At 42.7% G+C, this 115,343-nt stretch carries 101 protein-coding genes (1 of these 101 only partly in view); 48 read left to right on the top strand and 53 right to left on the bottom strand.

All coding sequences use genetic code 11. The features are described from left to right. The 7 genes in view from MUCPA_RS30700 to MUCPA_RS30670 are tightly spaced (at most 59 nt apart) and all read left to right on the top strand, a layout consistent with a single transcriptional unit that may run on beyond the window. Window positions 1-2,066, top strand: partial view of a DUF5686 and carboxypeptidase-like regulatory domain-containing protein gene (locus tag MUCPA_RS30700; protein ID WP_008511836.1) — the 3' portion only. Its footprint begins 475 nt before the window's first position; the window shows 2,066 of its 2,541 coding nt (coding positions 476-2,541); the start codon falls outside the window, past its left edge; the stop codon is at window positions 2,064-2,066. A gap of 17 nt (window positions 2,067-2,083) precedes the next feature. After that, window positions 2,084-2,797 carry a CDP-alcohol phosphatidyltransferase family protein gene (locus tag MUCPA_RS30695; RefSeq protein ID WP_008511835.1) on the top strand — a complete coding sequence of 238 codons (714 nt, stop codon included), beginning with the start codon at window positions 2,084-2,086 and terminating at the stop codon, window positions 2,795-2,797. Between the two features lie 23 nt (window positions 2,798-2,820). Then, the gene (locus MUCPA_RS30690; RefSeq protein WP_008511834.1) at window positions 2,821-3,420 is read left to right on the top strand and encodes a DUF4833 domain-containing protein; all 600 of its coding nucleotides are present in this window, start codon (window positions 2,821-2,823) and stop codon (window positions 3,418-3,420) included. A 7-nt stretch (window positions 3,421-3,427) separates the two neighbouring features. Beyond that, window positions 3,428-4,048, top strand: coding sequence for a sterol desaturase family protein (locus tag MUCPA_RS30685; RefSeq protein WP_008511833.1), 621 nt, complete (start codon window positions 3,428-3,430; stop codon window positions 4,046-4,048). Next, window positions 4,048-4,992 (top strand): phosphatase PAP2 family protein, encoded by a 945-nt coding sequence (locus MUCPA_RS30680; RefSeq protein WP_008511831.1) that lies wholly within the window; start codon window positions 4,048-4,050, stop codon window positions 4,990-4,992. Before MUCPA_RS30685 ends, MUCPA_RS30680 begins: the two co-directional genes overlap by 1 nt. A 40-nt stretch (window positions 4,993-5,032) precedes the next feature. After that, the gene (locus tag MUCPA_RS30675) at window positions 5,033-5,545 is read left to right on the top strand and encodes a CAP domain-containing protein (protein ID WP_040626699.1); all 513 of its coding nucleotides are present in this window, start codon (window positions 5,033-5,035) and stop codon (window positions 5,543-5,545) included. Window positions 5,546-5,604: 59 nt separating this feature from the next. Further along, on the top strand, window positions 5,605-6,129 hold the full coding sequence (locus MUCPA_RS30670) for a peroxiredoxin (protein ID WP_008511827.1): 525 nt from the start codon (window positions 5,605-5,607) through the stop codon (window positions 6,127-6,129). 155 nt (window positions 6,130-6,284) lie between these two features. On the opposite strand, the gene MUCPA_RS30665 is transcribed toward MUCPA_RS30670, so the two are convergent. Genes MUCPA_RS30665 through MUCPA_RS30650 form a run of 4 tightly spaced genes read right to left on the bottom strand, consistent with a single transcriptional unit; the run spans window position 6,285 to window position 9,177 of the window. Next, window positions 6,285-6,563 (bottom strand): hypothetical protein, encoded by a 279-nt coding sequence (locus MUCPA_RS30665; RefSeq protein WP_008511825.1) that lies wholly within the window; start codon window positions 6,561-6,563, stop codon window positions 6,285-6,287. Between the two features lie 27 nt (window positions 6,564-6,590). Beyond that, entirely contained in the window at window positions 6,591-7,340 is a 750-nt protein-coding gene (locus MUCPA_RS30660) for an ABC transporter ATP-binding protein (protein WP_008511823.1), read from the bottom strand. Next, window positions 7,337-8,206 carry an ABC transporter permease gene (locus MUCPA_RS30655; RefSeq protein ID WP_008511821.1) on the bottom strand — a complete coding sequence of 290 codons (870 nt, stop codon included), beginning with the start codon at window positions 8,204-8,206 and terminating at the stop codon, window positions 7,337-7,339. The genes MUCPA_RS30660 and MUCPA_RS30655 overlap by 4 nt, the downstream gene beginning before the upstream one ends. Then, the gene (locus tag MUCPA_RS30650; protein ID WP_008511819.1) at window positions 8,206-9,177 is read right to left on the bottom strand and encodes an ABC transporter substrate-binding protein; all 972 of its coding nucleotides are present in this window, start codon (window positions 9,175-9,177) and stop codon (window positions 8,206-8,208) included. The genes MUCPA_RS30655 and MUCPA_RS30650 overlap by 1 nt, the downstream gene beginning before the upstream one ends. A 93-nt stretch (window positions 9,178-9,270) precedes the next feature. Here MUCPA_RS30650 and MUCPA_RS30645 point away from each other — a divergent pair, with 93 nt between their 5' ends. The 4 genes from MUCPA_RS30645 (at window position 9,271) to MUCPA_RS30630 (ending at window position 15,933) form a co-directional block, all read left to right on the top strand. After that, window positions 9,271-10,416, top strand: coding sequence for a methionine aminotransferase (locus MUCPA_RS30645; RefSeq protein WP_008511817.1), 1,146 nt, complete (start codon window positions 9,271-9,273; stop codon window positions 10,414-10,416). A 39-nt stretch (window positions 10,417-10,455) separates the two neighbouring features. Beyond that, entirely contained in the window at window positions 10,456-11,235 is a 780-nt protein-coding gene (locus tag MUCPA_RS30640) for an amidohydrolase (protein WP_008511816.1), read from the top strand. Between the two features lie 603 nt (window positions 11,236-11,838). Continuing rightward, complete coding sequence (locus MUCPA_RS30635; protein ID WP_008511815.1) at window positions 11,839-14,406, top strand: GH92 family glycosyl hydrolase; 2,568 nt, start codon at window positions 11,839-11,841, stop codon at window positions 14,404-14,406. A gap of 534 nt (window positions 14,407-14,940) precedes the next feature. Next, a complete protein-coding gene (locus MUCPA_RS30630) occupies window positions 14,941-15,933 on the top strand; it encodes an IS110 family transposase (RefSeq protein ID WP_008505051.1) in 993 nt (330 codons plus the stop codon). Window positions 15,934-16,082: 149 nt separating this feature from the next. Here the strand turns inward: MUCPA_RS30630 and MUCPA_RS30625 are convergent, their stop codons facing one another. Then, window positions 16,083-16,961, bottom strand: coding sequence for a polyphosphate kinase 2 family protein (locus MUCPA_RS30625; RefSeq protein ID WP_008511811.1), 879 nt, complete (start codon window positions 16,959-16,961; stop codon window positions 16,083-16,085). A 111-nt stretch (window positions 16,962-17,072) separates the two neighbouring features. Between MUCPA_RS30625 and MUCPA_RS30620 the strand changes: the two genes are divergently transcribed. The 5 genes from MUCPA_RS30620 (at window position 17,073) to MUCPA_RS37985 (ending at window position 28,796) form a co-directional block, all read left to right on the top strand. Continuing rightward, window positions 17,073-19,400, top strand: a complete 2,328-nt coding sequence (locus MUCPA_RS30620; RefSeq protein ID WP_008511809.1) for a penicillin-binding protein 1A — start codon at window positions 17,073-17,075, stop codon at window positions 19,398-19,400. A gap of 78 nt (window positions 19,401-19,478) precedes the next feature. Beyond that, window positions 19,479-22,682 (top strand): DPP IV N-terminal domain-containing protein, encoded by a 3,204-nt coding sequence (locus MUCPA_RS30615; RefSeq protein WP_008511808.1) that lies wholly within the window; start codon window positions 19,479-19,481, stop codon window positions 22,680-22,682. A gap of 444 nt (window positions 22,683-23,126) precedes the next feature. Further along, on the top strand, window positions 23,127-27,893 hold the full coding sequence (locus MUCPA_RS30610) for an IPT/TIG domain-containing protein (RefSeq protein WP_040626695.1): 4,767 nt from the start codon (window positions 23,127-23,129) through the stop codon (window positions 27,891-27,893). Next, window positions 27,890-28,531 carry a hypothetical protein gene (locus MUCPA_RS36540; protein WP_008511804.1) on the top strand — a complete coding sequence of 214 codons (642 nt, stop codon included), beginning with the start codon at window positions 27,890-27,892 and terminating at the stop codon, window positions 28,529-28,531. The genes MUCPA_RS30610 and MUCPA_RS36540 overlap by 4 nt, the downstream gene beginning before the upstream one ends. A gap of 124 nt (window positions 28,532-28,655) precedes the next feature. Next, a complete protein-coding gene (locus tag MUCPA_RS37985; protein WP_157544015.1) occupies window positions 28,656-28,796 on the top strand; it encodes a hypothetical protein in 141 nt (46 codons plus the stop codon). 75 nt (window positions 28,797-28,871) lie between these two features. Here the strand turns inward: MUCPA_RS37985 and MUCPA_RS30600 are convergent, their stop codons facing one another. The 5 genes from MUCPA_RS30600 to mtaB all read right to left on the bottom strand — a co-directional run bounded on the left by MUCPA_RS30600 (window position 28,872) and on the right by mtaB (window position 32,953). Continuing rightward, the gene (locus MUCPA_RS30600; protein WP_008511803.1) at window positions 28,872-29,066 is read right to left on the bottom strand and encodes a hypothetical protein; all 195 of its coding nucleotides are present in this window, start codon (window positions 29,064-29,066) and stop codon (window positions 28,872-28,874) included. A gap of 109 nt (window positions 29,067-29,175) precedes the next feature. After that, a complete protein-coding gene (locus MUCPA_RS30595) occupies window positions 29,176-29,973 on the bottom strand; it encodes an inositol monophosphatase family protein (protein WP_008511801.1) in 798 nt (265 codons plus the stop codon). Then, window positions 29,948-30,433 (bottom strand): GtrA family protein, encoded by a 486-nt coding sequence (locus tag MUCPA_RS30590; protein WP_008511799.1) that lies wholly within the window; start codon window positions 30,431-30,433, stop codon window positions 29,948-29,950. The genes MUCPA_RS30595 and MUCPA_RS30590 overlap by 26 nt, the downstream gene beginning before the upstream one ends. Further along, window positions 30,426-31,601, bottom strand: a complete 1,176-nt coding sequence (locus MUCPA_RS30585) for a prolipoprotein diacylglyceryl transferase (protein WP_008511797.1) — start codon at window positions 31,599-31,601, stop codon at window positions 30,426-30,428. Before MUCPA_RS30585 ends, MUCPA_RS30590 begins: the two co-directional genes overlap by 8 nt. A gap of 29 nt (window positions 31,602-31,630) precedes the next feature. Next, window positions 31,631-32,953, bottom strand: coding sequence for a tRNA (N(6)-L-threonylcarbamoyladenosine(37)-C(2))-methylthiotransferase MtaB (gene mtaB / locus MUCPA_RS30580; RefSeq protein ID WP_008511795.1), 1,323 nt, complete (start codon window positions 32,951-32,953; stop codon window positions 31,631-31,633). A gap of 125 nt (window positions 32,954-33,078) precedes the next feature. Between mtaB and MUCPA_RS30575 the strand changes: the two genes are divergently transcribed. After that, window positions 33,079-33,894, top strand: coding sequence for a hypothetical protein (locus tag MUCPA_RS30575; protein ID WP_008511793.1), 816 nt, complete (start codon window positions 33,079-33,081; stop codon window positions 33,892-33,894). A gap of 1 nt (window position 33,895) precedes the next feature. On the opposite strand, the gene MUCPA_RS30570 is transcribed toward MUCPA_RS30575, so the two are convergent. The 4 genes from MUCPA_RS30570 to MUCPA_RS36535 all read right to left on the bottom strand — a co-directional run bounded on the left by MUCPA_RS30570 (window position 33,896) and on the right by MUCPA_RS36535 (window position 38,234). Beyond that, a complete protein-coding gene (locus MUCPA_RS30570) occupies window positions 33,896-34,462 on the bottom strand; it encodes a UbiX family flavin prenyltransferase (RefSeq protein ID WP_008511791.1) in 567 nt (188 codons plus the stop codon). 209 nt (window positions 34,463-34,671) lie between these two features. Continuing rightward, a complete protein-coding gene (locus MUCPA_RS30565) occupies window positions 34,672-35,565 on the bottom strand; it encodes a Ppx/GppA phosphatase family protein (protein WP_008511789.1) in 894 nt (297 codons plus the stop codon). Window positions 35,566-35,570: 5 nt separating this feature from the next. Next, entirely contained in the window at window positions 35,571-37,616 is a 2,046-nt protein-coding gene (gene ppk1 / locus MUCPA_RS30560) for a polyphosphate kinase 1 (RefSeq protein WP_008511788.1), read from the bottom strand. Between the two features lie 99 nt (window positions 37,617-37,715). After that, window positions 37,716-38,234: a hypothetical protein gene (locus tag MUCPA_RS36535; protein WP_008511787.1), complete on the bottom strand. Its 519-nt coding sequence runs from the start codon at window positions 38,232-38,234 to the stop codon at window positions 37,716-37,718. 158 nt (window positions 38,235-38,392) lie between these two features. On the opposite strand from MUCPA_RS36535, the gene MUCPA_RS30550 reads away from it, so the two are divergent. After that, a complete protein-coding gene (locus MUCPA_RS30550) occupies window positions 38,393-38,884 on the top strand; it encodes a YajQ family cyclic di-GMP-binding protein (protein WP_008511786.1) in 492 nt (163 codons plus the stop codon). Between the two features lie 368 nt (window positions 38,885-39,252). Here the strand turns inward: MUCPA_RS30550 and MUCPA_RS30545 are convergent, their stop codons facing one another. Beyond that, window positions 39,253-39,693 carry an Hsp20/alpha crystallin family protein gene (locus MUCPA_RS30545; RefSeq protein WP_008511785.1) on the bottom strand — a complete coding sequence of 147 codons (441 nt, stop codon included), beginning with the start codon at window positions 39,691-39,693 and terminating at the stop codon, window positions 39,253-39,255. Between the two features lie 156 nt (window positions 39,694-39,849). Between MUCPA_RS30545 and MUCPA_RS30540 the strand changes: the two genes are divergently transcribed. Then, complete coding sequence (locus tag MUCPA_RS30540; RefSeq protein WP_008511784.1) at window positions 39,850-40,293, top strand: acyl-CoA thioesterase; 444 nt, start codon at window positions 39,850-39,852, stop codon at window positions 40,291-40,293. Window positions 40,294-40,325: 32 nt separating this feature from the next. After that, a complete protein-coding gene (locus tag MUCPA_RS30535) occupies window positions 40,326-41,063 on the top strand; it encodes a hypothetical protein (RefSeq protein ID WP_008511783.1) in 738 nt (245 codons plus the stop codon). 5 nt (window positions 41,064-41,068) lie between these two features. Here the strand turns inward: MUCPA_RS30535 and MUCPA_RS30530 are convergent, their stop codons facing one another. Further along, on the bottom strand, window positions 41,069-42,466 hold the full coding sequence (locus MUCPA_RS30530) for an FAD-binding oxidoreductase (protein ID WP_008511782.1): 1,398 nt from the start codon (window positions 42,464-42,466) through the stop codon (window positions 41,069-41,071). Beyond that, a complete protein-coding gene (folB, locus tag MUCPA_RS30525) occupies window positions 42,453-42,824 on the bottom strand; it encodes a dihydroneopterin aldolase (RefSeq protein WP_008511781.1) in 372 nt (123 codons plus the stop codon). The genes MUCPA_RS30530 and folB overlap by 14 nt, the downstream gene beginning before the upstream one ends. A 196-nt stretch (window positions 42,825-43,020) precedes the next feature. Between folB and MUCPA_RS30520 the strand changes: the two genes are divergently transcribed. Then, a complete protein-coding gene (locus tag MUCPA_RS30520; RefSeq protein WP_008511780.1) occupies window positions 43,021-44,202 on the top strand; it encodes an acyl-CoA dehydrogenase family protein in 1,182 nt (393 codons plus the stop codon). Window positions 44,203-44,308: 106 nt separating this feature from the next. After that, entirely contained in the window at window positions 44,309-46,393 is a 2,085-nt protein-coding gene (locus tag MUCPA_RS30515) for a tetratricopeptide repeat-containing sensor histidine kinase (protein WP_008511779.1), read from the top strand. Between the two features lie 53 nt (window positions 46,394-46,446). Here the strand turns inward: MUCPA_RS30515 and MUCPA_RS30510 are convergent, their stop codons facing one another. From MUCPA_RS30510 to recQ, 3 genes are all read right to left on the bottom strand, one after another. Further along, window positions 46,447-47,010 carry a hypothetical protein gene (locus tag MUCPA_RS30510; RefSeq protein ID WP_008511778.1) on the bottom strand — a complete coding sequence of 188 codons (564 nt, stop codon included), beginning with the start codon at window positions 47,008-47,010 and terminating at the stop codon, window positions 46,447-46,449. Between the two features lie 254 nt (window positions 47,011-47,264). After that, window positions 47,265-47,729: a hypothetical protein gene (locus tag MUCPA_RS30505; RefSeq protein WP_008511777.1), complete on the bottom strand. Its 465-nt coding sequence runs from the start codon at window positions 47,727-47,729 to the stop codon at window positions 47,265-47,267. A gap of 370 nt (window positions 47,730-48,099) precedes the next feature. Continuing rightward, complete coding sequence (gene recQ / locus MUCPA_RS30500) at window positions 48,100-50,292, bottom strand: DNA helicase RecQ (RefSeq protein WP_040628417.1); 2,193 nt, start codon at window positions 50,290-50,292, stop codon at window positions 48,100-48,102. Between the two features lie 242 nt (window positions 50,293-50,534). Between recQ and MUCPA_RS30495 the strand changes: the two genes are divergently transcribed. Continuing rightward, the gene (locus MUCPA_RS30495) at window positions 50,535-51,620 is read left to right on the top strand and encodes a mannose-1-phosphate guanylyltransferase (RefSeq protein ID WP_008511774.1); all 1,086 of its coding nucleotides are present in this window, start codon (window positions 50,535-50,537) and stop codon (window positions 51,618-51,620) included. 85 nt (window positions 51,621-51,705) lie between these two features. On the opposite strand, the gene MUCPA_RS30490 is transcribed toward MUCPA_RS30495, so the two are convergent. The 3 genes from MUCPA_RS30490 to rlmB form a co-directional block, all read right to left on the bottom strand. Further along, window positions 51,706-52,605 carry an IS3 family transposase gene (locus MUCPA_RS30490; RefSeq protein ID WP_157544057.1) on the bottom strand — a complete coding sequence of 300 codons (900 nt, stop codon included), beginning with the start codon at window positions 52,603-52,605 and terminating at the stop codon, window positions 51,706-51,708. Continuing rightward, on the bottom strand, window positions 52,527-53,048 hold the full coding sequence (locus MUCPA_RS30485) for a helix-turn-helix domain-containing protein (protein WP_008503751.1): 522 nt from the start codon (window positions 53,046-53,048) through the stop codon (window positions 52,527-52,529). The genes MUCPA_RS30490 and MUCPA_RS30485 overlap by 79 nt, the downstream gene beginning before the upstream one ends. A 132-nt stretch (window positions 53,049-53,180) precedes the next feature. Next, the gene (gene rlmB / locus MUCPA_RS30480; protein WP_008511772.1) at window positions 53,181-53,990 is read right to left on the bottom strand and encodes a 23S rRNA (guanosine(2251)-2'-O)-methyltransferase RlmB; all 810 of its coding nucleotides are present in this window, start codon (window positions 53,988-53,990) and stop codon (window positions 53,181-53,183) included. 214 nt (window positions 53,991-54,204) lie between these two features. On the opposite strand from rlmB, the gene dnaB reads away from it, so the two are divergent. Next, entirely contained in the window at window positions 54,205-55,809 is a 1,605-nt protein-coding gene (dnaB, locus tag MUCPA_RS30475) for a replicative DNA helicase (protein WP_008511770.1), read from the top strand. Window positions 55,810-56,073: 264 nt separating this feature from the next. Here the strand turns inward: dnaB and rpoN are convergent, their stop codons facing one another. Further along, on the bottom strand, window positions 56,074-57,552 hold the full coding sequence (gene rpoN, locus MUCPA_RS30470; RefSeq protein WP_040628412.1) for an RNA polymerase factor sigma-54: 1,479 nt from the start codon (window positions 57,550-57,552) through the stop codon (window positions 56,074-56,076). 181 nt (window positions 57,553-57,733) lie between these two features. On the opposite strand from rpoN, the gene mscL reads away from it, so the two are divergent. Continuing rightward, window positions 57,734-58,159 carry a large conductance mechanosensitive channel protein MscL gene (gene mscL / locus MUCPA_RS30465; RefSeq protein ID WP_008511766.1) on the top strand — a complete coding sequence of 142 codons (426 nt, stop codon included), beginning with the start codon at window positions 57,734-57,736 and terminating at the stop codon, window positions 58,157-58,159. Between the two features lie 330 nt (window positions 58,160-58,489). Here mscL and MUCPA_RS30460 read toward each other — a convergent pair whose 3' ends face one another. Beyond that, window positions 58,490-59,350 carry a ChaN family lipoprotein gene (locus MUCPA_RS30460; protein WP_008511764.1) on the bottom strand — a complete coding sequence of 287 codons (861 nt, stop codon included), beginning with the start codon at window positions 59,348-59,350 and terminating at the stop codon, window positions 58,490-58,492. A gap of 138 nt (window positions 59,351-59,488) precedes the next feature. Between MUCPA_RS30460 and rpmH the strand changes: the two genes are divergently transcribed. From rpmH to hscA, 9 genes are all read left to right on the top strand, one after another. Then, entirely contained in the window at window positions 59,489-59,647 is a 159-nt protein-coding gene (gene rpmH / locus MUCPA_RS37310; RefSeq protein ID WP_008511763.1) for a 50S ribosomal protein L34, read from the top strand. Window positions 59,648-59,730: 83 nt separating this feature from the next. Continuing rightward, complete coding sequence (gene rnpA, locus MUCPA_RS30455) at window positions 59,731-60,117, top strand: ribonuclease P protein component (RefSeq protein WP_008511761.1); 387 nt, start codon at window positions 59,731-59,733, stop codon at window positions 60,115-60,117. Next, a complete protein-coding gene (gene yidD, locus MUCPA_RS30450; RefSeq protein ID WP_008511759.1) occupies window positions 60,114-60,356 on the top strand; it encodes a membrane protein insertion efficiency factor YidD in 243 nt (80 codons plus the stop codon). Before rnpA ends, yidD begins: the two co-directional genes overlap by 4 nt. A gap of 5 nt (window positions 60,357-60,361) precedes the next feature. After that, window positions 60,362-61,057, top strand: coding sequence for a tRNA (adenosine(37)-N6)-threonylcarbamoyltransferase complex dimerization subunit type 1 TsaB (tsaB, locus tag MUCPA_RS30445; RefSeq protein ID WP_008511757.1), 696 nt, complete (start codon window positions 60,362-60,364; stop codon window positions 61,055-61,057). Between the two features lie 241 nt (window positions 61,058-61,298). After that, window positions 61,299-61,847 carry a DUF4337 domain-containing protein gene (locus MUCPA_RS30440; RefSeq protein ID WP_008511755.1) on the top strand — a complete coding sequence of 183 codons (549 nt, stop codon included), beginning with the start codon at window positions 61,299-61,301 and terminating at the stop codon, window positions 61,845-61,847. Window positions 61,848-62,143: 296 nt separating this feature from the next. Further along, window positions 62,144-62,548: a hypothetical protein gene (locus MUCPA_RS30435; RefSeq protein ID WP_008511753.1), complete on the top strand. Its 405-nt coding sequence runs from the start codon at window positions 62,144-62,146 to the stop codon at window positions 62,546-62,548. Between the two features lie 171 nt (window positions 62,549-62,719). Further along, the gene (locus MUCPA_RS30430) at window positions 62,720-63,007 is read left to right on the top strand and encodes a hypothetical protein (protein ID WP_008511752.1); all 288 of its coding nucleotides are present in this window, start codon (window positions 62,720-62,722) and stop codon (window positions 63,005-63,007) included. 58 nt (window positions 63,008-63,065) lie between these two features. Continuing rightward, on the top strand, window positions 63,066-63,629 hold the full coding sequence (locus tag MUCPA_RS30425; RefSeq protein WP_008511750.1) for a GNAT family N-acetyltransferase: 564 nt from the start codon (window positions 63,066-63,068) through the stop codon (window positions 63,627-63,629). A gap of 133 nt (window positions 63,630-63,762) precedes the next feature. Continuing rightward, on the top strand, window positions 63,763-65,634 hold the full coding sequence (gene hscA, locus MUCPA_RS30420) for a Fe-S protein assembly chaperone HscA (protein WP_008511747.1): 1,872 nt from the start codon (window positions 63,763-63,765) through the stop codon (window positions 65,632-65,634). On the opposite strand, the gene MUCPA_RS30415 is transcribed toward hscA, so the two are convergent. Continuing rightward, on the bottom strand, window positions 65,631-66,590 hold the full coding sequence (locus tag MUCPA_RS30415) for an MBL fold metallo-hydrolase (protein ID WP_008511745.1): 960 nt from the start codon (window positions 66,588-66,590) through the stop codon (window positions 65,631-65,633). The two genes, hscA and MUCPA_RS30415, sit on opposite strands and share 4 nt — an antisense overlap. Window positions 66,591-67,390: 800 nt before the next feature. On the opposite strand from MUCPA_RS30415, the gene MUCPA_RS30400 reads away from it, so the two are divergent. After that, window positions 67,391-68,983, top strand: coding sequence for a peptide chain release factor 3 (locus MUCPA_RS30400; protein WP_008511741.1), 1,593 nt, complete (start codon window positions 67,391-67,393; stop codon window positions 68,981-68,983). A 934-nt stretch (window positions 68,984-69,917) separates the two neighbouring features. Here the strand turns inward: MUCPA_RS30400 and rplT are convergent. From rplT to MUCPA_RS30365, 6 genes are all read right to left on the bottom strand, one after another. After that, window positions 69,918-70,262, bottom strand: coding sequence for a 50S ribosomal protein L20 (gene rplT / locus MUCPA_RS30390; RefSeq protein WP_008511739.1), 345 nt, complete (start codon window positions 70,260-70,262; stop codon window positions 69,918-69,920). A 79-nt stretch (window positions 70,263-70,341) separates the two neighbouring features. Further along, complete coding sequence (gene rpmI / locus MUCPA_RS30385; RefSeq protein WP_040628407.1) at window positions 70,342-70,542, bottom strand: 50S ribosomal protein L35; 201 nt, start codon at window positions 70,540-70,542, stop codon at window positions 70,342-70,344. Between the two features lie 138 nt (window positions 70,543-70,680). Next, window positions 70,681-71,250: a translation initiation factor IF-3 gene (gene infC, locus MUCPA_RS30380; protein WP_008511735.1), complete on the bottom strand. Its 570-nt coding sequence runs from the start codon at window positions 71,248-71,250 to the stop codon at window positions 70,681-70,683. 1 nt (window position 71,251) lies between these two features. Beyond that, on the bottom strand, window positions 71,252-73,177 hold the full coding sequence (thrS, locus tag MUCPA_RS30375; protein ID WP_008511734.1) for a threonine--tRNA ligase: 1,926 nt from the start codon (window positions 73,175-73,177) through the stop codon (window positions 71,252-71,254). A 131-nt stretch (window positions 73,178-73,308) separates the two neighbouring features. Continuing rightward, window positions 73,309-74,085: a GLPGLI family protein gene (locus MUCPA_RS30370; protein ID WP_008511732.1), complete on the bottom strand. Its 777-nt coding sequence runs from the start codon at window positions 74,083-74,085 to the stop codon at window positions 73,309-73,311. A gap of 4 nt (window positions 74,086-74,089) precedes the next feature. Beyond that, the gene (locus MUCPA_RS30365) at window positions 74,090-76,882 is read right to left on the bottom strand and encodes an outer membrane beta-barrel family protein (protein WP_008511730.1); all 2,793 of its coding nucleotides are present in this window, start codon (window positions 76,880-76,882) and stop codon (window positions 74,090-74,092) included. Window positions 76,883-77,075: 193 nt separating this feature from the next. Here MUCPA_RS30365 and MUCPA_RS30360 point away from each other — a divergent pair, with 193 nt between their 5' ends. From MUCPA_RS30360 to MUCPA_RS30350, 3 genes are all read left to right on the top strand, one after another. Continuing rightward, entirely contained in the window at window positions 77,076-77,267 is a 192-nt protein-coding gene (locus MUCPA_RS30360) for a hypothetical protein (RefSeq protein WP_008511729.1), read from the top strand. A 20-nt stretch (window positions 77,268-77,287) separates the two neighbouring features. Next, window positions 77,288-77,596, top strand: a complete 309-nt coding sequence (locus MUCPA_RS30355; RefSeq protein WP_008511727.1) for a DUF3175 domain-containing protein — start codon at window positions 77,288-77,290, stop codon at window positions 77,594-77,596. Window positions 77,597-77,663: 67 nt separating this feature from the next. Further along, window positions 77,664-78,419, top strand: coding sequence for a hypothetical protein (locus MUCPA_RS30350; RefSeq protein ID WP_008511725.1), 756 nt, complete (start codon window positions 77,664-77,666; stop codon window positions 78,417-78,419). Window positions 78,420-78,423: 4 nt separating this feature from the next. Here MUCPA_RS30350 and MUCPA_RS30345 read toward each other — a convergent pair whose 3' ends face one another. Together MUCPA_RS30345 and MUCPA_RS30340 are read right to left on the bottom strand one after the other, a co-directional pair. Continuing rightward, complete coding sequence (locus tag MUCPA_RS30345; protein WP_008511722.1) at window positions 78,424-79,152, bottom strand: (Fe-S)-binding protein; 729 nt, start codon at window positions 79,150-79,152, stop codon at window positions 78,424-78,426. Between the two features lie 10 nt (window positions 79,153-79,162). Beyond that, complete coding sequence (locus tag MUCPA_RS30340; protein WP_008511719.1) at window positions 79,163-80,485, bottom strand: MFS transporter; 1,323 nt, start codon at window positions 80,483-80,485, stop codon at window positions 79,163-79,165. A 640-nt stretch (window positions 80,486-81,125) separates the two neighbouring features. Here MUCPA_RS30340 and MUCPA_RS30335 point away from each other — a divergent pair. Further along, window positions 81,126-81,881 carry a copper homeostasis protein CutC gene (locus MUCPA_RS30335; RefSeq protein WP_008511718.1) on the top strand — a complete coding sequence of 252 codons (756 nt, stop codon included), beginning with the start codon at window positions 81,126-81,128 and terminating at the stop codon, window positions 81,879-81,881. Here the strand turns inward: MUCPA_RS30335 and MUCPA_RS30330 are convergent. Continuing rightward, complete coding sequence (locus tag MUCPA_RS30330; RefSeq protein WP_008511717.1) at window positions 81,868-84,684, bottom strand: TolB-like translocation protein; 2,817 nt, start codon at window positions 84,682-84,684, stop codon at window positions 81,868-81,870. The two genes, MUCPA_RS30335 and MUCPA_RS30330, sit on opposite strands and share 14 nt — an antisense overlap. Window positions 84,685-84,860: 176 nt before the next feature. Here MUCPA_RS30330 and MUCPA_RS30325 point away from each other — a divergent pair, with 176 nt between their 5' ends. Next, on the top strand, window positions 84,861-85,475 hold the full coding sequence (locus tag MUCPA_RS30325; RefSeq protein ID WP_008511716.1) for a porin family protein: 615 nt from the start codon (window positions 84,861-84,863) through the stop codon (window positions 85,473-85,475). Here the strand turns inward: MUCPA_RS30325 and MUCPA_RS30320 are convergent. The 11 genes from MUCPA_RS30320 to MUCPA_RS30270 all read right to left on the bottom strand — a co-directional run bounded on the left by MUCPA_RS30320 (window position 85,472) and on the right by MUCPA_RS30270 (window position 98,009). Next, window positions 85,472-85,855: a response regulator gene (locus tag MUCPA_RS30320; RefSeq protein ID WP_008511715.1), complete on the bottom strand. Its 384-nt coding sequence runs from the start codon at window positions 85,853-85,855 to the stop codon at window positions 85,472-85,474. The two genes, MUCPA_RS30325 and MUCPA_RS30320, sit on opposite strands and share 4 nt — an antisense overlap. A 166-nt stretch (window positions 85,856-86,021) precedes the next feature. After that, window positions 86,022-88,019, bottom strand: coding sequence for a M1 family metallopeptidase (locus MUCPA_RS39075; RefSeq protein ID WP_008511714.1), 1,998 nt, complete (start codon window positions 88,017-88,019; stop codon window positions 86,022-86,024). 100 nt (window positions 88,020-88,119) lie between these two features. Then, window positions 88,120-88,881: a tetratricopeptide repeat protein gene (locus MUCPA_RS30310; protein ID WP_040628395.1), complete on the bottom strand. Its 762-nt coding sequence runs from the start codon at window positions 88,879-88,881 to the stop codon at window positions 88,120-88,122. 1 nt (window position 88,882) lies between these two features. After that, the gene (locus MUCPA_RS30305; protein WP_008511712.1) at window positions 88,883-90,694 is read right to left on the bottom strand and encodes a BatD family protein; all 1,812 of its coding nucleotides are present in this window, start codon (window positions 90,692-90,694) and stop codon (window positions 88,883-88,885) included. Between the two features lie 503 nt (window positions 90,695-91,197). Beyond that, on the bottom strand, window positions 91,198-91,959 hold the full coding sequence (locus MUCPA_RS30300) for a tetratricopeptide repeat protein (protein ID WP_008511711.1): 762 nt from the start codon (window positions 91,957-91,959) through the stop codon (window positions 91,198-91,200). Next, complete coding sequence (locus MUCPA_RS30295; protein ID WP_008511710.1) at window positions 91,956-93,002, bottom strand: VWA domain-containing protein; 1,047 nt, start codon at window positions 93,000-93,002, stop codon at window positions 91,956-91,958. Before MUCPA_RS30295 ends, MUCPA_RS30300 begins: the two co-directional genes overlap by 4 nt. Before the next feature lie 2 nt (window positions 93,003-93,004). Further along, window positions 93,005-94,012 (bottom strand): vWA domain-containing protein, encoded by a 1,008-nt coding sequence (locus tag MUCPA_RS30290; RefSeq protein ID WP_008511709.1) that lies wholly within the window; start codon window positions 94,010-94,012, stop codon window positions 93,005-93,007. Then, window positions 93,999-94,979, bottom strand: a complete 981-nt coding sequence (locus MUCPA_RS30285) for a hypothetical protein (protein WP_008511708.1) — start codon at window positions 94,977-94,979, stop codon at window positions 93,999-94,001. Before MUCPA_RS30285 ends, MUCPA_RS30290 begins: the two co-directional genes overlap by 14 nt. Before the next feature lie 2 nt (window positions 94,980-94,981). Then, window positions 94,982-95,857: a DUF58 domain-containing protein gene (locus MUCPA_RS30280; RefSeq protein WP_008511707.1), complete on the bottom strand. Its 876-nt coding sequence runs from the start codon at window positions 95,855-95,857 to the stop codon at window positions 94,982-94,984. 191 nt (window positions 95,858-96,048) lie between these two features. Continuing rightward, window positions 96,049-97,098 carry an AAA family ATPase gene (locus MUCPA_RS30275; RefSeq protein WP_008511706.1) on the bottom strand — a complete coding sequence of 350 codons (1,050 nt, stop codon included), beginning with the start codon at window positions 97,096-97,098 and terminating at the stop codon, window positions 96,049-96,051. Between the two features lie 254 nt (window positions 97,099-97,352). Continuing rightward, window positions 97,353-98,009 carry a protein-L-isoaspartate(D-aspartate) O-methyltransferase gene (locus MUCPA_RS30270; RefSeq protein ID WP_008511704.1) on the bottom strand — a complete coding sequence of 219 codons (657 nt, stop codon included), beginning with the start codon at window positions 98,007-98,009 and terminating at the stop codon, window positions 97,353-97,355. Window positions 98,010-98,152: 143 nt separating this feature from the next. Between MUCPA_RS30270 and MUCPA_RS30265 the strand changes: the two genes are divergently transcribed. Then, window positions 98,153-98,392, top strand: coding sequence for a hypothetical protein (locus tag MUCPA_RS30265; protein ID WP_008511701.1), 240 nt, complete (start codon window positions 98,153-98,155; stop codon window positions 98,390-98,392). Between the two features lie 129 nt (window positions 98,393-98,521). Here MUCPA_RS30265 and MUCPA_RS30260 read toward each other — a convergent pair whose 3' ends face one another. Then, window positions 98,522-99,136, bottom strand: coding sequence for a YhcH/YjgK/YiaL family protein (locus MUCPA_RS30260; protein ID WP_008511699.1), 615 nt, complete (start codon window positions 99,134-99,136; stop codon window positions 98,522-98,524). A gap of 86 nt (window positions 99,137-99,222) precedes the next feature. Next, window positions 99,223-100,200 (bottom strand): hypothetical protein, encoded by a 978-nt coding sequence (locus MUCPA_RS30255; RefSeq protein WP_008511697.1) that lies wholly within the window; start codon window positions 100,198-100,200, stop codon window positions 99,223-99,225. 65 nt (window positions 100,201-100,265) lie between these two features. On the opposite strand from MUCPA_RS30255, the gene MUCPA_RS30250 reads away from it, so the two are divergent. Continuing rightward, a complete protein-coding gene (locus tag MUCPA_RS30250) occupies window positions 100,266-100,502 on the top strand; it encodes a hypothetical protein (RefSeq protein ID WP_008511696.1) in 237 nt (78 codons plus the stop codon). Further along, on the top strand, window positions 100,490-100,786 hold the full coding sequence (locus MUCPA_RS30245; RefSeq protein WP_008511694.1) for a type II toxin-antitoxin system RelE/ParE family toxin: 297 nt from the start codon (window positions 100,490-100,492) through the stop codon (window positions 100,784-100,786). Before MUCPA_RS30250 ends, MUCPA_RS30245 begins: the two co-directional genes overlap by 13 nt. A gap of 3 nt (window positions 100,787-100,789) precedes the next feature. Here the strand turns inward: MUCPA_RS30245 and priA are convergent, their stop codons facing one another. Next, complete coding sequence (gene priA / locus MUCPA_RS30240; protein ID WP_008511692.1) at window positions 100,790-103,273, bottom strand: replication restart helicase PriA; 2,484 nt, start codon at window positions 103,271-103,273, stop codon at window positions 100,790-100,792. After that, window positions 103,273-103,659 (bottom strand): DUF423 domain-containing protein, encoded by a 387-nt coding sequence (locus tag MUCPA_RS30235; protein WP_008511691.1) that lies wholly within the window; start codon window positions 103,657-103,659, stop codon window positions 103,273-103,275. The genes priA and MUCPA_RS30235 overlap by 1 nt, the downstream gene beginning before the upstream one ends. An 86-nt stretch (window positions 103,660-103,745) precedes the next feature. Here MUCPA_RS30235 and MUCPA_RS30230 point away from each other — a divergent pair, with 86 nt between their 5' ends. Together MUCPA_RS30230 and MUCPA_RS30225 are read left to right on the top strand one after the other, a co-directional pair. Next, window positions 103,746-105,344 carry a hypothetical protein gene (locus MUCPA_RS30230; RefSeq protein ID WP_157544012.1) on the top strand — a complete coding sequence of 533 codons (1,599 nt, stop codon included), beginning with the start codon at window positions 103,746-103,748 and terminating at the stop codon, window positions 105,342-105,344. Between the two features lie 29 nt (window positions 105,345-105,373). Next, on the top strand, window positions 105,374-105,865 hold the full coding sequence (locus tag MUCPA_RS30225; RefSeq protein ID WP_008511688.1) for a D-glycero-alpha-D-manno-heptose-1,7-bisphosphate 7-phosphatase: 492 nt from the start codon (window positions 105,374-105,376) through the stop codon (window positions 105,863-105,865). A 704-nt stretch (window positions 105,866-106,569) separates the two neighbouring features. Here MUCPA_RS30225 and MUCPA_RS37305 read toward each other — a convergent pair. From MUCPA_RS37305 to MUCPA_RS30205, 3 genes are all read right to left on the bottom strand, one after another. Beyond that, window positions 106,570-107,702 (bottom strand): IS630 family transposase gene (locus tag MUCPA_RS37305; RefSeq protein ID WP_085983319.1). Its coding sequence is split into 2 segments (ribosomal slippage): window positions 106,570-107,276 and window positions 107,276-107,702, totalling 1,134 coding nucleotides; the frame shifts between segments, so codons are not numbered across the junction. 340 nt (window positions 107,703-108,042) lie between these two features. Next, complete coding sequence (locus tag MUCPA_RS30210; RefSeq protein ID WP_008511686.1) at window positions 108,043-108,504, bottom strand: hypothetical protein; 462 nt, start codon at window positions 108,502-108,504, stop codon at window positions 108,043-108,045. 3 nt (window positions 108,505-108,507) lie between these two features. Then, window positions 108,508-110,046 (bottom strand): L,D-transpeptidase scaffold domain-containing protein, encoded by a 1,539-nt coding sequence (locus MUCPA_RS30205; protein WP_040628390.1) that lies wholly within the window; start codon window positions 110,044-110,046, stop codon window positions 108,508-108,510. Window positions 110,047-110,240: 194 nt separating this feature from the next. Between MUCPA_RS30205 and MUCPA_RS30200 the strand changes: the two genes are divergently transcribed. From MUCPA_RS30200 to MUCPA_RS30190, 3 genes are all read left to right on the top strand, one after another. Further along, window positions 110,241-112,352: a ComEC/Rec2 family competence protein gene (locus MUCPA_RS30200; protein WP_008511684.1), complete on the top strand. Its 2,112-nt coding sequence runs from the start codon at window positions 110,241-110,243 to the stop codon at window positions 112,350-112,352. Between the two features lie 21 nt (window positions 112,353-112,373). After that, complete coding sequence (locus tag MUCPA_RS30195) at window positions 112,374-113,030, top strand: hypothetical protein (protein WP_008511683.1); 657 nt, start codon at window positions 112,374-112,376, stop codon at window positions 113,028-113,030. Between the two features lie 64 nt (window positions 113,031-113,094). Continuing rightward, window positions 113,095-114,966, top strand: a complete 1,872-nt coding sequence (locus MUCPA_RS30190) for an LTA synthase family protein (RefSeq protein WP_008511682.1) — start codon at window positions 113,095-113,097, stop codon at window positions 114,964-114,966. Window positions 114,967-115,343 lie beyond the last annotated feature (377 nt).

The following is a 115,343-nucleotide window of genomic DNA, read 5'->3' as shown; positions in this document are numbered from 1 at the left end:
TGTCGTCTACTATCGGCGAGAAAAAGATCTTCAGATCGTATAAATTCCTATTTGATAACCGCGATTCTACGTTGGTTCCCGGCAAATCGTTATTACCTGTTTATCTTGATGAAAAACTGACTCAAAATTACTACCGTAAAAATCCTGAAAGTAAAAAGGCCGTTGTGTTAGGAGCCAAAAAAGTAAACTTCGGGGGCTTTATTGATGATGATGGTATCAACACATACCTTAACCGGATGTACTCTGACGTTGATATTTATTCCAATAACATCTTCCTGATGACCAACCAGTTTCTGAGCCCTATTGCTGATGAAGCACCAACTTTTTATAAATTTTTTATTACCGATACCATTACCGACGATAATAATAATAAATTGATAGAGCTCAGCTTCACCCCACGCAACACTACCGATATGTTGTTCGAGGGCGAAATCTATATCACACTGGATACCAATTATGCTGTGCAAAAAGCTAAACTATCCATCAACAAAAATATCAACCTGAACTGGGTACGGGATATGTACGTCAATCTATCGTTTGATAAAAATGCGCAGGGACGCTACCAACTGGTAAAAAGCGATATGATGGCCGATTTTGGAATCACCAAAAAAGGTAAAGCGGGTCTTTTTGGTCAGCGAACGGTATCCTACCGGAATTATGTGCTCAACCAGCCACGCCCCGATTCAACTTATAACGGTGTTAGTGGATTGGTTACCGACGAGGCCAAAGAACGTAGCGACCAATTCTGGGTGGCAAGCCGCGGAAAGGATACGCTAACCAAAGCAGAATCTAAAGTTTATAAAAACATAGACAGTTTACAAACCATCCCCGCCTTTAAGCGTACGATGGACATTGCATCGCTGGTGTTGGCCGGGTATAAATCATTCGGCCCTTTCGAGCTGGGCCCTGCCAATGCGTTTTATAGCTTTAACCCGGTTGAAGGCTTCCGTTTACGTTTAGGCGGACGGACCACGCCCGAACTAAGCAAAAGATATTATTTTGAAACTTATGGCGCCTATGGCTTTAAGGACCAAAAATGGAAGTATTTTTTAAGCGCCACGTACTCGCTGAACAATAAAACCATTTACAAATTTCCGCAGAACTACATCAGGGCGAGCGTGCAACGGGATACTAAAATTCCTGGGGCCGAATTACAGTTTGTACAGGAAGATAACTTTTTGCTATCCTTTAAACGCGGTGTAAACGACAAGTACCTTTATAACGATTTTTACAAGGTAGACTACGTACGCGAATATGAGAGCCACCTATCCTATACCTTAGGGTTTAAGAGCTGGAAACAATCACCTGCCGGATCGTTATATTTTAACCAGTACGTAAACGGTCAATTGGAATCAATACCCAATATTACAACCTCTGAGTTATCTTTCGGCATACGCTATGCTCCGCATGAGCAGTTGTTGCAAGGTAAAATATACCGCATTACTATACCAAGTAAATACCCCATCCTGTCGTTAAATTACACCCAGGGCGTAAAGGGATTATTTGGCGGCCAATACAATTATCAAAACTTACACGCCCGGATAGATAAACGTTTCTATTTATCGCAATTGGGCTATACAGACTTTGTTGCCGAAGGGGATTATGCTTTTGGTAGAATACCTTTCCCGTTGTTAACAGTACACAGGGCCAATCAAACTTATGCCTATCAGTTAGATTCGTATAACCTGATGAACTTTTTGGAGTTTGTGAGTGACCATTACGCCAGCGTAACGCTCGACCATTGCTTTAATGGATTTATTTTTAATAAAGTACCTTTGCTTAAACGGTTAAAGTTCCGCGAATTTATTACATTTAAGGCACTTTATGGCGCCGTACGCGACGAGAACAACCCTAACCTTCATCCTTCATTAATACAGTTCCCTGTGGATGCCCAGGGAAGGCCGCTAACCTACACTTTAAATAACGGGCCATATACCGAGGGCAGCATTGGTATAGGTAATATATTGAAGTTCTTCAGAGTGGATCTGGTTGAACGTTTTAACTATTTAGATCATCAAAACGCGCCTCAGTTCGGTATCAGAACAAGGGCCCGGTTAGATTTTTAACATTAAAAAAATTGACTATGCCACAAACTACGCTCCGGCTCAACCTTCAATTAGGTATATATAAAGTTATTGACCCGTTGGTTAAAGTTTTAATCAAATTGGGGCTAACGCCTAACGCCGTAACCACCATAGGCTTGTTACTGAATGTAGCTGTTGCCGGTATATTTATTTTAGGTGCCGAAGAAGGTAACCGCGGCGATTTGAGTTATGTGGGATGGGCAGGCGCTTTGGTTTTGTTTGCCGGTTTATTTGACATGCTCGATGGGCAAGTAGCCCGCCTGGGCAAAATGAGCTCGAAATTTGGTGCGCTTTATGATTCGGTACTGGATAGATACAGCGAGCTGATTATGTTTTTAGGTATTTGTTATTACCTGGTGGCACATCACTATTTTTTGAGTTCGATATTCGCCTTCATTGCGCTCATCGGTTCTATGATGGTGAGTTATGTAAGGGCGCGCGCCGAAGGATTGGGGATAGAATGCAAAGGCGGTTTAATGCAACGCCCGGAACGGGTGATTACCATTGGCTTGTTTGCCATCTTATGCGGCGTGTCATCATCCTACATCGGGGGCGATTATAAGCTTTACATCCCCGGAATCCCTTTTCATGTTTTTGAAACCATTACCATTTTTACAGTGCCTATTGTTGTGCTGGCCGTTCTATCTAACATTACTGCGTTTAAAAGACTTTACGATGCCAAAAAAACGATGGATGCCAACGAGAATAAATAAGAATAACAGTTGAGATCAAATTAATGAATATAGCTTTTTCTATCCTGTTGAATTTTGCCTTGATCTTTCACCCTTCATCAGTAGCGGGCAAGATTATGCCACACCACAATTATGTGGTTGGTTACGATACAACATCAAGGAAAATAAAAACCAGGGCGGTTAATTTTCCGGTTCCTGCTGTACCGAGTAAATTATTTTATGTACAGCGCGACCCTAATACCAACACCATTGTTTACGACCTGAACGTAAACACTAACGGCGAGCCTGATAAGGAAAACCCTGTGCACGTTTACTGGATAAAGTACAACGAACGCGGACAAAAAGAGGAGCTCAACTTTATTCAGCGAAAATTTGCTTACGGCTTGGTTACAAAACCGCTGGATAATGGTAAATTTGACGTGCGATTTGTATCGTATAAAAAATATCCGCTGTCGCTGATGAAATCGGCCACAGATAATAAATATCATATTTACGCCACAATTGATAAAAAACAGGCCATATTAAATAAAATCTTTATCCGGATTGAAGGTGGTACTTTTTGGGTACCTAATGTGGTTTATGTTGAGGTTAAAGGAACCGACCCTGCAACCGGAAAAGAAATAATGGAACGTTTTAAACCGTGAAAATGCAATGAAGAAAAATTATGTTTCAAACTCCAGTGAATCCATAAGGATGTTTAAAAGCGATCTTTTAGAGGCATTCTCTAAAGTTCACTTTTTTGTACCCCTAATCGTTTATGTACCAGTTATTCTGTTTTTAATTTATAAGGCCCTGTTTGTAGTATCAATGGGCATACTCACTTTTACAGGCCTTTTGCTTGCAGGTTTGTTTGTATGGACGTTTGTTGAATACATTATGCACCGCTTTGTGTTTCACTATGTACCTAAGGCAAAGTGGGCCTACCGTTTGCACTTTATTTTCCACGGTGTGCACCACGATTATCCTAACGATTTAAAAAGATTGGTTTTGCCCCCTTCGGCAAGTATACCCCTGGCTCTGGGCTTTTACCTGCTGTTTAGCGCCATATTGCCCGATACTTATGTGTATGCTTTTTTTCCGGGCTTTATCGGTGGATACCTGGTTTATGATATGACGCATTATGCCATCCACCATTTCAATTTTAAATCGGGCATCTGGAAAAAAATCAAACAGCATCACATGCTTCACCATTATTCAGACCCCAGCAAGGGTTATGGGGTAAGTTCTGATTTTTGGGATAAAATTTTCCGCTCGCACTTCACCAATAAATAATGGCTACTGCTTCCGGCCCAAATGGGGGGATTATTATCAACGGCAAAACTATCGCGGTTGTGGCGGCTATATCATTGGGCTACTTGCTGCTCTCGTGGTTATTGGTAGGTTACAAAGCAGACCAATTGGTACTGGTAGGCTTGTTTAATCTTGCCTTTTATGCCTCCTCCATTTCCCGGAAGTTTATTACAGGCTTTTCCATCTTCATCGTATACTGGATCATTTACGATTACATGAAGGCCTTCCCCAACTATAACTACGCCACAGTGCATATTGCTGATCTGTATAACCTGGAGAAACACACCTTCGGCATCAACATCAGCGGAAAGCTCCTCACGCCGAATGAATACTGGCGCTATAACGGCAATACCGCGCTCGACCTGATATGTGGTATTTTTTACCTTTGCTGGGTACCCGTTCCAATGGCCTTTGCGGTTTATTTATTTTTTAAAAAACGCCGACAATTTTTGCTTTTCCTATTCACCTTTGTGCTGGTTAATTTTATAGGCTTTATCATCTACTACACTTTTCCGGCTGCGCCACCCTGGTATGTGCAGTATCATGGCTTTAATTTTGTAGCACATACACCTGGCAACACCGCGGGCCTGGCCAAATTCGATCATTATTTTAACATAAATCTGTTTAAAGGCATTTATGCCAAAGGATCCAATGTATTCGCCGCAATGCCTTCGCTACACTCCTCATACCCTATTATTGTTTTATACTACGGTGTAAAAAACAAATTGGGTGCAGCCAACATCTTTTTCGCTACTGTAATGTTGGGCATCTGGTTTGCAGCGGTGTATCTTAGCCACCATTATGTTTTAGATGTACTTGCTGGTATTACCTGCGCTATAATAGGGATCATTTTTTTCAATTTGTTAGTTGCAAAATCGGTAGTATTTAACCGATTTATCGATAGATTTGAAAAGGCAATATCCTGAGCCTCCTCAAGCAAATACAGTTATGTTTGTAAAGTACAATATGAAAAGGCTTTATATATCATCGGTTTTATTTTTGTTATTGATGCCCTTTGCGTCAGGGCAATCATCATTACGGATCAGCGAGCAGCAATTTAAAGAGCAGTTTTTGAACAGCATCAACGCCAGGCGTGCACAGGGCTGCAAATGTGGCGATAGCTTCATGAAGGCCGCCGCTCCCTTAACCTGGAATACCCTGTTGGCAAACGCTGCCCGGGAGCATGCCTACGATATGTACCGCAACAAGTACTTTAACCATAAAAGTAAGGATGGCCGTAGCATAGAGGACAGATTGGTGCAAGCCGGCTACACTTATGAAAACTATGAAAGCTACGCCATTGGCGAAAATATAGCCTACAATCAGCAGAGTATTGAAGAGGTACTGAACGGTTGGTTTAAAAGTAAAGAACACTGTAAAAACCTGATGGACCCGCGCTTTACCGAGATTGGTATAGCCGAACATCAAAAGTATTGGGTACAGGATTTTGGCGGAAGAGTTAAGTTTGACTCAAATTAAAGTTTTTGATCAGGATCGATCTTTTTATCATTCAACCTCGTAAATTAAAATAAACAACCATGAAGTACATCTTTTCAACCTTAGCATTTGTTCTGCTTTTGCAGTTAACAACAAGGGCTCAAAAAGTTTTAACCGTTGGCGATGCTGTGCCATCGTTTTCATTGAAAGATCAGGATGGTAAACTGTTTAACATTAAAGACGCCATCGGCAAGCATATACTGATAGTTTACTTTTATCCTAAGGACGAAAGCATGGTATGCACCAAAGAGGCCTGTGCCTTTCGCGATAGTTTTGCCGATTTTACCAAAGCCGGAGCGCAAGTAATAGGCATTAATGCAGGCACGGTAGAGAGCCACAAAAACTTCCAGAAGAACCACCAGCTACCTTTCATTTTGTTAAGCGACCCGGATAACAAAGTATTAAAGATGTTTGGTGTAAAAAACAAATTTTTTATGACGGGCCGACAAACTTTTGTAGTTGATATGAAAGGCAAGATCGCCCTTAGCTACGAATCGATGTTGGAAGGCACAGAACACTCGCGCCAGGCTTTAGCCGTGGTACAAGCGTTGAACTTAAAAAAATAACATACTTTGATAACCGTGCTCTGGTTTAAAGTTGCGGGTTATATTACGCATAAAACCAAATGATGTGTTTTTACATTAAAGCAATCCTCATGAATGGTTTCAGCAGGCATACTCGCCTTAATCAGCGAGTTGCCTAAAAGTGCCTCCAGTTAATTTTAAGCAACTTTTCTTTCAGCCTGTAAGTCCAACTTAACATCGGGTACTTCAACACTTGCTATTTCATAATCCTTCAGTAATTCGGTTTCGGTTATCAAAACGCCAAAATCGTTAAAGGTGATGCCGTTATCTAAAGGATAAGCCATATACCCTCGTTTATCGGCCTGGTATTGGGCCAAAGTAAATATTTCCTCAGGATATTTTTTCGCCCTGATCTGGGCTCCTTCCGCTAATTGGTAGGCATCCAATATAGTTTCAAATTTGTTGTTCTTTGTCATGATTTAAGCTCAGCAATTACTTTGCCACTAAGCAAACCACTCAAACAAGTCTGTTTGTTTAAGTTCCGCCTTATCGTTACCTGCTATATCACGAATTATCTTTCCTTCGGCCATTTGAATGATGCGATTGCCGTAGATAAAGGCATCCTTAAGGTGATGGGTAATTAAAATGGCAGTCAAACTAAAATCCTTAATCAATTGATCGGCAGTTCTCATCACAATATCTGCCGATCGGGGGTCGAGCGCGGCCGTAGGTTCGTCCAATAGCAATATCTTGCAATCATCCATCACACTCATCAGCAAGGTTAAAGCCTGCCTTTGGCCTCCGGAAAGCGTGCCCATGGGCTGATAGAGCTTGTTTTCCAAACCCATCCCTAAAATGGCTATTCTGCTTTTAACCACCTCAATAAAAGTGTTGTTAATACCTATGTTTAAACCTTTGGGTTTGGTACGCAGCGCAGCCAGCCTAAAATTATCCAATATGCTTAAGTCGGATGCGGTACCGCTTAACGGGTTCTGAAAAACGCGAGCTATCCACTGGCTGCGTTCATAATCGGGCAGCTTTGTAACATTTTCACCATCAATGTTGATGATGCCCTGGCCCGGCAAAATACTGCCTGTTATCATATTCAGCAGTGTAGATTTTCCTGAACCATTGGAGCCCACAATAACTACAAATTCGCCTTTGTTTATATCCAGGTTAATGCCGGTTAAGGCTTTTACCTCGTTAGCCTTACCCCGATTAAAAGTTTGATGTATGTCCGTTAGGTTAATCATGCTGCTTTTGTAAAATTCAGTTTAGGAAGGCTAACGATCAGCAACACAAAAACTGCCGTTACCAATTTCAGCAGATTAGGATCGACACCAATAGTTAAGGTAACCGCCAATACCAATTGAAACAGGATAGCCCCCAACAGCACGGCTGCTAAACTAAGCCAAACAGATGTAATAGAAAACCAGTTGATCAGCGTTTCGCCGATGATGACCGAGCCCAGCCCCCAAATAACGATGCCGATACCCATACTGATATCTGCGAAGCCCTGAAACTGGGTCATCAAATATCCGCTCACGGCTGTTAAAGCGTTGGCCAAGGCCAGGCCGATAATTTTCATCCGGTCGGTGTTAACACCCAGGGCCTTAATCATTGATTCGCTGTTGCCGGTGGCGCGCATGGCAATGCCGAAATCAGTTTTCAGCAGATACCCTATCAATAAGGTGATCAGCAGAACAAAAACGATCAGGATATAAAAAGAATTTTGATTAGCATCGGCAACTAACTTAACAGCATCAAATAGTGTGGGCAAACTGATAACAGGCAGGTTGGAGCGCCCCATGACAACCAAATTGACAGAATAGAGGGCCGTCATCACTAAAATACCCGCAAGCAATGCATTAATTTTTAGTTTGGTATGAATTAGCCCGGTTAATGCCCCGGCAATAGCGCCCGCAACAATAACAGCCGGCAAAATAACCGATCCGGGTAAATGATGTGTGAGTAATACAGCCGTTACTACGCCGCCTAAAGTGTAGCTACCATCGGTTGTAATATCGGGGATATTAAAGATCCGCATGGAAATATAAATGCCAAGGGCAATTCCAGAAAAACAAAGACCTTGTAAAAGTGCTGATAAAAAAAAGTCCATTACTTAACGGGTTCAAAGTTTGCCGGAACGGTAATGTTGTATTTTTTTGCCGTTTGCACATTGTAAACCCGCTTGCGCACTTTTACCATCTCTAATTTTAAGCCTTCGGTTTGATGCGTTTTAAGATATTGTGCAGCCTGCAACCCAGATTGGTAGCCCCACTGGTAAATATCGGCGCCAAAAGCAACAAGAGCACCACGTTCTACCAAACCGGCTTCGCTGGTAAAAATAGGAACATGTTTTTGATCACAATTTTTCAATATCGTTTCAAACGAAGCAAAGACTGTGTTATCGGGGTTGGCAAAAAAAGCATCCAGGTTTTTTGTAAGCAACGATTGCGTTACCATTTGCGCATCTGCCGAGGTATTAACCGGGATGGACGTTAAAGTTATATTGAGTTTATCCGCCAAACCCTTAATGCGGTTCATCGCATCAACCGATTGCGGTTCCGATTGATTATAGATCATCCCCACTACCAGTTTACCACTTTTGGGCTTAATTAATTTCGGGATGATGGAAAACGACGTATCTATGTAAGCCAAATCCTCCTCGGTACCAAACAAATTAACAGGTGCCTTGCCTGATGCATCTACGGCTTTCATTAAAGCCGGTGTTGGCGATACCATTTGGAAAATAGGGATAGTTTTTGTTTTCTGTATGGCAGTAATGGTGGATAGCGTGGTACAGGTAGCTAAAACATCAACCTTTTGCCCTACAAAAGCGTTAACAATTTGGGTAAGCGTTGGCAGGCTACCCTGTGCATTGTTATAAATAATTTTTACATTCTTCTGATCTTCGCTAAAGCCATTCTTCTTCAATGCATCGGTAAAACCTGTTCTTGCTTTGGCTATAGTAGCATCTTCAAAGGCATCTACAAAGCCAATGGTAGCAACATCATTTTTTTTTGAGGAGTTACAAGCAGTTAATATAAAGGCAATTGCGGTAGTAACTAATAAAATTTGGTGCTTCATTATGCTAATTTAAACAATTTGTAGCACAAGCGAATTTTTATATGATCTATTTTTGTTGACTTATAATTAATTTTTTATCTATTTTCGCCATGCATGATACGTATAACATCCAAACTTCCGCAAACCGGTACAAACATATTTACAACTATGTCTGCCCTGGCTACCGAGGTTGGCGCTATTAACCTCTCGCAGGGCTTCCCGGATTATACCTGCTCGCCAGAGTTGGTCAGTCTGGTTAACAAGGCCATGAAAGACGGGCATAATCAATACGCGCCAATGGCTGGCGTGATGGGCTTGCGCGAGCAAATCAGCATTAAACTGGAGAAACTATATGGCGCGCAGTATCATCCAGATACCGAGATCACCATAACGGCCGGAGGAACGCAAGGCGTTTTTACCGCTATATCTGCCGCTATACAGCCTAACGACGAGGTTATTGTTTTTGAGCCCGCATATGATTGTTACGCCCCGGCCATTAAGTTAATGGGAGGCATCGTTAAATCACTTGAGCTGGCTCCGCCAGATTACCGAATCCCATGGGATATGGTGCGCAGGCTGATCACCAATAAAACAAGGATGATCATCCTGAACTCGCCCCATAATCCAACGGCCACCGTATTACAGCAAAGCGATATTGACGAACTGACGGCCATTGTTAAAGATCAGGATATACTGATACTGAGCGACGAAGTTTACGAGCATATTATTTTTGACGGGCAAACCCATCACAGTATGGCCCGGTATGAAGAGCTTCGCAAACGGAGCTTTATAGTAGCCTCATTTGGCAAATTATTCCATACCACAGGCTGGAAATTAGGCTATTGTGTAGCCCCTGCCCTGTTGATGCAGGAGTTTAGGAAGCTCCATCAATTTTTAGTATTCAGCGTGAATACGCCCATGCAATATGCCGTAGCCGAATACCTGAAAGACGAAAATGTATACCTCGGCCTGGCCGACTTTTTCCAGCAAAAACGAGATTACTTCCGCTCCGCATTGGCGCAAACCCGGTTTGAGTTATTACCATGCTCAGGCGCTTATTTCCAATCTGTAAGGTATAGCAACATCAGCGATGAGAAAGATACCGAAATAGCGCCGCGTATTACCAGGGAATTTGGAGTTGCTTCTATACCAACATCAGCTTTTTATTCGAGGGGAACAGACCACCAGGTTTTAAGGTTTTGTTTTGCCAAACAGCAAGAAACATTAGATAAAGCCGTTAATAAGCTGATGAAAATTTAATATTTACAGGCTGCTCTACCCGGCCATAATCAAAATTTGATGGATAATTTAAAAATAACAGTTTTCCAGGGTTATCTATTCTGGGAAAATATTGATAAAAACCTTCAAAACATATCGTTAAGATTAACCGGCATCCGCGAAAAAACAGATCTGATCATCCTGCCCGAAATGTTTAACACCGGCTTTAGCATGAATGTAAGTGCCTTAGCCGAGCCCATGAATGGCAAAACCATGCGATGGATGCAAACCGTAGCTCAAAAATACGACAGCGTTGTTACCGGAAGCCTCATCATCACCGAAAACGGAAACTATTATAACCGCCTGATCTGGATGCTTCCCGATGGCACTTTTCAACAATACGACAAACGGCATTTATTTGCCCTGGGCCAGGAACATCAAACCTATACCGCAGGCAACAAGCGTTTGATAGTTGAACTAAACGGATGGAAAATTTGCCCGGCAATTTGTTATGACCTTCGTTTCCCGGTATGGTTACGAAACAACGATGCCGCTTACGATTTATTATTGGTGGTAGCCAACTGGCCCGAAAAACGCGCCCTGCATTGGCGTACGCTAATACCTGCCCGGGCCGTTGAGAACCAATGTTATGTTATTGCGGTTAACCGTGTTGGACACGATGGTAACGAAGTATACCATTCCGGCGATTCAACCTGTATCGATCCGAACGGGAACGTGGTTTACTATAAACGCGATGAAGAGGACGTTTATACCTTTACAATAAATCCCGACGAGGTGGTTAATACCCGGCAAGCCCTCCCCTTTTTAAAGGACGCCGACGATTTCGAGATTAAACTTTAATTAAAATACAATGCCGTTTAGTTAAGAGATGGGGTTTCTTATGGAAGATGTACGCAAAGGTGCCAGATGCTAAGCAATAATTAGATAAGAAAGCAGGTTACGCTTTACCATCGCTCGCATAGAACACACCCCTCCGCCCCTCTCAAGAGGGGAATCGCGCTTTTCCGCCGCTTTTTTTTATTTATTTCATTGATAATAAGGCTGTTATTCGGCTCCCCTCTTGAGAGGGGGTGGGCTCGGAAGTGCGGCTGCGGGGGTGTGTTCGCCACGCGACGAACTCTGCAACCCGGCGTAAAACTGCTTAATTAAAGGAAATTGAACTAAACCTGTTTGATCAACCTGACGTCAATCTGGCTGTTTATTTAGCAAATTATCGTTGTTTATACTTGGGCAAAAAAAAGTACATGCCAACTTTCTCCGAAGCCGGATAGCACCGCACTTAGCTTTTAAGCCAGATTGGCAATTGTTATTTTACCGGTGCCCAAAAACATGCCCTATTAATCGCCAGTTTTGTTAATTTATATCGGTATACCATCAAGCAGCCATGCCGAAAATTAATTTTTAGTACCGATATTCACGCACAAAATTTACCGTTATCAATCCATGAAGCATAAGTACCTTTCAATCTTAGTTTTATTCTCTATTATATCGTTGCCGGTATCGGCACAAAAGAAAAAGAAAGACTTTACCCCCTTCGTTAATCCTTTTATAGGTACCGGCGGCCATGGTCACACCTATCCCGGCGCGGTGGTTCCGTTTGGTATGGTACAGCTCAGTCCGGATACCAGGCTGGAAGGCTGGGACGGTACATCGGGCTACCACTATACAGATACGGTTGTTTATGGCTTCTCGCATACGCACCTAAGTGGTACAGGCATAGCCGATTATTGTGATGTGCTGTTTATGCCCACCACCGGCGATCCCAAGTTCCAAAACACGCAGTACAGCTCATCCTTTAAAAAGAAAAACGAACAAGCTTTGCCCGGCTACTATAAAACCAAGCTCGAAAAATACAATATCGAAGTTGAACTAACGGCTACCAAACGCGTGGGCGTGCACCGCTATACCTTCCCGGGCAGTAAACAATGCAATATTATTATCGATTTGAAACATCGTGATGAGGTTCTGGACTCGTGGATAGAGGTAGTTAACGATCATGAGATACGGGGATTGCGCCGATCAAAATCATGGGCCGACGATCAATACGTTTATTTTTATGCTAAATTTTCAAAACCGTTTAAAACTTACGGAATAGCGTTAAATGATGCGCTGCAAAACGGCCAAAGCAAGGTGGAGGGAAAAAATGTTAAAATGTACATCCAGTTTGATAGCCCAGGCGAGGTAATATCCAAGGTAGGTATATCATCGGTAAGTACCGAAGGTGCTTTGAAAAACCTGGACACCGAAGTACCCGACTTTGATTTTAAAAAGGTACAAAAAGCGGCTAAAACCGATTGGATAAACGAGCTGTCGAAAATTGAAGTGGAAAGCAGCAACCCGGTTGCTATGCCGCTGCCACAGGCCAACAATGCCCAACCAGGTTATGGTTACGGCGGATATGGCGGCGCTCCAAAACCTAAAACTCCGGTTGTGGACTATGCGAAAATGAAACAAACCATATTTTACACGGCTTTGTATCATACTATGTGCGCACCCAATGTTTATAGCGATGTAGACGGGCAGTACCGTGGTTTGGACCAAAAAACCCATAAAGCCGAGGGATTTGAATATTATACCGTATTCTCCTTATGGGATACCTACCGCGCTCAGCATCCGCTGCAAACCATCATCAACAAAAAACGCACGCTTGATTTTATCAAGAGCTTCCTTGCGATGTACGATCAGGCTAATTTGTTACCAATATGGCCACTGGCATCGAACGAAACTTTTTGCATGGTGGGCAATCACTCCATCCCCGTTATTGTTGACGCCTATGCTAAAGGGATACGCGATTTTGATGCCGAAAAAGCTTTTACCGCCATGAAAGCGGCCGTTAACCGCAATCAGTTCGGGCTGGAATCGTACCGTAAAAACGGCGCGGTGCTGGCTGCCGATGAAAACGAATCGGTATCTAAAACCCTGGAGTATGCTATTGACGACTGGTGCATCGCTCAGATGGCCAAGATGATGAACAAGCCACAGGATTACGCCGAATACACCAGGCGCGGCCAGTACTGGAAAAATGTTTTTGATAACCAGAGCGGGTTTATGCGCGCCCGTGTTAATGGTGGCTGGGCTACTCCTTTTTCACCTACCGATATCAATGATTATTATACCGAAGGTAACGCCTGGCAATACTCGTTTTTGGTGCCGCAGGATGTGCAGGGGCTTATTGAGCACATGGGCGGCAAACAAAATTTTGAGGCTAAACTGGATGAACTGTTTAACACCAGTGAGAAGCTAACGGGCAGGCAACAATCAGATGTAACAGGCTTAATAGGCCAATATGCGCATGGTAACGAGCCCAGCCACCACATGGCCTACTTGTTTAACTTTACCGATGCTCCGTATAAAACACAGTTATACCTTAACCGGATTATGCGTGAAGAATACAAAGATAAGCCCGACGGTTTAGCCGGTAACGAAGATTGCGGACAAATGTCGGCCTGGTACGTGATGAGCGCTTTGGGCTTTTATACCATAGCGCCAGGACAGCCCGACTATCTTTTAGGCTCGCCGATATTTGACAAGGCGGTTATCAACCTGGAGAACGGCAAAAAGTTCACCATAACCGGGCCCGGTAACTCTGATGCCAGTTTTTACCTGCAAGGGATGACACTGAACAAAAACCCTTATGGTAAATTATTTATAAGCTATAACGATATTGCCAACGGCGGCGATTGGGAAGTGTTTACCGGGAAGCTACCCAACAAGCTATTTATGCAGGAGCTGGAGAAACCAGTATCTAAAATAACGGATAATTTGATTGTTGCTGATCCTTATATCATTTCTCCATCTGCAGCTATTCAAGGTGGTTCCATCAGTATTTCTTTCGGCTGCGCCGATGCGGAAACGCAGATTTATTATACTTTAGATGGATCTACGCCTTCCGCAACCTCGACTTTGTTTACCAAACCGGTTATGCTTTCGGCAACTACAACTGTTAAATGTATTGCTGTTAAAAATGGACAGTCGAGCTTTGTGGTGCAGGGGGTGTTTACAAAAAAGTGATAGCTGTGTAAAGTTATTGCTGAGGTACAAAGAGGAATCTTATACGTCTGACTGGTATCCAGCAGACTTATCGCGCGAAAAAGGTCCCTCCTACGTCGGGATGACATGGGCGGGTTATGATGCCATTAATCAAAAATTGTCACGATGAGGTACGAAGAGGAATCTTCTGCGTCTGACTTTTATCCAGCAGACTTATCGCGCGAAAAAGGTCCCTCCTACGTCGGGATGACATGGAGGGGAAGTATGATGTTATTTATCAAAAATTGTCATTCCCTTTGGTCTAAAGATAATAATTAATAGCAATTGTTATTGTTGAAAACGGGGGGTGCAGGGGGGTGTTAAAAACTAAAGAGTTTGTGGATAAGTTATAAAAAAGGCAGGGTGAACTTTTGTCATTCCTGGTTTTTAGAACCAATCGTCGTATTAGTTCCCTGCCTTTTTAAGATTGCCCAAGGCCCAGCTAGAATAATTCCATTGATTTATCAAAGGTGATTGGCAAAAGGCAATTAAATTAATTGATCAAAACACAAACGTATGAAAACATGGAATGTTGTTTTAGGTGTCGATGTATCAAAAAAGACGGTCGATATCTGTTGGTCGGAGCGTAAGCTGTTCGTTCACATCGATAACAATAGTGAAGGATTCGGCAAGTTTAAAAAATGGTGCAAAACCAACCTGATCGATTTACGGGAAACGTTTATCGTACTGGAATATACCGGCGGTTATGAATACCGTTTCATCCAGTTTTGCGAGTCACAGTCTATAGCTTATCGGCGGGTGCCTGGACTAGAGATTAAGCAATCGATGGGTATGATCAGGGGCAAAAGCGATAGGGCCGACGCATTCCGGATCGGTCAGTATGGAGAAGATAAGATCAAGCGTCTTGAACCATCTAAGTTGTTGGATAATAAAATCTTAGAGCTTAAGACCTTGCTTTCATTCCGTAAACGATTGGTACGGGAAAGTGCTGGATATCAGAGCTCTGTTGGTGAGCGGAAACATATGTATGAGGTAAGTAACCAGGATATGATCGTCCGTATATCTAACGAAAAAAGAGATGCCAATTCGGAATATATCAAGGAGCTAGAATCGCGGATCATGGAACTGATCAAAAGCAATGAGCAGATGTATCTGAATTACCGGATCATCACCAGCATTAAAGGCATAGGCGCAGTGAATGGTTGGATGACCATAGCCTACACGGAGAATTTTACAAGCTTTCCTGACGCGAGGCACTATGCTGTATATGTAGGGGTGATTCCCTTTGAGCATACCTCGGGAACAAGTAAAAAAGGACGAAGGCGAACAAGCAACCTAGCGCAAAAGGAATTGAAACAGGAACTTAACCAGGCAGCTAAAACAGCTATGCAGCATGACCCCGAAATCAGGGCATACGCAGAGCGCAAGATGCAGAATAAAGAATATGGGTTGGTGCTAAACAATATAAAATTCAAACTGATACTACGAATGTTCTCCTTAGTGAAAAGGGGAGAAATGTATGTTGAAAACTATCGAAGGTCAGCTTAAAATATCTTTTTTAAATTAAATTTGGAATTGTTCGAAACCTAGAATACGATGAGGTACGAAGAGGAATCTTCTGCGAGCTTAAAGTAAACTGCAGGCCTGTCGAAAGAAAAAATCCCTCTTCCTTACCGGGATGCCATCGTTGAAGATTCTCATTCCTTTTTAAGCAACTTAGCGGCCTCGTCCAGCTTTTCTTTTTCCTTTTTATCCAGAACCGGATACTTCAGTTTCATATCCTTTAGCACCTCCAGCATAATAGTTGAGATGGCTATGCGCGTGAACCATTTTTTATCCGCGGGGATAACAAACCAAGGCGCTTCGTTGGTAGCGGTTTCGTTGATCGCTTTCTGGTAGGCATTCATATAATCATCCCAATACTTCCGCTCCTCAATATCGGCCGACGAAAATTTCCAGTTCTTCTCCGGATCGTCAATGCGTTTTAAAAACCGATCTCTTTGTTCATCCTTCGATACATTTAAAAAAAACTTGATTACGGTAGTGCCGTTAACGCTTAAATGTTTCTCAACCCCACGGATGCTCTCATACCTGTTTTTCCAAAAGGTATCATCAATTTGCTGCAAGCTATCCACACCGGGGATGCGCTGTGATAATACAATTTCGGGATGCACCTTACAAACCAGCACATTTTCATAGTGCGACCGGTTATGAATCCCTATCCGGCCACGTTCGGGCAAGGCTTCATAATGTCTCCACAAAAAATCATGATCTAATTCCTCCTCCGATGGTTGTTTAAAACTGTAAACCTGGCAACCCTGCGGGTTTAAGCCAGACATAGTATGCGCTATGGCGCTATCTTTACCAGCTGCATCCATCGCCTGGAAAATAATCAATAAGGCATGTTTATTCTCGGCATAAAGTTCGGTTTGCAAGGTAGTTATCTGGCTTATAATCCCTGCCAGCACCGCCTCGGCATCTTCCTTTTTATAATTGGCGGCATAATCTGTGGGATGATTTTTCAACTCAAACTTGTCGCCAGAAGAAATTTTGAACTTTTTAATGATATTTTCCATCTTAAGAAATAGATTTGTGACAAATTAACCTAAAATTTATACTACAAACTAACGTTGTTTATATTTGCTGTTCAGCTATGAATTAGAATCATTATTTTACATCTTTACCCAATGTTCAAACGTATAAAAAACCGTTTCCTACGTTATATTGTTATCTCTATTTATTTCATCATCATCTTTTTTTGTGCTATAGAGCTTAATTTCTTGTGGCTTTTTGGTTATTCCCCTGATATGGAGGATATTAAGAACCCCATTATGTCGCTTTCGTCAGAGGTTTACTCAGCCGATGGTAAATTGCTCGGCCGTTATTATCGCGAAAACCGTTCGCCGGTTGAATTCAAACAAATATCTCCCAACCTGATCAACGCCCTGGTAGCTACGGAAGATGCCCGCTTTTTTAAACATGGCGGGGTTGACTTCTTTTCGTTTTTCAGCAGCATACGCTCCACAGCGCAAGGCGACAGACGTGGCGGAAGCACCATAACACAACAATTGGCTAAAAATTTGTTTGAAACCCGCAAAAAAAAGTCGCAGGGATTAATCAAACGAATACCCGTATTCCGTACCATTGTTTTTAAGTGCAAGGAATGGATAACGGCTTATAAAATTGAGCACGTTTATACCAAGCAACAAATACTTACACTGTATCTTAATACCGTACCGTTTGGCAATAACTCATTCGGTATTAAAACGGCATCTAAAAAGTACTTTAATAAAAACCCCGACGCTGTGAATACCGACGAGGCTGCTATGCTGATAGGTATGCTCAAGGCTACATCTACCTATAACCCCATCCGCAACCCCGACAAAGCTTTAGAGCGCCGTAATACCGTGCTTAAACAAATGGCTAAGTATAATTATATTACACAAGCCGCTTTAAAGGATGATATTGCAGCTCCGCTCAACTTGAATTTGAGTTACGTTGAAGATGAATCGCAGGGCGACTCATACATCCGCAGGGCGGTAGAAAAATGGCTGGCCAAATGGTGTACAGATAACGATATGGACCTTTACGAGGATGGTTTAAAGATTTATACCACCATTGATTCGCATTTACAACAATACGCAGAAGAAGCCGTAGCCGAAAAAATGAAGATGCTGCAAAAGCGTTTTGATAACCTGTGGGGAAAGAAAAACCCCTGGCGCGATCCTGACGGAAATGAAATTCAAGATTACGCTATTAAAACGGCGCAAAAACTACCTATTTACAAATTGGTTGATAAAAAATATGCCGGAAATATGGATTCCATCAGGCATTTTTTTAGCAGGCCTAAAAAGATGCGGGTATTTAGCTGGCATGGCGAACGCGATACAACTTTTTCAACGCTGGACTCGATTAACTACTACGCCCGCATTTTAAATACCGGCATGATGACCATTGAGCCTACAAGCGGCAAAATTAAAGTTTGGGTGGGTGGCATCGATCATAAATATTTTAATTATGACCACGTAAACCAGTCCAAACGCCAGGCTGGATCAACCTTTAAGCCCTTTGCTTATTTAACCGCGCTGGACAACGGCTTTACCCCTTGCGATAAATTTACCGATAAACCGGTGTCTATTAAATTTACCGATAAAGGTAAAGAGGAAGTTTGGGAACCTAAAAACGCGAACTTTAGCTTCTCGTACCAGGAAATGTCGTTGCGCTGGGCCATGGGTAAATCGGTTAACTCCATCACCGCGCAACTTACCGAAAAGGTAGGCTGGGACAAAGTTGTTGAGTACGCCCACAAATGCGGAATAGAAAGCCATTTAGAATCGGTACCATCGGTATCGTTAGGCACCAACGATGTTTCCGTTTACGAAATGGTACGCGCCTATAGCACCTTTTTAAACAAGGGTGAAAAAATAAACCCCTTGCTGGTTACCAAAATAACCGACCAGGCAGGTAACGTTTTGCAGGAGTTTACTTTGAAAACCGAAAGGGTAATCAGTGAAGAAGTGGCGTGGCTGATGCTCTATATGTTTAGAGGGGGCATGGAAGAACCCGGAGGCACATCACAAGCCTTGTGGGAGTATGACGGTTTGTGGAAAAAAGGCAACCAGATAGGCGGCAAAACAGGCACATCATCCGACTATGTAGATGGCTGGTATATGGGTATCACCAAAGATTTGGTTACTGGTGTTTGGGTTGGTGCGGACGACCGTAGTGTGCACTTTACCACATCCGAATCTGGCGAAGGATCGCACACTGCATTGCCTATTTTTGGCCGCTTTATGGAGAAGGTTTATGCCGACCCAAAATCGGGCTATACTTATGGCGCCTTCCCTAAGCCCTGGGTTAAGATAAACCGGACTTACGATTGCCCTACACCACACATCAAAGCTGATACTTCGGCTACCGACAGTCTTTCGGTTGATACCTCATTAACAGTGCCTTTGCCTGTTGACGACAATATTCCGAAAGAAAAAGAAAATCAATCCACCGCAAATAAATGATAAACTTGGCCGTTAATGATAAAAGTTTAATTTTACGTAAAAAACAATCATCATTCCCGACTTTAAATCATACCGTCTATGAATAAACGCTACCCGTTTCCGCGTATTTTTTTGTCTGTATTTTTGTTCCTGTTTTTTATCACAGGTGTAATTTTAACGCCTGATAACGCGGCTGCCCAAGGCTTTGGGCAAAACAAAGTGAGGTACAAAAACCTCGACTTTAAGGTTTATAAAACCCCGCACTTTGAAATTTACTACTACATTAAAAACGATAGCCTGATTAAGCGCTTTGCCCAGGAGAGCGAGTTATGGTATACATTGCACCAACAGGTTTTCAGGGATACATTTAAAAAACCCAACCCGGTTATTATTTATGCAGACCACCCCGACTTCCAGCAAACAACTGCTATTGACGGCGAAATAAGCGTGGGTACCGGCGGTGTTACCGAAGGTTTAAAAAACCGCGTGGTGATGCCTTTTATGGAAACTAACCAAACCACCAGGCACGTTATAGGCCACGAGCTGGTGCACGCGTTTCAATACCATTCTTTGCTGGATAATGACAGTACCAATTTTGCCGAGATCAATAATTTGCCGTTGTGGATGATTGAGGGTATGGCCGAATACCTGTCTTTAGGAAAAAAGGATGCTTATACGGCCATGTGGATGCGCGATGCCTATCTCAATAAGGATATACCCAGTATAAAGGCCCTTACCGAAACCAATAAGTATTTCCCATACCGTTACGGCGAGGCTTTCTGGTCGTACATCGGCTCAACTTATGGGGATACCATCATTGTTCCGTTCTTTAAAAATGTGGCCCGCTTTGGTTTGGATTACGGTATCAGGAAAACTTTTGGTTATGATGAGCGCACCTTATCCAGCCTTTGGAAAAACTCCATACAAACAACCTACAAGCCCTATTTAAAAGATACCTCGCAAATACCGGTTGGTAAAAAACTAATCGACTTCCATAACTCGGGCGAGATGAATGTAGCGCCGGCCATCAGTCCGGATGGTAAGTATCTCACTTTTTTATCCGAAAAAAACCTGTTCACCATTGATCTTTACCTGGCGGATGCACATACGGGCAAAGTGATTAAAAAGTTAACCAGTAAGATATCCAATACCCATATCGACGAGTTTAACTTTATAGAATCTGCCGGGGCCTGGGCGCCGGATAGCAAGCGTTTCGCTTTCAGCGTTTTTAGCAGAGGGCGCAATAAACTGGTTATAGTAGACATTGCTACCGGCAAAACGCTGGATGAAATAGCGATGGGCAAAGCAGAACAATTCAGTTATGTATCCTGGTCGCCTAACGGACAGGACATCGTATTCTCGGGCATGTCTGAAGGCGAAAGCGATTTGTACATGTACAACTTAGGCACAAAAAAACTAACACAGCTTACCAACGATAAATATTCAGATTATCAACCGAGCTTCTCGCACGATGGTAAAAAGATAGTTTTTGCAAGCGACAGGACGACTTATGACAAATCCCTATCGCAAACCATTACCTTTAACCTGGCTGTAATGGACGTTGCCACCGGGTTGGTAAAAGATATTGATGTTTTTAACGGCGCCAATAACCTGAACCCACAGTTTTCATCAGACGATCAACAGATCTACTTTTTATCAAACCGCGATGGTTTCCGTAACCTATACCGCTATACCCTTGCCGATGGTAAGGTTGAACAATTAACAGATCTGTTTACAGGGATAAGCGGCATTACCGAGTATGCACCGGCCCTGAGTATCTCCAACAACAACGATATAGCTTACTCCTACTACAGGGCGCAAAAATATGCGCTATACAACGCCAAAGTATCTGATTTTAAGCCTGTAGTTGTAAACCCGCAGGACATTAATTTTGACGCGGCTATGCTGCCTCCGCTTCGTGCGGTTGGTGTCGATCTGATCAACTCAAACCTGAACAATTATCTGGCCTACCAAAAGATACCTACCGACTCGATCAAAACCATCAAGTACAGGCCACAATTTAAAATGGACTACCTGGCCAGCAGCGGCGTTGGTATCGGCGTCAATTCGCAATACGGAGCAGGCCTTGCAAGCGGCATACAAGGCGTATTTAGTGATATACTGGGCCGTAATCAACTTTTCGCGGCAGCCTCCATCAACGGAGAGATTTATGATTTTGGCGGCCAGTTTGCCTATATTAATCAGCAAAGCCGCTGGAACTTTGGTGTGGCTATCTCGCATATTCCCTATCAGTTTGGTATCGGCACCTACACTACCCCTACCGAAAACGTGGGCGGTAAAAACGTAACGGTATTATCACAAAATACCGATATCATCCGCAATTTCCAGGACGCCACCAACCTGTTCACCTCCTACCCTCTCTCTAAAATTACACGAGTTGAGTTCGGCGCAGGTGTATCTTATAACTATTTCAGGGTTGATCGTTATAGCACACTGTATGCTATAGATACGGTTAAAACCACGGGCCAGGCCGATCAATATAATTATACAGCCATCGGAACCGATAAAAAAAAAGTATCCAATGACGAGGAGAGCTCAATTACCGGCTATAACTTAAGATCGTACGTTCTTTATTCTTTAAATGTTGGCCTGGTGGGTGATAACTCATTCTTTGGTATAGCTGCCCCCTTAGATGGTTTCCGTTACCGTATAGGCAGTGAGTTCAATTTCGGAACTTACAGCTTCGTAGCCCCATCCATCGACCTGAGAAAGTACATCCGTGCCAAACCGGTAACCTTTGCGGCAAGGTTGTATGGCTACGGCAGATTTGCATCCAACGAAGCTACTAACTCGCTATACCCGATATACATTGGCTATCCATACCTGATCAGGGGTTACGAGGCTAATAGTTTTTACAACAGCAACAAAACAGCAACTAATAACTTCAGTATCGATCAACTGTTTGGTAACCGCATAGCGGTTGCTAATTTTGAGGTGAGGCTACCTTTCACCGGTCCCGAAAAACTGTCGGTAATCAACTCCAAATTACTATTTACTGATTTGAACTTATTTTTTGATGCCGGCCTGGCCTGGAGCCCTACAGATAAAGTAACCTTTGGCAGCAACCCCGAATATGTTAAAACTGTAACCACTACCGACCCAACCACGGGTTTACCGATATCGAGCAAGGTTTATAGTCATATACCTGCAACCAGCGCCGGTATATCTTTACGAATAAACGTATTTGGAGCATTTATACTGGAACCTTATTTTGCCATCCCATTCCAGCGCACCGATGTTAACCTGCCTGTGTTCGGGTTAAACTTTGCACCAGGCTGGTAATTACCGATACCTGTTAAATTAAAAAAGCCGGATAGCTAAGTGCTATCCGGCTTTTTAATTTTGAAACAGTTTACATTTTCGAATTAAGAAGAAAGTCCAAAATGCCGACAATAGGGCTCTTGCTTTTGAGGCTTCTACAAAACAGTGCTTTTGGCTTTATTTTAAAGGTTTAACAGCATAGTTATTTTGGGCGCACAATAAAAAAATATTTTTGCGATAAATTTCTTTTTGTGTTTTAGCGTTACAAACTGTATCATCCGATTAATAAAAAACAACAATAATAGCTACTACATAGGTAAGTTATACACTGAATTACGAACTAATATTTTTATATTTAGCTCGGTTTAAAAAATACTTAGACCCTATACTTCTATTTCACAATTAACTGTTCATCTTGTGCATCGAATACAAACCACATTTTACAGGCCTTTATTGGGTTATCAAATGAACTACAAAGAGCGTAATGGGGCTAAATCTGCCCGACAGAAGATCATCACCTTCCTTCAAGTTGTTTTGTTGCTGTTCTTTTGTATCAATAACCAAGTTACAGCGCAATTGAGGCAAATACATGTTGAAACTGCCGAAAACCATATCTACAATGGTAGTTTATATACGGCATCAGAAGGTTACGTATCATTCCTTAAATCTGTTGGATATACAACTGATACCGGCCGTACGATCATACAAAAACCAATAAATTTAACCAACGTAAACTTTAACAATTACACAGTCAACTTAACATTCGGCTTTGAAGTTACTGGTATTAAAGCCTTCAATAAAAACAACATCATTGTTTATGGTGACTATGGATTAGTGCCGGCAATTTTATACTCAAGCGATGCCGGCAATACGTTCAAACTTGTCTTCCATTCGCAGTTTTCAGTCATACCCGGGTCCTGGATAACTGATATGATTTTCCCCTCCAACGGATTGATAGGCTATGCTACAGATGCAGATAGGATATTAAAAACGGTTGACGGTGGCGTGACATGGACGGTGAGCAATACTCTGGCAGGTGCACATTACACCAAGCTGCAGGCATTGAGCGATAATGTGATTTATGCTTTCAGCAGCTACGGCACTACGGCATTGTATAGTACAACAAACGGCGGCGGTAGTTGGACCACGCTCACACTGCCGCCAACCAAGATTACCTCTGTTTATTTTCTTTCTCAAACAAAAGGTTGGGCTACAGACTTAGAAAATTTTGTTTACATAACCACTAATGGTATTACCTGGGCAAAGCAAAACGATAACCTCATTAGCCCTTTTCAGGCTACACGTATGCAATTTGTTAACGATAGCACAGGTTACGCTTTGAATGGCACTTTCCAGATTTACAAAACAACTAACAGCGGTAAGATCTGGGAGCGCTTACCACGCGATAACAATTACTCATATTTAGGTTATGGCTTCAACGATATACAAATATCCGGCTCAACCATTTGGGCAGGCGGCGGCCATGGATTTTTGGAGCTCAGTACCAACAGTGGAGGCGCGCCAATTCCAAAAGCCCTTTTTAAATATGATACCACCGGCCTTGCAGCTACTGGTAAAATTAAATTACTTAACTACTCACGTACGGGTTATAGTTATAGTTGGTTGGTAAATGGTAAACCTGTAGCTACCACTTATAACGGCAGCTATCCAGCTGATATTTACGCCCCTAACGATACCATTAAATTGATATGCAGTAATAATGGCTATGCCGATACAGCAACAGCTATCACCAACATCAACAAAAGCATACAAATAGATTCCTTTACGCCAACAACAGGAATTACGGGTACAACTATTTCAATAAACGGGACTAATTTTGAAAATATTACGGAAGTTAGCTTTGGCGGCGTTCCGGCTAAATCTTTTAAAGTTAACAACGCAACTAATATATCGGCTGTAATTGCGGCGGGTGCATCTGGCAATGTTACGGTAAAATCAGCAAAAAGCCGGGCTAGTAAATCGGGTTTTACTTATATCCCGCCACCTACCATTACATCCATATCTCCAATAGCCGCTCCTGTAGGCGCAACTGTAACTATTACCGGAACAGGCTTTACCGATGTTACACGCGTTTTACTAGACAACTATTCGTGGGTGTATAAAGTGATATCGCCAACGCAAATTACTGCTACGGTGGGCGATATTAGCTCAGGGAGTATTACTGTAACTGCAGCAGGTGGCTCGGTTACGATGGCCGGCTTTCACTTGCTGCCAACCATTACCTCTATAGACAAAACAAGCGGAACCTTTGGTACAAGTATTACAATTTATGGTAACGGTTTGGGTGAAGTGAATGCAGTTACTTTAGATGGTAATCCAGTTAGGTCATTCAACAGAAACGCCGTTGGTATTTATGCGATAATTGGAGATGGCTCTGCAGGCAATTTTACTGTTAGCACTCCTTATGGTAGTTCAACCTACGCTGGCTTTACCTATTATCAAACAGCAAAAATAAAATCGTTCTCGCCAACGTCGGGGCCAATTGGGACTATGGTTACCATCAAAGGCAGTAACTTTGATAAGCTTCCTGCTGGTAATATTGTATTTTTTGGTATTGAGCGCGCCGTGGTTAGTGCCGCTACTGATAGTACGCTAACCGTTAACGTACCGCTGGGTGCAAATTACAAGCCCATAAACGTGATAGCCCATGGTACCAGTTGTTACTCGTCAATACCATTCGCAGTAACGTTTAATAACACAACGAGCCTTAATGCAGCCTATTTTAGCAGTAAAATAACCCTACAAACCGGTATGACGCAAAGAGCTGTTCTTGCGGATATAGATAACAACGGAAGTCCGGATATTATTGTTACGACAATTGGCTCGGCAGGTACCATCGCTCGTATAATGCTAAATAATAGTAAACCCGGTAATATTAGCCTTAGTACCAGTATTATGCAATATGGCGGAGGAGGAAGCTCGTCAGACTACCACCTGAACGGCTCGTTAGACGTGAATACAGCAGATTGGAATATGGATGGCAAGCTCGATCTTCTTCTCGTCGGTATATTTGGTGGTAATGCCGCGGTTAACGTGCCGTCATTTTCCATGTTCAATAACGGTTATGGTTATGCATCTTACAGCAGTTCTTTGATAACCTCATTTGGTGAGGCTAATCGGCAAGCAAACTATAACGTGCCTAACAATATTGAGGTTGGTGATATTGACGGCGATGGCAAAACCGACTATTTGGTAGGTCGGCCATACTTTACCTTTCCAAATGTGCTGTTGGCCGATGTTGATAGTGATGGTAAACCGGATGTTTTAGTGAAAAGCGCATCCAACTTGTTGGTATACCGAAATATCAGCACCAGGGGTAATATCGTTTACGACACTCCACTTACGTTCGATATGGGCGGATTGATAAACGAAGTTTTTAGCGGTGACTTTGATAATGATGGCAAACTCGAGATAGCCGTTGCTATGGGCGCATCTACAGCCGGAACAGTTAAAATATTGAAGAACACAGGTACACAGGGCTCTATAAATTTAGCTGTTATACAAAATATTACCACCGGCGGCGCACCAATAGCCGGTTGCGCTGCTGATTTTGATGGCGATGGTAAACTTGATATGGCTATTATAAACGGTAGCAACATTTCTGTATTTAAAAATACAGCAAGCGGCCTAAATGTAGCATTTGGCGCAGCGATAGATATACCACAGGATAGCATGACACAAGTAATTGCAGGTGATCTGGACGCCGACAGCAGGCCCGACCTGGTTTGTGTAAGCCGCTACGGAGGTGACGGTATTATCATTTTAAATAAATTAAAAAACTTGGCAGGCATTACCTCCTTTACACCGGGTGAGGGTTTTAAAGGAACAACGATTAGCCTGACGGGCGCTGGTTTGACGGGCACTACCGCAGTTACAATAGGCGGTACTACAGTACAATCATTTGTGGTTAACACGGACAGTACTATGACGATCACAGCCGGTAGTGGTGTTACAGGCTACATTAACGTAATTAAGCCAACCAGTACTTTAATATCTCTAACACCATTCATTTTTACACAGCCACCTGTTATTACCAGCATTAGCAACACAACGGGTATAACAGGCTCAGGTTTAACTTTAACAGGAACCAACTTTACGGGTGCCACCAAAGTTAGTTTCGGTGGTGTGGATGCTACAACTTTCCAAGTGGTTTCGCCAAACACTATCAACGCCACTGTTGGCGCAGGTGCAAGTGGTATTATTTCGGTTACCACACCAGCAGGAACAGGTACTCTTGCCGGTTTTGTATTTTTACCTGTACCTATAGTTACCGTTGTAGGTTCCGATGTATTGCTAACAGGTAGTTATGTAACACTCTCTACGCCGATAGTAGCTGGTTGTACCTACCAATGGAAACAAAACGGAACGATTATCTACGGAGCTACATCAGCTACTTTTAACGCCTATTATGCTGGTGTTTATACGGTGTCAGTTAACTACAACAATGGAATATCCCAAACATCAGCGGGGGTTACTATTAATGCTATTTTCACCTTGCCCGCCAGTAACTTTCGGATCAGTTCCACCAGTGTCACTTGCAAAGGATCATCAAATGGGGCCATTAACATAAGCGCAGCGCAAAACCTGGGGTATACAGCCACAATCACGGGTAAAGGCTTAAATTCAGTTATTCCTTTTACGACCACAACTGCGCTTAACAACCTTTCTGCAGGCACATATAATATTTGTGTAACGGTGGCAGGTCAACCAAACTATCAACAGTGTTTTACCGTCATAGTAACCGAACCTAAAGATCTATCGGCTTATTCGACAATCAACATCGGCAACAACACTGTATCGTTGGCATTAAGCGGCGGCGGTATTTATAATGTTCAGCTTAATGGAGTTTTGCACACCACTACTGACAGTGTATTGACCCTATCACTCAAAGCAGGACGAAATACCCTGATGATAACAACAGATAAACCTTGCCAGGGCATTATTGATAAAACTATCACAGCGTCTGAAGATGTTTTGCCTTACCCTAACCCGGCTGACAAAATATTATATATTAACCTTGGCAATCAACAGGTGAGAACTGCAAAAGTTGCCATTTATTCGGCTATGGGGGCTTTAGTCTACAAAAATCAATTTGATAACCCAGGCAATACAGTGCGGCTTGATGTATCAACCATACCAATGACGGGGGTTTATACACTTATATTAACTACCGACAACTTACAAAAAACATTTAGTATTATAAAAAGATGAGAAGGCAGGTATTGATATTTTTACTGGCGATGGTATTTGTTGGGTGTGGTAAAAAAAATGATAACGAGTCAGCACCATCTTCTAATCCCGAAAAAGCCACGCTATTATTCCCGAGTCAAAATTCAGCTTGTACCATAACCAACGTTATTTCAACTACACAAAGTAATATTAATTTATCAACAAACACATCTAACACACAATCTGTTAAAGTACCTCAATTAACAACAACGCTCAACCGGAGTACCGCATACTCCTGGTATGTGGTATCAAGATCGAGCAAAAGCACAATTGTAGCACAAAGCGATATCTGGAAGTTTTTTAACCCCGGGCCTGGGACGGTGTATTATGCCCCCTTCCCTGCCGATCTGCTTACCCCTGCGTTTAACGGCACCGCAACAATAACAAACGGTAAAGTCACTTTAACCTGGCAAGGAAGCGATCCCGATAATGATATCTCTTCTTACTCTGTTTACTTGGGTACAAGCAATGTCAACTTAGCGCTTGTTGCAAACACAACTTTTACTAATTTGGCAGTGGGCTTACCAACATCAAATATCCGGTATTACTGGAAAGTTGTTACTGTTGATACTAAAGGTAACACCTCGGATTCAGCCATATACTATTTCTCTGCTCTCTAATATAAATGCTTTTGGAAGGACTTGCAGACCAAATTTGGGGCGAGAAGGCAGGGTTATACTATGATGGCCTTTATTTCTTTGTATTTAAACCGGCTCGCCCGTCCCCAGCAAGGTTTATAGCCACGTGCCTGCAACAAGCGCCGGTATATCCCTAAGAATAAACGTATTTGGAGCATTTATACTGGAACCTTATTTTGCCATCCCATTCCAGCGCACCGATGTTAACCTGCCTGTGTTCGGGTTAAACTTTGCACCGGGCTGGTAACGTTACAATAACACCCACTTAAACGGAAAAACCCGGTTAGCTGTTGCTAACCGGGTTTTTCCGTTTTTTAACACACTACATTTTTTTAGTAGTATCCGTTTTTGTGGTGTCCTTTTTAGCGGTATCTGTAACTGCCGGTGTTGTACTCATGCCTGAATCTTTCACCGTTGTACTATCTGTACCACCAGCGTTCTTTGTAGAACTGCAGCCTACAGCTATTGATCCGATCATTGCCGTGACAAGTGCAAAACTTAAAATTTTCTTTTTCATGATACTTAAATTTTGTGATAGATGTTAATAAACTATATACCTATCTAACTTCATTTAAGCAGAAATGTTTCAATTTTTGCCATCAAGCCTGATAATGGGTGACGTCCGCCTACTGTTTTGGGAAATATTTTTGGATAGTATTTAACAACTCTTCAGTAATTTTACCATTGGTTGCTACTACTTCGCGGGTGTTAAACAAGTCTGTCCCTCCCGAAAAATTAACTACCTCTCCACCAGCCTGCCTTACAATTACAATCCCTGCAGCCATATCGTACGAGTTTAAATTATATTCGTAATAGCCATCAAATCTACCACAGGCTGTATACGCCAGATCCACCGCTGCCGAGCCTAAGCGCCTCAGGCCGTGGCAGCCACGCATTAACTCGGCAAAAAGCTCAACAAAGGCCCGTTGCTTCTCAAAATCGTAATAAGGGAAACCGGTAGCCAGCAGCGTATCGGCAATTTTAAGGTTTTTGGTTACTTTAATTTCCATACCATTAAGGTAAGCAGGCGCGCCCTTCCAGGCGTAAAAGCATTCATCCTGGTTAATCTCATATACCACGCCCAAAACCAGCTCGTCGTATTCCTGCAAGGCAATACTTACCGAAAAAACAGGCAAGCCATGTATAAAGTTGGTGGTGCCATCCAGGGGGTCGATAATCCAGGTATAGCGCTCCCCTATTTGATTTTTTGTTTTCTCCTCGGTGATAAAGCCAGCTTCAGGAAGTAATGCTTCTAACGCAGCTACAATTTGCAGTTCGGCCGCTTTATCAACGTACGATACCATATCATTTAAGCCCTTGTATTCAATACTATCCGAATTAAATTTTTTGCGCTCCTGGCGTATAAAATCTCCAACTTGTTTTGAAAGCGCTATTACTTCAGTTGCTATGTTTTCCAGATTCATGATTTTGTAATGATAAGTTAAATGAGAAAAATTTATGTACAAAAAAGCTTGCAAAAAACAAGCTCAAAGCCGCCGCAGGGCGCGCCACCACCGGATAAATATTTAAATATCTGATAAGCCAACTCATCACTCCGAGATTGGCAAAAAAGCCTAAAATGGCTACGGTAATAAAGCGAAAAAATTGTTTCCCCGGTGATAGTTTGGATTCGGTAAAAACCAGGAATTTGGTAATGAGAAAATTAACCAGTACCCCTAAAAAAAACGATAGTGCCAACGATAAAATATACCGTGAGATGCTTATACGGAATATGGAGTAGCTTGCATTGGTAAAAATATAATTATACAAGCAAAAATAAGCGGCTATATCAACGCCGAAACCCACACCTGTAGAGAGCACAAAACGAAAAACCTGATTTTTCAATAACCGTTTCCAGAAGGATTCCTGTAATCTCTTAGTCATGCGCCTTAACCACTTCAGCTTGTTTAGTGCGTAAAGCGTTTACTATAAATACAATGCCGGTAATAAATAAAAGTAGTGATATCAATTCGGCCTGGGTAAACGAAATTCCGGCCACGTGGTATTTGGTATTCACGCGAATCAATTCGATTAAAAAGCGCTCTATACCGTTCAAAACCAAATAAATTCCCCACATCAGGCCTGGTAACTTAATTTGCTTGCGTAAGCTCCATAATAACAGGAACAACAGGATACAAATAACCGATTCGTAGAATGAGGTAGGGAAAACCGGCACCTTTAACTCATAGCAAAACTTACCCACACAGTTGGCAATCGGATTATCATGATCAGACATGTTAACGTTGTGCGGAAATTTAAAGGCCCACATCCAATCGGGTGCCCAACTCAGCCAGCTTGGTTTAGGAGCCAGGTTATTAATGCCCCAATCGCCATCGCCAGACATTTGGCAGCCTATACGCCCAACACCATAAGCTATCATCATACCTGGAGCACCAATATCCATCATCTGGATAGGCTTAACCCCGTTTTTACTGGCCAGGTAAAGTACCGCCGCTCCGCCGCAAAATAGCCCACCATAAAATGTTAAACCACTAAAGCCGATCAGCATACCCACAGGGTCGGCCATAAAATCGTTCCAATTTTCGAGCGCATTAAAAAGCTTGGCGCCTGCAAAACCCCAAACAGCCGCCCATAACAGCAAGTTGCCCATCATTTCGTAGGGATGAACTATCACTTGCTTAGTTTGGGGTGTGGGTAACTCCTGCTTTTTCTTTTCGGAGTAGGCCCAGTAAACAAATATCCCTGCCAATAGGATACCGCCTATCCAATTGCCCCTGAGCGATAACAGAAAATCCTGTGGGTTATCAACCAAGGCGTGGTAGTTAAATACAGCATCGAGCAATTTATAACCAATTAAGAAACCAAAAAAGCCGTTCAATACCAGGTCGAACAAAGTAGCAGGTTCGCCCTCAACTACTGTTTTTTTATAGGGATGCACCAGTCCTAATTTTTCTTTCCGTTTAAATTCCTGCTCAAAAGCCCAAAAAGAAATCATGAAGGCTATGGCAACAAAAAAACCAAAGGTTTGAATGGGCAATGGAATATTTAAACCTGTAAAATATTTGATAAGCTCGGATATGGTTGGAAACATCGGTGTTAATTTGTGGGCTAATATAAAAATTAATGAACCAATGTTTCTTCAGTCTCGGTTATTTCAACGTCACCATCAGATGAAATTGCTGTTAACTGAACGGTTTTGAGTTCGTTTACTAAAATGGGGTCGTATTTGGCTTTAACCTTTACATAGTTGCGGCTAAAACCGTGCATATAGCCATCAGTAATATCGCGTTCAAAAAGAATTTCGACATGTTTGCCTAACTGGCTCTCATAGAAAGCCCTTCTTTTTTTGTCTGAAAGGATATGCAGCATCTTGCTCCTCTCGGATCGTGTTGAACCGGGCACTGTACCTGTCATCTCCGCTGCCAGCGTATTTTCCCTTTCGGAGTAGGTAAATACGTGCAGGTATGAGATGTTGAGCTCATTTAAAAAATTATAAGTTTCAACAAAATCTTCGCGTGTTTCGCCCGGGAAACCCACAATCACATCCACACCTATGCAGCAATCGGGCATCAACTGTTTAATTTTAGCTACCCTATCGGCATAAAGTTCCCTTTTATAGCGCCTACGCATTAACGATAAAATTTTATTGGAACCTGATTGCAGCGGAATATGGAAATGTGGGGCAAAACGTTTAGATACCGCAACAAACTCAATAATTTCGTCGGTTAATAAATTAGGTTCGATGGACGAAATACGGATGCGGTCAATACCATCCACCTCATCCAGAGCCTTAACCAGGTCGAAAAATTTATGCTCGCGCTTACCGTCGCGAATGCCGTAATCACCAATGTTTACGCCTGTTAACACAATCTCTTTAACGCCCGAAGCTGCAATTGCGCGAGCCTGTTCAAGCACACTCTCAACCGTATCGCTCCTGCTGGCTCCGCGGGCCAACGGGATAGTACAGAAAGTGCACGAGTAATCACATCCATCCTGTACTTTTAAAAAGGTACGCGTACGGTTATCGCCAAAAGAATAAGAAGCTATAAACTGGTTAGCCTCTGATACCGGTTGGTTATATACTAAAGTTTTAGGCTTTTTAGTAAGATCGGCAATATGCTCAACAATGTTAAATTTTTCTGCCGCTCCCAGCACCATATCCACCCCGGGGATTTCGGCAATTTCCTGCGGCTTTAGCTGCGCATAACACCCAACGATAGTTACATAGGCGTTAGGCGATATTTTTAGCGCCTCTTTAACTATTTTTTTGCACTTTTTATCGGCATTATCTGTAACAGAGCAAGTGTTGATCACAAATACATCGGGAGTATCTGCAAAATCAACCGTATCAAAACCGGCCTTATTAAAAAGGCGACCGATTGTTGATGTTTCAGAATAATTGAGCTTACAGCCCAAAGTATAAAAAGCGACTTTCTTGTTCATTTTAAAGCTGCAAAGATAAGAATTTTTTATTTTTGCCGAACGATGCGTATCTGGTAAAGATCGGGGCACATTAATTGCAATTACAGCTTCAGGGGTTTATACCTGGTTATATCAAGATACGTATCATGAAGAAAATTACTTATTTGTTACTCTTATTGCTGAGTGCGCAGTTTTTAAAAGCACAAGCCCAAAATATAGATTCGCTGCAAAGGCAACGTGATACAGCGAGCATAGAGTGTGCTAAAGCCGAATTATTCACCAACAAGGCGGCCGATCTGATCCAGTTTAACTGCCAAAAAACGAGAGAGATTAGCTACGCGGATGCGGGTAAAGCGATTGAATATGTACTAAAAGCCCTACACATTAATTCTAAATATAATGATACCCTGGCTGTACGTAATAATTTCGACTGCTTAAGTTCGGCTTATTTTATCCAAAAAAAATATACCCAAGCCAAATGGTTTGTTTTACAATCTAATTACATATCCCGATATAAAAAGGATGTACCCGCGATGATCAACTCTTTAATGAGGCTTGCTTCTATTAAAATAGCCATTAAAGATTACAAAATGGCCGAGGTAGATTTTAACAAAGCTATCGCATTGACTAAAATTAAAAACGATGTAAACCGTCAAATTGAAATTGAGAAATGTTTATCCACCCTTTACACCAACAGCGGCAAAGTTAAAGCCGCTACTGCAATGGATAAACATTATACACTGTTACAGTACAATTTAGACAAAAGCATGGCACAACAGGCCAAGGCGAAGCAATTACGCGTACAAAAGTATTATGCCTTACTTAAAGCTAAACCTAAACCAAAGAAAGTGGTTAGCGTAAGCGAAACAAAACCTGCTATATTACAGGAAGGACAAAGTACAGATGAAAGTAAAACAGATGTACAAACTACCGCGCTGGATATTACCAACCAGGATAAGTAAATTAATCGCATTCGTTCCAGCGATAGCTCTTATTATCTAATCCCATTAAATCAACAACACGGTCAACAACGGTTAAGGCTACCTGCTCTATAGTTGTTGGCTTGCTGTAAAAGGATGGTACAGCCGGGCAAATAATGCCGCCTGCCTCGGTTACTGTTTGCATATTGCGAATGTGGATCAGGTTTAACGGGGTATCACGGGCAACCAGGATCAATTTACGCCGCTCCTTCAATATCACATCAGCAGCACGCGTGGTTAAATCGTTTGAAATACCCCCCGCAATGCGTCCGAGCGTCCCCATTGAACATGGTATAATAACCATGGTATCAAATTTAGCCGAACCAGAGGCGAAGGGGGCCATAAAATCATTCTTATCGTAAAACCGGAACGGATATTGGCTGTAAGCATCGTTATCCAATTCGAATTTCCAAACCTGCCTGGCATTATCAGACATAACAATACCTACATCGGCTATCTGATCGCTCAATTGCTGTAATTTATCCAGTAAAAGTTTAGCGTAAATAGCGCCGCTGGCGCCGGTGATTGCAACGATAATCTTCTTTGTCATATAGAGCGCAAAGCTATACTAAAACAAGGGCATAAAAAAAGGGTCGAATATAAATACTCGACCCTACATCTACCTATGAAAAACATGCCCTGTTAGGGGCATCACAAATATAAGTACTCGTTTCCAAATTATGAAGAAATTATTAAGAAAAATTTTTTAAGTTAATACTGCCGCAAGAAAAAACAAACATCCGGCTATGTAAAATATGATTACTGCAATAATTTGGTTTTAAAATTCTTGTCAATTAGCGTTTGGATGATACCATCAACCATTCCCACTTTAGGCACGTAGATGTTTTTAATGGCTGCCCACTTCATTAACGTGATATAGATTTCGCAGGCTGGGATGATCACGTCGGCACGGTCGTTGTTTAAACCCAAAACGTTGATCCTGTCTTTCAGCGAGAACGAGTTAAGGTAATTATAAAGCGACTTTAATTTGGCAAAGCTCAAAGGCACATTCTCCTTTTCTTCCGAGAGTTTAAACAACTTATTGATGTTACCGCCGGTTCCAATGCCTATAATTGATTTATAGGTCCGGGTGTGTTCCTTAACAAAATCGTGCATTTCGTTCCAGGTTTCCTCCTTATCCTGGTTATCTAAAATCCGGATGGTGCCTATATTGAAGGAGTGCGAAGCGATGATCTTGTTTTCAGAAAATATAGAAAGCTCTGTACTGCCTCCGCCTACATCAATATAAAGGTAATTTTTATTTTTATCCAGCGACTGCTCAATATGGTTGGAGTAGATGATGTTTGCTTCCTTTTCGCCGTGAACTATTTCAATATTGATCCCCGCCTCTTGTTTAATTTTGATCACTAACGATGGCCCGTTCAAAGCCTCGCGCATAGCTGATGTGGCGTAAGCCAGGTAGTCGGTCACCTTGTAAACATCCATCAGGTTTTTAAAAGCCTGCATCGTTTTAATCAATTCGGCAGTTTTTTTATCGGATATCTGCTGATCTAAAAAAGCGTCATCCCCCAAACGCAAAGGCACCCTGATCAAAGTGTTCTTTTTAAAGGAAACAGATTGGTCGTTTTCAACAATGTCGGCTATCAATAACCTGACAGCGTTTGATCCTATATCAATGGCGGCGTATCTCAATTTGTTTAGTTTTTATATTTTAAATAATTGTAAATGTCAATTTGCGCACGATAAGGGATCTTCTCTTTAGATTTAACGTACTTATTGTTATTTTGCCCGTTAATTTCGCGCGCTTTGGTATTGTCCTGTAGTTGGATATCAATGATATCCCTGATCTCGGTACGCAACCTTTCATCATAAATCGGAAAGCCAACTTCAACGCGGCTATCCAGATTACGGCTTAAAAAATCGGCCGAGGTAAGGTAGATCAACTCTTTGCCGCCATTAGCAAAAATATGTACCCGGGCATGCTCAAGATATTTATCTACAATACTAATTACCTCTATATTTTCGCTGTGGTTTTTTACGCCGGCTACAAGGCAGCACATTCCGCGCACTATGAGCTTTATTTTTACACCGGCGTTGCTGGCGGCATACAACTTGCTAATCATCTGCTCATCAGCCAGGCTATTCATTTTAAGTATCATGTAAGCCGGTTTACCCGCCTTAGCATTTTTCATTTCGGTATCTATCAGTTTAAAATAGGCCGGCCTTGAGTCGATGGGTGATACGATGAGGTTTTTTAAACCGCTCGGAACGGTATTTTTGGTGAGCGCTTTAAATACCTGCACCATATCATCCGTAATTCGCTTATCCATGGTGAGCAGGCTATGGTCGGCATAAATGGTAGCTGTTTTTTCGTTAAAATTACCGGTTGACAAACAGGCATAATTAACGATCCTGTTTTTCTCTAAACGGGAAACCAGGATAATTTTGGAGTGTACTTTGTACCCCGAAATACCGTAAATTACGTTAACGCCCTCTTCGGCCAATCGGCGACTCCAGGTAATGTTAGCCTGCTCATCAAAACGGGCTTTTAGCTCTACCAGGCAATTCACTTTTTTTCCGTTTTTGGCCGCATTAATCAGCGCGTGTACCACCCTTGAGTTTTTAGCCAGGCGGTAAAGGGTAACACTGATCTCTTTGACCTTAGGATCGATAGCAGCCTCGCGTAAAAAGTGAATAATGTAATCGAAAGACTGGTAAGGCGTACTAACCAAAAAGTCCTTTTTGGCAATAAGGCTGATCAGACTTTTACCGAAAGAAAGCTCCGGTACAGGCAGTGAATCGTACCTGGGATATTCAAGCTCCGGGCGGCCCACGTTAGGGAAAACGATAAAATCCTTAAAATTATGGTAACGGTTACCCGGAATCAGGCTTTCGGCATTCACACCCATCTTGGTCACTAAAAATGCCAGCATATCCATAGGCATCTCGGTATCGTATAACAAGCGCATCGGCTTGCCCTTTTTACGCTTCAGCAAACTTTTTGAAAGCAGGTCTACAAACTTATCGCTCACTTCTTTATCCAGGTCGAGCTCGGCATCTCGCGTAAGCTGTATGGAGTAAGCCTCGATGGTATCGTGCTCAAAAATGAAAAAGATATCCTCCAGGCTGTAACGGATAATATCATCAACCAGGATGATAAACTTGAGATCGTTGGTTTGCGGAAGAGCGATAAAACGTGGCAAACTATCCGGAATTTCAATCAGTGCCAGCTTACTTTTTTTGCCCTGGATAAGCCTTACAAAAAAATAAATCCCCCGGTCGCGCAGCTCAGGTAAAGGCTCACCGGTGTTTAACATGATGGGCACCAGGGTAGCTAAAATATTTTCCCTGAAATAGTTTTTAACGAAGGCCCCCCGGGTAACATTCAGCTGTTTATCATTGAGGATAAAGATCTTCTCTTCGGCAAGCTGTTTAACAATAATATTCTCGTATAAATTGTTAAACTTTTTTTCTTGCTTTACAACCAGGTTTTTAATTTGGTTGAGCAACTTTTTGGGGTTATAACCCAATACCTCCTTGGCCTTCTCGTTTAAACTGGCAAGCCTGCTCAGCGTGGCTACGCGTACCCGGTAAAATTCATCAAGATTGGACGAAAATATGGCCAGAAATTTAATCCGGTCAATTAAAGGGACTGTGGGATCGGCTGCTTCCTGTAAAACTCTATCGTTAAAATAAAGCCAACTGATCTCTCTGTTAATTAGCGGAATACGTTTAATGTCCATAAAATAAAAAGTCCCCGGTCATTACAACCTGGACTACAAAACTGCTTATTTATTTGTTAACATAATATTATCACTTAACCAATTTGTATTGTGTTAATGTTAAGCTTTTTTAGGCGACCTGCTTTTTTTGACTGCTATAACCGCTTCGGCGGGCTTTTCAGCGGTTGTATCCGCATCGGGTTTAGGCGCGGCTACCTTTTTTACCCGGACTACCGGAGTGGGCACGCCCGATGCTTGTTCTGGTAAAACGCCGGGTTTCTTTTCAGCTTTGGTGGCTGCTGTTTTTTTCGCTTTTTCTTCGGCTGTTTTGGTTGCTTTCGCTATTACTTTTTCAACCTGCTCTACTTTTTTTTCAATATTTTTTTTTGCCGGGCTGGTGCTTTTGGTAGCCTTTTTTATCGCCTTTTTTACTGGCTTGGTTTCAAGTTTAGCTTCCACCACGTCTTTAACATCATCCAAAGTCTGGCTGATTTTTTTAGCAACAGTTTTGCTTACTTTTTTAATTTCTTTTTTCAGTTTGGCCGCATCGTGCCCTAATTCTACAAGGACTTGTGTAAATTTATCTGTCAAGCTGATTTCAATCTGTTTCTTCGCTTCTTTTTTGGTATTGGATTTCATAATCAAAGTTTCTTAAAGTTAACATTTACATAAAGGTAACAAATTGTTTACGCGCACCTTGGTGCAAACGGTAAAATAAACTTCTCCCTCTCAAGGTAAAACTACTTTATTTAAATAATAATTAAGGTAAATTTGTAACATTAATTAAATAAACCTGTATGCCATCATTTGATATTGTGAGCAAAATTGATGCTCAAACGCTTGATAATGCTATCAATAATGCAAAAAAAGAAATACTGAACCGTTTTGATTTTCACGGATCAAAAAGCACCATCGAACTGGATAAAAAAACAAACGAGGTAACTGTGGTTACTGAAGATGATATGCGCTTAAAAGCCATTGAGGGCTCCATTATCAGCCGGATGGTTAAACAATCGCTTGATCCTAATGCCCTCGATTTTGGTGAGGAGCAATATGCTTCGGGCAACATGATCCGTAAGTCGATCAAAATAAAGGAAGGGATTGAGAAGGAGGCTGCCAAAAAGATAGTAAAGAAAATAAAAGACAGCGGACTAAAAGTGCAGGCTTCCATTATGGACGACCAGGTTAGAGTAACTGCAAAAAAAATAGACGACCTGCAAGCCGTAATCAGCCTTTGCCGCACCGAAGATTTTGGCCAACCGCTGCAATATATTAATATGCGCAATTAAGCTTGACAATGTGCGGATGAGAGAATGTGCGAATGTGCGAATTAGGGAGTTTGCAAATGTGTGAATGAGGGAATGTGCGGATGTGCAAATGAGAAATTTGCAAATGTGCGAATGAGGGAATGTGCGAATGAGGAAATGTGCGAATGAGGGAATTTGCGAATGAGGGAATTTGCAAATGGGCGAATGGGCGAATGGGGGAATATCCAAATTTTATGGACGGGTACGGTAGAGACAAAAAAAACCGGGATGCTGCTTACGCTGCACCCCGGCTCAAACTAAACAACAACCTATATGAAATATCATGTGCTTAAACACTAAACCTTAACACAAATCCGGCACATGATACTTTACTTTATTGAAAACCTGTCTTATTTTACAGCAATTTCGCGGGCTTGAATTTTAGCTTCTTCTTTTTTAGCTACACTTAATTTTAAGATACCATCGGTATATTCAGCTTCAATTTTAGTCTGGTCAACAGTTTCAGGCAAGGTGAAGGTCCTGCTGAACGAGTTGTAGCTAAATTCTTTTTTACTGTACTTTTTATCTGTTGCAGCGTTTTCAATTTTCTTTTCGGCCGAAACACTCAGGATGTTTTTATCAACGTTGATTTTAAAGTCTTCTTTGGCTAAACCAGGTACAGCTAATTCGATATGAAATTCATTTTCAGTTTCGGCAATGTTAACTGCGGGTACTTTGGATACCAACCTGCTGCCAGAGAATGTATCGTTCAATATCGAATCAAATACATCTGTAAATAATGGGTTTAAACCGTTGTTTTTTTGTCCGTTTGCAAATTTTACAAGTGTCATTTTTATATCTCCTTAATTTTTTGTTTTTATTATCTTCGTATCTTGTTAATCAATCTGTATACCAATTGAACTTAACGCACCGATTAGTGCATTAGCCCATTCAAAAGCAGACACATTGACACTTAAAATTATTTTAGACCGACATATTGACTGATTATGGCTCCAAATATTGCTAATTTTAAATACTTCACGCCCATACATATACGTTTTTCGGATATGGACGCCTTCGGACACGTTAATAACGCCGTATACTTAACCTATTTTGAGATAGCCCGCGGCGATTATTGGCGCCACATTATCCAATGGGATTGGGATGAGATGGGCATTATACTGGGCCGGTCGGAAATTGATTACAAGAAACCCATCACTCTTGACGACGAAATTAAATGCTATGTACGTACCTCGCGCGTAGGCAACAGCAGTTTTGATGTGGAGTATATCCTGATGAGGGTAAAAGATGAAAAAGAAGAGGTATGCACCACCGGCAAAACCGTGTGCATCAGCTACGATTATAAAGCAGGCAAATCAAGCCCCATCCCCAAAGCGCAACGCAAGCGAATGATTGATTATGACGAGCCGAAATTGATTATGAATAGTTAGATTGAAGTATTTAGATAACAGCTATCAAATAAATGCCTCATTTAATCAGGCGAGTAGCGTTACTACACTTACTTTACCTTGCTATCGGCATAATTATCATTGTTGCGTTTGGCGATAATGATAATTATTGGATTAGGGTTCCGGTTGCAGTACCATCCGTTTTTTGGTGCATATTTCAATTGATATGGTTTTTAACGAATGCTCAAGCACTCATCGACGATTTCTTTCCCTTAAACACGCCATCAAATTACTACAACGATCCTTTAACACAAAGAGTAATAAGCACGTTAGCTATTTGCTTAGTTATGGGTGGGCTTGCCTTTCTTATCACCGAAATAAATAACATAGATAATACATTAAGAGGCGCAGCTATGTTTTGGAAGTTTTGCGTGGGAGGCATTACAGCAGGTATAATTTTGACAATTTTAGCGCAGCGCAAATACCTCCAAATTAAGCGCTCCAGCAATTTGAGATTTATAGTTTGTTTTGGATTGATTTTGGGCATGTTTACATTTGCGCCGGCAACCGCGAGTTTAATCAATAGGAAATATGCTTCACCTCAAGTGATAACATTACCTTTCAAAGTTAACAGTAAAAGCACCGATAGTAAACATTCCGAATATTACATCTTTGTTGATGTAAACAATAATGAAGAGCGATTTATTGTAGATCAAGAATTTTACAATCAACTAAAAATTGGTCAGATCGTTATATTTTCTATCAGGCACGGTGCACTGGGATACGATTTTGTGGTAAAATTTAAAACCTAAGCCTTTCAAAATATTTTCCCGGGGTTCAATATCCCATTGGGATCAAAAACCTGTTTAATGCCCCGCATCAGCGCCAAATTAACATCCGGATATTTGATAGGCATAAATTCTTTTTGCACCAGGCCGATACCGTGTTCGCCGGAGATGGTGCCGCCTAAGGATACGGTTAATTCAAAGATCTCTTTAATACCGTCTTTCAGTTTTTTGTTCCAATCGGCATCGCTCATGCTTGCTTTTATAATGTTAACATGCAGGTTTCCGTCTCCGGCATGGCCGTAGCAAACCGATTCAAAGCCGAACCTCGCTCCTATTGCTTTAATCCCTTTAATTAATGCGGGCAATTCGGCACGGGGTACTACGGTATCTTCTTCCTTGTAAACCGAGTTTGACTTTACCGACAGGCCCATAATACGGCGCATGTGCCATAACTCTTCCTTTTGCGCCGACGAATCTGCAAATAACACATCTTGACAATTAAATTCTTCTAAAGCAGCGTTAATCTTTTCGCAATCAGCAAATATCACATCCGGGTTATTCCCGTCAACCTCAATCAATAAAAAGGCAGCTATGCCGTCTTTTAGCGCAAAGTTAATCCCATCGTGCGCTATCACCCACTCCACTCCCCTGCGTTCCATAAACTCCAGTGCCGATGGGATAATGCCTGCCCTGAATATGGCAGAGACAGCACCGCAAGCTTCCTCGTTGGTAGCAAACGAGGCGAGCATCAGCGCCGTTTGCGTTGGCCGCGGAATAAGCTTGACCACAATTTTTGTAACGATGCCCAGCGTTCCCTCCGAGCCTATCATCAACTGCGTTAAGTTGTAGCCCGATGCGTATTTCAAGGTATTGGCCCCCGTCCAGATCACCTCGCCGCTCGGTAAAACAACTTCCAGGTTCAATACATACTCACGGATGGTTCCGTATTTTACCACACGCGGCCCGCCCGAACAATTGGCAACATTACCGCCAATAAAACAACTGCCTTTACTTGCCGGGTCAACCGGGTAAAGTAAACCCTTAGCAGCCACCACATCCATAAATACTTCGGTTATTACGCCAGGCTCAACAGTAGCCTGCAAATTACGCTCATCAATAGCGATGATGTGATTAAAACCCTCCATCGAAATAACCAAGCCTGCGTTTACAGGCAAAGCCCCACCGCTTAAACCTGTACCCGCACCACGCGGAGTAACGGGGATATGATATTCATTACATAGCTTCAATAGCTGCGAAACCTGCGCCGTAGTTTGCGGTTTCACCACCACTTCGGGATAATAACGCAGATCTTCAGTTTCGTCATGGCTGTATTTTTCCAGCTCGCCGGGCGTAGTATAAACACAACCAGCTCCCGCAATATCACGCATCCGCGTTACCAATGCATCCGTTATTTTATTGAACATCATCAGGTTTGGTATAGGTTATCTCGATAAAAGAGCTGGCTACTTTACCCGGTAAGGGAGGATTTAATTTTTGAATACTGGCCTGTATAATTTCCACAAAAGGATAAGTGGTTTTTATTTGATCGATAATGCCCTGCACCACAGTTTCAAGCAATTTACGGGTGTATCTCATTTCTTGCTCCACTATCCGGTAAAGCTGTTCGTAATTAACGGTGTAAGCAATCTCGTCATCATTAAAATGATGCTGTTGCACAAACCTAACCGATACGTCAACCACAAAATGGTTACCCAAAACCTGTTCCTGGGGATAAAAGCCGTGATAAGCAAAAAACTCCACGCCTTGCAATGCCACTTTAATCATGCGGTAAAGTTATCAAATTGGCCTGTTAGTGCAATTAATGCCTGGCGATTGTTTGATGAGAGCATGGCGTATGATATCTGCCATAATAAACCAAAGCCATCATTACTTTGCCAAACTACAGATCATTAACTCAGGAACTAAACATTATGCGCTGTGATTCCTAATTATTAGATTTGCTTATACATAAACACCTGTTATGCCTAAAAACGACCTGTATGAAGCCCCGGATTATTATTTACTGGACGAACTTTTAAGCGATGAGCATAAACTGATCCGCCAGTCGGCGCGCGATTGGGTGAAGAAAGAACTGAGCCCTATTATTGAAGATTATGCTCAACGTGCCGAATTTCCGAGGCAATTGCTTAAGGGCCTGGCAGAGATAGGCGCCTTTGGGCCTACCATCCCGGTTGAATATGGAGGTGCCGGTTTGGATTATATAGCCTACGGAATTATTATGCAGGAAATTGAGCGCGGCGACTCCGGCATTCGCTCTACGGCTTCGGTACAGGGTTCCCTGGTGATGTATCCTATATACGCTTATGGATCGGAAGAGCAACGCAAAAAGTATTTGCCTAAACTGGCAAGCGGAGAGTTAATGGGCTGCTTTGGCTTAACGGAGCCCGATCATGGATCGAACCCCGGCGGGCTAACCACCAACTTTAAAGACGCAGGCGATCATTATTTACTGAATGGTGCCAAAATGTGGATATCGAACGCGCCCTTTGCTGATATAGCCGTGGTATGGGCTAAAAACGAAGGCGGCAAAATACAGGGCTTAATAGTAGAGCGTGGCATGGGGGGCTTTACCACACCCGAAACGCACAATAAATGGTCGTTAAGAGCATCAGCAACCGGCGAACTGGTTTTTGATAACGTTAAAGTGCCCAAAGATAACTTACTGCCCAATGTATCTGGCTTAAAAGGCCCTTTGGGTTGTTTAAACCAGGCGCGCTACGGCATTGCCTGGGGTGCTATAGGCTGTGCGATGGACTGTTACGATACTGCACTGCGGTACGCCAAGGAGCGGGTGCAATTTGGCAAGCCTATAGCGGGGTTTCAGTTACAACAAAAAAAACTGGCCGAAATGATTACCGAAATCACCAAGGCGCAACTGTTGGTTTGGCGCTTAGGGGTATTAAAAAGCGAAAACCGCGCTACGGCAGCACAGATATCAATGGCCAAACGCAATAGTGTTGAAACCGCGATAACCATTGCCCGCGAGGCCCGGCAAATTTTGGGTGGAATGGGAATTACCGGCGACTACTCTATTATGCGGCACATGATGAACCTCGAATCGGTGATAACTTATGAAGGCACGCACGATATTCATTTACTGATTACCGGGATGGATATAACCGGGCAGGATGCTTTTAAATAAAACACAAACCCCCATTTATTATTGGACAAATAATTTAATTATAACTTTATTTACAATTGTTTAAAGTGATCTAAACCCTATATTTGGGGTTTACTAATTTGTTTGAATGCCCTATATTACCGGAAAGAACTATGATGCAAAAAAAAGTTTAGTTACTTTTTTCCTTGTATTGTGTTCTGTTTCATTCATAGCCTGCGTTCAAAAACAATCCACAACTCCTTCATCCCCAAAATTCACCAGGCTTCTTGATAGTGCAGACAACCTGTACGCCAACAACCGGGCAAGAACCTTGCACTTGCTCGACTCCGCGAAAACAGCCACCAAAAATTCGGACGTTGTAGATGTATTCAGGTATTATTCCTTTCTTTACTATATCAATTACCGGGGCAAAAAAAATCCCGGCAAGGCAATGCTTTATGCCGATAGTATGCTTTCGACCATAGAAAGCACGCATAACGAAAAAAAATATGCCAAACTATATGGCGTAGCCAGTTTTGCCAAAGGCGATGCACTATTTATCAATAATAAATTCCAGGCGGCCTACCAGCTTTATTATAAGGGTAATTTGATAGGTAAAAACTATGTTGATAATTGTACCATAGGTGATTACAGTTATCGCATGGGGATGATTATGTACAGGCAAGAGCATTTTGCACTGGCTGCGAGCCACTTTAAACAAAGCTTCATTGAAAATGCCAGTTGCGGTGTTGGTTTTTTGTCGTACTACAGGGGGCAAGAGCTATTAGACAATGCAGCATTAAGCTATAACAAAGCCGGTATAAGAGATAGCGCCGAGTTATATTTTAAAAATGCACTCAGCTACATCAATGCCAGCGCCAGGAAATATCCTGAAAAAAGCGAAGTGATTGAGGCAGCCAGAGGGGTTGTATACGGCAACCTGGCCGACCTTTACCTGGCAAGCAAAGAATTTAACAAGGCCGAAAACCTTTTAAAGAAAAGCATCCAAATTAATTTAAAAAAAGGATACGAAAATAAAGATGCGCAGCTTACTGAATTAAAACTGGCCCGTTTATACGCTGATCTGTACAATACAAAAGCGCTGATAGCCTTATTAAAAAATATCCGTGCACAATTAGATACCTTAAAAAATAGCGAAGCCGAGGCTGATTGGAATCATTTAATGGCCGAATATTATCAAAACGAAAAAGAGCCCGAAAAGGCAATTACTTACCTTTTTAAATATGAAGCTATAAAGGATTCGTTAACCACAGCTACGATAAAGATAAAGGAGAGCAATGTAAATCAGCAATTTAAGGATTTTGAAAACCAGTCGACCATTAATACCTTAAAAAGCGATAACCAAACACAACACACTTACTTAATTATAACCCTCGCTTTCGCTTTGATGGCCCTGGCCATTGTTTTTTTAGTACTTTATAATTGGAGGCGATCAAAACAAAATGTGGCTTTGCTAAGCGAACTCAACCGAACGGTTAACGAGCAAAAACGGCAACTTGAAACTTCGTTATTGGAACTTGAATACAGCAGCAAAGAAAAGGACAGGATATTGCGGGCCGTTTCGCATGATTTACGCAACCCCATAGGGGGCATAGCTTCTTTAACCACGCTGCTACTGGTTGAACAAGGCTTAGATAACGAACAAATAGAGCTATTAAAGTTGATACAGGAAACTGCCGATAACTCCCTCGAGTTGATTAACGAGATTTTAGAGGCTACAGGCGTATTAACATCATCCATTATAACCAGGCAATATGTGGATATCAATATGCTGTTGAGCCACAGTGTTGACTTGTTAAGATTTAAGGCAGCGGAAAAAAATCAAAAAATAATGCTGGAAGTGTTGGATAAACCCGAGGAACTATACATTAGCCGCGAAAAGATATGGCGGGTATTAAGCAACCTCATCAGCAATGCCATTAAATTTAGCCCGCAGGGTTCTGTTATCGGCGTTAAACTGAGCGTTGAAGACGACAAAATCAAAATAGCGGTTAAGGACCAGGGAATAGGTATTCCGGCTGATATTAAAGACCAGGTTTTTAACATGTTCACCGAGGCTAAAAGGCCCGGCACCGCTGGCGAAAAATCATTCGGGCTGGGCCTATCCATTTCAAAGCAAATTACAGAGAGCCACAACGGCGAAATATGGTTTGAAAGTACCCCGGGTGAAGGGACAACTTTTTATGTTCGCCTTAAAAAACTAATGGCATAAAAAAGCCGCCCTGCTGTTATACAAGGCGGCCAAACTTAATCAATAATCAATAGTTAAAATCTTCCACGTCTTCCATGGTCGCCATTGTCGTGGTCTCCCCTGTCGTTGTAATTACCTCTGCCGCCTTGATCATTACGTTGCTGATTAGGCCTTGCATCGTAATGTTGATTGTCGTTTCTCCTGTTCTCATCGTGGTTAAATCGGTCCTGACTGGCATATTCCCTCACATTATGATCATCACGACGTCCCCAGTCGCGGCGGCCTTGTATCCCGCCATACCTGGCGCGGTAAACATCGTTGTGTAAGTATGGCCTTGGCTCGTTAACTGCAAACCGGCGTGCATGTTGCCAATCATAATCATGAAACCTGCCTGGCAGGTAGGCTCCTGTTATCCAATTTCCACCATCCTGGTAATAATAACAGTGATTACTTACCGAGTAATAGGCTTCAACTTCGGGCAGATAATAATAATCAGCATCATTATAAACCGGTGCCGGTGCAACGTAAACCGGCCTTGGGCCTAAATTAACGTTTAAATGCAGACCTATTTGGGCACTTGCAGTTTGATACATTAAACCACTAATTGCTATTGCGGATACTAAAATTAACTTTTTCATGCTGTTTATTTTTTTATTTTAATTTACAACTACTTTGGATCTTGTTTTTTTATTCCTGGTAGTTTCAACTTTTTTATTGTTGTGTTATATATCTAAGACGATAGCTACCCGCCTTAGTTTAACGCCAAATTTCAATAATACTGTAATATTAAAATTACAAAGAATATAAAGCTGAATTATAAAATAAAAACAGAATTTAATTTTAATAATAAAAGAAAAAACACGTTAAGTAGAATTTAATTCCGAAAAAGGAATCATTTATGTTGATTGGCCGGAGAGGACACCAAAAACAACGGAACCTGCTGTACATATTGTCGCCAAAGTACCAGGCCACCGCTGATGATGATGATATTTTTCATGATGTATTGGCCAAGCAGGGTAAAATCGTAAGGCAAATGATTAAAAGTTTGGTGCGGAAAAAACAAAAAAGGCGTAAACGTAAAACCCATATGAATAAACATCATTAACAAAACCGCTTTCATGCATTTACACATCAGCAACAGCAAGCCTAAACCGCATTCCCACAGCGCCAACAAGTCAATAGCAACCCGGTCAGGCATTAATCCGAAAGTTAATTGGTGTATCGTTTGCGAAGCGATATGCTCGGCCGGGCTCAAACCATAAAATAATTTCAATACGCCAAACCACAAATAAACGATACCAATACTCAATCTTAACACGGTAACGGGGTTGAATGTATTGTGCTGATGCTCTGTCATGATTGTACCATTAGGATATTTTCAATGCTTTGAGCAAAATTTCACGCAATGGTTTAACAATCAAATTAACTCTGTAATAATCAAACCAGTTTAAAAGCGATGATGTAGCTGTTGCAAACCAATCTTGGCCAGCAAAAACACAAACGGTTTTACTAAAGTATCTACCAGCCAGCAAATCAATACCGCACTACTATATGTATAGTCCTGAAAAAAGAAGTTTGGGCTCTGTAGGCGCCCATTTGTCGGCGGGTTTCCCGTCTGTGTCAGTAAAATCAAATAAACTTTTTTAGCGTTGCCCTGCGCTATAGGTACAAAAAAAGAGCGATAAGTTAATCCTATCGCTCTTTCTCTCTATCAGGGTCAGTTAAAATTAATTTCCTAACTCACTCATAAATTTAATCCGCATCAACTGCATTTCTTCACGGGTGTATTCGTTGGGGCCTAACTCTACCAGGGCTTCATCAATCGAGTCAATCTCGCTCGATTTAAAATAATCAAATACCTCTTCCTGCCTGTCCTCGTCTATCATCTCATCAATATAATAGTTCAGGTTTAACTTGGTGCCTGAGTTGACGATAGATTCAACCTCGCGGATAATATCTTCATAGCTCAGGCCTTTGGAATTAGCTATATCTTCCAGCGATAAATGGCGATCAATATTCTGGATGATATAAACCTTTAAGGCAGATTTGTTGGCGGCACTCTTAATCACCATATCTACAGGGCGGTCAATATCATGCTCCTCCACATATTTTTTTATCAGATCGATAAAAGGCGCACCAAATTTTAATGCCTTACCTGATCCAACGCCCGAAATCTGCTTCAGTTCGTCAATGCTGATAGGATAATGCGTGCACATCTCCTCTAAAGAAGGATCCTGGAAGATAACAAACGGGGGCAATCCTTTTTGCTTGGCTATTTTTTTCCGCTGATCTTTCAGCATTTGCAGCAAAACAGTATCTAACGCCGCCGAGCCGCCGTGTTTGGCATCATCGCCGTCATCATCATCGGTTGAACCCATCGGCCTGTTTAAAACATACCGAAGCGTATAAGGGTTTTCTAAAAACGCGTGGCCCGATTTGGTTAAGCGCAGCAAGCCATAATGGTCGATATCCTTAGATACAAAATTATTTAAGAGCGCCTGCCTCATCAACGAATTCCATAGGTTGATGCCTTCCTCTTTGCCAGATCCAAACTCCTCAATTAAATGATGTTCGTAATTGTGGATCTGCGGATTATCAACACCCATTAAAACGCTGATAATGTGATGATCATCAAATTTTTCGCCCAACTTCTTCATCAGGCTCAAGGCCTTATGCAAAGGAGCTTCGGCATCAAAGTACTGCTTGGTGGCACTGCAGTTATCGCACATGCAATTACAGCCGGCCTCGTTAAAGTTTTCGCCAAAGTAGTGCAATATCTGCTTACGCCTGCAAACTGCAGATTCGGCATAATCAATCACTTCCTTTAATATCTGCGTACCTATTTCCCTTTCGGCAACAGGCTTATCTTTCATAAATTTCTGTAGCTTATCAATATCCTTTTCAGAGTAAAAAGCTAAGCAAACACCTTCTCCGCCATCGCGGCCTGCACGCCCGGTTTCCTGGTAATAACCCTCCATGCTCTTGGGCACATCGTGGTGTATCACATACCTAACATCGGGTTTATCAATGCCCATTCCAAAAGCAATCGTCGCTACAATCACATCTACATCCTCCATCAGGAATCTGTCTTGCGTGTCGGCGCGTACCTTGGCGTCCAAACCGGCGTGGTAAGGGAGCGCCTTTACGCCGTTAAGGCTCAAAGCTTCGGCAACTTCTTCAACTTTTTTACGGCTCAGGCAATAAATAATGCCCGATTTACCGGTGTGCTGTTTAACAAACCTTACAATCTCTTTTAAAACATTGCGCTTGGCCCTAACCTCGTAAAACAAATTACCGCGATTAAACGATGATTTGTAAATGGTAGCATTGTTCATCTGCAGGTTTTTCTGGATATCCTGCTGCACTTTAGGCGTGGCGGTAGCTGTTAACGCGATAATGGGGATATTCTCGCCTATGTTGCTAATTACCTGGCGTATTTTACGATACTCCGGCCTAAAATCATGGCCCCACTCCGATATACAATGCGCTTCATCAACAGCAACGAAGGAAACCGAGTTTAAACGCAAAAAATCAATATTTTCCTGCTTGGTTAATGATTCAGGTGCTACATAAAGCAGCTTGGTTTTACCGCTCAGTACATCTTCTTTAACTTTCGTAATTTCTGATTTAGTTAATGAGGAGTTTAAAAAATGGGCTATACTGTCAGATCCTCCAAAAGCCCTTAACTGATCCACCTGGTTTTTCATCAGGGCTATCAGCGGTGATATTACGATTGCCATGCCATCGGTCATCAAGGCCGGCAATTGGTAACACATGGATTTTCCGCCACCGGTTGGCATGATCACAAAAGTATCGTTGCCTGACAAAATATTTGTAATAATAGCTTCCTGCTCACCCTTGAAGTTATCGAAACCAAAAAAATTCTGAAGATTATCGAAAAGTGACTTCTTCGTCTCAATCATTACTATAAAATTATTCGATGTGTGTATAAAAAATTAAAGATCAAAATAACAAAATTTTTTAAAGAAATGGCATTAAAATATGCTTTTTTAAGAAACTATGATATTCAAAGTATAATGTACAACTATTTTTTGAAATAAACATCATTTTTATTCAAAATAATTTTTTATTAGTTATCGTAGTTTGAAAATTATTATTCAATTTCACGATCTTAAAATCGATTCAAAAAAAACAACAAAATATGAACAGTAATTACTATGCCATAATCATGGCTGGCGGTATCGGTAGTCGCTTTTGGCCCATCAGCAGAACCTCTCATCCCAAACAATTTATCGATATCCTGGGAACCGGAAAAACCCTGATTCAGCAAACTTACGACCGTTTTTTAAAAATTTGTCCTAAAGAGAACATTTACGTTGTTACTAACGAAATATATACCGACCTTGTAAAAGCGCAAATACCTGATATGGCCGATGGCCAGATATTAACCGAGCCTGTAATGCGCAACACCGCGCCTTGCGTTGCTTACGGTTGCTTTAAAATTGAAAGCCTCAATCCCAACGCATCAATTGTGGTAGCCCCGTCTGATCACTTGATATTGGATGAGCAGGGTTTTGTTAACACGATAGAAAAATCGTTAACAACGGCTACAGAAAACGGATGCCTGGTAACTTTGGGTATTAAACCATCGCGCCCGGATACCGGCTATGGCTATATCCAGTTTACTGATAAAACCCTGAATAACGATTTCCACAAGGTTAAAACCTTTACCGAGAAACCTACTTTAGAAATTGCCAAGACCTTTATACAAAGCGGCGACTTTTTATGGAACGCAGGTATCTTCATCTGGTCGGCAAAGGCTATTGTTGAGTCGTTTGGCAAATATCTGCCCGAGATCAATGATATTTTTGCTGATGCACGCCCGGTTTATAATACCGAGGACGAAAAAAATTACATCCACTCAGCCTACCAGCAATGTACCAACATATCTATCGATTATGGTATTATGGAAAAGGCTGATAACGTATACGTATTACCATCAGAGTTTGGCTGGAGCGATTTGGGTACCTGGGCCTCTATCTACCAGCTTGCCGAAAAGGATTATGTAGGCAACGCAGTAATCCCATCGGAAAAGGTGATCATGTACGACTCATCCGACTGTATGGTTAACGTACCAGCAGATAAATTGGTGATCATTAAAGGCCTGCACGATTTTATCGTTGTAGAATCAAACAACACGCTGCTAATTTGCCCTCGCTCCGAAGAGCAAAACGTAAAACAGGTAGTTGCCGATGTGAAACAGAAGTTCGGCACGAAATATATTTAACCCCCCGGGCCCCCTGAAGGGGGAGGAAGTGAAAGAGGCTGGTCATAATATGGTGTGACCCCAAAAAGTTGGACAGTTTACAAAATTAAGTTTTTTGTACGAGAGCTCGGTATTCCACCGGGCTCTTTCCATTTAACCTGTTTTTTATTCTTTCATTGTTATAGTAATGAATGTATTCTTTTAACGAAGTTATAAATTCTTCCGCAGTTTCAAAGCTCTGTTTGTACAGTAATTCTGTCTTTAAGATCCCAAAGAAGCTTTCGGCCAAGGCATTATCCAAGCAGTTTCCCTTTCTGGACATGCTTTGAATAATTCCATGTTTTTCCAAAGCCTTTCTATATCCATAATGTTGATATTGCCACCCTTGGTCAGAGTGAAAAATAAGTCCCCTTATATCTTTCACTTTATCAAAAGCCTCATATAACATTTCATCTATCATCTGCATATTTGGAGATTTTGAAATACTATAAGAAATGACTTCCCCGTTGAACATGTCAATTATAGGAGATAAATAGATCTTCTCCCCTTTAATGTTCATCTGAGTGACATCCGTAGCCCATTTCTGATTAGGCAGATTTGCCTCAAAATCCCTTTCAAGTACATTAGGGGCAATTTTACCAACCTCACCTTTGTATGAGCGATAACTTACTTTCCTGATATTGCATTTTAGGCCTAATGTTCCCATCAATTTTTGGACAGTCTTGTGATTTATGCTATAACCCCGGTTCTTCATTTCGGCGGTGACCCGCCGATAACCATATCTGCCTTTATGCAAGTGGTATATACTTGCGATCTCTTCTTTTTCATGCTTGTATTTATCATCATTTAGGCGCTTGCGATGATAATAAAATACAGAACGAGCCATCTGTTTGCAATCCAATAGAATTGAAACATCATGTTCGGGCCTTAGTTCTTCGATGGCTTTTGCCCACTCATGCGTTCGCGGGCTTCTTTTTCCTTGACTAAGGCCGTGACTTTTTTTAATAGTGCGTTCTCCGCCCGCAAACGGCTATTTTCCGCCTGGAGCTTCTCTACTTCTGTTTCAGGTTCAAGCTTCTTTGATCTTCCCATGCATTTAGGTGGTCGTCCAGGATTCTTTTGCTGGTATAGTACTGCATATCCCTCAACCCGTACTGATCTTACCCAGCGCTCTAAAGCAGTCTTGCTTAATCTATATTCCAGAACAACCTGATTTAAAGGTACTTTTTTTTCTATGACAAGCCTTACAACTTCTTCTTTGAAATCAGGCGTGGGCTTGACGTTAGGTTGTTTGAGCAGCCCACTTTCGCCATAAAGATCATATTTCCGAACCCATTCCAATATCATGCCTTCACGGATATGGCGTTCGCGGGATATCCGTAGAATCGGCTTTCCCTTTCTTACTTGAGAAACTACATCAAGTTTCTCTTCAAATGTGTGCTTTGACATAAATAATAAACCCCAAAAGTTTTTGTCTAACTTTTGGGGTTCACTTCAAATACATGATCAGCCTCTTTTTATATAAAATACATTTTGTCTAATCGCCTGCGGTAAACCGCAAGCCAATCAAAAACTCCCCCTTCAGGGGGCTGGGGGGCCTCCCCTTTTTTGCCTGATGGCTTCGTACAAAATTACGCCGGTTGATACCGATACGTTGAGCGATTCTATTTCGCCATACATGGGTATTTTAGCTAAATGGTCGGCTATTCGGATAATCTCGTTGCTTACGCCATCATCTTCGCCACCCATTACAATGGCTGTGGGCAAGGTATAATCGGGCGCATAGATAAAGTCGGTAGTTTTTTCGGTACAGCATACAATCTGCAAACCGGATGATTGTAAAAATTTAACCGTTTGCAATAAACTGCTTTCGCGGCAAACCGGGATATTGTACAGTGCTCCCGCCGATGTTTTAATGGTATCCGGGTTAATTTGTGCCGAACCCTTTGCCGGTACTACAATGGCATGTACACCAGCGCATTCGGCGGTACGGGCTATGGCGCCCACGTTGCGAACGTCGGTAACGCCATCTAAAATCAAAATTAAAGGTACCTCGCCTTTTTCAAATACCATGGGTATAATATCCTCAATCTTGTAATAAGTTATAGGTGATATGATGGCGATAACCCCCTGGTGGTTTTTGGTGGTAACACGGTTAAGCTTCTCTACCGGAACCTGTTGCGACTCTATTTTATATTCGTTCAGCAAGTTTTTAAGCTCATAAAACAACTCGCCACCGAGCCCTCGCTGGATGAATAACGATTCGATTTCTTTGCCCGATCTGATGGCTTCTATCACGGCGCGGATACCGAAAACCATTTGGTTATATTCTCTTTTAGGTTCGTTTCTAAAACTCATTTCAACTGCTGTATAAGTCAGCAAAATTAACATATTAATTGATTTTAGCCCGCTTTACAACTAAACTTAGCAATATGTTATTCAAAATAACTAACAGGGGCCAACGTTATTAACACTGCTGTTAAGTGATTGACTATTAAACCCATTTTAATTTTACTAACAAGTAATTAACAATTGATGTTAATTAAAATCGACGCTTAAAACGTCATTTTCAACATTTTTATTTTTAGCAAAAAAAAGGATGTTGATGAATAATACCGATTACAAATCCTTTTTGTATATTTTTGTGCAAATGATTTTGGAGAACGATAACCAGGCAGGCAAGCCTAATATTACAGGCGACAAACGAAGCAGATTCAGCAATAATCCCACCAGCGGTTTGGGGAAATTACCGCCACAAGCTACCGATTTAGAAGAAGCCGTTTTAGGTGCGTTAATGTTGGAGAAGGACGCCCTATCTTCGGTTATTGATATTTTAAAACCCGAAGTTTTTTATCGCGATAGCCACCAAAAGATATTTCAGGCGATACGCACGCTGTTTGAAAAAACATCTCCGGTTGATATTTTAACCGTTACCTCGCAGCTGCGTATGCAGGGCGAGTTAGAAATGATAGGCGGCGCCTACTACATTACCGAGTTAACTAACCGTGTAGCATCGGCGGCTAATATTGAGTACCACTCGCGTATCATTATACAGAAGTATTTGCAACGTGAGCTGATCCGCATCTCAACAGAAGTGATCAACAGCGCCTACGAAGATACTACCGATGTGCTGGACCTGTTGGATAAGGCGGAAAAGAACCTGTTTGATATCGCGCAGAATAACCTTCGCCGCGATTCGCGCAAAATGGATGATATTTTGCACGAAAGTTTAAAAGAAATTGAGGCGCTGAAGGATAAAAAGGACGGACTAACGGGCGTAGCTTCGGGCTTTACCGAGCTCGACCGCATGACATCGGGTTGGCAAAAATCCGATTTGGTAATTATAGCGGCAAGGCCGGCGATGGGTAAAACGGCCTTCGTTTTAACCTGCGCCCGTAACGCAGCGGTTGATTTTAACCGCCCGGTAGTGGTATTCTCGCTCGAGATGTCGTCGGTACAGTTGGTTAACCGTTTAATATCCGGCGAAGCCCGAATTGAGCAGGAAAAGATACGTAAAGGCCGTTTGGAAGAATGGGAATGGGAACAGATCCACTCCAAAATTGGACGCCTGGAGCAGGCCCCGTTAATTATTGACGATACACCTGCCCTCAACATATTTGAATTTAGGGCCAAATGCCGTAGATTAAAATCACAGCACGATATACAGCTGATCATCATCGATTATTTGCAGCTGATGCATGGTAAATCAGATGGTAAAGGTGGTAACCGTGAGCAGGAAATCGGTAGTATATCCAGGGCGTTAAAGTCGGTAGCTAAGGAGTTAAATGTACCGGTAATTGCGCTGTCGCAATTGAGCCGTGCGGTTGAAAGCCGCCCGGGCGGTGCAAAAAGGCCAATGCTTTCGGATTTACGTGAATCGGGATCTATTGAGCAGGATGCGGATATGGTGCTATTTTTATACCGCCCCGAATACTACGGCCTTGAATTTGACGAAGATAACAACCCAACCCAGGGCGTGGGCGAGGTAATTATAGCCAAGCACCGTAACGGCGAAACTGGCCGTGTACGATTGAAATTTGTTGGTAAATACGTAAAATTTGAGGATCTGGACGAAGGCGTAGAGGGCTTCCCGCCAATGGGTGCGGCACCGAATGCCTTCACCGGTTTAGCACCATCACAGGATTTTGAGAAACCAAGCAATTTTATAATCAGGCCTTCAAAAATGAATGATGAGGATCCTCCGTTTTAAGAAGAGGGTTATAATCAATAACAAAAGCGCCTAACTGCATTTAACAGCCAACGCTTTACCAATCTAAAGCAAAGTACCAGCAGAAGATTTCTCCCTCCTGTCGACATTGTTTTTAGAGATGCTATAAAAACTATGATCTCTGACTTAACGGACAGAAGTAAACTATCGAAAATCAACAACTTAAAAGCAAGTCATTATAAAAAACAGCAAAGCCTGATCAAATTAACTTGATCAGGCTTTGCAATTTTAAATTACCTCTTACAGTTACAATTCTTTCCTCAACCGTGCTACGGGGATATTCATTTGTTCCCTATATTTTGCCACCGTTCTGCGGGCTATGTTATAACCTTTATCTTTCAATATCTCGGTCAATTTTTCGTCGGCAAGCGGGTGGCGTTTATCTTCGGCGCCAATAAAATCTTCCAGTATCTTTTTCACTTCTTTGTTTGATACCTCTTCGCCGCTTTCCATCTGGATAGCTTCGGAGAAAAAGGATTTCAGCAGGAAGGTGCCATGTTCGGTTTGTACGTATTTTGAGTTAGCCACACGCGATACGGTAGAAATATCCATCCCTATCCTATCGGCAATGTCTTTCAATATCATGGGGCGCAGGTTACGCTCATCTCCCGTCAGGAAAAACTCATACTGATATTGCATAATGGCGTTCATGGTTTTCAGCAAGGTTTGCTGCCTTTGTTTTATGGCATCAATAAACCATTTGGCCGAATCGAGCTTTTGCTTTACAAACTGAACCGCCTCGCGGAGTTTTTTATCCTTCTGGGCAGATTTATCGTAGTGCTCAAACATATCCTGGTAAGAGCGGCTTACGCGTAGTTCCGGGGCATTTTTTGAGTTAAGCGTCAAAATTAAAACGCCATCGTTGTTGGTGATATGGAAATCGGGTATCACCTGCATTTGTTTGGTGTTAACCTCGTTGGAGTCGCCGGGTTTGGGGTTAAGCTTCAATATCTCGTTAACAACCGCCTTCAGCTCTTCGGACGTCATGTTGAGCGAGCGCTCCATCTTGTCGTAATGTTTACGGGTAAACTCGTCCAGGTAGTTTTCAACCACCATGATAGCTTTTTTGATAATAGGATCGTTAGGATCTTTTTTACGGAGTTGGATGAGCAGGCATTCCTGCAAGTCGCGTGCGCCCACCCCGGCCGGGTCAAAACTTTGGATCAGCTTCAGCATCTCCTCCACTTCCTCATCTTCGGCCATTATATTTTGCGAGAATGCCAGGTCGTCCGTTAACGACATTACCGGCCTGCGCAGGTAACCATCATCATCCAGGCTACCAATAATTTGCTGCCCTATCCTAAAATCCTTATCCGAAAGCGGAACAAGGTCAAGCTGTGCCTGTAAGCTCTCAAAAAAGGACGACTGGATGGCTATCGGCATCTCCTTACGTTCTTCATCATCATCGCCATTCTGGTCGTAACGCGAGCCGTAATCGTTTACGTTATCTTCCTGTAAATAATCGTCTATGTTAAATTCATCAAACTCACTTTGATCGTTATCGTCCTTGTTAAAATTATCATCATCAGGATCCCTATCCGGGTACTGTTCCTCGGGTTCTGACATATTCGACAAGCTAAAATCCTCAAGCGCCGGATTTTCTTCAAGTTCTTCCTTAATACGCGTATCCAACGACACAGTAGGCACCTGCAACAATTTAATAAATTGTATTTGTTGCGGCGATAGCTTTTGTAATAATTTTTGTTGTAAATTTTGTTTTAGCATAATGGGCATACAAAAATACATTAAATAGCCGAACAACAAAGCAAGCAGGATAGGTCTGCCGTATATTTAGGCCAGTTTAAATGTATATTGATATATGGATTTTTTTATGAAATAATAAACTAAACAAATTAAAAATTGTTCAGATTTATTATCAATTTAGTAAAACACAATTAAAACAACTATGGGATTTGCGTCAGAATTTAAACAATTTGCAATAAAAGGTAATGTGGTTGACCTCGCGGTAGGTGTAATAATCGGGGCAGCTTTCGGTAAAATTGTTGATTCGGTGGTGAATGATTTAATTACGCCACTGGTTGGGATATTTTTCAAAGCCGACTTCAGTAATATCTATATACCCCTGTCTGCCAAAGTGCCCAAAGGCTTAGCCTTAGCTGATGCAAAAAAACTGGGACCAGTATTTGCCTGGGGTAACTTTTTAACGGTAAGCCTTAACTTTGTAATACTGGCCTTTATTGTATTTTTAATTGTAAAAGGTATTAACGCCCTAAAACGTAAAGAAGAAGCAGCGCCATCGGCGCCAGCGGCACCATCAAAAGAAGAAGTTTTATTAACCGAGATCAGGGATTTGCTGGCAAAAAGGGTTTAACATCAGTTTCTTTCCCTCATCGTCAATGTGAGGAGGTACGGCGAAGCAATCACTAAACTATACAGGGCCAGCCTACACAGCGGCTCTGCCTAAGTAGAGATTGCTTCGTGCCTCGCAATGACGCTCGGTGAGAGGGTAAGTTAATAACTGCCCTCTTCTCCCCCGCCGTCATTGAGGAGTTAGTACGACGAAGCAATCTCTAAACTATACAGATCCAGCCTACACAGCGGCTCTGCCTATGTAGAGATTGCTTCGTGCCTCGCAATGACGCTCGGTGAGAGGGCGAGTTAATAACCATCTTCTCCCCCCACGCTCCACGAAAGAAAAAGCTCACTCATAAGTTAAAATAACATAATCGCCCAGGTTAACGTACTTTTCCCAATCAGGGTTAGTGATATCGGTGCCCGATACTGAAGCTATATTCAAAATCCGCACCTGCGGATCATATTTTTTCAATTGCGTTACCGCACCCAACTTTTCTTCGCTATGAAAGCCACCATTCACCTGGAATATTTTATAGCCTGCATGGCTCTTTAAATACTGTGCTATCGACCATGCCATGGCAGCGTCCCAAAGGTTTTGCGATTGATAGAGCTGCATACCGTCCATACTGGCGTGCCCGCCCATAACAGCGGCAAATTTCTCATAGTATTTGCCTGTAGCCGTATCTATGGGTAAGGGTGGCAGCCAGGCCTTACCAACAGCATCAAGCTGATTAAGGCTGCCCAGGCCCAGGCGTGTAACCATATTAATATAGCGCGACGGTGCATTTGCTGCAATTATACTCGTGCCATATATTTTAGCCTGCTCAACCAAAGGGCGGTAGTCTGCATAGTTTGGCCAAGCCCGGGCATCTTTGATCAAGTTACTCTCGCGGATCAATCCTCGCAGGTACTCGTTAAGTACGGGCTGGCAATCAGTCTCAAACATTTCCATGGACAATGCTACCTTGGCGGGATACCTGTTGAGCAACTTTGTAAAAATCATCAACTCCAGGCTATGCGCAACAGAATCGGTATGTTCTTCGCCAAAAAATAACACATCAGCGCCTGCCATATCGTTTACAACATCGTCGGCAGTAACCATTTTCCGGCTGGTTGTATTATAAATTTTATAGTGCAAAGCCGTTTTCTGCTGACTGAAAGCTGTAATACAACTGAAAATCAGGACAATGAAAGATAACAATTTCATAACTTTGGTATAATATGAGCGGATGTTGATATGTGGAAAATATTTAAAGCAAAAAAGCACAGGCAACGTTTGAATTATAAAAAAAGTACGCTATATTTGCGCTCTTGTTTTTAAAACAGCGAATATAAGAAAATAGTCATGAAAAGAACGTTTCAGCCTTCTCAACGTAAAAGAAGAAATAAACACGGATTCCGTGAGCGCATGTCAACAGCAAATGGTAGAAGGATTTTAGCTTCACGCAGAGCCAAGGGCAGAAAAAGATTGTCAGTATCTGACGAGCGTCGCCACAAAGCATAATACTACTCTGATTGCTCCACTCTGTTAAAAACAGGGCTGACGCTGGCTGGTAATTTAATTTATTTCGGTTCAGTAGCAATCGTATGTATACATTTAAAAAAGAAGAACGATTATGTAATAAAAGGCTCATCGACGGGCTTTTTCATAAAGGTTCTTCTTTTTTATGTTACCCCTTTAAAGTTTCGTGGTGTGCAGCCCCTGAGCATCAGCCGGTGCCCGTTCAGGTTGTACTTGCTGTATCTAAAAGGCGCTATAAACGCGCTGTTGATCGTAACCTGATTAAGCGGCGCATGCGCGAGGTTTATCGCCTGTATAAACAACAATGCTTGTACAACCCTTTGCTGGCTGCCAATAAAACTATTGTGCTGTCTATCGGTTTCATTGGTAAAGAAATAGCCGATTACAGCCTGATGGAAAAGAAGATGCAAAAGGCATTGCTTCAACTGAGCACACAAGCCACTGCGCAATGAGCACAATAACCAACCTGTTGAAAACAATTGTCGGCAGTTTTTTTATTGCGCTTATCAAACTATACCAAATTTTACTTTCTCCTATCCTGGGTGCGCAGTGCCGCTACACCCCTACCTGCTCGCAGTACGGTATCGAGGCAATAAAAAAATATGGCGCATTTAAGGGCGGATGGTTAACTTTGAAACGTATTGCCCGCTGCAACCCCTGGGGAGGCCATGGGCACGACCCTGTACCCTGACAACAATGAGCTTAATCCTTTTAATAGAAACTGCTACCACATCATGCTCAGTTGCCCTCGCGGCTGACGATCAGATCATCGCTTTGCGCGAAATTGACCAGCGGAATATTCACGCCGAAGTGATCACCGTTTTTACTGAAGAATTATTTAACGAAACAGGCAAACTTTATACCGATATTGATGCTGTTGCGGTAAGCTGCGGGCCGGGCTCATATACCGGTTTGCGGATAGGCGTATCTACAGCCAAAGGTTTATGCTTTGCTTTAGACAAGCCCCTGATAGCCGTTGAAACTTTATCGGCTATGGCCTTTGGTTTAATTAACCGCAAAATAGTTGACATTCCTGCCGGTGCCCTGTTATGCCCAATGATAGACGCGCGTAGAATGGAAGTTTACACTGCAGTTTTTGACGATGCAGGCAAGGAAATCATCCCTACAGCTGCTGTTGTTATTGATGAAGCAAGCTTTGATGATTTGTTAACTAAGCAACAAATGATATTTTTTGGCGACGGTGCTCAAAAATGCAAGCTGGCTTTGGGCCATCATCCTAACGCTTTATTTGCAGATAACTTTAGCAACTCGGCAAAGGATATTTTAGTTCCGGCAATTCAAAAACTCAATAAGCGGAATTTTGCCGACGTGGCTTACTTTGAGCCCTATTACTTAAAGGACTTTATTGCGGGAGTTAAAAAGCAAAACTGAATTTACAACCATTAAGAAAGCGATAAAAGTATACATAACATGATCTTTTAAAGGTTAAACAATTATTTTTATTTGTGCTTACAGAGATTTATACAATAATTGAACCTTAATTTGATACAGACTTTAACAGGCCTTATAAGGCTTAAAAGGCAATTTTAGCCCTGATAAATAGAGTTTACATAGTACCAAACAGCGAAAATATTTTTACAACTGGGGCGAAAATTCCCAATAATAAAAAACGATGGAAGAACTTGAGGACCCTACCGAATCGCTACATGAGCATATCCATGAGGAGGCTCACCATGCCGAAGCTACCGGCAATAAATGGATAGTTTATGTGGCTTTAACTACGGCGGTAATTGCCGTACTATCAGCAATTACCAGTTTGCTGGCAGCCTATCATGCGGACGAATCCATGCTGAGCCAGATCAAAGCAAGCGACCAATGGGCTTACTACCAGGCAAAGGGAATTAAAACGGAGATCCTGGTGTCGGACGGTAAGTTATTGAAAGCGATAGGTAAAGCGGCTGTCCCTTCGGACGAAGAAAAGATCAGTGAAAATAAAGCAGAGCAGCAGGAGATTATGAATAAAGCTAAGGAATACGAAGCTGAATCGCACCGGCATGCAGAGAGCCACAATACGCTGGCCCGGTCCGTCACCCTGTTCCAGATCGCGATTGCTATCGGTGCCATCTCTATCCTGATCAAAAAACGAATCTACTGGTTAATCAGCCTGGCGTTTGCAGGTGTGGCTGCTTTCTTTTTTATCCTGCAGTTGATAGGCCGGTAAGCTGCTGCTTTACCGCTTTGCATTGGTAATTAACAACTACCTTTTGCAGCAGTAGACGGCAGCAGCCCAAAGTATATAGCAGCCAACTCCTCACAGTACTGTACCTACCACAGTTACTTTAACATTTGGTCATCACTGAACCGTATTTAATCCTCCACCGGATCGCCTGGTTTAAAGTTACCCAAGTCAGTTAAATGCTACCTTTACAGCTTAGTATGCTGCCCGGTAGCACTTACATGCTATATTCAAAACAAAATTGTCATAATTATGTTACAATAGTATAAGTAACGTAAATTATGAGAAAGATCAGCTTAATGCTATTAATGGCCGTTTTTGCATGGACATTCCAGGATGCAAAGGCTCAAACTATCGATACCAATCATGTAGAAATTAAAAAGAAGGTTAAAGTGAGCCGTAAAGGCCGCAATAGCACTACCAAAACCAAAGTTTCGGGCAGCGGAACCTCGGCTACAGTTGGCGCTGCAGCTAACGGCCCGGCACCTGTTGTTGAACCAGCACCGGTAAATGCTACCCTTCCGCCACCACCGGCCCAGGTTTCAACAACAACTACTACCACAACTGTTAAAGCCCATGCCCCGGTTACAGCTACCAAAGTTTCAAAAACTACGGTTTCAAAGCATACTGTACATAAAAGTACCGGAACAAAGCCCGTTGTTAAAAAAACGGTTGTTACCCAGTAAATGTTGATTATAGTTTGTTAAAGTGTATGTTAAGTGGAGCCGTAAAGCCTTTGTGTTTTACGGCTTTTTTTATGCTGTTAATAATAGATTGGATTTATTTGAAACATAATTGGCTTTTGTCGCTTTAAACTAAGTTAGATAATTTAATATTTAACCTCAAATTATAAGATCATGGATAAGCTAAGGAAGTTTGAACTGATGGAAAAAATTGTTCATGAGTTGAATGACTTAAAGAACAGCCAGCAGGCGCTCATACAAAAGTTAGGTAAAATAGAAGTTGATAATATTGACCTGGGCGATAAAAGATTAGAAAAAGATTTGCCAGATATGCACCAGCGCGTATCCGATAATATGGATACCATTGCCGGAATACTGGAATATTTTGCCGGTAAAACCGACGAATACGAAAACAGTAACAATATCCAGCAATTGAAAGAGCAGGAAGCTTTAAAATTGTAAAAATAAAGGCCCCAAAAAGGGGCCTTATTTTTTATATTAGCTGCTAAGAATAGCAGCTATGTTAAACCTGAATTTTATAATCTTCCCGGAACTGTTTACCGAACGCCTGGTATTAAGGGAATTAAACGCCGACGATGCCCAGCAAGTTCACCTGCTCCGGTCGAACGAGGAAGTCAATCAATTTATCGACCGCATCCCTTCCTCCGGGATAGAAGATGCCCTGGCACACATCAACAAAATCGACGAATACGTTAAAAATAAACAATCGGTTAACTGGGCCATTGCGTTAAAAGGCAATCCTGAATTAATTGGCGGCATTTGTTTCTGGAACTTTGATGAGGCAAACAGCACCATAGAATTAGGATACGAATTACTGCCGGAATATCACCACAAAGGTATTATGACGGAGGCTATCCACGCTGCTATTCAATTTGGCTTTGAACAGATCAAGGCTGAAACCATTACCGCGTTCCCCTCGGCCAACAATATTAAATCGGTAGGGATATTGGAGAAAATCGGTTTTAAACTCGATGACGGTTTATATGCCAACACTCATGATGGTATAGATGATATGCTCACCTATATCTTAAAACCGGATATGTTAGTTTCCAAAGGTAAATAGCACCTCACCGGGCGCTATTGCAAGCACAAAGGTTGATCATTAGGCCATGTTTATCCGGCAGCATACAAAAACGTAAATTACCATGACACGGCATCGGCAAAAACTATATACATTTGCGGCTTGTTAAAGAGTTATGGCTAAAATTTCCATCAACCTGGCAACGGGTTCGTTACAAAAAGAAGAGATCATCGTAGGTATCGATCTGGGCACTACCAATTCGCTGGTTGCTTTTATCGATCCGGATAAGCATCCAAAGGTAATCAACGATATGGGCAAGGGGGTGCTGGTACCATCTATAGTCCATTTTGGCCCTGCCGGGGAGATCAGCGTTGGCAACGAAGCTAAAAACTTTTTACTGACTGATCCGCAAAACACCATCTTCTCGGTTAAGCGCCTTTTGGGCCGCTCTTACCACGATATTGAAAATCATAAAGATTTTTTTAGCTATAAAGTAATTGACGATAACAGCGAGAGCCTGGTAAAAATAAAGGTGGGCGAGCAATTTTATACGCCTATCGAACTATCAGGATTGATACTCAAAGAACTGAAGGAACGTGCCGAACATGCCTTAAAAACACCTGTTAACCGTGCTGTAGTAACCGTTCCGGCTTATTTTAACGATTCACAGCGCCAGGCCACCCGTGATGCCGGCAAACTGGCAGGCTTGGATGTGATGCGTATTGTAAACGAGCCTACCGCCGCCAGCCTGGCTTATGGCATAGGGCTCGATCCAAGCGAAACCAAAACCATTGCCGTTTATGATTTAGGCGGAGGCACGTTTGATGTATCTATCCTGCAAATACAAAACGGAATTTTTGAAGTACTGGCCACCAATGGCGATACCTTTTTAGGCGGTGATGATTTTGACCGCGCCATACTGGATTACTGGATCCAAAAAAATAACCTTAACCGCGAAGAGCTATTACAAAACCGCGAACTGGCACAGGAACTTCGCCTGCTGGCCGAGAAAGCTAAAATAGCCTTTAGCCACCAAAGCTTGTTTAACGAAAAGGTTGGCGAAATTTGGTGTACCATAGACCGCCATACATTTGAAGAACTGATATTACCTAAGGTTGAAAAAACGATAGAGAGCTGCCGGAATGCCTTAAAAGATGCCGGTATGCAGGTTACCGAAATTGACGAGGTGGTGATGGTTGGCGGATCAACCCGTACCGAATTGGTTAAAAAAATGGTATCGGAGTTTTTTGGCCGTAAACTGCACGACGAAGTGAACCCCGATGAGGTGGTTGCCCTGGGCGCAGCCATCCAGGCCGATATACTGGCCGGTAACCGGTCGGATATTTTGTTGCTTGATGTTACCCCCCTGTCCCTCGGCATCGAAACCATGGGCGGGCTGATGGATGTGATCATCCCACGTAACTCCAAAATACCTACCAAGGCAGGCAGGCAATATACCACCTCGATTGATGGGCAGATAAACATGAAGATTGCCGTTTACCAGGGCGAGCGCGACCTGATTAAGGAGAACCGCAAACTGGCCGAATTTGATTTGAAAGGCATACCGGCTATGCCTGCAGGTTTCCCCAAGGTTGATATTAATTTTTTGCTTAACGCGGATGGAATTTTAAAGATCCAGGCGATAGAATTACGCTCGGGCGTAAAACAGGAGGTTGAAGTAAAACCGGCCTACGGCATTACCGATGATGTGGTTGAGCAAATGCTGATGGACAGCATTACCCACGCCAAGGACGACGTTGCCCAGCGCATGCTGATTGAAGCCCGCACCGAAGGCGAACAAATGGTTTACACCGTTGAAGGCTTCATCAAAAAGAACAGTTCGTGGCTCGGAATTGCCGAGATAAGCGACACAACCAAATTAGTACAAGCCCTGAAAGACAGCTTGGGCAGCGGCGACAAAGACCAGATACACAAAGCCATTGACGAACTGAACGACTTTACCCGCCCCTTTGCAGAGCGCCTGATGGACCAGGCTATTGGCCAGGCCATGAAAGGTAAAAGTGTTGAGAAGCCTGATCAGGATTAAAACTCCAGCAGTTTACCCTGTTCGGGGATAATCAACTTCAATTGTAAGCTGTTGGCATTACCCAGTTCCTGCTTAATCTGCGCCTCGTGATGGCCCGATGGTTTAATGTGTGTAATAACCACCGGCAAGCCTTTCATTGCCTGAATACCCGACAGCTTGCCTAAAACATCCATCTCGTGCATCAGCAACTTTGGCGTTAAGTGCCCAAACAATTGCTTTTCGGGCTGCTCATCGGGGTATGATACCTCGATCATGATGGCTTTTAACTTTTTGCTTTTAACCAGGGGAGCAACTTCCTGCCAAAGTATTTGTAGCTTGTTTGATTTTTCAATCTGATCGGCCCCGGTATCGCCTAAATAAAGAAGGTAACTATCTCCGCTCTTAACTAAAAAAGCCGTACTCTGGTAAGGGTTGCCATGGCTCAATACAAATGCCTGCACGCTCATGGTGGTACTGGCTATGGGCGTTTCGGCACCGGGAGTAAGCGGAGTATAATGATATTTATTGAGGATGGGTTTATCGCCCTCGCTGCCAAAATTAGCCCAGCTTTTCCAGGTGAAATAATTATCGCGCAATACATCCAGGCACGATGGCAGCCCATAAATATTCTTATTCACGTCATCGGGTGAATTGATAATTAAACCCGCTACATGATCAAGATGCGGATGCGAGATCAGATAACCTTTGATGGATTTTTTAAGCACTTCATCCACATCCCCGTTAAGGGCATTATTTTCAATTGCTTTTTTTATGCCGTAGTGTAAGGTACCCGCGTCAAGGCAAACATAATCGCTGAAACCTGCAGGCGCCAGCATGTAAGCTGATAGGTTGCTCTCGTCAATTCCGCCTAAAACACCTAAGGGGATTACCTTAAACGTTTTAGTTTGTTGGGCGGATAGAATGGTAGCGTGTTGCAGTAATAATATTGTTAAAAGGCTGTATATCCATGTTTTCATCTACACCAAATATAAGCTAAATAGCCCAATTGATAGGCGGCAGATGAATACTAAGTTCAAAAAACAGTTGTTAGGAATGCTTAAACTTTATCTGCACTATGTGGCCTTGTGCATAGAACCTAAGCGAGTTTAAAATAGCGAAAATCATTAAAATTAGAAGCACCTCAATAGATTTATGAGTTTAGTGAATTAGGCCAGATGTAACTAATATCTTCAAAATAACAATAATAAAGAATATAGCTTCAATCGCGTATGACCACTTATTTGCAAAATTCAATGTATATCGATTGTTGGGACTACGAACGATTAAACGTTTGTTATTTTCTTCGTAATAAAACATGCCAAACTTATAATATCCCTTAGGTTTATTGGTATTATCTTCCATTTAGATGCTATTTAGAAGCAAATGTAACGAAATACCGATATTTTACTTAATGAGTTTAACTATTCGAAAAAAATATCGCCTCAATAAAGTCAAAGCCCCAAACGAAGAAATCACTAACTTCGGATCCAGTAACTATATCAACTATAATATTATAACCGCACTGCCGATAGTTGCGCCTACTTTAGCTTTAGCCTTCGCATTTTTATCCTTGGCTAGATCGCAAATGCTCCGGCAGCTTATACCTTATATTACCATTGCTGCGCCAACGGCAATATTGATATACCTTCATTAATAGTTACACTACCATATAACTACATAAAATTATTATCTTTGCACCCTCGTATATGAAACCAGGCTTTTACTCTGCTTTCCTTTAACAATATCTCATATCGCGCTGCTGCGTATCAATACAACTATGGTTTATCCAGAAATAGAAAAAAGAAAAACATTTGCCATTATTAGTCACCCCGATGCCGGTAAAACTACCCTGACTGAAAAGTTCCTGCTGTTTGGTGGCGCCATTAACACTGCCGGCGCTGTAAAACGGAACAAGGCCAACCAAAGCAATACTTCGGATTTTATGGAGATTGAAAAGCAACGTGGTATATCGGTGGCTACGTCGGTAATGGGTTTTGAATATAAGGATAAGCGCATTAACATATTAGATACGCCCGGCCACAAGGATTTTGCCGAAGACACCTACCGTACCTTATCAGCTGTGGATAGCGTTATCCTGGTGGTTGACAGTGTGAAAGGGGTTGAAGAGCAAACACAAAAGCTGATGGGCGTTTGCCGTATGCGCAACACACCGGTGATCATTTTCATCAACAAGATGGACCGCGAGGGTAAAGATACCTTTGACCTGCTTGACGAGATCGAGAAACAGCTAAACATTAGCTTGTGTCCACTATCATGGCCTATCGGCCAGGGTTACACCTTTAAAGGGGTTTATAATATTTACGAGAAACAGTTAAACCTTTTTAACCCGGATAAAAATAAAATTACCGAGCCCGTAGTTAAAGTGCAGGATCTGGATGATGAGCAACTCAATCAATATTTAAAGCCCAAAGAGTTAAGTACCCTTAAAGATGATTTGGAGCTGATAGACGGGGTTTACGGCGAACTGGATAAGGAAATGTACCTGGAAGGGTTATTGGCTCCCGTGTTCTTCGGTAGTGCCATTAACAACTTCGGCATCCGCGAATTGCTGGATACCTTTGTGAACATAGCGCCAAGCCCCAAAAGCCGCGAAGCCGAAACCCGCGAGGTATTGGCTACCGAGAAACCCTTTACCGGTTTTGTATTTAAGATACACGCCAACCTTGACCCTAATCACCGCGACCGTATCGCTTTTTTAAGGATCTGCTCGGGTAAATTTGAGCGTAATAAATTTTACTTCCACACGCGGCTGCAAAAGAAACTTAAATTTAGCAACCCGATGGATTTTATGGCCAACGAAAAGAGCCTGGTTGAAGAAGCCTGGCCCGGCGATGTTGTTGGTTTATACGATAGCGGCAACTTTAAAATAGGCGATACCTTAACCGAAGGCGAACAATTGCAATTTAAAGGGATCCCGAGTTTCTCACCCGAGATTTTCAAAGAGGTTGAAAACCGCGACCCACTGAAAAGCAAGCAGCTGGAAAAAGGCATTCAGCAATTAACCGAGGAAGGCGTAGCGCAATTATTTGTGCAGCAACCCGGTAACCGTAAAATTATAGGCACCGTAGGCGAGCTTCAGTTTGAGGTGATCAGCTTCAGGTTAGAGCATGAATACGGCGCCAAGGCAGCCTTCCGGTTGTTAACCTTTAAACGTTCAAGCTGGATTACCGCCACCGATAAAAAGAAATTGGGGGAAATTTTACAACGCCGCCAGCACCAGATAGCGACGGATAAAGAAGGCAACCCGGTATTTTTAGCCGATAACGACTTTATGATTAACCTGGCTAAACGCGATTTCCCGGATGTTGAGTTCCATAGTACTTCGGAGTTTAAGAAGGATAAGATTTGAATGGGGAGGTGAATAGGGAGCTATCCGATTGACAAGGCTTGTATGGCCACTGTGCTTACGTAGAGATTGCTTCGCAATGACGCGTGGAGAAAAGAAAAGCTTATTAATAATCAACGCGTTACCCTATCGTCATTGCGAGGAGGAACGACGAAGCAATCTCTAAGCTATACAGGGCGGACTTGCAAGGCTGCTCTGCTGGTCTATAGATCCCTTCGTACCTTATAATGAGGCATCATTAAGACCCTGATTATCAGTTCGTTTATTTTGCTCTGATAATCAGTATCCTTAATTTACAAAATCGGCACGCTCAATCGCCGCGTGAAGGGCTGTTACTTTTGTCTTGACACAAAAGTAACCAAAAAGTCAAGACTGCCCGATCCTTCCGCCCACAGGCCAACTCCTGGCCCGGCGTGCAGTCGGGCTTTTGCGCACTTTTGCCTCTGCACCAAAAAACCTACCAGGTTCAAACGTCATCTCTGTTTTTTCTGGGCTCGCCTGGTAGTCCACTCAATGACGCTTAGAGAGGGTAATTTTGAACTAATTGTTATCATTAAAACTATCGTCATTGCGAGGAGGTACGACGAAGCAATCTCTAAGCTATACAGGGCAAACTTGCAGAGCCGCTCTGCCTATGTAGAGATTGCTTCGTTCCTCGCAATGACGCTTAGAGAGAAGGATAGCTCGTTAATAATCAAATTGTTACCCCTATCGTCATTGCGAGGAGGAACGACGAAGCAATCTCTAAGCTATACAGGGCGGACTTACAGGGCCGCTCTGCCCATGTAGAGATTGCTTCGTTCCTCGCAATGACGCTTGGAGATGGTGGTTGCACCACAGATGGTAATTTGCGCAAGCAACTGATAAACGTCCCTGTAACATACAAAAAAAGCCTTCCCAAAACGGAAAGGCTTTTCTATTATAATAAACTGGAAATTTATTTTACTGAATCAACAACTGCTTTAAAAGCATCAGGGTGGTTCATCGCTAAATCAGCTAAAACCTTACGGTTTAAACCAACTTGTTTAGCGTTTAATTTACCCATTAATTGTGAGTAAGATAAACCGTGCTGACGGGCACCAGCGTTAATACGTTGGATCCATAAGCCTCTGAATTCTCTTTTCTTAGCTTTACGGTCGCGGTAAGCGTACTGTAAACCTTTTTCAACTGTGTTTTTAGCTACGGTATAAACCTTGCTACGTGAACCCCAATAGCCTTTGGCGAGGTTCATGATTTTTTTCCGGCGTCTTCTCGACGCTACTGCATTAACTGAACGTGGCATTTTTGCGTGTTTTTGGTAGTGAGTGCCCCATAACTTAATTGGCGGACTTGCTTACTCTAATACCTGGTTAAAAAATTAATTACTTACCGATACAAAGCATACGTTTAACGTTACCTAAGTCGGCATCAGATACTAAGCTGGTGTGACCTAAGGCACGCTTACGTTTGGTCGACATCTTGGTTAAGATGTGGCTCTTGTATGCGTTTTTTCTGGTAATTTTACCGGTTCCAGTAAGCTTAAAACGCTTTTTTGCACTGGAATTGGTTTTCATTTTTGGCATAACTATTTGTTTAGATGTTAGATATGAGATATTAGATTTGAGATTTAAAGCCCGCATCCAAACTCATATAATTTATTTAGTTTATTATAATTCCTTTTAGGCGATGCTCAATATGTCTCATATCTAACACCTCAAATCTTACTTTTTACCAACCTTTGGCGTCACCGTCAGGAACATACGTTTACCTTCCAGCTTGGGCAGTTGCTCTACCTTGCCAACATCTTCAAGGGCTTGTGCAAAACGGAGCAGCAATATTTCACCTTGCTCTTTGTACACAATAGCACGTCCTTTAAAGTGCACGTAGGCTCGTACCTTTTCGCCGGCTTCCAAAAACTTAATGGCATGCTTCAGTTTAAACTCAAAGTCATGGTCATCAGTATTCGGTCCGAAACGGATTTCTTTTATAACAGTTTGCTTCGCATTGCTTTTAATCTCTTTCAGCTTCTTCTTCTGTTCGTAAATGAATTTGTTATAATCCACTACCTTACAAACCGGTGGAACCGCGTTAGGAGATATTTCAACCAGGTCGAGTTCCTGTTGCTCGGCAATAGCCAAAGCATCTCTTAATGAAAACACACCAGACTCAACGTTATCGCCTACTAAGCGAACTTCCTGAGCTCTGATAAACTGGTTGATGTTATGTTCGGCCTCTTTCTTTTTGAAAGGAAGCCTTGGACCTCTGTTAAAATTGGGTTTATTTAATGCCAAGTTATACTGTTATTTCTTTTTTTATTTTTTGTGTAAACTCTTCTATACTCATACTGCCTAAATCGCCCTCGCCATGCTTCCTTACAGAAACCATGCCTTCTGCTTCTTCCTTTTCTCCAACAATAAGCATATATGGTATCTTTTTGACTTCGGCATCCCTGATCTTACGACCAATCTTCTCATCCCTGAAATCAATAAGCCCGCAAATATCCGAATCTTTTAACAAATCTGAAAGTTTTTTTGCATATTCTTCATACTTTTCTGATATAGGCAAAACGATAAACTGTTCGGGCGATAACCACAGCGGGAAATTACCTGCGCAATGCTCAATTAGCACGGCTATAAACCTTTCCATCGAGCCAAACGGCGCACGATGAATCATTACCGGGCGGTGCTTTTGGTTGTCGCTGCCGGTATATTCCAATTCAAAGCGCTCAGGCAAGTTATAATCTACCTGGATGGTACCCAGCTGCCATTTACGGCCCAAGGCATCCTTCACCATAAAATCGAGCTTAGGGCCATAAAACGCGGCCTCGCCTGTTACATGTACGGTAGGCAAGCCTTTTTCCTCTGCCGACTCAATGATGGCAGCTTCGGCTATGGCCCAATTTTCGTCGGTACCAATATATTTAGCTTTGTTTTCCGGGTCGCGTAGTGATACCTGTGCGGTATAATCTTTAAAGCCCAAAGCGTTAAATACATAAAGTACCAGGTCAATCACCTTTTTAAACTCTTCCTTCACCTGGTCGGGGCGGCAAAACAAGTGCGCATCATCTTGTGTAAAGCCACGTACACGGGTTAAGCCATGCAGCTCGCCGCTTTGCTCGTAACGGTAAACGGTTCCAAACTCGGCAAAACGCACCGGCAGATCTTTGTATGATCGTGGTTTGGTTTTATAAATTTCGCAGTGGTGCGGGCAGTTCATCGGTTTTAAAAAGAACTCCTCCCCTTCCTGCGGTGTTTTAATCGGCTGGAACGAATCGGCCCCGTACTTTTCGTAGTGGCCCGATGTTACGTATAAGTTTTTATGGCCAATATGCGGTGTAATTACCTGCTCATAGCCTGCCTTTACCTGTGCCTTTTGCAAAAAGTTAACCAGGCGTTCGCGCAAAGCGGTACCCTTTGGCAACCATAAAGGTAAGCCCATGCCCACTTTTTCGGAGAAGGCGAATAACTCAAGCTCTTTACCCAATTTACGGTGATCGCGTTTTTTTGCCTCTTCTATCAGGTGCAAGTAATCGGTTAACTCGCTTGCCTTAGGGAAAGTTACGGCATAAATACGGGTTAACTGTTTGCGGCTCTCATCGCCGCGCCAGTAAGCACCGGCAACACTCATCAGCTTAACCGCTTTAATAAAGCCGGTATTGGGGATGTGCGGGCCACGGCATAAGTCGGTAAAGTTGCCCTGGGTATAAAATGTGATAGAGCCATCCGGCAGATCTTTAATCAGATCCAGCTTATACTCATCATCTTTTTCTGTAAAATATTCAATAGCGTCAGCCTTTGAAACCGGCTTGCGCACAAAGTCAGATTTTGTTTTAGCCAGCTCGATGATCTTATCTTCGATCTTTTTAAACTCGTCCGACGAAAATTCGCGGTCGCCAAAGTCCACATCGTAATAAAAACCGGTTTCAATAGCCGGGCCTATACCAAACTTGGTTCCCGGATAAAGGGCTTCTAAAGCCTCGGCCATTAAGTGGGCCGACGAGTGCCAGTAAGTTGCTTTACCCTGAACATCGTTCCAGGTGAGCAGCTTTACGTGTGCGTCAGTTTCAATTTGGCGACTGGCATCCCAAACTTCGCCGTTAACTTCGGCGGCTAAAACGTTGCGGGCTAAACCCTCGGAAATTGACAGGGCAATTTGATAGGAACTGGTTCCCTGCTCGTATTGACGAACGGAACCATCAGGAAGTGTAATGTTAATCATCTACAACTATGATTTAAAAGTTAAATAAAATTAAAAAATCAATCACGTACAATGGTGATTTTATTGAGGTGCAAAAATAGCAGAATTTATGGATTTGGACTAACCGAATTTTGTAAACTTTATAATCGTCATCATAACGAAAATGCCTTAAAAAAGGATTTGGCATACTCTCCCCATTCTTTTAAAGCCGCTAAAAGAACCTGGTGCAAACCGCTGTTATTGGTGGGCTTTCCTTTTTTTGGTGGCACCAAGTCCTTTTCGGTAACCGCAACTTCGCTTAGTTTGCTTGCAAACCAGGTAACGTTTTCGTGCGGCAAGGCAACACCCAATATCATTCCCGGCAAACCATTGAAACATTCCGGGCCGCCGGAAACAGGTATTTCGTCGGTATAAAAGGCAACCACATAAACCGAGTCGAGTATCAGGGCATTAGCGCGCCTGCATTTATAACCTAAAATATCGCGGGTTTCGGTGGTAATTTTCCAGTTAATTTTACGCAGGCTATCCTTTACCAAAAAGGTTTCCTCAAATACTTTTTTTTGTACAACGCTGTTATCGGCTTTCAGATCGTTGTATATAATATTGTTTTGCCCAATCATCGGGTTGTTATCAAAACCGCCTGTTTCCTCTTCTGTTGTTGCCGGAGTAAAAAGTGTTTTATTCTGCAAAAAAGCAAGCTTGCTTTTCAATACCTTAAACTGTGGATTGTTTTTTTTATAAGCATCAAAGGCAGGTGCCATCCACCCTTCATTTTCGCTATTGATATTTTTGCGGAACAGGGCGTAGGTATTCACCGTTTTATCAAACTCGATAACTCCCTGCACTGTAAAATGGGCGTTTTGGCCTCGCGCTGCACTTGTAACCGCTACCGCAAAACCTATTACTAAAATCAAGCTATACTTTATCATAAAGTTATTTTTTTGCTATACTGCCCCCCATGTGGCTAAAATCATAAGTGATGGAAAATAAAAAATACCTCCGGATGCTGTTGTAACTGTTTTGGCCAATGGTGTTATCAGATACGTAGCGGTTAAACCCGATGTTTTGGTTCAACAAATCTTTAACAGAAAGGCTTAGCTTCAAATTATCTTGTTTAAGCAGCTTTTTTGCTACCGCCGCATTCAGGATCAACTTTGAAAGGCCCTCGTTAAACGATTGCGTTTTAGGCGTATACTGATAATTGCCATCTGTACCTATTTCAATTTTCCAAGGCAGATAAAAATTAAAACCACTATCGCCGTTAAATCCCAGGCCGTTGTTATTGACTCCCGCCTGTAGCGATGATTTTGTATAGGTATAATTTGGCCCGAATACGATATACATATCGTATTTTTTCTCTTTGTATTTTGAAAGGACAATTTGCCCCGAGTAATTATACGACTGTGTGGTATTAAGCACGTTATTTGAATAATTGTAAGAGGTATTGCCTGATGCATTGATGCGGAGACCCACATTCAAATCAATTTTTTTGATACTTTGACTAAAATCGGCATATAGGCTGAACGACACCGGTTTTTTGTTGATGTTGGCGGCCCGGTAAATTGTTTTGCCTGTTGTATCCGTTACCGAATTACTCACTATTGGGTTTGAAGTAAAAGAGAAGTAACCGCCTAAATATACCGACTGCCCCTTTAATACCTTATACGAATTATAGTTAAGGCTGAAGCTGTTATTAAACGAAGGGCTCAGGTCGGGGTTTCCTAAATTGATATTTAATGGATCGGTATTAACAACAACAGGTTGTATCTGATCGATAGTGGGCTGCGTTGCGCTACCATTATAACGAAGCGAGAGGGCCTGTTGCTGCGAAAACTTGTATTGATAACTGGCCTGCGGGCTCCAATTAATAAAACTCCGTTTAAATGTGCTGCCGGTGTACTCGTTAATTTGATTGAAGGTTACCGCTGTAGCTTTTGTACCGAAATTAAAAATGCTTTTGCTCTTTTTATAATTAAATACTGCACCTAACTGGTTGGATAGCTGGTTAAACTGGTAGTTATTGCTAAGCCCGGCATCAGGTTTATCGTACAGGCCCGACGCCGATTTGTTGAACGATTGACGATTGGAGCTGCTATTGTTAAACCCTGTACCATAATTTAAAATTACCGAGAACGACTTCGAAAAGGGCTCGGTATAGGTGATATTGCTTTTTAAATTATTCTCTTTGATGTGATTGGTTTTATACTGATCAATAATTTGGGTGCTATCTATACCGCCGCTCCTGGCATTGTAATAGTTAATGGTTGAATTTAAATTCCCTGTTGTTTTATTTTCGTTATAGCTCTCGCTGATGTTCCACGAAAACGAACGCCCGGCTTTTTTAAATCTTTTATTATAAAATAAGCTTCCGTTTATAATCTGCTGATTGCCGTTGCTGGTTAAGGCCCTTTTACTATTATTGAGCAGGGTATCAAATCCGCGATAGCTTGTAGCTGTATAATCGTCATTGGTTTCAAAATGTTTCAGGGTACCATCCAATGATATTTTAATATTTGATAATGAATCAATTTTGAACTGATAAGTACCATCCAACTTTTGCCTGAAAAGAGATTTTTTATAACTCTGATCGGAGCTATTGCTTAATACCGCAGTGGGTAAAGTATTTTGCGATAAGGCATTGTTTAAGCCATCAACTTCCAGGTAGCCAAATTTGTAATTGCTGTTGATGGATTGTTTGTCGGCGTTCCATTTGTTATCGTAATGAACTCCCCCGGTACGGGCCAGCGGAATACCCTGGCCATTGTAGCTGCCATCAAACGATTCAAGATCATCCCGACCCGATGTAAAATAAATGCCGCCATCATCGCTAAATTCCATATCATCAGATGCCGATCCGTATTTGCCGCTATCCTGCCACCCCAGCCCGGTTTTGCCGGTATTGGCAACGATACCGTAAACCGATAATTTTTGCTTGGCTTTAAAGGTATTAAACATCGCCTGGCCCTGGTAATATTTGTCGGCACCGGCGCCCGCTTCGCCCTTTCCAAAATACCCGTTCTTTTTATCCTCCTTCAGTTGGATGTTAATGGTTTTATTTTTAACGCCATCGTCAATCCCGGTAAAAGTAGCTTGGTCACTTTTTTTATCATACACCTGCACCTTATCAACCATGTCGCCGCGTATGTTTTTAGTTACCAGGGTTGGGTCATCGCCAAAAAACTCTTCGCCGTCAACCAGTACTTTGTTCACCGTTTTACCCTGGGCGGTAATCTTGCCATCCTTATCTATCTGGATGCCTGGCAACTGTTTCAATAAATCTTCTACTTTTGAGTTAGGCTGTATTACAAAGCCCGAAGCGTAGTACTCGGTAGTATCTCCCTTAATTTTAACGGCATCTTTAGCTGCCTTAATCATCACTTCGGCCAAAACCCGCGATTTAAGTTTCATATCAATTTTACCGAAATCGATATGATCCTTTAACGAATCCAGGGCAAAACGTTCGATATAATCGGCATACTGAGGATAAGTTACCATCAAGATATATTTACCACGATGTAAACCACTAACCGCAAATAATCCGTCGGCATTTACCCTGGCAAACTTATACAAACTTGAATCTTTAGCGCGTAGTACACAAACGGTAGCATTTGCCAGCTTGTTAACCGAGGCGCTATCCCCTACCGATCCTTTAATGATACCAGTTTGGCCGTATAAAACAGGTGATAGTAATAACAAGGCAAATATTACCGGAATTATGAATTTCATTAGGCATTTAGATTGATGAGCTAATATATAACTAAATAATTAGTAGCAGATAGCTATATATGTTAATTTATGTTAATATTTATGTAGTATTTAATACCATCCCTCCTTTATCGTCATATTAATCTTAAAGAAATTTTATTAATTATTAAAAACCCTTAACCAGCATAGTTGTTATTTTCAAAACATTACAACTATGGAAAATCTAAAAAACCAAACCGGCGAGAACGATCAATTAGCGAAAGGCAAACAGCCAGAAAAACAAGACAAACCGGACGGCGTTCGTGTTGCTACAGTTACACCGGATAACGAAAACGGCGAACCGGGTGCACCTGCAAAAGAAACAGCTTCTGAAAAAGACAAAGCCCCTTCCAGAGACAATGAGTAATACCTATTAATAATACCAGTATGGCTGCTGCAAAAGCTAAAACCCAAAAAGGCACCAGGAAATGGTCGGCGAAGGTAACCGAAGAGAGTGATGCGCTCGATCTGAAGAATGACATTTTTAAATCCAAAGACCCTGAAAAAATCGCGTCGTCTTTAAAACGTTCTGCCGAAAAGAGTCACCGGCGAAAAGCCTCGCCCTTCCAAAGTGCAATGTCGATGCTCAATTTCTACGAAAACAGGGCCGGTAAAAATCTTTCTAAAAAACAAAAGGTACCGTTAGAGCGCGCGAAGAAGGTTTTGCGCAAGTTATTTGGGCGCGAGGAAAAATAAGTAGCGGCGGGCGACTGCCTATTAATATATAGATGAATGTGCTATATTTATCTATATAAAATAGATCATGCAGAAGACAGCCATCATTATAATCGCAATGAGCTTATGGGGATGTGGTTCAAACAAAAAAACAGGTAATACTATCTCTGAGAACACACTTCCCGATACTGCGGCACAGGCTCAAAATCCCAAAATGGATTTTAGTAATCCTGAACGGATAGATACATCTGATTATGTGATGTATAAACTCATTTTAAATATCACCGGTTATGAGGTTGAATCAGAATACTCCGGGAGTTCACGCAGCTATAAAACCAATTACTGGAACATCATTTTCTATAATACGTCAACAGGAAAATATCATTTACTTGACGAGAAAAGAAAGATGCTGATTGATGTTTCAAATGGTACAGATGGCGATGCCTCAACTACAAGCACTACAACTAAAGCAAACTCAAAAGCAGACACCCTGCTTTACTATTCCGTTACGGCATGTGATTATAATCATGATGGAAAGCTTGATGAAAGCGATCCCTCTTATTTGTTTACATCCAACAAAATGGGCTACTATTTTAAGCAGATTTCGCCTGATAGTTTGAAAGTAACAAGCTGGCAACTCATCAAATCGTCAAATAAAATCCTAATGCAAATTGTAAAAGACACTAATAAAGACAGAAAATTTACGAGCGAGGATGAAGTAATCCCATACAGTTACGATATCAAAACGGGCGTTGCCGCAAAAGAAGTTTTTTTGCCCGAATTTAAAACATCCATCAGGCATTTAGAGGCGCAACGGTGGCCCCAACCTAAAACCCATAACTAACACCCTAAATATTCCCCCAGCCGCTGGCCAAAACATCAACAAGGTGGATGGTTTTAATAGGCAGGTTATTTTTATCGATATAGCCCTGTAGTTGCAACAGGCACGATGCGTCGGTCGAGATGATGTATTCGGCATCAACAGCCAGCGCATTTTCAACTTTTTGCTGCGCCATAGCGCTTGATATGGCATCAAACTTAACCGAGAAAGTGCCACCGAAGCCGCAGCAGGTTTCGTTATCCTTCAATTCTACCAGATCGAGGCCCAGCACTTTGGAGAGCAATTGCCTTGGCTCTGCCTTAATTTTACATTCGCGAAGCCCGGCGCAGCTATCATGGTAAACTGCCCGCCCTTCCAGCTCGGCACCAAAGTAATCTCGTTTAATCACATTCACCAAAAAGTCCGACAGCTCATGGATGTTTGATTGTATGTTGCGGCACCGGTTATGCACCGCTGTATTGGTAAACAAATCGTTATAATAATTGATAACCATGCCCGTGCACGATGCCGACGGCGACACAATGTATTTATCTTCCGAAAAATCGTTTAAAAACTTACCGCCTATTTCTTTAGCCTCATCCCAAAAACCGGCATTAAAAGCAGGTTGCCCGCAGCAGGTTTGGTTAGGGTTATACTCTACTGTACACCCGGCTTTTTCCAAAACCTTTACCGTATTGAAAGCGGTATCCGGAAACAACTGATCTATAAAACACGGTATAAACAACTCAATCTTCATCTACTCAATATTATTCGTGGCTAAAGTCAGCAAAATTACGGTTCTTTCGCTCAGCCGATAGTAAAGAAAGTAATAAAAGTAAGCCGATAACAAAAAAACCGCCCAATACCAGGGTTGAATTACGCATGCTATTGGTTTGCTCCTCGATAAAACCAAAGCTAAACAAGCCACCTACTATGGCCAGTTTCTCGGTAACGTCATAAAAACTAAAAAATGAAGCCGTGTCCGGGATATTTTCAGGCAGGTATTTTGAGTATGTTGAGCGCGACATAGACTGGATACCGCCCATTACCAAACCTACTACAACAGCTACAATATAAAACTGGGCTGCGGTAGTTGTAAAATAAGCGGCCAGGCACACACCTATCCAGATGATAACGGTGATGATCAAAACCTTAACGTTGCCAATCCTGTCGGACAGTTTCGACATCAGCGTGGCGCCTGCAATGGCCACCAGTTGAATGATCAGGATGATCTGTATCAATGAGGCGGTAGGCATGTGCAACTCTTTAGCAGCAAAGCCTGTAGCAACAAGCATAATGGTTTGCACGCCCATGGAGTAGAAAAAGAACGAAGCCAGAAAACGCTTCAGCAAAGGCATTTTTTTTACTTTTTTCCATACGTTGGCCAGTTCTACAAAACCACCTTTAATAATATTATGCTGATGGGTTTGCGCATTGGGGCTCCCTTTGGGCAGTACGGTAAAGGGTATGGAGGCAAAACCTATCCACCACAGGCCAACCAATAAAAACGATAACCTTGCCGGGAAGCTGGCATCGGTAATACCAAAAGTTTTAGGCGATAGTACAAACGCGAAACAGATTAACTGCAATAAAACACTGCCGATATAACCGTACGTAAAACCCTTGGCAGATACGCTATCCTGCATATCAAAAGTAGCAATTTCGGGCAGGTAAGAGTTATAGAACACAAAACCGCCGCTATAACCAATAGCAGCCAGGGCAAACAAGATTATACTTACTTCGAGCGTTTTAATGGTAAAAAAGAAAAGTCCGCAGCAGGCTACCGAGCCGAGCAGGGTAAAAAACATCATAAATATTTTTTTGTTACCCCGGTAATCGGCTATGGCCGATAGTACCGGCAATAACAGCACCATAATCATATAAGCTACGGCCAGGGCATAGTCAGACAGGGCAGTGTTTACAAAACTCTTTCCAAAAAAACTAACCCGGTTGCCGTTATCAGCATTGCTGGTAACAGCCACATAATAGGCAGGGAAGATAGTTGACGTAATTACCAGGTTGTAGGCCGAGTTTGCCCAATCGAACATAGCCCAGGCTCTGATCGTTTTCTTGTTATTTTTGATCTCCATAGTTTCCACTAAAAGTAAATAAAAATTAGTACCTGCAAAAGCTGGCCTTTAAGTAAAAAAATCCCTTACAGTATGCATTCAGCAAGTGTAACAAAAACATAGGCATTCCAAATTTGGCATGTTTTTTTGCCCTAATTGCCGTTTATTTGTTGTTATGTACAACAGCCGTAATCTGATTAATCTCCCGGCGCTTGGCGCATCATTATCATCCGCTTCCCAACCCGGCTTTTCTAATACCCCATCGTCTGCGTCCCCAATCAATGGGCCAGTCTTAATTTCCGCCAGTAGTTTTGATATAGCGTACCATAACGCAATACGGAAACTTTTAACTCAAGGTACAGCAATGTCCGTAACACTAAAGGCAGGCCTAAAAACAGCTAAAGCCGAGCATAATAGTTGCAGCCATAGCACATTAAGCCCGAAAAATACAAATAGCTTTTAATAAATTAGAAAAAGGAAGCAATATATGGTGCATATACCATGATTGTTGCTTAATATCTTGTTGGGGATATTGCAGCCATCGCCCGCATGAACCGGCAAAACCTTATTCAATTTTATATTTACTGATGGGGATTGATTAAAAAAACAAAACAATTAACCGTTAATTAATTTAACTTCATCATTCATACTTATCTACCTGATGATCACTATTGAAGTTTGCGCAAACTCTATAACTTCTGCATTAGCCGCACAGCAGGGCGGCGCCAGCCGGGTTGAGCTATGCGAAAATTTACGCGAAGGAGGCACCACGCCTTCCTATGGGCAAATCATATTGGCGCGTAAACTCTTAAACATCCAACTTTATGTATTGATACGGCCCCGAGCCGGAGATTTTTTTTATAACGATATGGAATTTGAGCTGATGAAGCTTGATGTTAAAACGTGTATTGAGGCCGGTTGCGATGGCATTGTAATAGGTATACTTAATGGCGACGGCAGTATTGATACGGGCAGATGCTCCATCCTGACCGGCATGGCGCAAACGGCAGGTTTAGGTGTTACGTTTCACCGGGCTTTTGATATGTGCCGCGATCAGACAGAAGCACTTGAAGAAATGATCACGATGGGCTGCGAAAGAGTTTTAACATCGGGCGGTAAAAGTACCGCGATAGAGGGCGCCAGCAATATTGCCCGGCTGGTGCAACAAGCTGCCGGCCGCATCAAAATTATGCCCGGCAGCGGTATTAACGAGTATAACATTGTACACCTGGTTCAGTATACCGGGGCAGCAGAATTTCATACCTCGGCTAAAACCAAAGTTAACAGCAAGATGGTATACCGCAACAGCAAAATACTATTTGGACCAGATGGTGAAGAATATACCCTGCAGCAAACCGATGCCGACAGGGTAAAAAAAATTATCGAGCTGGCCAACCAGGCTATCAAAACAAACTGATTGGCAGTACAATCTCTACCCGGTTTGAGCCGGTGCCGCCAAAAATATCACGATCTAACAAACGGCTGTACCTGATGCCTATGCTGTACGGAAACTGGTTCCACAACTGGCCGTCAAAAAATAGCTGGCCACCGGTACTTTTAAAATCAGCTTTAAAGGGGCTGCCATTGGTATAAAAATCATTGCCATGGCCATATTCGTAAAACACCCCTCCCCTTATGCGCGACAGGTAAACCGCGTTAATAAGCCCTGCATCCGGATAAAAAAGCGGAAAATGATAACTTGCCGAAAGCTTGCTCAACTGGTACAGGTTGCGCGATTGATAGCCACGCACAAAAGGGAAATCGTTTGAATAACCTCCGTTGTTCTCTTTATCCCTTTGCTGATAAGCGCTGCTGATCACCAGGCTGTGGTTTGCCAGCAAACCGGGGAAATAAAAATCGCCTGTGGCTAAAAACTGCGTTGCGTTGATGCCGTTTACCGCGTTTTTATAATTTAAATAGATGGTTTGGGCCAACTGGGGATAAAGATTCTTTTTGGCCACGCGCGAGCGGCTGGAAAAACTTACATAATTATTAAGGTAAACCAACTCGCGGCTATTGGTGGCGTTATCATAAGGGGCGCTAAAAAAATTACGGCTGTAAACTACATCGCTCCCGAAGGACAACCCGGTTGATGTACGCCCGCGGGTAAAATTAAGTGGCACCTGCAACCCGGCGTGATACTGTAGCTGGTTAAAATAAACAGGGCTGTTCCGATCAAAGGCTTCCCTATCTATAATATAATCAACACCGGCAGACAGGTATGGAAATAAAGCGCCGTATACCGTACTGAAACCAAACTCCTTATAACCCTCATTGCGGTTATAGTTGAATGATAGCTGTGTTTGCAGCGTATTCAGCACATTTTCGCCTTGCAGGGCAATGGTGTAATTTGGATCGCTAAAATCAGGTTGCAGGGTATGAAAATTAATTAAATGAAAAGCTTTGTTATATTTTGTAACCGCCGGGTGTGCATCGGTTACCGACGCAAGCAAACCGGTAGCTTCGCCTTTATTTAAGGCCGTTATGCCAAAGGTGGGCAAATCGCCGGGTATGGCATCGCCTGTAATTTGCTGCCATTGTACCTGGCTGCTATCTGCCTGGTGTACCTGGTACCCGTAAGCTGTAAAACTAACCCAGGCTATTTTATTGGACGATATAGCCGACTGGTAATTACCGATAGACGCCGATAAAGAATCGCTTTGCAAACGATACAGCTTTTTGTTACTTAAGGATAAGGCAAATAGAGCGTCGTTTTTACCCGTAGCTGCCGAAAAATAAACCATATCCTTGTGTACAGATGGGAAAGCGATTGGCTTGATAGAGAATGCCAGTAAATATTCGGTATTCCCCGTACCTGGGTCTATCAAAGCAATTGACATTTCCCCGTCTGGTTTTCGTACCGCCGATATGATCTTATCGCCATAAAACTTGGGGTAGGTAAAAAAAAGGCCGTCGTTGTTGGGTATTGTATGGAGTACCTTACCATCCAGACCGAGGATATGCAATTGGTTTTTGCCATCGGCAGCAACCTGCACGGCCACTATTTTTTTACCATCAGCGTTTAATGCTGGTGAGAAATATTTAGTTTTTTTAGTGATCCGGGTTTCGTCGCCGGTTTGTACGTCCAGCAGGGTTATTTCCTGGTAATCGCGGTAGCTCCAGCGTAAATCGGGCCGGTACGATGAATAGATGATTTTACCATCATGATAATCAAAATAATTATCGAGCGAAAAATTACGGCTGCTGATCACCCGCTCCTGGTTATCGGTACGGATAACAAACACCGCCGGATGGTTGTAGGTGGTTTTATTGTAGATGATGGTATGATCATCCACAAAGGCCGGATATTCCTGGTCGCCAATAAAATGTTGATTTTTTTTAACCGGGTCGGCTATCGCCGGCTGGCTGAACTGCTGCTTGTAATAACCCAGCGCATCGGAACGGAATTGTTTAAAATCGACGCCCGAATATTGTTTAATGGCTTTTTGAAAAGGGTAAAACAAACCGTCAAAAGCGGCAGCATCGTGCGTTACATTTTTCCAGAAAGGGTCTCCATATTTTTCCCGGCCGTATGATACCAGCATGTATCCCATGGGATACCAGTCGGGCACGTAATCCTTGTACGACCCATTCCGTAGCTTCATCCAGCTATAATTTTTACCGGCTGCCCATAGCGCCCTGTAACCGTTAAAAAAATAAGGTAGTCTGCCCCTGCCTTGCGCGGTAACATAGGTTTCGTTAAATACGGCATCACCCTCAAAAAACCAATTGGGAATGGTTAACTCGTTACCTACAGCCTGGCCGCCTTCGCCAAAAATGTATCGCAAAAAACGGGAGCCGCCAACGTTAAAATTATTGTATTGCTGTACGTGCCTAAATTCGTGTACGGCGAGCTGATCTGTCCAGCGCAGGCTGCCCAGTTCAAAACTATTTTGATCGGGGGTTAAATAGTACTCGCTTCTAAAGGGAGCCAGGCCCACGTACCCGTTTGACTGTGTGGTTTGGTTTTGCAGCAATACGCTGATCTGCCTTTGCTTACCGCCGATGGTAGCTTGTATCCTGGTGTTCATGCTGCTGATGATATCCGCCACCCTGATCCCCGCAGAATCCATCCCGGCCGGAAATATAACCCTGGCTGCAGGCGTATTTACCTGCCGCCATTTTATAGACGGCGGGTTACCGCCAAATTGCTGGGCGCTGATATTCAGGCTAAAAAAAAACGGCAGCAGCAAAAAGGGTACTTTAATAAGGATGCGCATTACAACTGGTATTATTTGAGGGTGAAAATAATATAAAATTTATGAAATTTAGATGAAGGCTCACCAGTAATCATCGCGACGAATAAAAGAAAATTATATTAACTAACAAACCAACTTCATCAACGCTTCATCATTTGTACGTACTTTGGTTGTTAAAAAAGCAAAGCAAGCATCCCATGAAAAAAAATTTACTATTCTTAATTTTGATAGCCGTGGCGTCAATCAGCCGGGCCCAAAGCATCACAACCGCATTAGGAGTTGCCAAACTGATACCCACATTTGAGTTTGGAGTTAAAGGAGGGATCAACCTTACCAGTTTATCAACCAGTGGCAACCTCAGCAGCGATAACCAGGCTGGTTATTTAGCGGGCTTTTACGCTCGTGTGGGTAAGATGATACAGTTTGAGCCTGAAATTTATTTAACCGGCAAAAATGTAAAGCTCACCAATGATAACGGAGATGAAAATACCGTAAAATTTACAAGCATTGATGTACCCTTATTGCTGGTAAAAAACTGGGGTATTGCAGGCATAGGCGTACATGTTAACGCCGGACCAGTGATATCATTTGTGGTAGATAAAAACCAAAGCCTGGGCGGCGCGTATAACAAGGTAACAAAATTTGAATATAATAACCAGGCTGTTGCCTTGCAATTTGGCGGCGGGGTAACCTTACAGAGCCTTACCATTGATTTACGTTACGAGGCGGGCCTGAATAAATTAAGCAAAGATGATTATCCTGATACCAGGATTAATATGTTTAACCTGAGTGTAGGTATCAGGGTGTATTAATGCCCGGAGGTTTCGAGCGGTTTAACATCTAAATGATGCCTAACCGTACTGATCAGATATTCGATATCAAACGGTTTACGGATAAAACCGTCGGCATTACACTCCAAAGCGATTTCCTGAAGGTTTCTTACGGACGAGATCAACAGTACTGGGATATGAGCAGTGGCCGGGCTGGCCTTGAGTTCCCTGCAAAGATCATGACCATAGCTATCTGGCAACCAATCGTCAAGTAATATTAAATTGGGCTTATGGTTTTCAACATCCTCTAACGGCTCAGAATTTAAGGAAGAAATCACTTGATAACCTTCATCCTCTAATATGTAAGCAATCATATCCAGGATATCGTGATTATCTTCGATAACTATTATTTTTTTACTCATCAAACGGCAAATAGAGTATAAAGGTAGAATAAAAATTCAATAACCTGTTATTTATATGAAATAAAATTTCTTAAAACTACAATAAGCTCGAAAGAACAGGCTGCATCAAAAACAAACAGGTACCTGAATTTCGCTCTCCAGGTACCTGTTTAAACGTTGGCTCTACTTATTTAGTGCCTTGGTAAGTGTTGTTTTTTAAATCAACATCGGGCAATTGTGCATCCGGATCCAGCGTTATGGTTTCTATAGCCGAGGTCGAGGGGTATTTAAATGTCCAGGTGGCCCCTCGCTGCCATATCTCAACCGGCAGATGCACCATCTCGGTTTTACCATTACTTTGCACTATCTTTAAATCAACAGGCATAGCCAGTTTCTCTTTATTAACCAGGGTTATCAATATGCCTTTTGACGGATTGCCGGCTTCAGCATATTTGACACCGGCTATTGCCTGGTCCAGTTTCCAGGTGGTAAAAAACCAGCCTTTAAAAAACCAGTTCAGATCCTCACCCGAGGCGCTGTTCATCGCCCTGAAAAAATCATAGGGAGTAGGATGTTTTAAAGCCCAGTTTTTAATATAGGTATGGAAGGCATAGTCAAAGCGATCGTGCCCGAGTACTACGTTTCGCAGCATGTTTAAGCCTAATGATGTTTTGCTGTAGTATAAACCATAATCGCGCAGATCCATAGCTTCCGAAGGCGTCATCAGCGGATCTTTGTTCAATGCCAAGCTCCTCATTAATGAGCGTGCCGGGCGCGAAGTGGTATCGGCATATTCGCCGTGGTTAAATTGTATACTGGCATATTCGTTGATAAAGGTGTTGAAACCCTCATCCTGCCACATATATTTACGCTCGTTCGAGCCGACAATCATCGGAAACCAATTATGCCCTATCTCGTGGGTGATATCTCCCCAAAGGTTGCCTCCCTTTAAATTATCGAGGCAGAAAATAATACCGGGATACTCCATCCCCAGAGCCACGCCCGAAACACTTACGGCAGAGTTCCATGGATATTCGTAGTAGGCTTTGGAGTAGATCTCCATGCTGTTTTTCAGGTACTCGGTAGAGCGGCCCCAAGATTCGCTTACATCACTACCCAGGCTTTCAACCGGGTAAGCCGACATGGCTATCCCTTTACGGCCCGAAGGGAAATTAACTTTTGCCGCATCCCAGATAAAGGCCTTGGATGCCGCCCAGGATACATCGCGGCTATTGAGCATTTTAAAGTGCCAGGTACGGGTGCCCTGTACGGGCCTTGCGGCCTGCGCGGCAACCTCTTCCGGTTTCACTACCATTACCGTTTTATCGCTTTTGCGCGCTTCTGCTAAACGGCTCAGTTGGGTTGGTGTAAGCACCTGCTCGGGGTTCTGCAAATCGCCAGAGCCGAAAACAAGCATGTTAGATGGCGCGGTAATGTAGTAATCAAAATCACCGTACTCGCAGTAAAACTCGCCTAAACCCATATAGGGTAAAGTGTTCCATCCTTCAACATCATCGTAAACGCACATGCGCGGGTACCACTGCGCTATCTCGTATACGTAACCATCCTTAAACTTTTTACGGCCCATACGGTCGGCTCCATAATAGGGTATCGAGAAATCATAATTTACCTTTACCTGTATCTTATCGCCTTTGGCACCAAGCGGCGCAGCCAAACGCACCTGCATACGGGCATCGGTAATTACAGGTGTAACGGTATAGCTTTTACCCATATAAGTAACCGTTACCGTTGCAATATGGTAGCCACCACGGGTAAAGCCTTTTACATCAAACCTATCGCCGGATATTGGTGTAGTAGCGGCACCCCTTGATGAAGGGTTAAATATATTTTGATCTAACTGCAGCCATAAATAATCTAACTTATCCGGGCTGTTATTGGTGTACGATATGGTTACCTCGCCGGTAACGGTAGTATCTTTAGGGGTTTCGTTTAAAGCCGCCTTAATTTGATAGTCTGCCCGGTTTTGCCAGTAATGCGCGCCCGGCTGCCCGCTCGAGGCCCGCAACTCGGTGCCCGGTGTGGGCCAGGTGATGGGGGTAAACAGATCAAGATGATCATATTTAATAGAATCCTTGGTCGATTGAGCGACGGATTTCTGACTGCCAAGGCATAATAATCCTGAGGCACTTAGCAAACAGAATAGTTTCAACTTTGTATAACGCATGTATAAATTTGGATAAACTGCAAATAAACCAAATTTAAAACACTTGTAAAATTAAATGCTGCATATACTCAAATTATTACAGGCAGTAAACGTGGAGTTGTCAGATCGGTTTAACATCCGTCGCCATCATCCAGCCTTCGTTTCCGTTTGAGAGCCTGATGCGCATCCAACCATTGTTATCTTCTAAAATATCAACCTTGGTACCATCGTGAATTACAAATAAGTTTTTTGATGCCGCTCCGGGTTCGCTTTTAACCGTAACAGCATTATTGAACACAACGGCCTGATGGTGCGCTGCAAAATAATGCACCTGGCTCGCTCCCATTAATGCAGTTACCAGTCCTAAAAAAATTAGTGCCAGAGCGCCATAAAAAGAAGCTTTTTTTAGGCCGACCGATTGTGCAAAAAGGTAAAACGTCAGTACACCAAACCCGGCACCAATAAGCAGCACCGTAATGATACCCAGCGAGTTTACCGAGCAGCATAGTATAAAGGCGTTCCACCAGTTAGTTAAAAAAAAGCCGGGGGTGGCTTCTATTTTATCGGTAGTTTTGGCGTTGGCTAATTGAATGTTAAACTTAATATCCTCATCGCCAGGAGCCAGCTTATGCGCCTTTTCATAATAAAGCACCGCCGACGGGATTTCGCCCAGCTTATAATAGGCATTGCCCATGTTAAAATAAACTACTGCCGATTGATACCCTTTATCAAGGATAGCCTGGTATGTTTTAACGGCATCCTGGTATTTAGCCTTGGCGTATTGGTCGTTACCTTTTGTAAAAAGTGAATTAACCTGATCATCTGCCTTTGCTGTTAAGGGTGCAGCGATTAACATGAACAGGTATATTAAACGTTTGATCATTTTATATTTTGGTTTCGATATCATTGATCATACTTTTAGCGCCATCAAAAACTTCTTGTTGCGATACACCTGATACCGGCGCAAAGCGTGCCATTTCGCATAGTTCTAAGGTGTTTATCAGTTTGTTTACCAGCCCATCGTCTACCGAGCGCGACTTTAACTCGGCTGCAATGTTCTCCTGGTTCAAATTGGCAGCGGGGATATTGAGCTTATCGCTCAGGTAGCCGTACATCCCGCGCGACACGGCTTCGTAAAATGCCTGTGTATTACCGTCGGCAAGCTGTGTTTGGGCATTAGCCATATGCCTGGCTGCTAATTTATTAGCCCTACGGCTTTTTACTTTGACGATATCGGCGTTATTTTCTTCATCTTTTTTACGGTAAATATAGGCGCCTAAAAATAAAAGCGGACCTAACAGCAGTAAAAAGTAAAATCCGGCGGAGCCGTAAAACATTTCGCCATCGCGGTATAAATCGGGCGCGGATGTTTTAATGTAACGGATATCTTTATTCAGCAACTTAACATCCTGCCTGTCGCTGGGTGCAAAGCTGGTTACATTACCGCCATCAATACCTTTGTTAACTTTGATGGGGAATGCTTTGGTACTTAAAGTTACGTACCGGTTTGTAGCGGGATTAAAATAAGAGAACAACACAGGCTCAATAGTATAATTGCCCTGGTGCCTTGGGATAAGCAAATAGGTAAGGATGCGGCTGCCCGAAACGCCCCGTGTAGTTTCTGAAATGGTATCGGTTACCTTGGGGTCGTACTTTTCGAAATCGGTTGGCGGATTGATATTGACTTCTTTTAGCAGCTTGATATTGCCCGAACCGGTTATCTTCAATTTATAATTAAGCGCCTCATTGGCCTTCAATTCCTTTTTATCTACACTGGCATCTACAGTAAAACTACCAACCGCGCCTGTAAACCCGGCTGGTTTACCAGCCTCGGGCAACGGTTTTACATGGATAGTTACGGGGGTGCTCTGCAATTTTACCTTTACATCTTTATAAGCGCCGCCGAACATCTGCTCCATAATGTCGCGCGCGGGCATAGCCTGGCGGGCTACAAAGGTCATGGCCAATGGGTCGATGGTTAAATTGCCCGAACGCTCCGGGAAAAGGATGGTTTGCTTAATTTCGGCCACTTTATACCGGGCTCCTTTGTATATTTCTTCTTTCCAGGCAACGTTTTGCTGGTCGCTCTTCACATCCTGACTCCAGAACCCATTGAGCTCGGGCGCCTTATCCAGGTTATTGGCTACCAGCGCCACACGGGTATAAAGTTTATAGCTTACGTTGATCTGTTCGCCTAAGTAAACGTTGGTTTTATCAACCGAGGCCTTGATAAATAAATCTTTAGATAAATCGCCGGATGCAGCCGGAGCTATATCGTTATCTTGACCGCCTTGCGCCTGGGCACTATTTTGTTGTACCGGCTGGCCCTTAACTACTTTTATTTTGATTGGGTTGGTGGTTAACTGTTTACCATTAACCACAGCGCTTGCCGGGCCAATAGTAAAAGTACCCTCGCGGGTGGCCACTAAAACGTAACTCACCGATACACTGGATGACATGTTGCCGTTAATGGATGTCATGCTGGTAGATTCGTTAGGGCCGCTCAACACCTCAAACCCGCTAAAATTGGGTGGGTTAAACCTGTCGCCGTTGCTGTTTAACGAAAAGGTGACTTCAAATTGTTCGCCCGTACCAACCTGGCTCTTGCTAACCGAAGCCGTAAACCTCACATCTTGCGCCAGTAAAGAGCCGGTGCAGAAGAGTAAGATGATGAATATGTAATGTTTGATGGTCATTTATATTTTCAAAAATAACAGGATTAAGTCAATATTTTATTCTTTTGAGATCGGTTTAGACTGTGTTGTGGCAGGGGTGTGTTTGTTGCGCGCTTAGAACTTTGATATTCGTCGCTCGCATAGAACACACCCCTCCGCCCCTCTCGAGAGGGGAATCGCACGTGGCCCCCGCTTTTGTTTTTCAGCTCCCTTCTTGAGAGGGGGCGGGCCGGGTTGTGCGCATTGGCAGGGGATGTGCCGGCCGCACGACGAACTTTGCACAATTGCTTATCGCTCGCATAGAACACACCCCTCCGCCCCTCTCGAGAGGGGGATCACACGTGGCCCCCGCTTTTGTTTTTCAGCTCCCTTCTTGAGAGGGGCGGGCCGGGTTGTGCGCAATGGCAGGGGGTGTGTTTGGCCGCGCGACGAACTTTGCACAATTGCTTATCGCTCGTGTAGAACACACCCCTCCGCCCCTCTCGAGAGGGGAATCGCGCTTACCCCCGCTTTTTATTGTCTATTTACCAATCTTTACTAATATTAACCTTTACTCCTTTTAGCTTTTTATTTTTCAGTTTATCCTGTGTTTGTTTTTCGTTATTGTTTAATGCTTCCAGCATGCGTTCGGCATCCTCTTTAGACATTTTGGGTTGGCCGCCTTGCTGGTCTTTTTTATCCTGATCTTTTTTGTCCTGGTCCTTCTGATCCTTGTTTTGATCCTTCTTGTCCTGGTCGTTCTTATCTTTATTATCCTGATCCTTTTTGTTTTGATCTTTATTCTGCTGATCCTTGTTCTGATCCTTGTTTTTATCCTGGTTTTTGTTCTGATCCTTGTTCTTTTTGTTCTGATCTTTTTGCTTTTGCAACATTTTTTGCGCGTAGGCCAGGTTATAACGCGTTTGGTCGTCTTTAGGATTATTGATCAGCGATTTTTTGTAGGCATCGATACTCTCTTCCAGTTTTTTTGATTCGAGCAGGGAGTTGCCCAGGTTATGATAAGCCTTAGCAACCACATTTTTATCGTTTGACGATGCTGCTATTTTACTGAACTGTGTTTGCGCGTCCTTATAGTTTTTCTGTTTATACAGCGCATCGCCAAGGTTAAAATTCCCTTCAACACTCTGGTCTTTTTTTGCTACCGAGTTGCGGTAACTTTCTTCGGCCTCCTTGTATTTTTGCTGCTGATATAACTGGTTACCCTTGCGGATATCGCCTTTTTCCTTTTGGGCAAACAGCGCCTGGGTGACTAAGGTAAATACTATCAAGATGACGATCCTTTTCATACCTGCTTCTCCTTCACTTCAAATAATTTGAGATTGCTCAGCCTTACACTTTTGCGGTTGGAAATAAAAAACTCCAAAACAAGCAATATCAAAGCAAGCGCCAGCAAAAACTGAAAACGGTCTTCAAAATCTTTAAATGTTTTGCTGTCGTACATTTTGCGCTGCATTTTGCCCATCTGTTCCATCACAATGTTTAGCCCGCTGTTGGCGTTGGTGGCGCGTACATACACACCGTTACCAGCAGCGGCAATTTCGCGACCCATATTTTCATCCAGCTTGCTCACTACTACTTTACCGGCGCTATCGGTATGGAAACCGGCTTGCTTGCCATCTTTAATGATGGGAATAGGCGCGCCTTCCTCCGATCCTACCCCTATCACATTTACCGTTACATCTTTATCCCTGGCATGGTTGGCGGCAGATACGGCATCATCTTCATGATTCTCGCCATCGGTAATCACAATCATGGCCTTGCTCATGCCATTTTTAAAATCAAAGCTTTGCATACCCAGGTCTATAGCCGCGCCTATGGCCGTGCCTTGCGTGGGCACCATATTGGTGTTAATGGTATTTAAAAACAATTTGGCAGCCGAATAATCGGTAGTGATAGGCAATTGAACGTAAGCCTGCCCGGCAAAAACAATAATACCTATCCGGTCGTCGTGCAGATTATCTATCAGCTGAGAGATGGCGCGTTTAGCATTCTCCAGCCGGTTTGGCGACAGATCCTGCGAGAGCATACTGTTGGATACATCCAGCAAGATCATCAAGTCGGCACCCTTGCGTTTTACCTCTTCCATTTTTGAGCCCACCTGCGGATCGGCCGCTGCCACAATTAAAAAACCGTATGCAATAATAAACAGGATAAACTTTAACCAGGGCTTGGATAGTGATACCTCGGGCATCATCAGCTTCACTACATTTTTATCGCCAAAGGCGGCCAAAGCCTTCCGCTTCCACCTGCTCACCATGATAAAAAGCAGGATTAAAAGTGGGATAGCCAGCAATCCCCATAAAAATTCGGTATGTGCAAAACGTAACATATTTATGTGATGGCTCCTTTAAATAAAGTGTTGTTCAATAAAAATTCAATCAGCAAAAGGCACAGGGCAATCACCGCGAAAGGCAAAAACATTTCGGTTTTTTTGCGGTACTGCGTTACATCAATTTTGGCCTTTTCCAGCTGATCAATTTGTTTGTAAATACGGGTAAGCGCATCGTTATTGGTAGCGCGGAAATACTTGCCACCGGTAATAGCGGCAATTTTAGTGAGGGTAGGCTCATCAATCTGCACCTCCATCCGCTGGTATACCACCCCGCCATACGGCGACGGAACCGGGTATGGAGCATAGCCCTGCGTACCTATACCTACGGTGTACACCCTGATGCCAAACTGTTTGGCAATTTCGGCAGCGGTAATGGGCGGGATAGAGCCCGCGTTGTTTACACCGTCCGTCAGCAATATCACTACCTTACTTTTGGCCTCGCTGCCCCTTAACCGGTTTACGGCGGTCGCCAAGCCCATACCAATGGCGGTACCATCCTCTATCATTCCGTTTTTAATATCATGATACAGGTTGATCAACACATCATGATCAATGGTGAGCGGGCATTGGGTAAAACTTTCGCCGCTAAATATCACCAGGCCTATCCGGTCGTCGGGCCGGTTTTTAATAAAGTCGATGGCTATGTTTTTGCCGGCCTCCAACCTATTGGGTTTAAAATCCTCAGCCAGCATACTGCCCGAAATATCCGATGCTATAATGATATCGATCCCTTCGGTGGTGGTATTTTGCCAACTTAACGACGATTGCGGCCTGGCCAAAGCTACAATTAAAGCTATAATAGCCAGCGAGCGCAATACAATACCCGCATGGCGCAGGCGTGGTATTAAACCCTTGCGGTGTATATTAAAACCCTTGAGGGTAGGCACACTGAGCGTACCGTGCAATTTTTGTTGCTTCCAGATATACCAGGCCACCATAAACGGCACAATTAAAAGCAGCCAAAAAAAGCCAGGCTGGGCAAATTCAATTTCTTTAAACCAACTCATTGCCGCCCTCTCCCTCTTTATTTATAGTTGGTGGTACAATTGCTTTTTGCGTATGCGTCACAAAATCAATAGCGTTGTTAATGCTGTATTCGTTTTCGGCTGCCAGGGGTTTTTCTTTGGCAAATTTCACCAGGTCGGCCAGCATCAATACCTGGCGTAGCATACTCTTATCCTGCTCGCTAATATCCATATAACGCAAGCTGGCAAAAATTTCGTCGCTGGTTTGCTCGTTAGCGCTAATGTTGTAGCGCCTCTCCAGGTAATCGCGCATTACATCGCTAATTTCGCTGTGGTATTCTTTCACCCTGTCCTGCTGCCATAACTTCTCATCGCGCAAAGCATGCAATTTAGCTAAGGCTATTACGTGAGCAGGTTTCTCCGGTTCGGCGGGTTTAACTGCCACTTCCTTTTTAGGGCGCTTACGCAGATAATAAATAATACCGGCAATAACCAAAATGGCCAGTAGTGGGAAAGCTACCTTGGGCCAGTTATCGCGCAGCCATTCCATCCAGGAGTAGGATACGGTAAAGGGCTGCTTAATATCGTATACGCCTTTGCTGGTGTCAACGGCTACCGGGTTAACGGTTAAAACCAGTTCTTTAGTGGTAAATACTCCGGCTTTGGTTTTAAACTGGTATTGAGGGATCACATACTGCCCGGTATCGAACGAGGTAAGGGTATAAGTTTTATCGATGGTTTCAATACTGATATCGCTTTTATCAAAACTGGTATCGGCCTTATTGGCGCTTACTATCAATAGCTTGGCCTTAATGCTATCTGCCAGTTTAGGAAAAGTTACGCTGTCCTTCGCCGGGAAACGTATGGTAAGGTGCAGCTTGGTTTGATCGCCCAAGGGTATGGTAGCCTTTTCCAGCCGGGCATCAACCTGCACCGCCTGGGCCTTAGCCTTGTAAAAGCTGCCCAGGGAGATTAATAAAACAAGGAAATATTTAAAATACTGGTTCATCTTCAACGTCTGCTTTCCCGCTTTTTAAATAATGTCATTAAAGGTTTAACGTATGATTCATGTGTACCAATGTCGCCAAAATCAACGCCGGAGCGTTTAAAAACTTCTTTAAGCGCGCCGTTTCTTCTCAGCGCATCGGCTTTAAAGGCCAGTCGCACTTCTTTATCCGCCGTATTTACCCATTGTATGGTGCCGGTTTCTTCGTCCCTTACGGGGATAAGGCCCATGTTTGGAAACTCCTCCTCGTGCCTGTCGTACAAGCGCAGGGCGATAATATCGTGCTTTTTATTGGCTATCTTCAGCTGGTCTTCAAAACCTGGGCTGATAAAATCGGAAATTACAAAGGCGGTACATTTCTTTTTAATGGCCCCGGTAAAGTATTTCAAGGCTTCGGCTACGTTGGTACCCTTATTTTCGGGAGTAAAATTGATCAGCTCGCGGATGATCATCAGGATATGGCTCCTGCCCTTTTTAGGCGGAATAAATTTTTCTATCTTATCGCTAAAAAAGATCACCCCTACCTTATCATTGTTCTGGATGGCCGAAAAGGCCAGCACGGCGCAAAGCTCGGTAGCCACATCCTGCTTTTGCTGGTTAATGGTGCCAAAGTTTTCTGATCCGGATACATCCATCAATATCATTACCGTAAGCTCACGCTCCTCATCAAACACCTTAACATAAGGATGATTAAAACGCGCGGTCACGTTCCAGTCGATGGTGCGGATCTCGTCGCCAATCTGATACTCGCGCACCTCGCTAAAGGCCATACCGCGCCCCTTAAAGGCTGAGTGGTATTCGCCCGAGAAAAGGTGGTTGCTTAGCCCCCGGGTTTTGATCTCTATCTTACGTACTTTTTTGAGTAACTCTTTGGTATCCATAAGCCCCCTCTAAATCTCCCCCGGTAGGGGAGAATTTGAATTGTATGACTGTTAATCATTGTATCTGTATAAAAAAAATACTTGTGAAGCCCTCACCGTATGTGAAAGTTTAGTCAAGGCGCTCAATTCGTGTTTCTCGCCTCTCAAATCTCATATCTTGCTTCCTGATTCTCACTTCTTACTTCTCTCCCCTACGGTACTTCCACAGCGTTTAAAATCCCGGTTACAATATCTTCTGATGTGATGTTTTCGGCTTCGGCTTCGTAGCTTAAGCCAATCCGGTGGCGCAATACATCGTGACACACGGCACGTACATCCTCCGGAATTACATAGCCGCGACGTTTGATAAACGCGAAGGCTTTTGCGGCCAGCGCCAGGTTAATGCTGGCACGCGGCGAGGCGCCAAAAGTAATGAGGTTTTTATAGTTGGCCAGTTTATACTGATCGGGGAAACGGGTAGCAAAAACAATATCAATAATATACTGCTCTATCTTCTCGTCCATATATACCTCTCTTACCACTTTACGTGCGCGTAGAATATCCTCGGGTTTAATTACCGGGTTGGGTTTTAACATGCCTGTCGGCGATATGTTAGAGCGGATGATGCGTTTCTCGTCTTCCTTATTGGGATAGCCAATTACAATTTTCAGCATAAACCTGTCAACCTGTGCTTCGGGCAGCGGGTAGGTTCCCTCCTGCTCAATGGGGTTTTGGGTTGCCAGTACCAAAAATGGCGTAGGCAGCGGGAAGGTGGTATCGCCAATGGTAACCTGCCTTTCCTGCATGGCTTCCAGCAGTGCGCTCTGTACTTTGGCGGGTGCACGGTTAATTTCGTCGGCCAAAATAAAGTTGCTGAACAAGGGCCCCTTGCGCACAATAAATTCCTCCTTTTTCTGGTTGTAGATCATCGTACCCAGTAAATCGGCAGGGAGCAAATCGGGCGTGAATTGTATACGGCTAAAATCGGCCTGGATACATTTACTCAGGGTATTGATGGCCAAGGTTTTTGCCAGGCCGGGTACACCTTCCAGCAGGATGTGCCCGTCGGCCAGTAAGCCAATCAGCAAACGCTCTACCATGTATTTCTGACCAACAATAACCTTATCCATCTCCATTTTAAGAATATCGATAAAGGCACTTTCCCGCTGTATCATTTCATTGAGCGCGCGGATATCTGTCGATTGCGACGTAGGCTCCTGAGCGGCAGCAGATGAAACGTAATTACTATTTGATTCTTCCATATATCTGAGGATATTTTATTTCGGTGGGCAAATTTAAACGACTGGTATTTTTACACAAGGGTTATTTAACATTTATTTGTTAAAAAGTGTTAAATAATATGAGAATACATAATTACACAGGGCTGCGGGTTAGTGGCAGTTGTTGTTGATACAAGCCATATATTGACACGACATGGGAGTGCTGACTTTACCTCCAACCACGACTTAGAGATAGAAAGCCAGCCCAGATACTTCCGCTCTGGGGCCGCAGGGGCTTACCAGGCCTTATCGCCTACCAGTGGTACAAACCGGAAGGTATCCAATACAATTTTTTCATAATCCTGATCGCCAACCTTCAGGATGGTTACCATTTGCTGGCTTTGCTCATCGCCAACGGGTATCACCAGGATGCCGCCGATGGTTAACTGCTTCAGCATATCTTCGGGCACAAAGGGGGCGCCCGCTGTTACAATAATTTTATCGAAAGGAGCGTATTTAACCATTCCCTTTGAGCCATCGCCACAAAAAAAGTTAGTCTTATAGCCCATATGCGGCAGCACCTGTATGGTACGCAGGTAAAGTTTTTCCTGCCGCTCAATAGTGTAAACCTCGGCGCCAAGCTCCAGCAATATACAGGTTTGATAACCGCAACCGGTACCAATTTCGAGCACTTTATCGCCCTTGCGGATATGCAGCAGTTCGGTTTGGTAGGCTACCGTATAGGGCTGCGAAATGGTTTGCCCTTCGCCTATCGGGAAAGCGATATCTTTATAAGCCTGGTTCCAAAAGGTTTCGTCAAAAAAGTAATGACGCGGTACCTTGCCTATGGCGTTTAAAACATGCTCGTCTTCAATCCCTTTTTTCCGGAGCAGTTCAACCAACCTTTTGCGTGCACCTTTTTCCCTGTAATTATCAATAAACTTATAAGCCATTTCACCACAAAGTTATCATAAAGGCAAATATCAGTTTCAACAAAATGGCAATTGTGCAAAACAAAAGGGATGTAAAAGGTTTAAGCCCGCTTGGGTGTAGAGCACAAAATAGCTATTTTTACATTATTCAATAGTTAACTATTATGGAATCAACGTCAATTGTAGACCGTCTGTTAAAAAACATGGGTAATATGCATGAGTTAGGCCGCCAACGGGCCTTTGAATTGGGCAATCCATTTTATGCAAAATTCACCGAAGACGGCGATTACTACCGCAAAGAACTACCAACCGGAGAGAAGTTTTTGGTTACCGTTGAAATTTTAACCGACGAAAACGATATGCCTGTAAAGGTTAAGGATACAATTATTAAAAAGTTAAATTGATGAAATGGCCGTTTAGATGGTAATGCTTATAAAACCATTACCATCAATCAGGATTTCAACAGCATCTATACAAATCAAGAGTCATCTACAAAATTCAGGCTATAAGTAACAAGCAAATCTTCACATATTCTACTCAACCACTTTAATCTTCAGCACAATCTTCTTATCATGCTCAATACCATCCACTTTGATATTGGGCCGGTGGGCATCCGGAGGAAAAAACAAAAAGAAGCTGCCTGGCCGGGCTTCGTAAACTTTGCCCTCGGCATCATAATGCGCAACATCTTTCGCTTCGAGGTACGGTGCTGTCACTTTGGCTTCGCTTACGGGTATTACCGCCATCTTTTCGGCACCCTGGATAACATATTGCAGATCGATGTATTTGCGATGTGACTCCCAAGCCGTTTGCTCATAAGGTTTGGTTGGGTTATCGGTAACTGAGGCAAAACAATTATCGCCATCAATAGGGTATTTGCCAACCGGCAGTTTATCCAGATCGGTATTTTTAAGGTAGGCAAAGGCCTTATCCCAAACGGCCTTGTTTAATTTATACTGCTTAGCAAACTCAATGGCGTTGGTAGAAGGATGAGGCAGCAGCTTTAACCCGCCGAGATATTGGTGTGAGGCAAACCATTGTTCGGCATTAACTTCTTTAACTTCGGTTTTCGCTTGCGCGGATGCTTTGAAACTGATGGAAAACGCGACAGCGATGATCAGCGCCGATGATATTATTGATTTCTTCATAAAGCAGTATAGTTATTGGCGAGGTAAATATATAAAATACCTTTCCGGATAATCAAAAAATAAGGTAACGATGTTAGGGGGATCTATCAGATCTTCTTAGCGTAACGGCTGCTTATCCAGCCAACCTTACTTGAAATACCCATATCCTCATCGTCATAAAATACAGACGTTTTTATTTTACTTTTTAAATCCAACTCAACCAGCCACCAAAGCCGCCCTGTTTTATCGGCTTGTGAAGCTATGGCCCGGCCACGCGTACCTTTACGTAACTCGCCTATGGCATCTCCTTTTAAAGGATCGCCGCTGATAAAAGTAGTACAGGTATCGTCAATCATCGGCTTCGTCCGAATTTTATAATGGTTGTTTAATACTTCAAACCTAAATGGCTCGCTAAAATAAGTTTTCGGGAAATAGGTATCCTGATGATGCCCTGTAAAATAAATCCGCTTAAATACTGGCTTAGCAAGCCGATATTCAATGTGGTAAATTTTATTAAATGTCATGTGAGCGTCGCAACATCCTGGATCTTGCAAATACACACTCTCGATACGGTGCTTATCATCAAAATCAAACCGTTTAACATACTGCATGTCTTTAAAAACAATTTTAAAGCCAGCTATTGTGTTCAATATAAAAGCAATTACTTTGGGTTCGCCACCGCTATCGCCATCAAATACCAGGTCATCCTGGCCATCGCCATTAAAATCAACTACGTGTAATGCTTGTTTAAAATCCGATAAGCTTGGTGTAGATGGCTCGTTTTGGTTGTAGTACGAATATTCATTTTGCAACAACTTGGCGGCTACCTTCATAAAGCGCTCCTTTAAGGTATCATTTTGTTTTTCAATCTGTTTCCAATGAAAAGTTGTATCCCCGAAAGGGAACATAATTTCTTTCCTGGCGATTGTTTTAGCAACGGTTACAGGTTTTTGGTTAGCGTTGCAGGCAGCTAATAATAACGTAATAAGGATAGCAACAGGTTTCATAGATAAGGATGATTTGTATAGCCAAGGTAACATTTCCTCATCAAATTTACCGAGACCTTTAGCTGCTGTGGGTATCATTTTACAAGGCTGCTGTTGTAAATTATTCGTTCAAAAACACTACCTTAGTATGTAAGCAAACAGGTATGAATATTAAAAATGATTTCCATCAGCTGATTGATGGCATAAACGATGAGCAATTGTTGGAGGCTTACTATAAGCTCATTCAACGCCTGGTAGCCAATCAATCCGGCGAGCTTTGGAGCAGGCTAAATGACGCTGAGCAACAGGACTTATTATTGGCTTATGACGAAAGTTTTGATACAGCGCATTTGTTGAGCCATGAGCTTGTAAAAAAGCAGCACGAAAAATGGCTAAAATAATAGTATGGACGAAAAGAGCAAACCATAGCTTCAACTGCGTTATCAACTATCTTGAAAACGAATGGAATGAAAAAGTCACCAAAAGCTTCGTCATTCGCACTTACAAAGTTATAGAATTATTAGCCGACAATCCTGAAATAGGCACAATTGAAAATTACGACAGAAAGATCCGTGGCTTTCTGATCATCAAACATAATATCCTATTCTACCGGGTTACCGATACCGAAATTATCTTGCTAAACATGTACGATACCCGATCAAATCCAATAAAACCCAAATTTTAAAACTCAATATGGATCCACATCCGGCTGCACAATACAGCCTTTACTTAAATTAGTAGTTTGGAACTGTAGCAGCACATCCTGTAAAATTACTTTTACTTTAGCTATCGATACCGTATCCTTCTCAAACTTCAGCATAATAGATTTGATGTAATAATTGCGGATGCGGTTAATCAGCGGAAACTCGGGGCCTATTACCCTGTCGCCAAAATGCTTGCGGAGCTCGATAGCCAGGTATTCGGCCTGGTGGTAGAGTTTTTCCGGGTCTTTATGCTTAATATCCAGGTTGATGATGCGGTAAAAAGGCGGATACTTAAAGGCTTTACGCTCTACAATTTCGGTATTATACAGGTCGAGGTAATCATTGCTGATCACCTGGGCTATCACCCGGTGCGTTGGGTCGTAAGTTTGGATAACCACTTTACCCTGCTTGCCACGGCGACCGGCGCGACCGCTTACCTGGGCCAGCAGCTGGAAGCTGCGCTCGTTGGCGCGGTAGTCGGGGTATTTGAGCAAACTATCTGCACTGATGATGCCAATTACCGTAATATCCGGAAAATCCAGGCCTTTGGCTACCATTTGGGTGCCTACTAAAATATCTATTTTCTTCTCCTCAATATCATTCAGAATATTCTGGAAGGCCATTTTTGATCGTGTGGTATCCAAATCCATCCGCGCAATGCGGGCATCGGGCAGTAAAATGGTTAGCTCATCCTCCACCTTTTCGGTACCAAAACCCTTGTGCTCCAAATGGGCCGAACCGCAGGCCGGGCATATCGAAGGCGAATCTTCGCGGTAGCCGCAGTAATGGCAATGCAATTTGCCGCTGCTTTTATGGTAAGTTAGGGTAACATCGCAGTTAATACATTTGGGGCTGTAGGCGCAGGTTTTACAAATAATAACAGGCGCGTAGCCACGGCGGTTTTGAAACAAAATCACCTGCTCTTTTTTGGCCAGGGCCTCCTCTATATCCCGCATCAGCACACTGCTAAAATGCGACTGCATGGTTTTGCGCTTGGTTTCTTCGGTAATGCTTACCACCTGTATTTCGGGCAGCTCCACCCCGCCAAAGCGCTCGGGCATTTCGGCAAGGCCATACTTTTCGGTTTTGGCATTGTAGTAAGATTCGAACGAAGGCGTGGCCGATCCTAACAGCACCTTGCCACTGTGCAGTGCCCCTAAGTAAATTGAGGCATCGCGGGCATTGTAGCGCGGCGCCGGATCATATTGTTTGTATGAGCTTTCGTGCTCCTCGTCAACAATAATCAGCCCCAGATCGTCAAAAGGCAAAAACACCGATGAACGCGCTCCCAGTATAATCTGGTAATCGCCCTTCAATACCTTCTGCCAAACTTCAACCCGCTCGTTATCGTTAAATTTAGAATGATAAACGCCAATATGGTTACCAAAATGGCGGCGCAGGCGCTCAACAATATGGGTGGTTAAGGCAATTTCGGGCAATAAATAAAGCGTTTGCCTGCCGCTGGCCAGCATCTGCTCAATCAGCCGGATGTAGATCTGCGTTTTGCCCGATGAGGTAACCCCGTGTAGCAACACTACATCCTTATCAGCAAATTGCGTGTTAATATTTTTAAGCGCCGCACGTTGGTTATCGCTTAGCACAAAATTTTCGTCCAGCTCATGTTCTTCGCCCATCAGGCGGCTAACCGTCCGCTCATCGGCAATAAAAACTTCCTTATCTATCAGGGCTTTTATTGCTGCTGCCCCTGCGCCGCTGGCCTCGGTTAACTCGGCTTTGGTAATTAGTTTTTGCTTGCGCGATAGTTGGATGCAGGCCAAGAGGGCATCCAGTTGTTTGGGCGCACGCTCCAGTATGGTAAATAGCTCTTTTAAACTTTCAGGATTGCTATAAACCGGATTCAGCGTAATGAAGGTGCGCCTGCGGGGTTTATATTTATCGCTTACTTCTTCGGATATGTGGATGATGTTTTTTTCGAACAGGGCGCGCAACAGCGGCATCACCGTTTTTTGGCCCAGCAGCTTCACAATATCGCTAACGGAGAGCTCGGGTTGAATTTCGAGCGCGTCGATAATCAGGTATTCTTTATCGTTCAGGTCGGCTTTATTGTACTCAAACTCTTTGTTGAGTACAATTTTAGTTTCGCTGGCCAATTTTAGGGCGGCGGGTAGTGCGGCATTCATCACCTCGCCTACATGGCACAGGTAGTAATCGGCCAGCCATTTCCAAAACAATAACTGCCGGGCGTTTACTACAGGGGCATCATCCATAATATCGATGATGTATTTGGCTTCGTATTTTTCGGGCGCCTGGTTCCCTATCGAGCTGATAATAGCGGTGTACAATTTACTTTTACCAAACTGCACCACAACGCGCTTACCAATGGCAACGCTATCATTTAACTCAAAAGGTACCCTGTACGTATAGTTTTTAGCAATAGCCAAAGGCAATATCACTTCAACAAAAAGCGTTTCTCTTTCGTTATGTAGCGGCTGGGCAAAATCAAGCATTATTTATTTCTATAACCTGCAATTGCTAAGGTAACCCATCCGGCTATAAATAGCAAACCACCTATGGGTGTTACCGGCCCAACTACAGGCAGCCAGCTCCAACCTAATAAATCGCGACAGGACAGCAGGTAAAGCGAACCCGAGAATAAAATAATGCCGAAAGTAAACAGGTAATAAGTTGTTAAAACGATATTATTTTTAAACCTTGTGAGCGATGATAAAAACAACAGGGCAAATGTGTGGTAAAACTGATATTGTACGGCGGTATGCCAGGTTTCGAGGTGCTGCTCGCTTAACACAGCTTTTAAAGCGTGTGCGCCAAAGGCACCTGTAATAACGGCGAGCATTCCGAAGAACGAAGCTGTTAAGATAATTTGTTTGTTCATGGAGAAATTTAGACCGCTAAGTTAACAAGTTGAAAAGAAATTTAACTGCCCGGTGCTAAAAATCTAAATTTGAAAAAAATACTGTAATGAGAAATATTATAATGACGATTGTGTTACTGATTATAGCGGTAATGCTATCGGTTATGTATTTTAAAAACCTAAACCCACCGGGCCAGCAATCGGGCAAGGTAATGGGCAATATACCAGCTGATGCCGCTTTGATATTTGAATATAAAAACGACCAGGGTTTTTACGATATATTTAAGAACAGCCCGCTGCTAAGCACCCTGATAGGCGACGAAAAATCGGCAGAATTAAACGATTTAAAAGTTAGCGTACTGGATAACCCGCTTTTAAAACCATTGTTTAACGGGCAAAGCTTGTTTATATCGCTGCACCCGCAAAAGCCAACCGATGCTATTGATTTTTTGATTACCACATCGAGCACGGCGGACATAGGCGACGAGCTGGACCAGATAGCCAGGCAAAAAAACGGAAAGGTGCTGATACATGAAATGCAGCTCGGCGGTAAAAAAGGCTATAACATTTACCTTAACGCAACCAAAAGGCGTTTTTATTTAATGCTGGCTGATGATAAAACGTTTTCGGCCAGCTTTTCGCAGCAACTGGTTGAAAACGCGGCCAAATACAAAAAAGAAAAACACGAAAAGTATTTTGTACAGCTTTCCGATCAGCAAAACTCCAACTCTATTGCTAACCTGTACGTTAACTATACACAACTATCGCCGCTGTTCGATCAGCTTTTCAGCACAAAAAATACCGATATATTCCGTAGCTTCAGGATGCTATCGGCCATTGGCGCTTTAAGCCTCAATTATAAAACCGATGCGCTGATGTTTAACGGCATAAGCCACATCCAGGAGCAGGGACCTAAAAGTTATTTAGATATTTACCGCTACCAGCAGCCCACAGTTAATAAGCTTAAAAGTATTTTCCCGGCAAGTACGGCCTACAGTATCAACTTTGCCATATCCGATCCGGCTAAATTTGAGGACAATCTTTTTCAATGGCAGCTCAAGGCTGGGTTTACAGCCGAAAAAAAAGCGGTTTTAAACCGCATCAAAAAAGAAACCAGTATCGACCTCAATAAAGAATTTATTAACCTGCTGGGTAACGAGTTTGCCATCATCACTACCCGCTACCAGGAAAAAATAGCGCTTGTACAGCTTAAAAACGGCTTAAACCTTCGCCCTTTTATGGTAAACATCAGTACCATGGTTAACGATGATATGGGCCTGTTTAATTACGATAAGCTGCCGTTTTATTTACTGGGCGATGCCTTTAGCATTTTTAGGCGGCCCTATTTTATGATTGCCGATAATTACCTCATTATTTGCAACTCGCAATCGGGCTTAACGGAGTATTATAAAAATTACACCAAGGGGAACTTTTTAAGTAAATCGGATGACTTTACGCGCTTTGATAATTTGCAGGCCGAACGCAGCAATGTAGCTTTCTTTATCAATTTTAAAAATGCCGGGGCGATATTGAAGGATGACCTTAAACCGGCTTATGCCAAAGCCTTTGAGGACAAAAAATCTGGATGGAACAATTACTACGCTGCCGGATATCAGTTTACGGCATCGGACGGGGACTTTTATACCAACTTTTATATGAGGCTAAACCAACCCGATACGGCGGCCATTAACCCCACTTCCAACTAATTTTATATTTTTGCTACAAATTGGAATAAATGCCTGCAAAAAATAAAGCTGTTTTTTTAGATCGTGACGGTGTATTGAATAAGGAATTAGGCGACTATGTTTGCCGCGTGGAGGATTTTGTAGTGTTGAATAATTTTGACGCTTTAAAAGCCTTGCAAGATAAGGGCTACCTGCTGATTGTGGCCACCAACCAGGGCGGCCTGGCCAAAGGCTGGTACAGCGAGGATGAACTGGCTAAAATGCACGCCCTGCTTCGAGATACCTATCAGCAACACGGTGTTGAATTTACTGATATATTTTACTGCCCGCATCACCCCCAATATACCGGCGACTGCGATTGCCGCAAACCAAAACCCGGCCTGCTGCTCCAGGGAATTGAAAAATATAATATCGACCCGGCCCAATCGTATTTTATTGGCGACCGCGAACGGGATGTAGAAGCCGGAACCGCCGCAGGGGTTAAAGGGATATTGATTAACAGCGATCAGCCGATTAATGATGTTTTGGGGATGATAGTGTAAAGTTCTTCCAACCATGTGCTTCTGTTGATTGAAGACAAGCACCTTCCCTTCCGAGGTCATCCTGAGTAACCGATCCGGCCAACCGAAAGAAACAGGGATGACGTCAAGGTAGGCGAACAAACCCCTTCCTACACCTTCCCCAAGGAAGGAATCGCAAAAGGCCGCCGCTTTTTCTAAATCCCTATGCATTACTGGGGTTAATTATGTGCGTTGGTTTATTAGGGGCGACTTTTAAAGCACTATCTACCAAGCAGGGTTTGAGTAGGGCTTAGGTGCTCTAAATTAAAAACACTGATTATTATCAAAATAAAAAACATTGATAATCAACAGCTTAAAAGCGCGCCATTGCAAGCCGCATCAAAAAAATCTCGTACAGGGCCATGCCGCACGTCCTTGGACTACTGAGACTGACGAAGTATCAGGATGACAGCTTTCGCGCAAAAAACATACTTCATGTTAAGTAACCGATCCGGCCAACCGAAAAAAATAGGGATAACTTTTGAACCTCGCAGACTGTTAGATGCAAAAAGAAAAGTGCGCAAAAGCCTGACTGCACGCCGGGCTGGGCTTGGCCTGCGGGTGGAAGTATCAGGCAGTCTTGATGTTATTCACCTTTTGTTTGTTTTTTTCAAGGTGTTCATGAGCTCCCTTCGGTCGGTATTTGGTTACTTTTTGTATCAAGACAAAATTGCGCTAGTGTCACGTCAAGTTAAAATTGTCGGGTAAAGGCGTTTGAGTTTAATCCTTGCATCGTCATTTGTAAATTGCCAGTTAATGGTAGCTTCTTTATTGTTTCGGTGGGTTTGCCAGGCCAACACTTCTTTTTGCATCTTTTTGATATTGTCAATCCTTCGGTTTAGACATTGTCCCATCAAAACATTTAACTCTATTTCTGCCATGTTCAACCAACTGCCATGCTTTGGGGTGTAAACAAATTCAAACCTGTCCCTTAGTCGTTTGGCTTCTTTCGGCTCAAAGGCCTCGTACAACGCTGCTGGTTTATGTGTGCCAAGGTTATCCATTACCAAGGTTATTTTAGTGACTTTCGGGTACCAATCGTCGGCTATTTGTTTGATGAATTTTGCCCAGTCTGTTTTTGTTTTCCGTTCTGTCACCTCCACATATCTTTTCCCGTTCAATGGCTCTGATGCCAAGAATATATTGGCTACCCCGCAACGCGCATATTCAAAATCTTCCCGAGCATCTTGTCCGGGTTTCATTGGGATGGGCAACCGTGTTTCTGTAATCAGCTGTTTTGGGGACTCATCCATACAAACGACCGGAAACTCTTGGCTATAAGGTCGTTTATATACATCCAGCAAATGCTCCATATTAGCAACAAAATCACTGCTTTGGTGCGGTGGTATTACCCAGCCTTTTACTTTCCAGGGTTTTAACTCGTTTTTTTTAACGTCTTTCTTATCGTTTCATAGGAAATATCTTCTACATATTTCAACTCAACCATTTTATCAGCCAATAAACGTAGCGACCATTTTGAAAAGCCTTCGGGTGCTTTGCCACAACTTAATGCTATTAAATGCGCCTCGGCTTCCCCGTCTATTTTTTTTGCTTTTGTCTTGATTATAGGCTTACGGTCCAGGCACGCTTCAAAACCGTCTTCAACAAAACGCTGTTTGACCCGGTCAATCATTCGCATGCTTACTTTTAAAACACGGCTGACTTCTTCGTTGATGATCTTTTCCCCAAGTCCACTTTCATCGCAATTCAATAAAATATAAGCATTGCGATACTGTTGGGCACTGTGAGAACCCTTGCTGATTATTGCACTTAGCCGCCCCCGCTCTTCTTCTGTTAACGTTACTCTATACTTTATCATATCCGTTTTGGATGATAAAGGTATAATAAATATACGACAATATCAAATTGACGCGACACTAGCAATCATTCACACTAAAACAAACAACAGTGAATAACGTAACAAGCTCTTCCGCTGCGATTGAGCGGGCCGATGTTGTAAATTAAGATACTGATTATGGGAGCAATAAATCTGCGGCAAGATCTCCACGGCTGCATGGCACGCTGAAAAGATTCTTCGCTATACCTCATGGCCATGTATTTTAAATGCCTCCCTAAGTCATTTGCTCCCAGGAATGAAGGGTACTTCTGTCACATTTTCACTTTTATCGAAAAAGTATCAATTCCGCTGAAACACTCCATTATTTGCTTATAATGGTTAATCCTTGCAAAGCGATTTTCACTTCAATTGCCTTCCTTTTTCCATCAGAGCTTCCGTAGGATAATAACATCGCCGGCCCTCCGGGCTTTTGCATCCATTTAACAAACTTAGGGTTGTAAAGGGAGGTGAGTTTATAAACATGCTGTTCAGGAGCTTCTCCATCTTCCGAAACTGCAATATAGATCGTAGTGGTAACCTCACAACTTTCATTCCCTGCGCTCCCCGATGGGTCGGAAACATCAAAAACACTGATAAAAAGATCCGGCCCCGAGGTTTGATAGTTATCGGGCGTTTTATATTTAGCTATAAGCGTTAAATTATTGAGAACATATACTAAGGCTTCATTGCTTACCTTATGATACTTAGCGACCTGTCCCAATGTTACATGGTACTGGCAAATCATCGCAAAAAGCAGAACGAATAATTTCTTTATATTCGGCATCCCCTACTTATTCAAATACTTCCCCATCGCCTTTTCCAAAACAGTATCCATGCGGTAGGCATCAGCATAAAAAACCAGTTTGCCATTTTCGTCGGGCCAGCAGGTGTAGTAGTCGATAAAAAGCTGCATATCAGGCTTAAGGCCAATATATTTCGATTTTAGCTCAAAGCCTTTTACCGCTCTTTTGGCTTGTATAGCGTTGTATTTGGTGGTGTCTTTCAGGTTTACCGGCTTCAGCCCAACCTCCATGCGGATGTTATCAACCATATTGGTATCGTTAACCAATGCTTCGCTCAATTTCAACGGATCTTCAACACGCACACAACCGTGGCTTACCGCTCGCCAGCTACTGCCAAAGGCTTTCTTATTGGGCGTATCGTGCAGGTAAATACCGGCTTCGTTGTCAAATATAAACTTGAACTTGCCAAGCGCATTTAACTCGCTGGCGTCCTGCTTGAATTTATAGGGTATTTTTTGCCGCTGTATCCGCCCCCAGCGAATGGTATCGGGCTGGGTAACCAATTTATCCTTGTAATACACCCTGATGTTATTGTTTGACAGGTAGGCCGGGTTTCTTAATATGGCATAATAAATTTCGTTTTGTGCTATGCTGCTGGGTATGTTCCAGTTGGGGTTAAGCTGTATGGTGTTGATGCGGCTGCACAGGATGGTAGTTTCGTGATTAACGGGTTTATCATCAATGCTATGCGTTTTTAAATATCGCAGCAGCATGGTATCATAACCGGCGGGCTTCGGCTCACCTAAGCAAACCTTCATGTCAAATACAACCTTTTTATTCTCTATCCACTGCAATTTAAAAGCCGGTATGTTTACCCATAAGTAGCGGCTATCTTTGGCAGGCGTCTGCCACCTTAAACGCTCCATATTCAGTTTAATGGTTCGTAGTTGAAGACTATCCGCGTTGGTAACGGTGCTCATGGCGGCCAGCTCTTTTTTAAGCACAAGGTATGCTTCGCTCCGGGGTTGAATTTGCTCCAGGTAGCTATTCAAACTATCGGCCTCCAATACTTTTTTAAACATTAAGCTATCCGGGCGCTTAACGGGTATATCATAACGCCTATATAAACTGCGCGGGTTAACCACGCCGTATTGTAAGGCGGTTGCGTAGGTTAACAGTGAACTGGCGGTTTCAAGCTCTAAGCGTACCAGTACAGGGTAAACATCCTGTATTTTAGTAAAATGATTAGCCTCCATGGTATCCAGATCGCGCTCAATACTGGCGGCATTAAACACAGCGGCGTTAAGGCCATGCCCGGGCGCATCGTTTAAATATTTGATGAGCGTGCGCAGTTGCCCGTTAAATAAAAACTGGTCGACAAAATGCAACTCAAAATGGCGGCTCTTATAATAATTATTGAGTGTGGCCGAGTACCGCAGCCTGGGTTTGAGCAGCGCTAACTGCCGCGAAAATTCTGTATAGTAAGCAGCGGTGTCAAATTCGTTATATACTTTATTTTGATAGTGCTTGTAAAATTTAGTCGCAATCTGCGGCTGTTGCTTACAAGCCGTTATACACAACATTAAAATTAAACAAGGGTAAAAAACAAACCGGAAAAAATATTTCGACATTGAGTTATCGGATAAATAGTATACAAAAGTATACAAAAACAATACCGCTTATTGCTATTATTTCATTATTATAAATTTGCTAATTTATGCCGCATAAAAAAGTTTAATTTACAAATCGATATATCACCACCTTATCGCATTCATTAATGATTGCCTTTAACAAAGCACAAGTGCCCTTTGCACTATTATTGCTGCCCTTTGTGGCCGGCCTGTGTTTAGCTATGCTGTATCCGTTTGCAGCACACCTGCACTTGCTGCAACTTGCATTAGGGGCTGTAGCGTTGGTTTTTATTGGGTTAAACTTTGCCTACCAGCGTTTACATATTTACAAAACAAAGTGGATGGGCGGCCTCATAGCATTTACTTTATTGTTAATGGCCGGCATATATAGTTTTGAAATAAACCGCGGTATTAATGCAACTGATCATTTTTCCAAACACCCGGCAAAATACTTAACAGGCATCATCAACAGCGAGCCTAAGCTAAATGCAGGCATTTTAAGGTTTATAGTTAAAGTAAAACAAAGTGGCGATACGGTTAAACTAAACCCTGTAAGCGGCAACCTGCTTGTTTCTGTTAAAACAGACACCAGTAAAAAAATCAATTTGGCCTATGGCGACGAGGTGCTGTTCCCTGTCAAATTTACGCCTGTTGATGCTCCCTTAAACCCCGCCGAATTTAACTACAAAGCCTACCTGGCCCATCAAAATATATACCATCAACTATTCTTGATTCAGCACGAAATTACCACCTTGCACCATAACAGCGGTAACCCAATGGTAGCCAATGCTCTTAAGCTTAGGCTTTACCTGGTTAACAAGCTCAGGGCTAACATGGCCGATACCGATGCCGTGGCTGTGGCATCAACCATTATTTTAGGTTACCGGGCCGATTTGCGTAAAGATGTACAGCAAGCCTACTCCAAAACGGGAACCATGCATTTGCTCTCGGTAGCGGGGATGCATGTGGGCCTGGTTTATTTTTTGATTGTTTTTATACTGTCGCTTTTGCCGCAACACAAACACAGCAAAATAATTAAAGCTATCATAGCCATTGTGCTTATTTGGTGTTACGCGTTAATTACGGGCTTTTCGCCAGCGGTAAGCCGTGCCGCCTTGATGCTTAGTATGGTTATTACAGGTTCTACCTTTAACAGGCATATTCATAAATTAAATTTGCTGGCATTATCTGCTTTTATATTATTGCTTTACAACCCATTTTACATTACCGATGCAGGCTTCCAGCTCTCTTACCTTGCTGTTTTTGGCATCATCATTATCCAGCCACCTATTTACCGCTGGCTAAGCTTTAAAAATAAATACCTGCGCGAGGTATGGCTGGTTTGCTCGGTATCCCTATCGGCCCAAATTATCCTGTTGCCAATAGGCATTTTGTACTTTCATGATTTCCCGGTGTACTTTTTGGCGAGTAACATTTTCATCATTATACCGTCGGCTATTGTAATGTATGCAGGTATACTGTACCTGGCGCTGCCCCCGATACCCTGGCTATCTTACGGATTAGGCTGGTTGCTGGATAAAACCATATCTATCATGACCAAAACCCTGGCCCTGATGGAACATGCCCCTTTTGCCACCATTAATAAATTATGGCTTAGCCCGGCAGAATTTATATTATGCTACGCCCTTATTGCCGGTATCTTTTGTTTTTTAACCCTGCGGAATAAACAATGGCTAAAATTTAGTTTGGTAATTGGTTTAGCGTTATCAATAAGCATCAGCCTTAAAACTTTCAGATCATCGCGCACCAATGCTTTAACTTTTTTCAGTTTACGCAAAAACAGCGGCATATTGTTCCGTACGGGTAACTCGGCTGTTTTAATAACCGATTTAAAGGAGCAGGATAAAGCCTATCAATATACTATACAGCCATACCTGGATAGCTGCCAGATCGGCACCGTAAACCAGGTGGATATCAACCTGCTTACAGGCCATAACGGCAACTTGCCGCCTGTTAAGCCCATTAAATTTAACGGGCAGCGTATTGTGATATTTGACAGAACCCTTGTTGCAAAAAAAATGGCCGAAAGGTTAAATACCGACTATATTTACCTTACCGGGAACCCGCAAACCAATTTGCAATTACTGAAACAAAGTTATATTTTTAAACTGTTGATAGTTGGCGGATCAAATTCAAACCGTTTAAACGACCAACTGGAACAGGAGGCGATGTTGTTAAAAGTAAATTATAGAAACTTAAAACGTAACAAATCGCTAACTTTGGTATCTAATCAATAAATTGTAAAAAAATAAAACCCAATGAATATTACTGTAATTAAAAACGCCGCTTTAGCACTTGCCTTAACAGCAACGGTATTTGGCGCAAAGGCTCAAAAAGTTTATACCGAAGGTACCATCACTTATAATATCAGTGTAGCAGGTAACAGTGTCGATGCCTTATCAGCCTTTAAAGGTGATAGCTCGAGCCTGTCGTTTCAACAAGGACCGGCGCAGATTAAAATGGTGAGCAGCGAGAAAAATGGTTTTTTTGCGGTTTTAGTTGATGTGCCCGTTGCTAACCGTAAAATGGCGGCTGTAGGCACACCAGCCGAGATTGAAGAAGCCATGAGTATGGAGCCACAGTACGCCTTTACCAAAACAGAAGAAACTAAAAAAATTGGCGATTACAATTGCATTAAATATCAATCTAAGGATACGAAGAGCGGTATCGTTTACGACTTATGGATCACTAAGGACATCACCGTACCACCAAACATGATCAATAAGTATTATACCAGCCTGGGCACACCGGTTATGTTTACTTATTTACAGGGTGGTAGTGATAAAGGCGCGCAAGTGGTTACATTAAAATCAATCAGCGATGCAAAATTACCTGCAGGTGCTTTTGCTGTACCTGCCGATTATACTAAAATATCGTTAACCGACCTGCAAAACATGTCGAGGGGCAGGCACTAACATTTATCGTAACAATATGGTAAAGATTTTTTAACATCGGGTTAAATAGCTAATTTAGCGCCCGATGTTGAAAAACCTTTTTAGTTTAGTCAGATTTTACCTATTCTGGCTAATCTTCTTTTTTATTGCCAGGATTACATTTGAAATCTACTTCAGTGAAAAATTAAAAATAGCGAGCTGGACAGAAATTATCCAATCCTTTTTATATGCTATCCGGCTCGATCTTTCTACAGCTGCTTACATAGCGATAATACCGCTGCTGGTTTCTATAGCGGTATGGTTTATGCCCCACCCGCGCATAAGCACCATTTGGCTCAGGGTATACATCTGGATCTGCCTGGTACTGGTTTGCTTTTTGACCATACTTGACCTCAATATTTTTACCGAATGGGGCACCAAAGTAAACTACCGGGTTTTTGATAGTATTATCCACCAGTTCTCGGAGGCTATTGCATCCAGCGGCTCCTCTCCCATTTTCCTGTGCATCAGTATTGGCCTGTTGATGCTGGCTTTAGGGATCATCATTGCCGAAAAGGTGATCCAGTATAAGTACGAAGCACCCGAAAGGAAAAACTCTTTCAAAATTATTTTTTCGGCTCTCCTGCTCGCCATTAATTTTTTGGTGATCCGCGGCGGCTTGCAAGCTACGCCCATTAACCAAAGTATGGCTTATTTTTCGAGCAAGCAGATCCTGAACCAATCGGCGTTGAATACCGAATGGAACCTGTTCGACAATATCTTTGAAAACCTTAAAGCCAGCCATAACCCTTACTTGTATTTTGATTCTCAATTTGCCGATAGTTTATCGCGATCCTCATACCAGGAAAAGGCGGATACAACGCTTCATATTTTAAACACCAAAAGGCCAAACATCGTCATTATTCAACTGGAGAGTTTTACTGCCGATGTGATTGAATCGTTAGGTGGCGAAAAAGGCGTGTGCCCCCATTTTGAGGACTTTATTAAAAAAGGCGTACTGTTTGACAGTACCTACGCTGCCGGCGACCGTACCGACAAAGGTATTGTGGCTATTTTAAGCGCGTTTCCATCGCAAGCTACACGCACTATCATAACCGATAATACCAAGCAAGAAAAACTACCGGCCCTATCTGCAGCCTTAAAAAACGCAGGTTACCATACCTCGTACTTTTACGGTGGCGAGGTGGAGTACATGAATTTTAAATCGTACATGCTGAGCCACGGCATTGATCATATTACCGGCGAAGGTAATTTTGACCGCAGCCAGGTTGACTCCAAATGGGGTGTAAATGACGGAACGCTGTTAGATGCCCACATCAGGTATTTGAATACGGAAACCAAGCCATTTTTCTCGCTGGTAGAAACCTTAACCAACCATGAGCCCTTTGATATGCCCGGCAAGCGCCATTTCCCGGGCGATAGCGTTACCAACCAGTTCAGGAGCACAGCTTTTTATACCGACTCGTGCCTGAACGCTTATTTTGAGCATGCCAAGTTACAGCCCTGGTATAAAAATACCTTGTTCGTTTTAGTTGCCGATCATGGCCACAGGCTGCCCCGCAACACATCAGAATCTTATATGCCTGCTAAATACCACATCCCATTACTGTTTGTGGGTGGCGCTATCAAAGATCAATACCACGGCCTTAAAATACATAAGCTCGGCGGCCAAACTGATATAGCCGCAACGGTATTGGGTCAGCTTAATTTGCCTTATAACCAGTTTAAATGGTCAAAAGATCTGCTAAACCCGGGCAGCAAATCATTCGCTTTTTTTGACTGGGATAATGGCTTTGGTTTTATGACACCCGAACAAGCCGTATCTTTCGATAACATCGGGAAAGAAATTATCTACACCAAAAACCCCAAGGCTGATAAGGCACTGAACGATAAAACTGTAACGTACGGCAAAGCCTATTTGCAGCAGGTTTTTACGGAGTATGTGGGCAAGCATTGAGATGAGGTGAACGATGAATTGTTTTTATTGATGGACCTTCAATAAATTCGGAATACTTTCCAGGAGTATAAGCTCCTAAGTACTTGTTAAAATTTAACGTTCCGGAAATTAACAGATTCGTCCACCCGAATAACAGATCAAGAAATTTGGCATCGATTATTCAATGCCGGTTAGTTAAGCAGTTGGGGGTTGCAGAGTTCGTCGCGCGGGGAAACACACCCCTGCAGCCGCACAACCAAACCCGCCCCTCGAGAGAGGGGATCAGAATAAAAAACACTCATTATCAATAAATTACACAAACCAAGCGGCGGCCCGCGCGATTCCCCTCTTGAGAGGGGCGGAGGGGTGTGTTCTATGCGAGCGATTATAAATATCCC

It is taken from the genome of Mucilaginibacter paludis DSM 18603 (genome assembly GCF_000166195.2).
Lineage (GTDB): Bacteria > Bacteroidota > Bacteroidia > Sphingobacteriales > Sphingobacteriaceae > Mucilaginibacter > Mucilaginibacter paludis.
The sequence above is the reverse complement of the archived record's forward strand: the minus strand, read 5'-3'. Positions and strand labels throughout refer to the sequence as shown.

Excerpts from the sequence above, each read along its gene's own strand:
- MUCPA_RS30660 (WP_008511823.1), bottom strand. The coding sequence starts at position 7,340 with ATGATTAACCTAACGGACATACATCAAACTTTTAATCGGGGTAAGGCT.
- rlmB (WP_008511772.1), bottom strand. The coding sequence starts at position 53,990 with ATGTTAATTTTGCTGACTTATACAGCAGTTGAAATGAGTTTTAGAAAC.
- MUCPA_RS30190 (WP_008511682.1), top strand. The coding sequence starts at position 113,095 with ATGTTGAAAAACCTTTTTAGTTTAGTCAGATTTTACCTATTCTGGCTA.
- MUCPA_RS30690 (WP_008511834.1), top strand. The coding sequence starts at position 2,821 with ATGAATATAGCTTTTTCTATCCTGTTGAATTTTGCCTTGATCTTTCAC.
- MUCPA_RS30615 (WP_008511808.1), top strand. The coding sequence starts at position 19,479 with ATGAATAAACGCTACCCGTTTCCGCGTATTTTTTTGTCTGTATTTTTG.
- MUCPA_RS30250 (WP_008511696.1), top strand. The coding sequence starts at position 100,266 with ATGAATATTAAAAATGATTTCCATCAGCTGATTGATGGCATAAACGAT.
- MUCPA_RS30635 (WP_008511815.1), top strand. The coding sequence starts at position 11,839 with ATGAAGCATAAGTACCTTTCAATCTTAGTTTTATTCTCTATTATATCG.
- MUCPA_RS30620 (WP_008511809.1), top strand. The coding sequence starts at position 17,073 with ATGTTCAAACGTATAAAAAACCGTTTCCTACGTTATATTGTTATCTCT.
- MUCPA_RS30260 (WP_008511699.1), bottom strand. The coding sequence starts at position 99,136 with ATGAAGAAATCAATAATATCATCGGCGCTGATCATCGCTGTCGCGTTT.
- MUCPA_RS30595 (WP_008511801.1), bottom strand. The coding sequence starts at position 29,973 with ATGAATCTGGAAAACATAGCAACTGAAGTAATAGCGCTTTCAAAACAA.
- MUCPA_RS36535 (WP_008511787.1), bottom strand. The coding sequence starts at position 38,234 with ATGAAATCCAATACCAAAAAAGAAGCGAAGAAACAGATTGAAATCAGC.
- MUCPA_RS30610 (WP_040626695.1), top strand. The coding sequence starts at position 23,127 with ATGAACTACAAAGAGCGTAATGGGGCTAAATCTGCCCGACAGAAGATC.
- MUCPA_RS30295 (WP_008511710.1), bottom strand. The coding sequence starts at position 93,002 with ATGTTACGTTTTGCACATACCGAATTTTTATGGGGATTGCTGGCTATC.
- MUCPA_RS30590 (WP_008511799.1), bottom strand. The coding sequence starts at position 30,433 with ATGACTAAGAGATTACAGGAATCCTTCTGGAAACGGTTATTGAAAAAT.
- MUCPA_RS30320 (WP_008511715.1), bottom strand. The coding sequence starts at position 85,855 with ATGAGTAAAAAAATAATAGTTATCGAAGATAATCACGATATCCTGGAT.
- tsaB (WP_008511757.1), top strand. The coding sequence starts at position 60,362 with ATGAGCTTAATCCTTTTAATAGAAACTGCTACCACATCATGCTCAGTT.
- MUCPA_RS30355 (WP_008511727.1), top strand. The coding sequence starts at position 77,288 with ATGGCTGCTGCAAAAGCTAAAACCCAAAAAGGCACCAGGAAATGGTCG.
- MUCPA_RS30570 (WP_008511791.1), bottom strand. The coding sequence starts at position 34,462 with ATGACAAAGAAGATTATCGTTGCAATCACCGGCGCCAGCGGCGCTATT.
- MUCPA_RS30300 (WP_008511711.1), bottom strand. The coding sequence starts at position 91,959 with ATGAAAAGGATCGTCATCTTGATAGTATTTACCTTAGTCACCCAGGCG.
- MUCPA_RS30205 (WP_040628390.1), bottom strand. The coding sequence starts at position 110,046 with ATGTTGTGTATAACGGCTTGTAAGCAACAGCCGCAGATTGCGACTAAA.
- MUCPA_RS30600 (WP_008511803.1), bottom strand. The coding sequence starts at position 29,066 with ATGAAAAAGAAAATTTTAAGTTTTGCACTTGTCACGGCAATGATCGGA.
- MUCPA_RS30680 (WP_008511831.1), top strand. The coding sequence starts at position 4,048 with ATGGCTACTGCTTCCGGCCCAAATGGGGGGATTATTATCAACGGCAAA.
- rpmH (WP_008511763.1), top strand. The coding sequence starts at position 59,489 with ATGAAAAGAACGTTTCAGCCTTCTCAACGTAAAAGAAGAAATAAACAC.
- MUCPA_RS30415 (WP_008511745.1), bottom strand. The coding sequence starts at position 66,590 with ATGAAAACATGGATATACAGCCTTTTAACAATATTATTACTGCAACAC.
- MUCPA_RS30305 (WP_008511712.1), bottom strand. The coding sequence starts at position 90,694 with ATGACCATCAAACATTACATATTCATCATCTTACTCTTCTGCACCGGC.
- MUCPA_RS30640 (WP_008511816.1), top strand. The coding sequence starts at position 10,456 with ATGGATAATTTAAAAATAACAGTTTTCCAGGGTTATCTATTCTGGGAA.
- MUCPA_RS30630 (WP_008505051.1), top strand. The coding sequence starts at position 14,941 with ATGAAAACATGGAATGTTGTTTTAGGTGTCGATGTATCAAAAAAGACG.
- MUCPA_RS30530 (WP_008511782.1), bottom strand. The coding sequence starts at position 42,466 with ATGATGTTCAATAAAATAACGGATGCATTGGTAACGCGGATGCGTGAT.
- MUCPA_RS30510 (WP_008511778.1), bottom strand. The coding sequence starts at position 47,010 with ATGAAAAAGTTAATTTTAGTATCCGCAATAGCAATTAGTGGTTTAATG.
- rplT (WP_008511739.1), bottom strand. The coding sequence starts at position 70,262 with ATGCCACGTTCAGTTAATGCAGTAGCGTCGAGAAGACGCCGGAAAAAA.
- MUCPA_RS30495 (WP_008511774.1), top strand. The coding sequence starts at position 50,535 with ATGAACAGTAATTACTATGCCATAATCATGGCTGGCGGTATCGGTAGT.
- MUCPA_RS30675 (WP_040626699.1), top strand. The coding sequence starts at position 5,033 with ATGAAAAGGCTTTATATATCATCGGTTTTATTTTTGTTATTGATGCCC.
- MUCPA_RS30225 (WP_008511688.1), top strand. The coding sequence starts at position 105,374 with ATGCCTGCAAAAAATAAAGCTGTTTTTTTAGATCGTGACGGTGTATTG.
- MUCPA_RS36540 (WP_008511804.1), top strand. The coding sequence starts at position 27,890 with ATGAGAAGGCAGGTATTGATATTTTTACTGGCGATGGTATTTGTTGGG.
- MUCPA_RS30210 (WP_008511686.1), bottom strand. The coding sequence starts at position 108,504 with ATGCCGAATATAAAGAAATTATTCGTTCTGCTTTTTGCGATGATTTGC.
- MUCPA_RS30685 (WP_008511833.1), top strand. The coding sequence starts at position 3,428 with ATGAAGAAAAATTATGTTTCAAACTCCAGTGAATCCATAAGGATGTTT.
- MUCPA_RS30400 (WP_008511741.1), top strand. The coding sequence starts at position 67,391 with ATGGTTTATCCAGAAATAGAAAAAAGAAAAACATTTGCCATTATTAGT.
- MUCPA_RS30235 (WP_008511691.1), bottom strand. The coding sequence starts at position 103,659 with ATGAACAAACAAATTATCTTAACAGCTTCGTTCTTCGGAATGCTCGCC.
- MUCPA_RS30650 (WP_008511819.1), bottom strand. The coding sequence starts at position 9,177 with ATGAAGCACCAAATTTTATTAGTTACTACCGCAATTGCCTTTATATTA.
- MUCPA_RS30265 (WP_008511701.1), top strand. The coding sequence starts at position 98,153 with ATGGAATCAACGTCAATTGTAGACCGTCTGTTAAAAAACATGGGTAAT.
- rnpA (WP_008511761.1), top strand. The coding sequence starts at position 59,731 with ATGTATACATTTAAAAAAGAAGAACGATTATGTAATAAAAGGCTCATC.
- MUCPA_RS30280 (WP_008511707.1), bottom strand. The coding sequence starts at position 95,857 with ATGGATACCAAAGAGTTACTCAAAAAAGTACGTAAGATAGAGATCAAA.
- MUCPA_RS30430 (WP_008511752.1), top strand. The coding sequence starts at position 62,720 with ATGGATAAGCTAAGGAAGTTTGAACTGATGGAAAAAATTGTTCATGAG.
- MUCPA_RS30515 (WP_008511779.1), top strand. The coding sequence starts at position 44,309 with ATGCCCTATATTACCGGAAAGAACTATGATGCAAAAAAAAGTTTAGTT.
- yidD (WP_008511759.1), top strand. The coding sequence starts at position 60,114 with ATGAGCACAATAACCAACCTGTTGAAAACAATTGTCGGCAGTTTTTTT.
- MUCPA_RS30505 (WP_008511777.1), bottom strand. The coding sequence starts at position 47,729 with ATGACAGAGCATCAGCACAATACATTCAACCCCGTTACCGTGTTAAGA.
- MUCPA_RS30195 (WP_008511683.1), top strand. The coding sequence starts at position 112,374 with ATGAATATTACTGTAATTAAAAACGCCGCTTTAGCACTTGCCTTAACA.
- MUCPA_RS30360 (WP_008511729.1), top strand. The coding sequence starts at position 77,076 with ATGGAAAATCTAAAAAACCAAACCGGCGAGAACGATCAATTAGCGAAA.
- MUCPA_RS30545 (WP_008511785.1), bottom strand. The coding sequence starts at position 39,693 with ATGACACTTGTAAAATTTGCAAACGGACAAAAAAACAACGGTTTAAAC.
- MUCPA_RS30255 (WP_008511697.1), bottom strand. The coding sequence starts at position 100,200 with ATGATACCCACAGCAGCTAAAGGTCTCGGTAAATTTGATGAGGAAATG.
- MUCPA_RS30425 (WP_008511750.1), top strand. The coding sequence starts at position 63,066 with ATGTTAAACCTGAATTTTATAATCTTCCCGGAACTGTTTACCGAACGC.
- MUCPA_RS30290 (WP_008511709.1), bottom strand. The coding sequence starts at position 94,012 with ATGAGTTGGTTTAAAGAAATTGAATTTGCCCAGCCTGGCTTTTTTTGG.
- MUCPA_RS30575 (WP_008511793.1), top strand. The coding sequence starts at position 33,079 with ATGAAGAAAATTACTTATTTGTTACTCTTATTGCTGAGTGCGCAGTTT.
- priA (WP_008511692.1), bottom strand. The coding sequence starts at position 103,273 with ATGCTTGATTTTGCCCAGCCGCTACATAACGAAAGAGAAACGCTTTTT.
- MUCPA_RS30330 (WP_008511717.1), bottom strand. The coding sequence starts at position 84,684 with ATGCGCATCCTTATTAAAGTACCCTTTTTGCTGCTGCCGTTTTTTTTT.
- MUCPA_RS30520 (WP_008511780.1), top strand. The coding sequence starts at position 43,021 with ATGCCTAAAAACGACCTGTATGAAGCCCCGGATTATTATTTACTGGAC.
- MUCPA_RS30345 (WP_008511722.1), bottom strand. The coding sequence starts at position 79,152 with ATGAAGATTGAGTTGTTTATACCGTGTTTTATAGATCAGTTGTTTCCG.
- ppk1 (WP_008511788.1), bottom strand. The coding sequence starts at position 37,616 with ATGGACATTAAACGTATTCCGCTAATTAACAGAGAGATCAGTTGGCTT.
- MUCPA_RS30285 (WP_008511708.1), bottom strand. The coding sequence starts at position 94,979 with ATGAACCAGTATTTTAAATATTTCCTTGTTTTATTAATCTCCCTGGGC.
- MUCPA_RS30340 (WP_008511719.1), bottom strand. The coding sequence starts at position 80,485 with ATGGAGATCAAAAATAACAAGAAAACGATCAGAGCCTGGGCTATGTTC.
- MUCPA_RS30435 (WP_008511753.1), top strand. The coding sequence starts at position 62,144 with ATGAGAAAGATCAGCTTAATGCTATTAATGGCCGTTTTTGCATGGACA.
- MUCPA_RS30485 (WP_008503751.1), bottom strand. The coding sequence starts at position 53,048 with ATGTCAAAGCACACATTTGAAGAGAAACTTGATGTAGTTTCTCAAGTA.
- MUCPA_RS30460 (WP_008511764.1), bottom strand. The coding sequence starts at position 59,350 with ATGAAATTGTTATCTTTCATTGTCCTGATTTTCAGTTGTATTACAGCT.
- MUCPA_RS30200 (WP_008511684.1), top strand. The coding sequence starts at position 110,241 with ATGATTGCCTTTAACAAAGCACAAGTGCCCTTTGCACTATTATTGCTG.
- MUCPA_RS30665 (WP_008511825.1), bottom strand. The coding sequence starts at position 6,563 with ATGACAAAGAACAACAAATTTGAAACTATATTGGATGCCTACCAATTA.
- MUCPA_RS30540 (WP_008511784.1), top strand. The coding sequence starts at position 39,850 with ATGGCTCCAAATATTGCTAATTTTAAATACTTCACGCCCATACATATA.
- rpoN (WP_040628412.1), bottom strand. The coding sequence starts at position 57,552 with ATGCTAAAACAAAATTTACAACAAAAATTATTACAAAAGCTATCGCCG.
- MUCPA_RS30370 (WP_008511732.1), bottom strand. The coding sequence starts at position 74,085 with ATGATAAAGTATAGCTTGATTTTAGTAATAGGTTTTGCGGTAGCGGTT.
- MUCPA_RS30440 (WP_008511755.1), top strand. The coding sequence starts at position 61,299 with ATGGAAGAACTTGAGGACCCTACCGAATCGCTACATGAGCATATCCAT.
- MUCPA_RS30535 (WP_008511783.1), top strand. The coding sequence starts at position 40,326 with ATGCCTCATTTAATCAGGCGAGTAGCGTTACTACACTTACTTTACCTT.
- mscL (WP_008511766.1), top strand. The coding sequence starts at position 57,734 with ATGGGATTTGCGTCAGAATTTAAACAATTTGCAATAAAAGGTAATGTG.
- MUCPA_RS30365 (WP_008511730.1), bottom strand. The coding sequence starts at position 76,882 with ATGAAATTCATAATTCCGGTAATATTTGCCTTGTTATTACTATCACCT.
- MUCPA_RS30245 (WP_008511694.1), top strand. The coding sequence starts at position 100,490 with ATGGCTAAAATAATAGTATGGACGAAAAGAGCAAACCATAGCTTCAAC.
- MUCPA_RS30270 (WP_008511704.1), bottom strand. The coding sequence starts at position 98,009 with ATGGCTTATAAGTTTATTGATAATTACAGGGAAAAAGGTGCACGCAAA.
- MUCPA_RS30310 (WP_040628395.1), bottom strand. The coding sequence starts at position 88,881 with ATGATCAAACGTTTAATATACCTGTTCATGTTAATCGCTGCACCCTTA.
- MUCPA_RS30325 (WP_008511716.1), top strand. The coding sequence starts at position 84,861 with ATGAAAAAAAATTTACTATTCTTAATTTTGATAGCCGTGGCGTCAATC.
- MUCPA_RS30645 (WP_008511817.1), top strand. The coding sequence starts at position 9,271 with ATGATACGTATAACATCCAAACTTCCGCAAACCGGTACAAACATATTT.
- MUCPA_RS39075 (WP_008511714.1), bottom strand. The coding sequence starts at position 88,019 with ATGCGTTATACAAAGTTGAAACTATTCTGTTTGCTAAGTGCCTCAGGA.
- MUCPA_RS30655 (WP_008511821.1), bottom strand. The coding sequence starts at position 8,206 with ATGGACTTTTTTTTATCAGCACTTTTACAAGGTCTTTGTTTTTCTGGA.
- MUCPA_RS30695 (WP_008511835.1), top strand. The coding sequence starts at position 2,084 with ATGCCACAAACTACGCTCCGGCTCAACCTTCAATTAGGTATATATAAA.
- MUCPA_RS30670 (WP_008511827.1), top strand. The coding sequence starts at position 5,605 with ATGAAGTACATCTTTTCAACCTTAGCATTTGTTCTGCTTTTGCAGTTA.
- hscA (WP_008511747.1), top strand. The coding sequence starts at position 63,763 with ATGGCTAAAATTTCCATCAACCTGGCAACGGGTTCGTTACAAAAAGAA.
- thrS (WP_008511734.1), bottom strand. The coding sequence starts at position 73,177 with ATGATTAACATTACACTTCCTGATGGTTCCGTTCGTCAATACGAGCAG.
- rpmI (WP_040628407.1), bottom strand. The coding sequence starts at position 70,542 with ATGCCAAAAATGAAAACCAATTCCAGTGCAAAAAAGCGTTTTAAGCTT.
- folB (WP_008511781.1), bottom strand. The coding sequence starts at position 42,824 with ATGATTAAAGTGGCATTGCAAGGCGTGGAGTTTTTTGCTTATCACGGC.
- MUCPA_RS30275 (WP_008511706.1), bottom strand. The coding sequence starts at position 97,098 with ATGGAAGAATCAAATAGTAATTACGTTTCATCTGCTGCCGCTCAGGAG.
- MUCPA_RS30550 (WP_008511786.1), top strand. The coding sequence starts at position 38,393 with ATGCCATCATTTGATATTGTGAGCAAAATTGATGCTCAAACGCTTGAT.
- MUCPA_RS30585 (WP_008511797.1), bottom strand. The coding sequence starts at position 31,601 with ATGTTTCCAACCATATCCGAGCTTATCAAATATTTTACAGGTTTAAAT.
- MUCPA_RS30335 (WP_008511718.1), top strand. The coding sequence starts at position 81,126 with ATGATCACTATTGAAGTTTGCGCAAACTCTATAACTTCTGCATTAGCC.
- MUCPA_RS30230 (WP_157544012.1), top strand. The coding sequence starts at position 103,746 with ATGAGAAATATTATAATGACGATTGTGTTACTGATTATAGCGGTAATG.
- MUCPA_RS30350 (WP_008511725.1), top strand. The coding sequence starts at position 77,664 with ATGCAGAAGACAGCCATCATTATAATCGCAATGAGCTTATGGGGATGT.
- MUCPA_RS30625 (WP_008511811.1), bottom strand. The coding sequence starts at position 16,961 with ATGGAAAATATCATTAAAAAGTTCAAAATTTCTTCTGGCGACAAGTTT.
- dnaB (WP_008511770.1), top strand. The coding sequence starts at position 54,205 with ATGAATAATACCGATTACAAATCCTTTTTGTATATTTTTGTGCAAATG.
- mtaB (WP_008511795.1), bottom strand. The coding sequence starts at position 32,953 with ATGAACAAGAAAGTCGCTTTTTATACTTTGGGCTGTAAGCTCAATTAT.